A 113335-nucleotide genomic window follows, 5' to 3' on the forward strand; every position below is an offset into this window, starting at 1 on the left:
CGATGATCCCCCTCATCGAAGCGGGCAAGCACGCGAACTGGCCCTTCTGACAACCGAAGTCACTCACCCGGGGCTCCGGCCCGATCGGGACGAGTACGCGGGGCGGCCCACGCCAATCGGTGCGGGCCGCCCCGCCACCAGTACGAGCCACCACCCCATCCGCGCACGCCACCCTGTCTGTGCAGGCGGCCCGTCCGTGCACGCCACCCATCCGTGCGGACCGGCATCGCGCGGCCCTCATAAACACCACGGCCCCGGTCCGTCAGGACCGGGGCCGTGTATTGCTTTTGCGCCGACGCCTCAGGCGGTGCTCCCGTTCGACGCCTCCGGCTTCGACTGCTCCGCTTCGCGGGCGGCGACGCCGTGCTCGGTGCCCTCGTCGGCTTCCTGATCCGGCTCCGGGTGTTCCGGGGAGAAGGTCGCGGGCAGGCCCTTGATGTGCTTGTTCATATTGCGGATGAGCAGCACGGTGCCGGCCAGCAGGATCAGGACGATGACGAGTCCAAGGGGTGACGCCTTGCCGAACTCGGGTCCGGTGGGCGTATTTCCTTGGGCGAGCAGGGTCAGGATCATCGGTCGGGGTCCTCGGTGTCGGCGTCGTCGATTCCCGCGAACAGGTCGGTTTCGGGGATGGCGGTCTGCACCCGGGTCTTGGCCAACTCGAATTCCTCGGTGGGCCACAGCTTCTGCTGCAGCTCGGTCGGGATGGCGAAGAAGGCGCCGTTCGGGTCGATCTGGGTGGCGTGCGCGCGCAGGGCGTCATCGCGCGCCGGGAAGTACTTGGCGCATTCGACCTGGGTGGTGACCCGACCCATGATATCGCCGCGCTCGGCGGCGTATTTCCGCATCCGGTCCATCCACTCCTGCATGGGGAACGGTTCGCCGCGCCGCGCGTACTCGTCGGCGAAGATCTCCAGGCGGGACAGGCTGAACCCGTGGTTGTAGTACAGCTTCAACGGCGTCCACGGCGCGCCCGCGTCCGGGAACTTCTCCGGATCGCCGGCGGCCTCGTAGGCCGCCACCGACACCTTGTGGCACATGATGTGGTCGGGGTGCGGGTAGCCGCCCATTTCGTCGTAGGTGGTGATGACGTGCGGCTTGAACTCGCGCACCACTTTCACCAGCGCTTCGGTGGCCTCGTCGAGGGGCACCAGCGCGAAACTGCCCTCGGGCAGCGGGGGTAGCGGATCCCCTTCGGGCAGACCGGAATCCACGAAGCCCAGCCAGGTCTGCTCGACCCCGAGCGCCTCGGCCGCCGCCGCCATCTCCTCGCGCCGCACCTCGGCGATGCGATCCTTGATGCCGGGGGTGTCCATGGCCGGATTGAGAATGTCACCGCGCTCGCCGCCGGTCAGCGTGACGACCAGCACCTCGTTGCCTTCGGCGGCATAGCGCGCGGTCGTCGCCGCGCCCTTGCTGGATTCGTCGTCGGGGTGCGCGTGTACCGCCATGAGGCGAAGACCACTCACTTCTCGTTCACCTCACCGATCACAATGCTCATCTCATCGCTTCCGCCGGAGTCCCAGGCCGTGTCCGATCTCTATTCCCTATAGTTCCATCCGATCGTTATTTGTTCCGACCTACCCCCCGGGAGTGCGCGTCATGACCGAAAGACCGGCCGACCGGTACGGGATTGCGCCGCGCAAGACCCGCCGCTGGCTCCCGTTCGCCCTGGGCGCGGTGGTCATCCTGGCCGGACTCGGGGTGGCCTGGATGGGGTACAAGACTTACGGACCCAAGGACATCGAGCCGGAACGCCTGGGCTACACCGTGTTCGACGATTCCACCGTGGAAGTCGATTTCAAGGTGACGCGCAAGGACCCGAGCCAACCGGTGGTCTGCTACATCCGCGCCATGGACCCCGACAGCCTCGAGGTCGGCCGGCGCGAGGTCCTGGTGCCCGGCTCCGACAGCGGAACCGTCCGGCTCACCACCACGTTGAAGACCACCGCGCGGGCCGGCGCGGCCAATATCTACGCCTGCGACGACAAGGTGCCCGCATATCTTCGTGCCGGGTGAAAAGTCCGGTCCGCGACCCGCTTTGACGCTTCTACCTGCGCCTTTATAAAACGTGCTAGAATGACGCGATACACGGTTCCGGGGTTCGGAGCCGTGTTTGCTTGCATTGGCGGCAGGTGCGCTCGGGTATCTCCCCCAGGAACGCTCTGGCCGTCCAACCTCGTCATGCCTGGCCCCGGCTGGGTATGTCGGGATCAGGGAATCCCGGCCTGCCGGGGACAACTACTAGGGAGTGATCGAGATGACTGAGAACGTGACCTGGCTGACACCGGAGTCGCACGAGAGGCTTACGAGCGAACTCGCCGCGCTCATCGCCAACCGTCCGGTCATCGCGGCCGAAATCAACGAGCGTCGTGAAGAAGGCGATCTCAAGGAGAACGGTGGCTACCACGCCGCGCGTGAGGAGCAGGGTCAGCAGGAGGCGCGCATTCGCCAGCTGCAGGAACTGCTGAACAACGCCAAGGTGGGCGTGGCCCCGTCGCAGTCCGGGATCGCGCTGCCCGGCTCCGTCGTCAAGGTGTACTACGACGGCGACGAGAGCGACACCGAGACCTTCCTCATCGCTACCCGCGAAGAGGGCCTGGGGTCCGCGGACCTGGAGACCTACTCCCCCAACTCCCCGTTGGGTGGCGCGCTGATCGATGCCAAGGTCGGCGAGACTCGCGAATACACCCTTCCCAACGGCAGCACCATGAAGGTGACCCTCGTATCGGCTGAGCCCTACCACAGCTAGCCCGCCTCTCCGCGACTTCAGCGGGCGGCAGAGTGCCGTAGACACTTTCGCATCCGTGCCGGCGGTCCGGAGACAACCGATTCTGGGCGTCCCCGGGGAGTTACCCCGACCTTGCGAAATCAGTGGCCGCGATCCGAACGAAAACGCGGCGCTGCACCAACCCTGGTGCAGCGCCGCGTTTTTCGGCATATCAGGCCAGTGCCTGTTCGATGTCGGCGAGCAGGTCACCGATGTCTTCGATGCCGACCGAGAGGCGGACCAGGTCGGCCGGGACCTCGAGGGCGGAGCCCGCGGTGGAGGCGTGGGTCATGGCGCCCGGGTGCTCGATGAGGGATTCGACGCCGCCGAGGGATTCGGCCAGGGTGAAGATCTTGGTGCGGGCGCAGAAGTCGAGCGCCGCTTCCTTGCCGCCGTGCACGCGGACCGAGATCATGCCGCCGAAGCGCTTCATCTGCTTCTGGGCGACGGTGTGGCCCGGGTGCTCGGGCAGGCCGGGGTAGATGACCTCGGCGATCTTCGGGTGGTTGGACAGGAACTCGGCGATGGTCTCGGCGTTGTCGCAGTGCCGATCCATGCGGACCGCGAGGGTCTTGATGCCGCGCATGGTGAGGAACGCGTCCATCGGCCCGGGCACCGCGCCCGCGCCGTTCTGCAGGAACGCGAACTTGGCGTCCAGCTCCTGATCGTTGGTGATGAGCGCGCCGCCGACCACGTCGGAATGCCCGCCCAGGTACTTGGTGGTCGAGTGGATCACGATGTCCGCGCCCAGCTGCAACGGCTGCTGCAGGTACGGCGAGGCGAAGGTGTTGTCCACCACCAGCTTCGCGCCGCCGGCGTGCGCCACCGCCGCCAGCGCGGCGATATCGCCGATGTTCAGCAACGGATTGGTGGGCGTCTCGATCCAGACCAGCTTGGTGTTCGGCTTCATGACCGCCGCCACCGCGTCCGGATCCGACACCGCGGCCACGTCGTAGGTGATCCCCCACTGGGTGAACACCTTGTCGATCAACCGGAAGGTGCCGCCGTAGGCATCGTTCGGAATGACCAGGTGATCGCCGGGCCGCAGGTTCGCCCGCAGCGCACAGTCGGTGGCCGCCATCCCGGACGCGAACGCCCGCCCGTAGGTGCCCGACTCCAGCGCCGCCAGATTGGCTTCGAGCGCCGTCCGCGTCGGATTACCGGTGCGCGCGTACTCGTACCCGCCGCGCATCCCGCCCACGCCGTCCTGGGCGAAGGTCGAGCTGGCATAGATCGGCACGTTCACCGCACCGGTCTGGGGGTCCGGATCGAACCCGGCATGCACGGCCCGCGTGGAGAAACCCAGCTGATCACTCATGGCCCCAGCCTAGGTCGCGCAGAATTCGCGCCCGCTCCGGGGCGGGTTCTATCAGATCGCGAGCGGACTAAACAGGCAAACGGCCTGATTTCCGGCGCAGACACGGGCGAACCCGCCGGAATGTCTCGTATCGGCGCTCCGCCGTGTCTCCCGCAGGCGGGGCCGGTGGGCGGCGGGTGCGGCGGAGAGTGTCTCGAGGGTGCGCCGGAAGGTGTCTCGGGGAGCGGCTTATTCGCAGGTGGGAACCGGGGTGGGGCGGGATTGTGAGGGGGGCTCGGCGGTTCTAGGGTGGGGCGCATGGTGACCGTTGACGAACTCTTCGCTATCGATTCGCTGCTGGACGACGAGGAGCGGCAGATCCGCGCTACCGTGCGGGATTTCGCGGCCGAGCGGTTGCGGCCGCATATCGCGGAATGGTTCGAGGCGGGGACGTTCCCGGTGCGGGAGCTGGCGCCGGAACTCGGCAAGCTCGGGCTGCTGGGCATGCATCTCGAGGGCTACGGATGCGCGGGCACCTCGGCCACCGCGTACGGGCTGGCCTGCCTGGAGCTCGAAGCGGTGGATTCCGGTGTGCGGAGCCTGGTTTCGGTACAGGGATCGCTCGCCATGACGGCGATTCACAAGTACGGGTCGGAGGAGCAGAAGCAGCGGTGGCTGCCGGGCATGGCGGCCGGGCAGGTGATCGGATGCTTCGGGCTGACCGAACCCGACTTCGGGTCCAATCCGGGCGGCATGCGGACCCGGGCGCGGCGCGACGGGGACGACTGGATTCTGGACGGGTCCAAGATGTGGATCACCAACGGGTCGGTGGCCGATGTCGCGATCGTCTGGGCGCAGTCGCGCGAAGGCGAACGGGATGTGGTGCGCGGGTTCGTGGTGCCCACGGACACACCGGGATTCAGCGCGCGGGAGATGAAGCACAAGCTGTCGCTGCGGGCCTCGCTCACCGCCGAGCTGTCCCTCGACGGAGTCCGGCTGCCCGCCGACGCGCAGTTGCCGCAGGCGCGCGGGCTGGCCTCGCCGCTGGGCTGCCTGTCCGAGGCGCGGTTCGGCATCGTGTTCGGCGCGCTCGGCGCGGCCCGCGACTGCCTTTCCGCCGCAATCGATTACGCCCGCACCCGGGAGGTGTTCGACAAGCCGCTCGCCGCCTACCAGCTGACCCAGGCCAAGCTGGCCGATATGGCCCTCGAACTCGGCAAGGGACAGTTGCTGGCGCTGCACCTGGGCCGGCTCAAGGACCGGCACGCGGTCACCAACGAGCAGATCAGCGCGGGCAAGCTGAACAGCACCCGCGAGGCCATCGCCATCGCGCGCGAATGCCGGACCATTCTCGGCGCGAACGGCATCACCCTGGAATACCCGGTGCTGCGGCATGCCAACAACCTGGAATCCGTGCTCACCTACGAGGGCACCGCGGAGGTGCATCAGCTGGTGCTCGGCGAGGCTTTGACCGGTTCCAAAGCCTTCCGCTGAACCACATTCCGGACGTTCGGGGAGCAACTGCGCGATATCTCACAGCCCCATCCGAGAATGCTCCCCGATTGCTAGCATGACGGCGTGTTTTTGCCCGGCTCCGCCCTGCTCGTCGTCTCGGCGCGTAAGACCCTGAACCGACTGCAGCGCACGCACGGAGCCCCGGCCATGCTGGCCGCCCGCGAACTCCCCGGTGTGTGTGCCGCGGTGGATCAGCACGCCGCCGCGGTCCGCGACATCCTGGAGCTCGGGGTGGAGAACTCGGCCACCGTGCCGGTGAGCGTGCTGCTCGCCGGATACGCGCGCGGACTCCTGGAAGACCTGCGCGAATCCGGCATCGGACTGCCGATCGTGCCGGAGGACTGGCAGCACGCCGACTGGGTGCACCTGCGCCTGGCGGGCGTCTGCGCCCTGGCGCGCGGCGACTGAACACCTGGACAGACGAGAACGGCCCGCGCACTACGAGTGCGCGGGCCGTTCGCATATTCACTTGCGCGTCAACGCATTCCGGAATCATCTTCCGGGTCGTAGCCGCTCCGGCCGGGCTGACCCGGCATCTGACCGCCCGGCATGGGCTGCTGCTGCGCTCCATAGCCACCCTGCCGGCCATAGTTCTGCGCACCGTAGTCCTGTTGCCCGTACCGCTGCTGGCCGTAGCCCTGCTGGCCGTAACCTTGCTGCCCCGCACCGGGAGCGGTGCCGACGGGTTGCTCGGCCCACTTGCCGGGCGGCATCTGCTGACCGCCGCTCATGCCCTGCTGCATCATGGCCTGCTGCTGCCGCGCCGCCTCGCGCGCCCGGGCGGCATCCTCGCGGCCCCGCTGGTACGCCTGCGCGTGACCCTTGAGCTCCGGCATCTCGCCTTCGACATTGTTCAGCCAGCGATCCCAGCGCTGCTGCATGGGCCGGATGAGCCCGCCGCCGAACCCGACGATCACCACGCCGGCGATGGTCGCCAGCACCGTCACGAGAATCGGCATGGTCACCGAGGTGCCGACGCCGATCTGGTTCAGCGCCGCGATAATGCCTATGCCCCAGATGAATACGGCCGCGATGCGCCCGAGCATGGCGCCGTACTCCAGGCCCGAGAGCATGTTCGCGATCATGTCCATGACCACCTTGGCGATCGCGCCCGCGATGCACACGATGACCAGTGCGACGGCCAGCCGCGGCAGCCAGGCCACGATCCCGTTCAGCATGGTGCTCACCGGATTCGGCCCGAAGACGCCGAAGCCGAGCTGCAGGGTGATCAGCAGGATCGCGTAGTAGGCGAGCCGCGCCATGATCTGCGTCGCGTCGTAGCGCGAGTTCGCCAGCATGTCCTTGATGCCGCCGCGCTCCACCAGCCGGTCGAAGCCGACCCGGTGCAGCACTCGAACCACCAGGCGCTCAATGATTTTCGCCACGAACCAGCCGATGAGGAGAATGGCCAGGAACCCGACGAATTTCGGTACGAACGTGGCCACCGAACTCCACGCGTCCGACAACCCCTGCTGGATATCGATAGCCAAACTCGAGGTGTACATGGGTACCCCGTTCCTCGTCGCTATCCGGCCCCGGCCGGATGCCGGGACTTGCTCCAAGGGCGGTTATACCCCCAGTTGATCTTCGCAATACGTTGTTTGCGAAAAAGTTGCCGAAAAGGATGCCTACGATTTGCCGATCGGCTCCCGAACGACGAAAACGCCGGAGCCCTCCCCTCATCGGGGGGCTCCGGCGTGCTCGCGATCAGCCGGGCGACCGGCAGGAATCGAGCAGCGGGATCAGTACGCGCTGTTGACGTTGTCCATCGAGCCGTAGCGGTGGGCGGCGTAGTTGCAGGCCGCCACGATGTTCGCGACCGGATCCCAGACATTGAACTCGGTGCCGGGCACGTGGTACGCCGCGAAGGTCGGGTCGATCACCTGCAGCAGACCCTTGGACGGGATGCCCATGGCCGCATTGGAGTCGTAGAGGTTGATGGCCTGCGGGTTGCCGCTCGACTCGCGCAGGATGTTGCGCATGATGCCGTCGTAGCTGCCCGGAATGTTGTTGGCGGCCATGATGTCCAGCGCGTGCCGGATCCAGCCGTCGAGGTTGTCGGCGTAGACCGGGGCCGGCGGCAGCGGCGCGGGGGCCGGCGCGGCGACCTCGGGGGCCGGCATGGGCGCGGGGGCCGGGGCGGGAGCGGCGTCGAGCTTGCCCGGGGCGGCCTGCATGGCGGGAGCGGTCGCTGCGAGGGTTTCCTTCAGCGCGACGGGCTCGACCTCACCCTGCGCGGAGCCCGCGGCGGTGATGATGGATCCGAAGACCCCGAGGGCCAGGGCGGCGGTGCCGGCGGTACGGGCGGCGGCAACCACCTTGCTACGTCTGGCGGGGCATTTCAGAGCGGTCATAGGATTCGTGGGCATGGCGAAGTGGGATTCCTGTTCGGTTTCGGCCTCGCTGGGCCTCGAGTGGCAGCACGCGGCCACGCGAGCACCCATGGGGGTGCTCACCACGCACTACCGGTGTTTGTTATTTCTGTTGTGAGACCCGTTACGGGCCAGGGAAATCGACGCTGAAATGGAGGTCAGCGGTGTCAGCGACGGCCGCTCGGGCCGAGGTGCCTCATCGCACCGTTGTCGTGATCACGTTCCGCATGTTTTCGACATCTCCTTGCGCCTAGCAGACTTGTGGTCTGTTTCCGACAAGGTCACAGCTTGATTGCGCTAGATGAACACAGCCTGAACCAAACATGAACAGACGGTGAACCGGTCCGGGTGGCAACCTCGGGACCTGCATTAATACAAGCGCTGACCAGGTGATTCAATTCAAACCACAGAGTGTTTCAGATCACAGATAAATTTAGTCCCGATATTGCGATAAAGCATGAATCGCACCATTTGTCGGCGTTTCGCGTGCCATTCGGCGAACTTTCGGCGACCTTCCGGACGCCAATCACCGGCCGATCACGAACGCATTCACCACCGTCAACGCCATGCACGCGCGCACACCGCGGATTAGGGTCGATCCATGGCATCCATCCGGGTCACCGAGGTGCTGGCGGCTCTTTCGCTCACCACCGATCTCGCGACCGGAATGCCGTTCGAGAAGGGCCTGTCGGTATGCCTGGTGGCCGATGCCGTGGCCGGACAACTCGGCCTGGACGAGCCCGATCGGCGCGTGGTGTTCCACGCCGCCCTGCTCGGCGCGGTCGGGTGCACCAGCCGGGCCTCGGAGAACGCCGCGTCCTACGCCGACGACATCGCCTTCCAGCAGGCGTATCACACCCTCGACCCGGGTGATCCGGGCGTTTTCGCCGATCAGATGCGCGACTTCGGATCCTGGTCGCCGCTGACCCAGGCCGCTATGCGTGACCGTTTCGTGACCCAGGCGCCACAGGGAGCGCCGATCGCGGTCCGATCGGTCTGCGAGGTCAGCCGGGCGCTGGGACCGCGCCTGGGGCTGCCCGAGGCGGCCGTACGCGCACTCACCGAGGTCAAGGAGCGCTGGGACGGTCTGGGCGCGCCCGACCGGCTGTCCGGCGAGGACCTGTCGCTGCCCGGCCGCATCCTGCATCTGGCCGAACAGGCGGTGCTGGCGCTCGGCACCCGGGACCGCGTGGCCGCCGTGACCGAATTGCGGCGGCGCGCGGGCGGGCATCTGGATCCGGATCTGGTGGCGGCGTTCGCGGCGGAACCGGACGCGGTCTGGAGCGTGCTGGATCAGCCCGATCTGCTCACCGCCGTGGTGGCGGCCGAACCCGGATTGCCCACCGTCATCCGGCCCGAGGACCGCGACCACCTGTGCACCGCCATGGCCGTGATCGTCGACCTGAAAGGCCGTTACCTGCTTGGACATTCGGGCCACGTAGCCGAATTGTCGAATGCCGCAGCCGAATTGGCGGGGATGAACGCCACCGATCGCGCCGCCCTGCGCGCCGCCGCGCTGCTGCACGACATCGGGCGGGCGGCGGTCTCCAGCGCGGTCTGGGATCGCCCCGGGCCGCTCGGCCCCGGCGACTGGGAAAGGGTTCGGCTACACTGCTATTGGACCGATCGCATCCTGCGCCGCTGCCCCAGCCTGACCGATCTGGCCGAGGTCGCCTCCGGGCATCACGAACGCCTCGACGGCAGCGGCTACCACCGCGGCGTGCGAGTGCACGATCTCTCGCAGTCGGCCCGGCTGCTCGCCGCCGCCGACGTCTTCGCCGCCATGACCGAACCGCGCCCGCACCGGCCCGCCCACAAACCCAGCGAGGCCGCCGCGCACCTGTCCGCCGAAGCCGCGGCGGGCCGGCTCGATCGCGAGGCCTGCGCCGCGGTGGTGGAGGCGGCGGGCCTGCGCCCGGCGCGCACCGAATATCCGTGCGGCCTGACCGAACGCGAGGTGGACGTGCTGCGCCTGGCCGCCCGCGGCCTCTCCAATCGCCAGATCGCGGCCGACCTGGTGGTGTCCGAGCGCACCGTCGGCCACCATCTGGCCCACATCTACGACAAGACCGGCCGCCGCACCCGGGCCGGCGCGGCCGTGTTCGCCATGGAGTACGGGCTGCTGCCCGGCTGAGCTGCGGCGTTCACCGACCGGGCCGGAGGCGGCGCCGGGGCTCGTAGGCTGGAAAGGGCAATCCGTTCGGCAAACCCATCCGCGCGCACGGAAGGATCACTCATGGGTGAGATCGAGAACGCGCTGAACAAGCTCATCGCGCACGCACAGACGGAGCTGGCGGTCCGGCACCGCCGCGATCGGGAGCAGGCCCACCCAGGCGACGGCCGCAGCCGGTCCAAACTGGTGATCAATGCCGACCAGCTCGACCAGGCCGCGCGCGAAGTACTGCGCCTGCACGAGCGGGAAATGCCGAACCTGCGCACCGGATAGGCCGATCGACCGAGGTGAGCGGACCGGCTCCCGGGATCCGCGCTACCGCAAGCCGATCCGCTTCACACCGGGGTGGGCACGGGTGGCGCTGCGGCGGTTCCGGAACTGCGGCTTCGCGCATCGAAACGGCGGATGGCGCGCATGAGCAGCGGCAGCAACGCCATCATCAGCAGCAGGCGGATGGTCTGCACGCTGGTGATGAGGGGCAGGTTGGCGTTCATCTTGTCGGCGGTGGCCAGCACCGCGTTGATGCCGCCGGGGGTGGTGGCCAGATACAGGTCCGACATCTCCAGGTCGACGAGATAGGCCAGGCCCAATGCGAGCGCTGCCACCAGGCCGGACAGGGCCAGTACCGCCGTCATCATGGCGGGGATCATGCGCGCCATCTCCCGCACCACCTCGCGGGTGAAGCGGGTGCCGACCTCGAAACCGACCAGAACGAAAAGCAGGTCCTTGAACAGGTGGGTCGGCGCGTAGCCGTGGCTGATGCCCGCGGCGGTGAGGATCGCGGTCAGCAGCATCGGGCCCAGGAGCGCGGCATTCGGCAGGCCGATGCGGCGACCGGCCCAGGTTCCGATGAGGCACAACATGATTGCGGTGGACAGGCCCGCGACCTGATCGCCGCGGCCGACGATCATCCAGAACGGCAGGTCCGGATCGGTGACCGCGCCGCCGAGCGTGACCGGGCCGTAGGAGATGCCCTCCGCGTCGTCGAGAATCGCGGCGACGGCGGGCGCGCTCAGGGCGACCAGCGCGACCCGAAGGTATTGCATGAACGCCACCCGGCGTGGATCGGCGTCCAATTCCTCGGCGGCCGAGACCACCGCGGCCGAGCCGCCGGCCAGCAGGCCCAGCGTCGAGGTCGGGACGTCCACCTTGGCGGCGCGCGCGAAAACCAGTGCGACACCGACGCTCAGCAGTACGGTCGCGGCCGTCACCACGAGCACGGGGATGAGCGCGAGGCCCAGCGTGGTCAGCAGCGAGATCTGCAGGTAGCTGCCCATGACCACGCCCAGCATGCCCTGCACGGCCGTATTCACCTGGCGCGGTAGCGGTTCCGGCAGCCGCCCGGTCATGGCCAGGCCCGCGCCCACCACGATGGCGAGGATCATCTGCGGCGCGGGGAATCCGATGCGATCCAGCAGCGCCGCGCCGCCCAGTACGGCGGCCGCGAGAGCCACCCAGGCGACCGCGTGTCTCGGCTTCATACGAAACGATCCTGCTCGCCGACCGTTAACGGTCAGTAACGCCGCAGTTATCGCGACGCTCCGGTTCGATGTGATCTCCGATGCACCCGAATTACCTTGTGAATCAGGGTAAATCACAGCCCTGGAATTAGAACGCCCGCCGGACCGGGGTGGCGGTCACGGCGGGCGGCAATTGTGCGGCGCGTTACCCCAGCGCGCCGGTGGACAGGAAGCCCAGCAGATCGTGCCGGGTGATCACGCCGACCGGCTTGCCGTCTTCGACCACCATGAGGGCGTCGGTCTCTTCGAGCGACTTGCGGGCGGCCGAGAGCGGTTCGCCGGAACCGATCAGCGGGAAGCCCGGGCTCATGTGCTTGGAGACCGGATCGGTCAGCTGCGCGCGGCCCTCGAAAACGGCTGACAGCAAATCGCGTTCGGTCACGCTGCCCGCGACCTCGCCCGCCATGATCGGCGGCTCGGCGCCGACCACCGGCATCTGCGAGACGTTGTACTCGCGCAGGATCTCGATGGCGTCGCGCAGGGTTTCCGACGGGTGGGTGTGCACCAGATCGGGCAGGCTGCCGGACTTGCCGCGCAGGATCTCCCCGACCAGCGGTTCGGCGTGGGTGCCGTCCTGCTTGAGGAAGCCGTAGGACTGCATCCACTGATCGTTGAAGATCTTGGACAGGTAGCCGCGGCCGCCGTCCGGAAGCAGCACCACCACAACGGCATCCGGATCGCGCTCGGCGACCTTGAGCGCCGCCACCACGGCCATACCGCAGGAGCCGCCGACCAGCAGGCCCTCCTCACGGGCCAGGCGGCGGGTCATCTCGAAGGAGTCGGCATCGGAGACGGCGATGATCTCGTCGGGGATGGCCGGGTCGTAAGCGGTCGGCCAGAAATCCTCGCCGACACCCTCGACCAGGTACGGGCGACCGGTGCCGCCGGAGTACACCGAGCCTTCCGGATCCGCGCCGATGATCTTGACCTTGCCGCCCGAGATCTCCTTCAGGTAGCGGCCGGTGCCGGTGATGGTGCCACCGGTGCCCACGCCCGCCACGAAATGCGTGATCTTGCCTTCGGTATCGCGCCAGATCTCCGGACCGGTGGTCTCGTAGTGCGATTCCGGGCCGCCCGGGTTGGAGTACTGGTTCGGCTTCCACGCGCCCGGGATCTCGCGCACGAGACGATCGGAGACGTTGTAGTAGCTCTGCGGATCCTCCGGCGCGACGGCGGTCGGGCACACCACGACCTCGGCGCCGTACGCACGCAGCACGTTCCGCTTGTCCTCGCTGACCTTGTCCGGGCAGACGAACACGCACTTGTAGCCGCGCTGCTGCGCGACCAGGGCCAGACCAACGCCGGTGTTACCGGAGGTCGGCTCGACGATCGTGCCGCCGGGCTTCAGCAGCCCGTCCTGCTCGGCGGCGTCGATCATCTTGACGGCGATGCGGTCCTTGGAACTGCCGCCGGGATTGAGGTACTCGACCTTCGCGGCCACCAGTCCCGAGTCCGGACCCACCACGGAGTTCAGGCGAACGAGCGGGGTGTTTCCGATCAGATCGACGACATGGTTAGCGATGCGCATACCCATCATCGTTGCAGAAAGGAGATCCGGGCCTTCGCGCACGTCGGGGATATCACGGTCGCGGGAAACTAGCATCGGCCGCATGCGGACGCCGAAACGGGTTGCCACCGGCCTGCTGCTCGCCTGCCTCGCCGGTGCGGGGCCGATCTTGCCGGCTCCGGCGGCGCAGGCCCGGAGCATCGAATTCCCGCAAGTCACTTCGCTGTTCCGGGACGCGCTGTGCTTCGGGCGCATCCGGTCCTGGGTGGAAACCGACCCGGTCTACGCGGGCCGGGCGATCTTCAATATCCAGGCGCTGCCCATCACCGGGTTCGGCGAGGGGCCATACAATTTCGCGCCGCTCTGCGAGACCGTCACCACCATGGCGTGGCGGAATACCGGCACCGGCGCGGCCGGCGAATTCCGGGTGACCGTGGTGGCCGGGATCTACGGGAGCATCCAGTACGCGCTGTTCCAGGACACCGGGCCGGGCCGCGTCGAGGTCAATGTCTTCACCGATATGCCCGGCACGCCGCAACGCGGGTCCTTCGAAGTGCCCGCGCCCGTTGCCGCGCCGGCCGATCCGCACCCCGCGCTGCCCGCGCCGGACGAGCCTGAACTCGACGATTAGCGCCGCTCGCGCGCGGGGCAGTGATGTATCTCCCAGTTCATCCACTGGGATACCGGCATACCGGATGTTTGGCCCGGATCACGCTCGTCGTAAATTCGATGGAGGTTCCACCCCCGCAATTAAGGAGTCCTCATGGCTGAGGCCGTCATCGTTTCGTACGCCCGCTCGCCCATCGGCCGCGCAGGCAAGGGTTCCCTGGTGAGCATGCGCCCGGACGACCTCGCCGCGCAGATGGTGCAGGCCGCCCTGGACAAGGTCCCCGGGCTCGCCGTCTCCGACATCGACGACCTGCACCTGGGCTGCGGCCAGCCCGCCGGTGAGGCCGGTTTCAATATGGCGCGCGCCGTGGCCGTGCAGCTCGGCTACGACTACCTGCCGGGCGTCACCGTCAACCGGTACTGCTCCTCCTCGCTGCAGACCACCCGGATGGCCTTCCACGCCATCAAGGCGGGCGAGGGTGACGTGTTCATCTCCGCCGGCGTCGAGACCGTCTCGCGCTTCCCCAAGGGCACCGCCGACGGCTGGCCGGACTCGCACAACCTGCGTTTCGCCGATGCCGAGGCCCGCACCAAGGAGACCGCGGCCAGCAACGCCACCTGGACCGACCCGCGCGAGAACGACCTGCTCCCGGACGTTTACATCGCGATGGGCCAGACCGCCGAGAACGTCGCCACCTACACCGGCATCTCGCGTGAGGACCAGGACCACTGGGGCGTGCGCTCGCAGCAGCGCGCCGAGGAGGCCATCAAGGCCGGGTTCTTCGAGCGCGAGATCACCCCGGTGACCCTGCCCGACGGCACCATCGTCACCACCGACGACGGGCCGCGCGCCGGCACCACCTACGAGAAGATCTCGCAGCTGAAGCCGGTGTTCCGCGAGAACGGCACCATCACCGCCGGTAACGCCTGTCCGCTGAACGACGGTGCGGCCGCGCTGGTCGTCATGAGCGACACCAAGGCCAAGGCGCTGGGGCTGACCCCCCTCGCCCGCATCGTGGCCACCGGTGTTTCCGGGCTGTCGCCGGAGATCATGGGCCTGGGTCCGATCGAGGCCGTGCGCAACACGCTGAAGACCGCGGGCATGAGCATCAACGACCTGGATCTGTACGAGATCAACGAGGCGTTCGCGGTGCAGGTGCTGGGTTCGGCTCGGGAGCTGGGCATGGACCACGACAAGCTGAACGTGTCCGGCGGCGCCATCGCGCTGGGCCACCCGTTCGGTATGACCGGTGCGCGCATCACCGCCACGCTGATCAACAACCTGCAGACCCACGACAAGCAGTTCGGTCTGGAGACCATGTGCGTCGGCGGCGGCCAGGGCATGGCGATGATCATCGAGCGTCTGAGCTGACCGCCTCTCCGCGACTTCAGCGGACGGTGAGAGCCGGGAGACCACCGTTGCGGCCTGCCGGTTGAGAGCCGGACCGGCTTCTGGGCGTACCCCAGGAGTTACCCGGAGCCTCACGAAATCAGTTGGACGGCTCCCCATCTAAAGATGGGGAGCCGTTCTTCGTTATTATCTGGCAGGTAATCGACTTCGTTCCCGGGGCGGGGAAGTATCAAGGGCAACAACGAAGTACCTCTTCAGGAGCTCGAAATGCCCGGATACGCCATCGCTCATCTGCACGACGTGAACGTCAACGCCGACATCGTCGAATACCTCGAGCGCATCGAGAGCACCTTCGAGCCGTACGGCGGAAAGTTCATCGTCCACGGCGGGCGGCAGACCATCAAGGAGGGTCCGGCCAACTCGAACGTGGTGGTCGTCGAATTCCCCAGCTACAAGGAAGCTTTGGAGTGGTACGACTCCCCCGCCTACCAGGCGATCCTGCCGTTGCGCACGGAGAACTCGGTCGGCGTCGCCGTCATCGCCGAGGACTGCGGCGAGGACCACGTGTCCACCGATGTGCTGAAGGGGGTGACCGCCTAACGACGGAAGCTGCTCCGATCGATTGGCTACGGAGCCGGGCGGGTACCTGGTGGGCCCGCCCCGCTCGCCGACCGGCAACTATCGCGGCGATGTCAATGTTGCTGCGAACAGCTGATTTTCATCCCGTGTCCAGAACCCAGCTATCGCCCAGCTGATCTAGTCTCGGCAGGTGCTGAGAATCCGGGTGAGCTGTCCCGTGGAATCGACCGCGCGGGTCCTGAGCCTGCTCGCCGCCGACTCCGGCGTCACCCGCGTCAGCCTGACCGCGGGCGGCAGCGTCACCCCGCCGGGCGATCTGGTCGAAGCCGATGTGGCGCGCACGGCCGCCGACGACGTGTTCGACGGACTGATCGCGCTCGGCGTGACCCGCACCGGCGCGCTCACCTTTCAACCCGCCGAGTATCAGGTCGCCGCGCGGCTACCGCGGTCCGGTGCGGACGACGATGCCCTGGTCTGGCAGGAGACCCTGCAAAAGGCGTGGCGCGGAGCCGAACCCGGGCCGGTCTATCTGACGCTGCTCACCATCGCTTTGCTGCTGGCGGTCGTCGGCGTGGCCACCGCCTCACCGATCACCATTGTCGGAGCCATGGTCGTCGGCCCCGAATACGGTCCGCTGGCCGCCATCGCGGTCGGGCTGGTGCGGCGCGAACGCAAACTGACCCGCCGCGGACTGCTGGCGCTGGCCGTGGGTTTCCCGCTCGCCATGCTGATCACGGCGGCGGCCACCTGGGTGTGGATCCGCCTCGGCTGGATCGATGTCGGCGGGGTCGACAATGCCCGCCAATTCGACTTCATCTACGAAGTCGGCCCGTTCTCCCTGGTGGTGGCGCTGCTCGCGGGCGCGGCCGGCATGCTCGCCCAGATCACCGCCCGCTCTTCGGCTCTCGTGGGCGTGTTCATCTCCGTCACCACGGTGCCCGCGGCAGGACTGGCGGTAGCGGCCGCCTTCGCCGGAATATGGCATGTCACGGCCACCTCACTGATTCAGTTGGCGGTCAACCTGATCGGCATCGTGGTCGCGGGCGTGGTGGTGCTGGCCATCCGGCCCGGCACCGAACGCGAAGGCGGACCGCTCACCCGCATCCGCCGCCGGCACGCGCGGACGAGGTCAGGACCGCACGGCGGCAATGCCTTTGGCCAGTAGCGGGAACAGCAGCACCGTGGTGGCGCCCGCTGCCACCAGGATCGACGCCAATTGCGGGCTCATCAGCTCGGCCGCGGTGGCGACCTGGGTGACGGCCACGATGATCGGCAGCCCGGTGGCGGCGTAGAGCGCCAGCTGCACCCGGTCCTGCCGCTCGGTCAGATTCTCGCCGTGCGGGACGAACCGCTCGCTGATCCACACCGGCAGGCCCCGCGCGAGCGCGATGGCGGCCACGAACACCACCCAGGCCAGCGGATCGTCCGCCACGGCGCGCGGGTCGATGCCCATCCCCGACACCACGAAGAAGACCGGGATGAACAGGCCGAATCCGATGGTCTCCAAGGCGGATTCGAGTTCCGGATGCTCCTCGGCGATCAGGAAGCGCAGGATGAGGCCCGCGGCGAAGGCGCCCAGCACCACGTCCAGGTCGAACACTTCGGCCACGGCCATCAGCACGAGCAGCAGCAACAGCACCACCCGCACCGGCAATTGCTCGGTGCCGCCGGCGAGTTCGCCAATCAGCCGCTCCACGCCCGGCACCCGGTCCAGCAGCCGCCGCGGCACCCACGCCACGATCAGCGCGGCGATCCCGAACAGGGCCAGCACGATCACCGCGGCGGTGACGCTGCGGGTGGTGAGCAGCACCGACATGGCGACGACCGGACCCAGCTCGCCGACCGCGCCGTGCGCCAATACCGCGCGCCCCAGCGGCTGTTCGAGCAGCCCGTCCTGTTTCAGAATCGGCAGCAGGGTGCCGAGCGCGGTCGAAGTGAGCGCGATGGCGACCGCGATCTGCGCGGTGAACCCGGCGTCCCCGGCGGCGACCATCACCAAACCCAATGCCAGCGCCAGCGATACCAGCCAGGTCACCCACGCCACCCGGCCCGGCTTACCGCCCAGCAGTTTCGGATCCAGCTCGTACCCCGCCAGCAGGAACAACATCCCCAGCCCGAGCTCACTGAGCAGATCCACCCCGCCCTCGGACCCCGCCCACCCGATCCCGTGCGGCCCCAGCAACATCCCGCACACCAGCAGGATCACCACACTGGGCACATACCCGCGCAACACCCGCGCGACCAGCGGCGCGGCCACCGCCACCACCGAAATCCAGCACAGCGAGGTGATCGCCGAGGGCGCGACGGCCGCGGCGGCCTGGACCGAGGACACCATCACCCGATCCTCACACGCGACATGCCCACGCCCCGGCCAGGACACGGACCGATCGCGCGGCGCGGTCACACAACAGCTGCGGGATGGGAAGGGAAGAGTTTGGGTCGGGACGGTCCCGGGTCACGACAGGTCCGGGCCGAGGTCCGGGCCGGGACGGGTCGACAGGTCCGGGCCGGGACTGGTCGACAGGGCCGGGACGGGACGGGCCCGGGTCTCGACGGGCCCGAAACAGAAGGGCGGGCACCGAATACGGTGCCCGCCCTTGGAAATCGGGGGTTCGGGGGCTGGCCCCCGAATGGGGTCCGGGGCTTTGCCCCGCTACCCCCTCCCAGCCGCGAAGCGGCTTACTACCGGTCCTGGAAGTACGACAGCAGTCGCAGGATCTCGACGTACAGCCACACCAGCGTCACGGTGAGGCCGAAGGCAACGCCCCACGCCGCCTTCTCCGGCGCCTGCGCGCGGATCAGCTGATCGGCGGCGTCGAAGTCCAGCAGGAAGCTGAACGCCGCGATACCGATCACCACGAGGCTGAAGATGATCGACAGCGTGCCGCCGTCACGCAGCCCGAGCCCGCCGCTGGTGAAGAAGCTGGCGACCAGGTTGCCGAGCATGAGCACCAGGATGCCGATCATGGCGGCCACGATCATGCGGGTGAAGCGCGGAGTGACCCGGATCGCGCCGGTCTTGTAAACCACCAGCATGCCGAAGAACACGCCGAAGGTGCCGAGCACCGCCTGCGCGATCAGCCCGGATCCGCCGGCCCCGCCGAACTGGATATTGGTGAACATGAACGACAGCGCACCGAGGAACAGGCCCTCGAAGGCCGCGTAGCTCAGCACGATCGCCGGGTTGTCCTGCTTGCGGCCGAAGCTCGCGACCATGGCCAGCGCGAAACCGGCCAGGCCGCCGACGATCACGAACAGCGAGGCGAGGTTGTTGTTGGCGGCGGTCAGCGCGTAGGAGATGATCGCGGCGACGGTCACCACACCGAGCGTGATGCCGGTCTTGGTGACCACATCGTCGATGGTCATCGGGCGGGTGGTCGGCACCGCGGGCTGGTAGCCCTGCGGCGGGTAGCCCGGCTGCTGGCCGTACTGGTGAGCGAACTGTCCGGCTCCAGCGGCCGCAGAGCCGAAGCCGGCGTAACCGCCGCCCTGCTGTTGCTGCTGCGTCAGGTTCCGGAAAACCGGGTTGGATGTGGAGCGCACAGTGCGTCCCTTTCTGGAGTCGCGGCGCACGTCGGTCGTGGCGCGGGTTCTGTCTCGTCCAACGAGCCGGGCATGTGTCTAGTTCCCGGATCAGACCAACCGGACTTTACCCGACCTTTACCAGGGGTGCCGAGATGTTGTCGCGCCTGCGGCACAAAAGCAGGAGATTCGGGGGCAAGCCCCCGAACCCCCTGGTCGGCAGAGATCGGGTCGAGCCCGCCGCCGGTCACCCGAGTTGCGACATGACCCGGTCGGCGATGAGGGCGAGGTGATCAAGGTCTCCGAGATCGAGGATCTGGAGGTAGATGCGGGTGGTGCCGGTGGTTTCGGCGTAGTGGGCGATCTTGGCTACCACTTCGTCGGGGGTGCCGGCCAGGCCGTTGGTCTTCAGTTCGTCTACTTCGCGGCCGATGGCGGCAGCGCGGCGGGCGATTTCGGCGTCGGTGGCGCCGACGCAGGCGACCAGGGCGTTGGAGAAGGTGATCTCCTCCGGGGCGCGGCCGATGTCCTTGGCGGCGCGGCGGACTCGCTCGAACTGCTCGGCGGAGGCTTCGGCGGATTGGAAGGGGACGTTGAATTCGGTGGCGTAGCGCGCCGCGAGGCGCGGGGTGCGCTTGGCGCCCATGCCGCCGATGATCACGGGGATGCGGGGCTGGTGCGGCTTGGGGAGCGCCGGGGAGTCGGTGAGGGTGTAGTGAGCGCCGTTGTGGGAGAAGGTTTCTCCGGCGGGAGTGGACCACAGGCCGGTGAGGATGGCGAGCTGTTCCTCGTAGCGGGGGAACTTGTCGGCGGGGAAGGGAATGCCGTACGCGGTGTGCTCGGCTTCGTACCAGCCTGCGCCGAGCCCGAATTCGACGCGGCCCGCGGACATATTGTCGACCTGAGCGACCTGGATGGCGAGCACGCCGGGGTGCCGGAAGGTGGCGGCGGTGACCAGGGTGCCCAGGCGAATGCGGGAGGTCTCGCGGGCCAGGCCGGCCAGGGTGATCCAGGCGTCGGTCGGGCCGGGCAGGCCGTCGGCGTCACCCATGGCCAGGTAGTGGTCGGAGCGGAAGAACGCGTCGTAGCCGAGGTCTTCGGAGGCCTTGGCCACGCGGAGGAGGGTGTCGTAGCTCGCGCCCTGCTGCGGTTCGGTGAAAATGCGCAGATCGATTCGTCCCATGACCAATATTGTGCTGGTCGGTCGCTCAATGGTTTCGGCCGCCCTGTTCCGGACGGCCGCCACTCATTCCCGGACGTCGTGCAGCCCGCGCACCGAACGCGTCACCGTGAATTTCCGATTCCGGCCCATCACATCGGTTTTCCCGACCATGCGCTCCATGACGCCGCGGTAATTCAAATGCGTGTTGTAAACCGTCCACAGTTCCCCGCCGGGCCGCAGCACCCGCCCCGCCTGCTGGAACATCTTGATGGCCGATCCGGTGTGCACCGCCGCCCCGACATGGAACGGCGGATTGCACAGCACCAGATCCGCGCTGTTGTCGGGCGCGCCGGACATGGCGTCGTCGCGCAGCACGGTGACCCGGTCGGCGACGGCATTGAGCTCGGCGGTAGCCCGTGTCGAGGCCACCGCCGCCGCGGACTGGTCGGTCGCGGTCACCCGGATGCCCGGCCGGGACTGCGCCAGCGCCACCGCGAGAATGCCGGTCCCGCAACCCAAGTCGATGGCGTCCCGGGCATCGGGCTTCATCCGTTTCAGGTAGTCGAGCAGGAATCGCGTCCCGATATCCAGCCGCGGCCCGGAGAACGCGGCCCCGTGCGCCACCACCTCGAGCTCCCGATCGTCCAGTTTGTTCCGCATCGGAAACCGCGGCTCCCCCACCGGTTTCGGCTCGGTAGCCAGCAGGATGCGCGACTTCTGCCGTCCCCGGCTGGCCCGCACCGATCCGAAGGATTCGGCCAGCACCTCGTTCATCGCCGGGGTCAGGTACTTGTCCCGCCCGCCCGCGAACACCTCCACGTCGGGAGCGGCGAAACGCGCGATCGCATCGGCGGTTTCGGCGAGTCCGGAGAGCGCGCGCGGCAGGCGCCACAGCACCACCCGCACGTCCTCGAGCAGCCCGCGTCCCAGCTCGTGCACGCCGTAGCGATCCGTCAGCCCGGCCGCGCGCGCATTGTTGGCCAGCGCCAATTCGCCGGTGAGCAGGTCCTGGTGCACCCGCACCCCGTGCAGGTCGTGCGCGGCGACGGTGCCCAGGGTGAGCGCCCCGTAGCCGTCGTCGATCACCGCCACCCGGCCGTCGCCGGCGGCGGCCAGGGAATCGGCGGCCACATCGAGCAGCAGTCGATCGGCGGCATCCACCGCGTAGAGGTTCACCGCCTCCACGTCGGGATACCGCCGCAATCGTCCGAACAACTCCTCGACCTCAACCACACCTACAGTGTGCTAGATCATTGCCGCCGCGTCGCATTCGGCCGGGTTAAATGCGAAAGGCAACCTATTCGACCCCGGTGTTATTCTGCGGGCCCGCAATTCACATGCTGATCTTGCTTTTCGCCGAATACTCGAAATTCACCGGGGCGCGCGGCGCGGCATCATGGCCGAGGCCCCGATCATGACGGCGGCCATCACCGCCACGCCGATGAAGACCAGGTGCACCGCGTCCGACAGCGCCTCGGGCGCGGGATGGTCGGTATTGCCGATGCGGGAGTTGACCATCGCGCCGAAGACCGCGACGCCGACCGAACTGCCCAGGTTGCGGGCGAACATATTGGTCGAGGTGACCACGCCGCGCTCGGACCATTCGGCGCTGTCCTGGGCGGCGATCAGGGTGGGACTCGCGACCAGGCCCATCCCGGTGCCGACGATGAAACACCCGAAGGCCACCTGTAGGAGCGTGCTGTGCGCGCCGACCAGCAGCAGCGAGGCCGCGCCGACGGTGGCCAGGGTGCTGCCGATCAGCGCGGTGTAGCGGAATCCGATGCGCAGGTACACCTTTCCGGACTGCGAGGCCGACAGCGGCCAGCCCAGGGTGAGCGCGCCGACGGTGAGCCCGGCGATCAGCGCGCTGGTGCCGAGCACGCCCTGGGCGAAAGTCGGTACGTACGAGGTCAATCCGAGCAGCACCGCGCCGACCAGCAGCGACACCAGCGAGCTGGCGACCAGGATGCGCCGGGTGAAAACCCACAGCGGCAGAATCGGATTCACCGCGCGCCGTTCGACCAGGCCGAAGATCACCAGCACCAGCGCGCCGCCCGCGAACAGCCCCAGGCTGATCGGCGAGGTCCACGACCAGGCCTGGCCGCCCTCCAGCAGCGCGAGGATCAGCCCGCCCGCGCCGACCGTCAGCAGCGCCGCCCCGAGATAGTCGATGCGATGGCTCTGCCGCGGCGCGACCTCGGTGAACTTGCGCACGATCATCCAGGCGGCGAGCGCGGCCAGCGGCAGGTTGACCAGGAAAATCCAACGCCAGCTGAGGTATTCGGAGAACACGCCGCCCAGCAGCGGCCCGAGCACCGAGGAGGTGGCCCAGACCGCGGCCAGGTACGCCTGCACCTTGGCGCGTTCGGCGAGGGTGTAGATATCGCCGGCGATGGTGATGGACATGGGCCCGACCGCGCCCGCGCCGATGCCCTGCACCGCCCGGAAGGCGATGAGCGCGGGCATGCTGGTGGCGAGCCCGCAGAGCAGCGAACCGAGGGCGAAGACCGCGATGCCGAACAGCATGACGGGTTTGCGCCCGAGCATGTCGGCGAGCTTGCCGTAGATCGGGACGGTAACCGCCTGCGCCAGTAGGTAAATGCTGAACAGCCACGGGAACTGCGAGAACCCGCCGAGCTGATCGGTGATGGTGAGCACGGCGGTGGCGATGATCGTGGAGTCCAGCGCCACCAGCGAGGTAGCCAGCATCAGCGCCGCGAGCATCGGCCCGCGCTCCGACCGCAGCCCGATCGACGCCCCCACTTCCGTGTCCGTCACCGGCAAACCCTTTCGTTAGCCCAACTCACTAAGTGAATCGAACACCACCCACGGTCCGCTATTCCATTTCCCCTGAAAAAGAAGGCAAGGCCGGGTCGCCGCAGTAGCGGCGACCCGGCCGGGCAGGAGGGCAAGAGGCTCCGCCAACGCCTACACCACCGGACGTCGCCGCTGCGGCAGCAGCACCGGGTAGAACTCCACCAACACCACCGGAGAATGCCGCCGCAAAACGCACTGCCGAGGCAGGAATTCCGCCGCAACGGCACCACCAGGCGAGAACTCCGCCGCAGCCGCACCACCGGCCGGAACCCCGCCAACACCACCGGACAATGCCGCCGCAACCGCACCGCCGAGGCAGGAATTCCGCCGCGGCCGCACCACCAGGCTGGAACCCCGCCAACGTCACAACTGCGGCGAATGTCCCACGTTCGCACGGCGTCGGGGGGCTCGGTTGCTTACAGTCCGGCGACCAGTTCGCGGAGTACCGGGAGGCTTACCGAGCCGGAGCCCAGCACCACGTCGTGGAAGTTCTTGATGTCGAAAGCGTTTCCGAGGCGGGCGGTGGCGGCGGCGCGCTGGCGGCGGATTTCCAGCTGGCCGACCTTGTAGGCGACGGCCTGGCCGGGCATGGCGATGTAGCGGTCCACCTCGATCCGGATCTCCTCCAGGCCGACGGGAGCGTTCGCGACCATGAAGTCGATGGCCTGCTGGCGGGACCAGCCCTTGGCGTGCAGGCCGGTGTCCACCACCAGGCGGCAGGAGCGCCAGGAGTCGGCGGCGAGCATGCCGATGCGGGTGAGATCGTCGGCGTACAAACCCATTTCGTCGGCCAGCCGCTCGGTGTAGAGAGCCCAGCCTTCCACGAAAGCGGTGTTGGAGAAGGACATGCGCTGGAAGCGAGGCAGTTGTTCCAGCTCGTTGGCGATGGTCAACTGGAGGTGATGCCCCGGGATCGCCTCGTGGTAGGCCACCGCGGCGGTCTCGTAGCGGTTCTTGCCCTTCGGCTCGTGCAGGCTGACGTAATACGCGCCCGGCCGGGACCCATCGGCCGCGGGCGGGAAGTAGTAGGCGGCAGGCGCGTCGGCGGCCAGGAACTCCGGCACCGGCAGAATGTCGCAGGACTGCTTCGGGAGCCGACCGAACCAGTTTCCCATTTCCGCCTGTGCCGCAGCGAGATACCGACGCGCGTCGGCCATGATCTCCTCGCCGTCGGCATAGCGCAGCGTAGGGTCCTCGCGCAGCCGGGTGAAGATCTCCCCGAGCTCGGTCCGCCCGAACAACCGCCCGCCGACCTCGGCGTATTCACTGCGCAACCCCTCGAGTTCATCGAGCCCGAGCTGATGGATCTGCTCCGCGCCCAGATCCGGCAGGGTGGTGTGATGCCGCAGCAGCCGCTGGTAGACGTCCGCGCCGTCGTCACCCAGCCAGCACAGCCCGGGCTGGTCGTCGGGGCGCGCGGCGGGCAGCAGTTCCTCGGCGAGGGCAGTCCGGTACGCGGCGAAGGCCGGGCGGATGACATCCCGGGTCACCTCGGAAAGGTCAGCGCGCCAGGCCTTTTCACCGTCCCAGTCCGCCGGCCCCGGAAACGTGACGAACGGATCCGCGGCGACATCCGACCCCAGGTACCCGTCGAGCTGATTGAGCGAACGTTCGATGGTGATCCGCGCCGGCCGCCGCCCCGCCGCCAGCCCGGCCCGGAACCGCGCGACGGCCTGCTCCATCAACGCCCTGAACTGCCGATACCGCTGCACCAGCTGCTCGGCGTGCACCGGCTCCGGCGCGTTCAACTGCGGCGCCATGGTCAGCATCCCGGCATGCACCCCGGTCATCTGGTCCGACGCCATCTCCACCGGCCGCCATTCCAGATGCGATGCGGCGGAAGCGAGTTCGGTCCGCAACAGGCTCCGGGTGATCCGGTCCTGCGCGTCGAGCCGTTCCGGATCCAGCGCGTCCACCTCGGCCAGCAGCCCCCGCCAGGTGCTCAGCAGCCGCTGCTCTGCATCCTCCGACAGGTCTTCGATGCGATCGTCGAAACGCCTGTCCCCCAACAGCGTTGCCTCACTGGGCGCGGACTCCAGCATGGCGTCCCAGTATCGATCCGCGAGAGAGATGAGTTCGTCGTGCGCTGTGTTCAATTTGTCCTCCGCTTCGCTACGGACCGGGTTCGCGGCCTTTATGTCTCATTCTTCCCTCCCTCCGCTCCTCCGCTTCGCTCCCCCGCTCCACTCAGTCCAGAACGAGACGGCCGCGAACCATCATGAACCTCGATCACCGAAGATCTCGGCCGAGAACATCAGCGCCGGGCCGGAACCGGAATTCGCATGAGGTCTTCCGCGACCACGATCTCCCCGTCGAACTGCGCGCGGGCATCGGCCAGATGCTGGTCCAGGGTGCGGTAGCGCTGCGAGAAGTGGGTGAGCACGAGCAGCCGCGCGCCCGCCTTGGCCGCCACCGAGGCCGCCTGCCCGGCGGTGAGATGCCCGTATTCGACGGCGAGTTCCTCGTCGGCATCGCTGAAAGTGGCCTCGATGACCAGCATGTCCACGTTCTGCGCCAGGTCGTACACGCCGTCGCAGAGCCGGGTGTCCATGATGAACGCGAAGCTCTGTCCGGGCCGGGGTTCGCTGACCTCGTCGAGAGTGATTACCCGCCCGTCGATTTCGACTCGGCCGTCCCGCTGCAGCTTGCCCACCACCGGCCCGGCCAGCCCCAGTTCGCGCAGCCGTTCCGGAATGAATCGAATGCCGTCGGGTTCGTCGAGCCGGTAGCCGAACGCTTCGACGGGATGCGACAGCCGCGCCGCCCGCAGGCTGAAATCGGCTCCGGGCGCAGGCAGTTCACCGTTCTCGGTGATCGGATGCGGCAGCAATTCGACCCGGCGATTGTGCGCGGAGGAGTCGACCAGCCGTTCGTAGAAGATCTCCCCCGAGGCCGGGAAATACACGTCGACCGGATGCAGGGCCCCATCCAGATTGATGCGCCCGAGCACGCCCGGCAGCCCGAAACAGTGGTCGCCGTGGAAATGCGTGATCCCGATCCGGGTGATCCCGCTGGCCGCCACGCCGGCGAAACTCATCTGCCGCTGGGTGCCCTCACCCGGATCGAAGAGGAGACCCTCCCGATCCCAGCGCAGCAGATAACCATTGTGATTGCGCTGCTTGGTCGGTACTTGGCTGGCTGTCCCGAGGATGACCAGTTCGCGCTGTGACACGGCCGCCAGGCTACCGCCCGGTCGGCCGATCCTCGCGGCGGCGCAGCCCGGGCGCGTCACCGCCGATACCAGGCAGGGGTATCGAAACAGCGGACGGCACGACCACTAGACTGGCCCCGTGGTCGAACAGCAGGCACGTGACACCCGGTATATCCGGGCGTTCGGGCTGTTCACCCTCCTGGCCGGGATCGTGGCGATGCACGCCGTGGTCTTCGGCATGTCGCACGCCGAGTCCGGTCATTCCGGCGGCTCCCACGCGGCGGTGACGGTCGCTGCCGTGCCCCAAGAGCACGCCGCCATGCCGCAGGAGCACGCCGCGACCACCATGCCCGGCTGCGGCGGCGACTGCGACAGCGGGCACGCCGGTATGCACGGCTGCCTGTTCGTCCTCGCGGCCCTGCTGCTCGGACTGGGCTTGGCCCTGCTCGGCTGGGTCGGTCTACGCGACCGGGAAACCACCACCGCGCGGGTGCGCCGGCCGCGCGCGCACCGTGCCCGTCCCCCACCCTGGACGGTGCTCACCCTGGCCGATTTGGCGATTCTGCGGATCTGATGGGCCGCCGCTGCCGCGTATCCCCTACGCGGACGCGGGTTTTCGCATGCCCTATTCCGGATTCACCGGCACTCACCGCAATCGCCAAGGAGTACAACCATGTTCAGCACCCGTATCAAGCTCGCCCTCGTCGCTGTTGCTACAGCCGTCGCCCTGCTCGCCGCCGGCTGTAGCAACAGCGACGACAAGGACGGTTCCATGCCCGGCATGGATCACGGCGCGAGTTCCAGCAGCGCCCCGGCCGCGAGCAGCTCGGCCCCGGCCGCCCGCACCGATTTCAACGCCGCCGACATCACCTTCCTGCAGATGATGTACCCGCATCACGCGCAGGCGGTGGAGATGGCCGAGCTGGTCCCGTCGCGTTCGCAGAACCAGGAATTGATCACCCTGGCCAAGAGCGTCGAACAGGCCCAGTCCCCGGAGATGCAGCAGATCAGCACCCTGCTGCAGGCGTTCGGCAAGCCCGCCCCGAGCGCGACCATGGGCGGCCATCAGGGCATGTCCGGCATGATGACCGACGATCAGATGAAGCAGCTCGAGAAGCTGTCCGGCGCCGAATTCGACAAGATGTGGATGCGCATGATGATCGAGCACCATCAGGGCGCGATCGCCATGGCCAGTACCGAGCTGGCGACCGGTCAGAACGCCGACGCCAAGGCCCTGGCGCAGGCCATCACGGGCGCGCAGCAGGGTGAGATCGATCAGATGAACCGCATGCTCGCCCAGAGCTAGTCCAGCGAAAAGGCAACGGGTGCGCCGGATCCGGCGCACCCGTGGTGGCTAACTGCCGATGACCGCGTTCATGATGGTCCCGGCGCTGGTGGCGGTGGCGCCGCCGATCATGGCGCCCGCCACCATCTTCGGTGATTCCAGGCCGCCGCCGCTCCACTTCTCCCAGGCGAAGCGGCCGCCGCCGTAGGTGATGGCGGTGACGCCGGAGAGCATGGTGAACCAGGTGAAGTAGCGGACCAGCTTCATCAGCTTGTCAGCCACCGGCGGGGTTTCCGGGGTCGGATTGCCGATCTGCGCGACGACGGTGGTGTACGTGTCGTGCACGGCGGCGAGGAGCATGCTCACGATCGGTTCCTCTCGGATGCTGAGACGGTGCTGGCGGGGCGGAACTTGTGGCACAACTCTCATTAGTCGAGACAATTGAACCGCATCCGCCAGGTCGTCCGTGGGACGACACACCACCGGCACCGAACTCGAGCAGCCGATCAGCTACCGATTTTGCTGCTCTCCAGCCGCTTGCCGAGCAGCGAGTGCTTGCGGCTGTAGGCGAAGTAGACGATCAGGCCGAGCGCCATCCAGACGATGAACCGCAGCCAGGTCTCCACCGACAGGTTGAACATCAGCCAGGCGCAGGCCACCACCGACAGGATCGGGATCAGCGGCACCAGCGGCACGCGGAAGCCGCGCGGCAGGTCGGGGCGGGTCTTGCGGAGCACCAGCACGCCCAGCGACACCAGCACGAACGCGAAGAGCGTGCCGATATTGACCATTTCCTCCAGCGTGCCGAAGTCCACGAACCCGGCCAGCAGCGCGCACACCACGCCGACGATGGCGGTGATCCGGACCGGGGTGCCCTTGGGGCCGGTGCGGGCCAGCGAGCGCGGCATCAGGCCGTCGCGGGACATGGCGAACAGCACCCGGGTCTGGCCCAGGAACAGCACCATGACCACGGTGGTCAGACCGGCCAGCGCGCCGATCGAGATGATGTTCTTGGCCCAGGTCACGCCGTTGATGGCGAAAGCGCTTGCCAGCGTGGCATTGTCGCCCTGCAGTTCGGTGTAGGGCACCATGCCGGTGAGGATGAGCGACACCGCGACGTACAGCACGGTGACGATGGCGAGCGAGCCGAGGATGCCGCGCGGCACATTGCGCTGCGGGTCCTTGGTCTCCTCGGCAGCGGTGGCGACCACGTCGAAACCGATGAAGGCGAAGAACACGATGGAGGCCGCCGCCAGCAGGCCGTACCAGCCGTAGGTGGTGCCGCCGCCACCGGTGACCAGCGCGAACAGCGTCTGGCGCAAGCCGGAGGTGTCATCGGCGACCGGCTGCGAGGCCGGGATGAACGGCTTCAGGTTGTCCAGCTTGAAGTAGGTCGCGCCGACCACCACGACGAGTGCGATGACGGCCAGCTTGATGGCGACCGCGACCGCGGACACCCGCGAGGACAGCTTGGTGCCCAGCGCCAGCAGCACGCCGAGGATGGCGATCAGCAGCACGGCGCCCCAGTCGAAGGTGACCGAGCCGAAGTGCCAGATCGGCATGTGCCCGCCCATGACCGTGCCCAGGTACTGCGACCAGCCCTTGGCCACGACCGAGGTGCCGAGCGCGAATTCCAGGATGAGGTCCCAGCCGATGATCCAGGCGGCGAGTTCGCCGAAGGTGGCGTAGGAGAAGGTGTACGCGCTGCCCGCGACCGGAACGGTGGAGGCGAATTCCGCGTAGCAGACCGCGGCCAGGCCGCAGGCGATGGCGGCGAAGACGAAGGCCAGCGAGACCGCGGGCCCGGCGTGATTGCCGGCGGTGCGTGCGGTGAGGGTGAAGATGCCCGCGCCGACCACCACGGCGACACCGAAGACGGTGAGGTCCCAGGAGGTCAGGTCCTTGCGGAGTTTGGCGTCGGGTTCGTCGGTGTCGCGAATGGACTGTTCGACCGTCTTGGTGCGGAACAAACCGGTGGTGCGGGTGGCCGCGGGGCCGACCGCATCAGGCTGAGGGTCCGGAGTCGCCACTGTCTCTCCTATATCTGGGCTTCTCGGCAACTGTGCAGTTCACGCCTCTTCCCGGGTCCTTGCTCTCGATCCCGGGGCGAGACCTGAGTTGTCGGCGTCACAGCGAACCGTATCACCCACTGGTACGAACCAGTTCAGCAACTGGTTGGACAACATTTACCGAATTACACCTGACGATTACCCACTTCCGACGCTCCCCAGCGACCGGCCGGTCCCGATAGGGTTAGCTATGCGGTCCGGCGGCAAGTTCGAAGGCGGGGATCCGCAGGCGCTGGATCGGATCCTCGCCGGCGCGCAGCGGGTGCGGGTGCGGGAGTTGCGCGGCGATCCGGACCCTTTGCTGGAGGAACGCGATCCGATTGCGATGCAGGCGCTCCGCGAGTCGTTGCGCATCGCCGATCTGCCCGGATTCATCTGCCGCTGCCTGGGCGATGTGGCCCTGGAATTCCTCGACGCGGCCGACGCCACCCTGGCCACGGTGACCCTGCATCACGGGAATTCGGTGCGCTGGGAGGGCTGGCCCGAGCACGCGCCGCTGGCCGACGGGGTGCGGATGCTGGAGTGGCTGGCGGTGCGCGGGGTGCCGGGGCCGCTGCGCGAGTACCGGGCGGCCGAGGAATGATCGAGGGCATGGTCGAGTTTCCCGAGCACAATGTGGGTCCGAAGTGGAAGGGCAAGCGGATCGGGTACTTCCGCGAGACCGCAGGGTACAAGCGGTATCGAGCGGCGTATCTCGACGGCTTCGCCCAGCTGCCCGCCGTCCGCGAATCCGTGGATGTGCCAACGAGTTTCGGGACCGTGCGGGCCTATCGTTTCGGCGACGGCCCGGCCACGCCGCTGGTCCTGCTGCCGGGACGGCAGGCCGCGACCCCGATGTGGGCGGCGAACCTGCCCGGCCTCACCGCCCTGCGCCCGGTGCTGACCCTGGATCTGCTGGGCGAACCCGGCGCGAGCGTGCAGACCAAGCCCCTGCAGGACGATGCCGATCAGGCCGGATGGCTGGCCGAGGCGCTCGCGGCGCTGGAGCCGCGGCCGGTGCACGTGCTCGGGGTGTCCATCGGCGGCTGGTCGGCGGTGAATCTGGCCGTGCACCATCCCGAGCGGGTGGCCGCGCTGATCACCTTCGACGCACCGTTCGTCTTCGGCGGCGTGACCTGGAAAATGATCATGGTGTCGCTGGGCTCGGTCCTGCCTGGCATGCCGGACAAATGGCGTAATCGCCTGCTGAGCTGGATCTCCGGGGGCGTGCAGGCGCCGCAGGACCTGCCCGAGGGGCGGCTCATCGCCTCGGGCATGAAGGATTTCGCCGCCTACCTGCCGATGGTGAAACAGCCTTCGAAGGAACAGCTTTCGGGTCTCGAGATCCCGTTCCTCGGGATCTTCGCCGGGCGCAGCATCGTGCACAAGTCCAAGAAGCTGGCCGCGAAGGCGCGCAAACTGCTGCCGGCCGGGCAGTTCGAAGTGTGGCCGGAAGCATCGCACGCCATCAACGGCGAATTCCCCGAGGAGATCGCGGCGCGGGTGAAAACCTTTCTCGCCGAGGTCGATCCGAGCGCGGACTAGGGCACCAGCACCGCGCGGCCGCGGATCAGGCCCTTGTCCAGGCGCTGGAACGCGTCCGGCCCCTCGGCCAGATCGAAGCGCTCCACCTCCATGTGCAGCTTCCCGGCCTGCGCCAGCGCCACGCAGGCGTGCAGGTCGGATCTGGTGCCGCCCAGCGACTTCCGCACGGTCGCGCCCCACGGCAGTCCGGGACCACCGGCGGGTCCGGCGGTGATTCCCGGATTGCCGTCGCCGATGCCGACCATGCGATACGCGCCGTTGGGGGCCACCGTCTCGACGGCCAGCTTGGCGGTGCTGTCGACGCCGACGAAGTCGAACACCGCTTCCGCGCCGCGGCCGTCGGTCAGGTCCAGGATCTGCTTGGCGGTGTCGTCCGCGGCCAGAATGCTCACGTCCGCACCGCAGGCCGCGGCCAGTTCCAGCTTCTCCGGCGCGGAATCGACGGCGATCACGCGCACCCCGCTGATCGCGTGCAGGATCTGCAGGGCCGCGTGCCCGAGCCCGCCGATGCCGATGGCCACCGCGGTGCCGCCCGGCCGCAGCACGTCCTTGGTCCCGCGAATCGCGTGGTAGGCGGTCAGCGCCGCGTCGGCGACCGGCGCGGCCTGGATGAAGTCCAGATCGCCGATGGGCACGAAGGTGCCGGCCGGAATGCGCACGTACTCCGCCATTCCGCCTTCCATGGTGAGGCCCGGGCAGGGCGGCATGGCGACGCGGCCCGCCGCGAGGCACACGTTCTCGTTGCCGCTCACGCACTCCCGGCACACGCCGCAGGTCCAGAACAGGTACACCACGCCGCGCTCGCCGATCTCGCGGCCGGTCACGTCCGAACCGATGGCCTCGATGGTGCCGGCGATCTCGTGGCCGAGGGTCAGCGGATCCTCGCGCAGCTGGATCGGGAAGTTGACCAGGGTCAGGTCGGAGTGGCATACGCCCGCCGCGCCGACCCGGATGAGCAGGTCGTTGGGTCCGATATCGGGGACCGGAATGTCGTTGACTACCACCGTTTCCGGGCCGGTCCACTGGAGTGCTCGCATGGTGCTTCCTCTGTGTTTCTCACGAGTGACGCCGCGTTTTCTCGCGTGTGATCTGGCGCACAAGGTAGCACTCGCTTTACACTGTGTCTAGCGAATGACGGAATGTCTAATGGTGTTCGCCAAAACGCTCCCGGGGAATGAGACTCCTGTCTAGGCTGCCGTCCCATGAAGCAACCGCGGATCGCCATCGTGGGGGCCGGCATCTCCGGCATCTGCATGGGCGTCGCTCTACAGCGGGCCGGATTCACCGATTTCACCATCTTCGAGAAGGCTGCCGATTACGGCGGGACCTGGCGCGACAACACCTATCCCGGACTGGTGTGCGATGTGCCGTCGCGGTATTACCAGTTCCGGTTCGCCATGAATCCCGAATGGACGCAACTGTATTCGGCCGGTCCGGAGATCAAGGATTATCTCGCCGGGGTCGCGCGCGAGCACGGCCTGCCCGCACACACCCGGTTCGGTGCGGAAGTGATCTCGGCCGAATACGACGCGGAGGGCTGGCTGGTCGGCGCCGCCGACGGGACGACCGCGCGCTTCGACTTCGTCATGTGCGCAACGGGTTTCCTGCACCACCCGAACCGGCCCGACATCCCCGGACTGACCGAATTCGCCGGGCCCGTGATGCATTCGTCGCGGTGGGATCACGAGGTGGAGCTGGCCGGCAAGCGGATCGGGGTGATCGGCACCGGATCGACCGGCACCCAGCTGGTGAGCGCACTCGCCGGGCAGGTACCGAAAGTGGTGCTCTTCCAGCGCACTCCGCAGTGGATCCTGCCGACCGTCAATCGCGCCTACACGCCGATCTCGAAGACGATCTACCGGCGGGTGCCGGCCTTGAACACGCTGGTCTACGGCATGCACCGGATGATCTTCGCGGCGTTCTCGCAGGGGCTGGTGCACCCCGGCCGCATCCGGCGCTTCATCCAGTGGGTGGTGGCGCGAAACCTGCGGTCGGTCAAGGATCCCGAACTGCGTGCCAAGCTGACCCCCGACTATCAGGCAATGTGCAAGCGGCTGGTGGTGTCGGACCGCTTCTACGCGGCGGTGCAGCGGCCGGATGTGGAACTGGTGACCAGCGGTATCGAACAGGTGAAGCCGGACGGGGTGGTGACCGCCGACGGCGTGCTGCACGAGCTCGACATGCTGGTGCTGGCAACCGGATTCGACTCGCACGCCTTCATGCGGCCGATGGCGATCACCGGCACCGGCGGACGCACCCTGGACCAGGCCTGGGCGGACGGGCCGCGCGCTTTCGAGGGCGTCATGATGCCCGACTTCCCGAACCTGTTCATGCTCATCGGCCCGCACAGCCCGTTCGCCAACCATCCGCTCACCGCGGTCGCCGAAGCGCAGTCCGCGCGCATCGTCGGCTGGCTGCAGCGCTGGCAGGCAGGCGAATTCGGCGCGCTGGCCCCCACCCACGCCGCCACCGACCGGTACAACGCGCGCCTCAGAGCCGCCGCTCCCAGCACCGTGTGGACCACCGGCTGCCGGAGCTGGTATCTCGGCAAGGACGGACTGCCCGAACTGTGGCCGTGGAGCCCCGGCCGCTACGAGAAACTGATTCGCAGCGCCCCCGATCCGGTCGACTACCGGCTGGAACGCGCCGGCGCCCGAAAGTGAGCGGGCCCGTGCCGGTTTCCTCGATGCGTGGTCTGTCGCGACTGATCGGCCGGTGGTCGTTCGGCCCCGCCCCGGACTGGGACCGGGTCCGGCGGCGACTGGTCGCGGGCACCCGTTTCGTCAAAGCGCCCGCGGGCGTGACGGTGACGACCGGCTCGCTCGGCGGCGCCCCGGCCGAAATCCTCACGCCCCGTTACGCTCCCGCCGACGCGGCCATCCTGTATCTGCACGGCGGCGGGTTCGTCAGCGGGGCCCCCGCCATGCTCCGGCCGCTCACCGGCCCCCTGGCGGCGGCCACCGGCACCACCGTTTACGCCCTGGACTACCGCCTCGCCCCGGAGCATCCGTATCCCGCCGCGATCGACGATGTGCTCGCCGCGTACCGCGCCCTGCTCGCACGCGGCGTGCCCGCGAAACAGATTGCCGTCGCGGGCGATTCGGCCGGCGGCACGCTCACCCTGGATCTCGCCGAGCGGCTGCGCGCCAAGGGCTGGCCACCGCCCGCGCTACTCGCCATGATCTGCCCGGTGCTCGACTACAGCACCGAATCAGCGGCGTTCCAGGGCGATTCGCCCCGGGAACCGCTGCTCACCGGTTCGCTCATGCGCGACTGCATCGACGCCTACCTGCCCGGCGTTCCCGAGGCGGAACGGCGCGCGATGTCACCGGTGCACCGCGACATCACCGGACTGCCGCCCATCGTGCTGCAATCGGCGGGCGACGACCTGCTCGCCGGGGACGCCCGCCGATTCGCCGCGCACGCCGCGAAAACCGGTGCGCCGCTGCGGCATCGGGAGTATCGCGGCCTGTGGCACGTCTTTCACGCCATGCCCATGAAAGCCTCCCGCGAAGCCATCGCGGACCTGGCGAAGCCCCTCACCGAAGCCCTGTACGGCCATCACACCGGCTACCGCTCGGGAGAATGATCGATGGCGCGCTCGCTCACCGCTCAGGGCAGCAGGCGATGCGCGGCCCCGATCGCCATGTCGCGCACCAGCTTCGCGGGTTGTTCGAGCAGGCAGAGGCTGGTGAGGGCGGCCAGCATGAGCTGGCCGAGCAGGTAGGACATGTCCGCGCGCTCCTCGGCGGAGAGATCGTCGCCCATGATCTGATCGAAACGCTCCAGCATGATCGCGTAGAGCGCCCGGCGTTCCCGGTCGGCGGTGCGGTCCCCGGAGATGATGGCCGACACCATGGCCGACATGAGCGGCAGTTCGGCGGCGGAATGGTCGATCACGGCCGCCATGAGTTCCGCCATCTGCTCCGCGGCCGAGCCCCCGGCCAGCCGAATCCCGCCCCGCGCTTGCTCTTCGGCGATCTCGCGCGCCCATTCCACCCCGGCGGCGGTGAGCAGCTGATCCTTGCTGCCGAAATACCGGTATACCGTGGCCCTGGCCAGCCGGGCGTGGTCGGCCACCGCGTGCATGGTCACCGCCCCGTACCCGCCCTGCCCCGCCAGTTCGCGCGCCGCGACCAGCAGGCGCTGCCGCCGTTCCCGCTGACTGCTCGAAAGCGGGTGCACGGTGGTGAAAGTGGCCGAAAGGGCACGCGATGACATGGCCTCATTGTGGCGCACCGCGCGCCGCGCTCTCACCGGCCACCCGCCGGACCATCGGCGGGCAGTAGCGCGGTTCAGGCGAAGGCGTGGACGAGGATCGGTGCGACGAATTCGGTCAGCATGGCGCGTTCCTCGCCGGCGTCGCGGCCGGGCGCGGCCAGCAGCGAGACGATGATGCGGGTCAGCCAGCGCGCCAGCCGCCCGCGTTCCGGATCGCCCAGCCCGTTCGGGGTGAACAGGCTGGTCGCCAGCGATTCGATGACCGCGGAATCCTGGCTGATCTCGCCCGCCGGGCCCGCCTCGCCGGCCCGGAACCAGGCGATGAGCATGGGGTCGGCGCGCACCTCGCGCACCGCGGCCAGCATGGCCTCGATGATCCGCTCGGTGGGGTCTTCCACCGCGCCGACCTCGGCCGCCACCCGCGCCGCGATCCGGCGGCTCTCGCGATGCACGAAAGCCAGCCGCACCGCCTGCCGATTGTCGAAATACCGGTACAGGGTGGCCCGCGAACAGCCCGCCGCCTTGGCGATATCGCCCATGCCGACACTGGTCACGCCGCGTGCGGCGAACAGTTCGGCGGCGGCGTCGAGAATCCGCTCGGCCGCCAGGTCGGCCCGGTCGGTTGCCAGCCAATCGCGGCTCATGCGCTGTCCCTTCGGTATTCGCGGTCACCCGCCCGCACGGCTCAGGCGGTCACATGGAACGGGACCGACATGGGCCAGCGGACGTAATTTCCGTTGGACCAGACTACGTCGGGGATATCCACGGTGAACTCCGGGCAGCGGGCCAGTAGTTCCTCCAGCGCCACCCGGGCCTGCATGCGCGCGGCGGCCGCGCCCAGGCAGTGGTGATGGCCGTGGCTGAAGGTCATGATCTGCTTGGGGTTGCGCAGTACGTCGAGTTGTTCCGCGGTGGGACCGTATTCGCGTTCGTCGTGATTGGCCGAGGCGTAGAGCAGCAGGACGCGGCGGCCGGCCGGGATGACGGTGTCGTGCAGTTCGACATCGCGGGTGGCGGTGCGCGCCAGGCCCTGCACGGGTGAGGTCATGCGCAGGAATTCCTCGACCGCGACGGTGATGCGGCTCGGGTCCTCGACCAGCAGGCGGCGCTGCTCGGGGTTGGCGCTGAGCAATTGCACCGCGCCGCCGAGGTTTCCGGTGGTGGTGTCATTGCCGCCGGTGATCATGGTGAAGGCGAAGCCGAGCATGGCGAGCAGGCCGTCGGTGTCGCCGTCCGCGCCGATGCCGGAGGCCAGCATGTGCGAGATGGTGTCGTCGCCGGGTTCGGTGCGGCGGCGATCGATCAATTGCGTGAAATACCCGGCCATTTCGCCGATCACGGCCATGACGTCGCCGCTGGCCTTGCTGATATCGCCGCTGGAGATCGCGCCGCCGACGATCGCGAAGGTCCATTCGTCGAACTTGGCGCGATCGGCCTCCGGGACGCCGAGATAGTGCGCGACGACCATGGTCGGCAGCGGTTTGAAGAGTTCGGCGACGATATCGCCGCCGCCCGCGGCCTTCAGCTTCTCGACGCGTTCAATGACGAACCGGCGCACCGCCGGTTCCACCGAATTCACCTGTCGCGGCGTGAATCCTGGGGAGACGCGGCGGCGGAAGTCGGTGTGCTCCGGCGGGTCCATGAAGACGAAGGGCCGCAGCACGCCGCCGCCGATGGCATCCATGCCGACGTAATCGAGGGTCAGGCCCGAGGCCGAGGAGAAGGTCTGCGGGTCGCGGGCGGCCGCGTACACGTCGGCGTGCCGGGACAGTACGTAGTAGTCGTCGGATTCGCGGCCTTCGGGCACGACGTGGTGCACCGGATCGTGTTCGCGCAGTGCGGAATACATGGGCCAGGGGTCACGCCAGGTTTCGCCCGAGCGCGGTTCGAACCTGGCCGCATGACACGACGTTGAACTCATGCATCGACGGTAAGACAAATACTCGATTCTGTCTAGAACCGGTTTCAGTCTTGCTCCCGGACCAGCTGGAAGGTGAACTCGCTGTCGCCGATCCGCACCGTCGCGTTATTGGCCAGAATCGCGCTGTCCACCACCCGGATTCCGTCCACGAACACGCCGTTCGAGGAGCTCAGATCCTTGACCACATAGGTGAGGCCGTTGTCGATGACCAGGGCGTGATGGCGGCTGACCCGGCCGTCGGGCAGCGCGATGTCATTGTCGGAGAGCCGGCCGATCCGGGTCACGGTGCCGACGATGGGGAACACCTGGCCGTCGCGGCCGCGCAGGATCGCCTGCGGCTCGTGCCAGCTGCGATCCACGATGGTGGTGGCGCGGGTCGCCGAGGCGGCGGCCACCGCGCGCACGCTCAGCGATTCCTGGCGCAGGATACGGGCTTCCAGCTCCCGGATGCGCGGGCCGGGATCGATGCCGAGTTCGTCGGCGAGCACGGTGCGCAGGCGGCGGGCGGCATCGAGGGCGTCGGACTGGCGGCCGGCCAGGTAGAGCGCGGTGATCAGCTGCTCCCAGAGTGATTCCCGCAGTGGATGATCGCGCACCAGCAGGGTGAGTTCGGAGACCACGGCATCGGCGCGGCCCTGGGCGATATCGGCTTCGGCGCGGGCCTCGATGACGCCGATGCGCTCATCGTCCAGGGCCACCGCGTAGGCGTCGGCGAAACCGAGACCGCGCAGATCGGACAGGACCGGGCCGCGCCATTGCGCGAGGGCGTCGGAGAGGGCCTCACTGGCGGCGGAGAAACGGCCGGCAGCCAGGGCGCGCAGGCCGTTCTCGCGGCGGATGCGGAAGCGGAAGACATCGCAAGCGGCGTCGTCCACCACGATGCGGTAGCCGGTTCCCATGTGCTGCAACATGTTCCGGGCGTCGATGCCGCCGTCGCGCAGGGGCTTGCGGAGGTTGGACACGATGGCGTGCAGGCTGACGCGGACGTCGGGGGGCTGGTTCTCCTCCCAGACGGCGGCGGCCAGGGCATCGACCGAAACCGGGCGGTTGGCATGAATTACCAGGTAGGCCAGCACCGCTCGCTGTTTCGGACCGCCCAGCTGTTGCGCCACCCCATCGATGGTGAGCTCGACCGGACCCAGCACCCCCACCTGCGCCCGCACCTGCGCCATCGGCAACTCCTCACCATCGCCCCCGGTCAGACTCCCGCCACTGTAACTTCCCGGCCCGCCTCACGCCCCCCGGTTTCACGGCAGCAGCCGCTGCTCCTTCGCCACCGCCACCGCCGCGGCGCGGGTCTCCACCTCGAGTTTGTCGTAGATGCGGGCCAGATGGGTTTTCACGGTGGCCTCGCTGATGTGCAGGGCGCGGGCGATCTCGCGATTGCCGAGACCGTGCGCGAGCTGGGCGAGGATGTCGAGTTCGCGGGGCGTGAGGGTGGGGCGCGGGCGGCGCATCTGCGTCATGACACGATCGGCCACCGGCGGGGACAGCGCGGTACGGCCCTGGGCGGCGGCGTGCACGGCGGCGAAGAGCTCCTCCGGGCGCTCCGCCTTCAACAGGTAACCGGTGGCGCCGGCGGCGATCGCGCGGGTGACGTCGGCGTCGGTGTCGAAAGTGGTCAGCACCAGCACGTACGGCGGGTTCGGGAGCGCGCAGATGCGCCGCGTCGCCTCGATGCCGTCCATATCCGCGCCGAGTTGCAGGTCCATCAGCACCACGTCCGGGTGCACGGCCGCGGCCAGCGTCACCGCCTCGGTCCCGCTGCCCGCCTCCCCCACCACCTCGATATCCGGCGCGCTGGCCAGCAAGGCCAGCAGACCGGCGCGCACCACCGCGTGGTCGTCGCAGATCAGCAGCCGGACAACGGTTTTCACAGCATCCACGGGGCCTCCCACCGACGACTGGTAAAAGCGCGACTGGCGCACGGGTCCGACCCGCGTGTCTTCATCCGGCAGCCAGCGGTACGACGGCCGATAGTACGGTCCCTTCGCCCGGCGCCGATTCGACCGTGAGCGTGCCGCCCAATTGCCGCAGCCGGGCGCGCATGGCGGGCAGGCCGTGACCGCGCTGCTCGCCGCTGACCGGAGCCGCCGGGTCGAAACCCGTTCCGTCATCGGCGATATCGAGGACCACCTGATCGCCCAGGTAAGTGACGGTGAGCGTCACCGTACTCGCGGCGGCATGCTCGCGGGCATTGGCGAGCGCGCCCTGGGCGATACGGAGCAGCGCCGCCTCCACCTGCCCGGGCAGGGCGGCGGGCTCGCCGTCCACCTGTACCCGCACCGTCAGCGCGCGCGGCGAATCCGAGGAAAGACCAGGGGCGTTCAGGCCGATCGGCCCCTCCCGTTCAGCCAGGGCGCGCAGGGCTGCAACCAGTGATCCGCCGGCGGCGAGGTCGGCGGGGGCGAGGTCGTCGACGAAACGGCGTGCCTCGGTGAGGTTTTGCTCGGCGACGGCGGCGGCGGTGCGAATGTGGGTGCGGGCGCGGTCCGGATCGGTTTCCCAGATCCGGTCGGCGGCCTGCAACAACATGCGCTGACTGGACAAGCCCTGCGCGAGCGTGTCATGGATTTCCATGGCCAGCCGCTGCCGTTCGGCCAGCGTGCCTTCCCGGCGCTCGGTGGCGGCCAGCTCCCGTCGCGTAGCCCGCAGATCGGCGATCAACGCGGCCTGCTGCTCGGTGTGCCGCCGCATCCCGACGAACAACGCGGTACTGATCGCCGCCACCGCCGGCGGGGCCAGCAGCAGATTCGGATCCGCCCACCCGGCCAGCTTCACCTGCGCGATGACGATCAACGCCGTCAACGCCGTCACCAGCACCAACGCGGCCCGCAGCGGCAGGATCCGCAACCCCGTGTACAGCAACGCCACCGCGCACCAGGCGAAACTCGGCGCCAGCAACACCAGCACCACCCAGGTGCCCACCAGCAGCGCGAACCACAGAATCCGCCGCGACTCCCGCAACTCGCTCACCACATACAGCACCGCCAGCACCGCGGCCAACGCGAAAACCCAAGGCGCCCGCGGACTGTCGTGATGCTTCAGGAAATACCGCAGCACCGAAGCAGCCAGCAACACGTAGAACGCGCAATGCACGATGGTCCCGAGCAACCGCGAATCGGCGCGCTCTCGCTCTTTCACTGTCACCCGGTCCACCTCCTCCACGACGCCGATCTGCGCAAACACCCTAATTCTGCCGCCCGTTCGGCCCGCCCGTATCAACCGATCGGCTGACACCCGGGTCACCCACACCGCGCGCCGCGACCACCCGGTGAGCCGATGGCAAACCGCACGCTCCACACCAGGATCGATAGTGCACGGGTTGCCGCACGGCACCCGATCCGGCGCGCCGGGCATCCGGAGCGCGCAACCAGGTACAGGAGCGATCGCCATGACCGAAACCAAGCAGACCAAGTCCACCCGCACCCGGCTCATCATCGGCGGCGCGGCCGCGGCCGTGGTCGCCGCCGGCGCGATCGGCGTGGTCTCGGTGAACGCCCAGAACCCCGATCCCGGCGCCCGCACGCCCGTCGTCGTCGATGCCGCCGACGCCAACCTGACCACCAGCAGCCATCTCTCGATCGCCGCCGCCACCAAGGCCGCCCAGGCCGCCCTCGACGCCGCCGTCAAGGAAAACCAGCACGTCACCGTGGCCGTGGTCGACCGCAACGGCAATACCGTCGTCGTCCTGCGCGGCGACGGCGCGGGCCCCCAGTCCTACGACTCCGCCCAGCAGAAGGCCTTCACCGCCGTCTCCTGGAACGCCACCACCTCCACCCTCGCCAAGCGCCTAGACTCGGCCCCGCATCTCGCCGATATCCCCGGCACCCTCTTCCTCGCCGGCGGCGCTCCGGTCGATGCCAAGGGCGGCGCTCCGATCGCCGGCATCGGCGTGGCGGGCGCGCCCAGCGGCGACCTGGACGAGAAGTTCGCCCAGGCAGGCGTGGCCGCCCTCGCCAACTGAGCCGATCCGGTTACCGGGCCAGGCGATAGACGGACATGTTGCCGATCGTGGTTTCGGGATAGTTCGCCTTGACCCAGGCGGTGATCTCGGCCGAGGTCGATTGATCCGGCTCGCGGCGTTGGGCGTTCGGGGCGGTGGGGTTGGCCTGCTGCCCTTCGCTGTTCCCGGCCTGTTCGCCCTGCTGGCTCTGCTGGCGTTGGCGAACCAGGTAGTAGGCGATCTGATGGTCGGCTACGTATTGCTGGAATTGTTCGAGGGTCGGGAAATCGTCTCGGCCACTGAAGCCGCCGACTGCGAGTAGCGGTGTGCCGGTTTGCAGCTCGAGGGTGCTGACGTCGGACGCACCGACTGCGGCTGCGGCCCAGCGGGTTCCGGCGGTGGTGATCAGCTCGGCGATCTGCGGATCGAGTTGGTTGTTGCCTCGTGCGGGCCCGCGGCTGTTGCGCGGCGGTCCAGCCACCGGGCTGCCGCCGGAGTGTGGTTGGGCGACGGTTTCCACCGCGTAGGCGGTCGGAGCCACAAGCATGGAAAGCAGTGCAGCGACGGCGATTACGCGGGTTGTGCGGTGGGAGCGGGCAGGCAGGAGCAGGAATGCCGCGACGACGATCGCAGCCGCCAGGACCGCCCAGCGGAAGGACGGCAGCCAGTCGGGGGTGCGGCGGAGTAGCACGAAAGCCCAGGCTCCGGTGACGGCGACGGCCGCGGCCAAGGTGCCACGAGCGGCCGGATGGGTTCGGCGGGACCACAATTGGGTCGCGCCCACCGCTATGAGAGCGGCAATCGCGGGAGCCAAAGCAATCGAATAGTAGGAGTGGAAACTGCGGCTCATGGTGCTGAGCACCGCGGCAGTGACCAGCAGCCAACCGCCCCAAAGAAGCAGGGCGGCACGGACGCGGTCGGTGCGCGGAGCACGGCGGGTGAGCCAGAGTCCGGCGATCAGGGCAATGAGGGCGGCGGGCAGCAGCCAGGAGAATTCGGTCCCGAGTTCTCCGGTGAACAGGCGGGTGATACCGGGCTCACTGCCGAATCCGGCCATGCCACGGGGAAATTGGCCGCCGGGCTGCGGGGTTGGGATCGTGGCCACGCCGGTGCCGCCGGAGGGGCGGTAGTTCGGCATGCCGCCGCGGTTGTTGCCGAAGATGCGGCCGAGGCCGTTGTAGTCGACCGCGAGTTCCCACAGGCTGTTGGTGGTGGAGCCGCCGATGTAGGGGCGGGAGCCGGCGGGCCACAGGGCTACCAGGGCGACGTACCAGCCGGAGGACACCACCACTGCGGCCGCGGCGGTCAGCAATTGCTTTATGCGCAAACCGATTCCGCCCGCACCTGCCACCAGCACCACCAGGGCGAGGCCCGGCAGCACCAGGAACGCCTGCATCATCTTGGTGAGGAAGCCGAAGCCCATGAGCACGCCGGCCGCGACCAGCCAGCCGGTACTCGCCGACCACCATTTCGCCGACTCGGCATCGACGGCGCGGACGGTGCAGTACGCGGCCGCGACGAGCAGCAGCATGAGCATGGCGTCGGGGTTGTCGTAGCGGAACATCAAGGCCGCCACCGGGGTTACGGCGAACGCGAAGCCCGCCAGCAGCCCGGCGGCGGGACCGGCCCAGCGGCGTACGCAGGCCGCCAGCAGTCCTACCGCGGCGACACCCATGAGCGCTTCGGGCACCAGCATCGACCACGAGCTGAACCCGAAAACGCGGCCGGACAATCCCATCACCCACATGGCGACGGGCGGCTTGTCGACGGTGATGGCGTTCTGTGAGTCCAGGGACGCGAACAGCAGCGCCTTCCAACTCTGTGTCCCGGCCTGCACCGCCGCCGCGTAGTACTGGTTGGTCCAACCGGCCCCGCCGAGCCCCCACAGATAGAGCACGGCGGTACTCACCAGCAGCGCGAGCGTCCCAGGCCGCTCCCAGCGCGGACGATCCGGAGCCCCGCCGAACCATCTCGCCCAATGCGCGATCCCCTTCGCCCGCCCCGGCACCACCGCACCGGTCACACCGGTCATCGCCGTCATCCACAACCCTTCCGCTGACCCACTCCGCTCGACCAGCGGAGCCTAGGACCGCCGATTGCGATCTTCCTGCGCCTCGGCTGGGAGTTCCCTGGGAGCGCCCGCGCAGCCGGAACACCTCGCAAGACCAGCGCACAATGACATCCGCCCCCGGGTGGAGCAACCGCCGGTGCGACCGAACAGGAAACGCCGCGACGAGCGTCGGCTCGTCGCGGCGGTGAAATCCGTTGCGGGACAGGTCAGGCGGTGGCCAGGGTGAAGGCGGCGGTGCGGACCACGTCGCCGTGCTTGAAATCGAGGAAGAGGCGGTAGACGCCCGGGCCGGGGACCACGGTGTGGAAGGCGATGTCGGGGCCGGGGGCGGTGACGCCGTCGCCGGGCTCGCCGTTCGGGTGCACGTGGATGTAGGCGAGGTCGCCGGCGCGCAGGATCACCAGGTGGCCGAAGGCGGCCAGGTAGGGCTGGAGGTCGGTGACGGGCGCGCCGTCCTTGCGCACGGTCAGGGTGATCATGCGGCCTTCGCCCGCAACGAGATCCCCGTCCAGGGCGACCTCGTAACCGTCCACCACGGTGGTGCGTGCGGCCGCGGGTACCGGCTGCGGGGCGTAGTCGCCGGGGATGGCGAAGTCCGCGCCGAGGGTGATGGTGCGGCCGAGCGCGGTCGGGGCGATATCGGTGAACGCGCGGTACGCGCCCGCCGCCGGAAGATTCAGCTTCACCTGCCAGGTGCCGTCGGCCGCGAGCTCCGGGTGAACGTGCCAGAAGCCGGTGAGTTCACGCTGCACGACGATGAGGTGCAGGCGGCGATCGTGAATGTCGTCGTACGCGGTGACGGCCTCACCGTCCGGGCCGAGAATCCGGAAGCGAAAGTCGATTTCACCCGCAGCGGTGATGGTTTCGGCCAAGTCGAGGGTGTACCCGTCCTGGGTGACCTGCAACCCACCGGGCAGCCCGCCGCCGTGCGCGTCATGACCGGCATGGGCGTCGTGACCGGCGTGAGCGTCATGACCGGCATGGGCGTCGTGACCGGCGTGAGCGTCATGACCAGCGTGAGCATCATGGCCGACGTGGGCCGCGTGGGCACCGTGGGTGGTGTGCGCGGTGTGGTCGCCGTGGGCGTCAGCCGGGGTGGCGGTGTGGGTGGTGTGCGCGTTGGTGGTCATTGCCCCAGCCTCTTTCGTGATCTACTTCGTTGTCCGACAGAAAGAAAGTTAATACCCCCTGGGGGTATCTGCAATACCCGGGGCGGTGATCCACGTCACCCGGGTTCGGATCACGCTGACGGCAACCGTGGCCGCGGCCAATCCGTTCGATGAACATCGAACCCATGGCGAGCGAGAGCGATTACCGGACAAGCCTGTTCGCGGTGGGCATCGAACTCGACGGGGACGGTTTCCACCCCGCCGACGTATTGCGAAAACGCGTGAATGCCGCGGAGAACGCGGGTTTCACCTTCGCGACCTTCGATGATTCCCTCGCGCCGGAGCGGCCGGTGCCGGGCGGGCGCATCGATGCCGTCACCCGGGCCGCCTTCGTCGCGCCCCGCACCAGCACGCTCGGTTTGGTGCCGGTGGTGGCGGCCACCTATGCCGAACCGTTCCACCTCTCCTCGCAGCTGGCGACCCTGGATTACGCCTCGCGCGGCCGGGCGGGCTGGCTGGCCGCCGACGATCCGGCCACCGCGCGTGCTTGGGGCGCGACAGAATTGCGCACCGAAGCCGAAATCAGCAGGGAGCGCGTCGATTCCATCGAGGTCGCGCGCCGGCTGTGGGATTCGTGGGAGGACGACGCGGTGGTGCGCGACTTCGCCGCCGGGAAGTTCCTGAACCGCGACAAGCTGCACTACGCCGACTTCACGGGCGCCACCTTCTCGGTGAAGGGCCCGGCCATCGTGCCCCGCCCGCCGCAGGGTCAGGTGGTCGTGTTCGCCTACGAGACAACGGGTTCCGACGGCGTCGACGTCGCACTGGTGAGCGGCGCGACCGTGCCCGACGCGCTGGCGGCGGTCGACCAGGCCCGTACCTCCGGCGTCCCGCGCGTCCTGGTCGATCTCGAGATCGCGCTGGGCGCCGAGCCGAGCCGCACCTCCAGCACGAATTCCCCGGCCCGCCTGCACTTCTCGGGCTCGACCGCCGACCTCACCGTCCTGCTCACCGACCTGGCCGCCCGCGCCGACGGCGTCCGCCTGCACCCGGCCTCGATCGACGCAGACCTTCCCGCCCTGTCCCGCCACGTGCTGCCCGCCCTGCTGCGCTCGGGCCACGCGCACCGCCCGGTCCCCGGTTCCACTTTGCGCGCGAACCTCGGCCTGCCCCGCCCCGTCAATCGTTTCGCCAAGGAGCTCAACCGATGACCGAGGTCCCGTTCCCCGACGCCCAGGTGCATTTCGGCGTCTTCTTCCAGGGCGTCAATCACAGCACCATCTGGTCGGATCCGAGCAGCGGTTCGCAGATCGACTTCGAGACCTTCCGCCACGTCGCCACCACCGCCGAGCGCGGGCTCTTCGACGCGTTCTTCCTGGGCGAGGGCCTGCGCCTGCGCGAACAGGACGGACAGCTCCTGGATACCGATATCGCGGGCCGCCCGGACGCCATCACCCAATTGGCGGCGCTGGCGAGCATCACCTCCCGGATCGGGCTGGTGGCCACCCAGAACACCACCTACAACGAGCCCGCCGACCTGGCCCGGCGATTGGCTTCCCTGGACGTGCTCTCCGGTGGCCGCGCCGGCTGGAATGCCGTCACCACCGACAATGCCTGGACCGGCGAGAATTTCCGGCGCGGCGGGTTCCTGGATCACGCCCTGCGTTACGAGCGCGCCGCCGAATTCCTCAGCGCGGCAAGAGAACTCTGGGACGCCTGGGACGACAGCGCACCCCGCACCGTGGAGCGCGATACCGCGCACTTCCGCTTCGCCGCCACCCCCACCGTCCCGCGCAGCGCCCAGGGCCATCCGGTGATCTTCCAGGCGGGCGTCTCCCCCGCCGGCCGGGATTTCGCGGCCGCGCACGCCGAAGTCATCTTCTCCCCCTTCGGCACCCATTTCGAGCCCGCCCGCGAGTTCGCCACCGATATCCGCGCCCGCCTGGTCGCCGCCGGCCGCCCCGCCGACGACATCCGCATCCTGCCGGGCACCCAGATCGTGCTGGCGGAAAGCGAATCCGAGGTGGCGGAGAAGAAGCGCTGGGTGCTCGAGCAGCAGATCACCGGCGCGACCGCGCTGTCGCTGGCCGGGCAGGTGTGGGGCAAGGACCTCTCGCACCTGGACCCGAACGGCCCGTTGCCGGCCGAAGACCCTGAGCAGAGCACGATTTCGGGCACTCGCGGCGCCCAGCGCGACGGCCAGGATCGCACCGCCATCGTGGCGCAGTGGCGGGAGCTGGCCGAGACCAAGGGACTCTCGTTGCGCCAGGTCGCCATCGAGACCACCGCCCGCTTCGGTTTCGCGGGCACCCCGGGTCAGGTCGCCGACGAACTCACCCGCTGGGTCCGGCACGGCGCGAGCGACGGGTTCAATATCACCCCGTATCTGGTGCCGACCGGTTTGGACGACATCGTGGATTGGCTGATTCCCGAACTGCAGGAACGTGGTTCGTACCGCACCAGCTACACCGGCGCGACCCTGCGCGAACACCTGGACCTACGCCCACCCCTCACCCGCCGCTGAGCTCGGGGAGCTCACCGGTGGCGTATCGGGCGTAGGTCTGCACCGGCGTCACGGTGATGACGTCCGCGACCGCGACCAGTTCGGCGGGCACCATGCCGTGCTCGAAATGCTCGACGCTGGGCACGATCACTGCTTCCAGGGCCAGCCGCGAGACAAGCATGCGCAGCCGGTGCAGCGGGCGATCGGTGCACGGACCGAACACCACCGTCTTGCGCAGGTCGTAGCCGAGCCGCTGCGCGACGCCGCGGATCTGCGCCTCGTCCCATTCCTGCCGAGCCCCGGATACGTCACTCCGCAACCATCCGATGGCATTCGGTTCCGTTGTCATGGCTATCCCTCGAGGAGGTCTACGGCCGAAGTCGGTCGCCGACTTCAACGTTCATCCATGCCGCGCGATCGATCGACGGCGTGCGGTGGGGAAATTAGTGGGCAATCGAGGGTCATGGCGGCACGGCAAATCCGTGGAAAGCCTATTCTCGGGATAGGTCCAGCACGAGGAGCCGCATGCCGTGACCGGTCGCAATGAGCTGCTCCTGGCAGCTCGGCTGCACATGGAGTCACCCGGATCGCCCGGCCGATCGATGACGCGCCGGGAGTTGGCGGACGCCGTCAACGACCATGTCCTGCGCGCCACCGGCAAGCGCGGAGCGGTCGACGAACGGCATGTCGGCAAATGGGAGCGAGGCGAAACGACATGGCCCAGAAGGCATTACCGGGCCGCACTGCGCGCGGTGCTGAACGTCACCACCGATGCCGATCTCGGCTTCGGCACCGGGCATCCGGCGGCGGATGACGCGAGCGTGAACCGCAAGCAATTCCTCTCCAGCGCACTCGTGGTGACCACGGGCGCGGTACTGGCCAATACCGCGCCCACCGAGACCGAACTGATCGACACCCTGGCGGGGCCGACCGCCAACTACCGGCGGATGGAATCCTCGGTGCCGTCGGATCGGCTGGCGCCGGTGGTGGACGCGCACCTGAATCTGGTGTCGGGGGTGGTGCGCGACCGGCTGCGGACTTCGGGCGGGTTCCGGGTGCTGTCCGAAATCGCCGGGCTGGCAGCGTGGCTGGCGGCCGATCGCGGGGACGACGCGGCGGCGCGGCGGCGGTACGTGGAGGCCATCCGGCATGCGGAGCGGACGCACCATCCGCTGCTGGTGTCGTATATGACGGCCAGCCTGGGGCATTACGCGGTGGAGATGGGTGACGGGCGGGCCGGACTGGTGCTGTTGCGTACGGCGGCGGGGCAATTGGGGCGCGACGCGCCCGACAGTGCGATGGCGTGGCTGACCTCGCTGCTGGCCATCGCCCATGCCGCCACCGGGGAACGGCAGCACGCCCTGACGGCATTGCGGCGGGCCGAGCGGCTGGTGGAGCGGCAGCGCGGAGAACCGCAGTGGCCGTGGGTGTTCGCGTTCGATGCCCCGAAAGCGGCGCGGTATCAGGCCAGCGCTTTGACCCGGCTCGGCGATAATCGCGCGGCGCACGCGGCATTCCAGCTGGCCGACAGCGCCCTGACCGCCGAGAAGCCGCGGGCGCTGGCCAAGGTGGAGCACGCGCAGGTGCTGGCGCGCAGCGGCGATATCGAGGCCGGATGCGCGCTGGCGGCCGAGGCGCTGCTGGTCGGGTTGACCTATCACAGCGAGCGGATCACCCGCACCGCCAGGGCATTCCGGGCCGGGCTGCCCGCGCGTACCGTCGAGGCCAGGGCGCTGGACGAAGCCCTTGCCACGCTGTACGGACGAGATGAACAATGACGCGCATCGCCATCACCGGGCATCGCGGCCTGTCCACGCCGACGCTGGCGCTGGTCGGGGCCGCGCTGCGGGACGCGGTGGCCGGGCGGAGTGGTGACCTGGTGGGCGTGAGTTGCCTTGCGGACGGGCCGGATTCGCTGTTCGCGGACGCGGTGCTGGACGCGGGCGGGCGGCTCGAAGTGGTGATTCCGGCGCACGAGTACCGCGAGAGCCTGCCGGTCGAACACCATCGCACCTACGACCGGCTGCTCGCGGCGGCGAGTTCGGTGACGCGACTGGACTTCCGGGAATCGGCGCCCGAGGCGCACCAGGCCGCGAGCTTGCGCATGCTCGACGATGCGGACGAACTGCTCGCGGTCTGGGACGGCGAACCGGCGCGTGGATTCGGCGGCACGGCCGATGCGGTGGCGGCGGCGATCCGGCGCGGCAGCCCGGTAACCCGCGTCTGGCCGTCTGGCGCGCAGCGAGATTGAGCCTGCGGGCCGCACGCCGGACAGTTTCGCGCGGCGAGGTCAGCGGCGGGCGGGAGTGCGGCTGCCGGGCTGGAAGGCGGCCGCGCCGGGGCCGAAGAAGGCGATGAGCAGGAGGCCGACACCGAAGGCCGATGCCGCCTGGCCGCCATTGCGGTACGCGTTCCACCAATGGTCGGGGTGGTCGGCCGCGTGCACGAAAATGTAGGCGTAGGCCATCATTCCCGCGCCGAACAGGCCCGCGGCGAAGGTGTACGTGCCCAGGATCAGCAGTACGCCGACCACCAGTTCGAACAATCCGGCCCACCACCACGGCCATTCACCGGGGGTCGCCTGGGGTGCGGTATTCGGCCACCCGGCCAGCGCGGACGTGCCCGAGAATACGAAGTTCACGCCGAGCACCAGCCGCGCCAGCAGCAGTACATACGGCCGGAGTTCCTGTGCGTGACCATCATTGCCCGCCATGGGCTACCTCCCAGCGTCGCGGTTTCCACCTAGCTTTGCGCATGCAGACCTAACGAATCGCGATTGTCGCAATCCTGCCGCAAATCACGGGTGAGGACGCGGTAACGTGCGAGTAGGTGTGAGCCATCCCCCACCGACTTGACCTCGACTTCGGTTGAGGAACCAGGATGAGGGAACCCGCGGCCCCGCCCAGCCACGTACACCCCGAGGGCGGGGTCGCGGGATTTCCTCCCCGACAGCAGGAGGACCCAGCATGACGAGTGCGCCCATCATCGTCGCCATCGACGAATCCGCCGGATCCGCGGTGGGCTGGGCGGCGCGGACCGCCGCACTGCATCACGCACCCCTGCACCTGCTGCGCGTGCTCGAGGTGACCGCCGCCGAAGGCCTCGGCCTGGGCTCGGTCCTCACCGAATCCGATTACGAACGCCTGGAGGAGCACGGCCGCTGGCTGCTGGAGGCCGCCGCGCTCGAAGCCGCCACCGCCTCCGCCGAGATCGCCATCACCACCGAACTCACCCCCGGCATGGTGGCCCCCACCCTGATGGATCGCTCCGAGAAGGCCCGCATGCTGGTCACCGGGGCGCGCCCCGCCGGTACCCTGCGCCGTGCCCTGCTCGGCTCGGTCAGCTCCGCGCTGGCCCGCCGCGCCCACTGCCCCGTGACCGTGATCCGCGACGGCGTGGTGTTCCCGCCCGACACGCGCACCCGTCCCGTTCTGGTCGGCGTGGACGGGACCGCCGTCAGCGAACCCGCACTGGCCGCCGCGATGGACGAGGCCGCCGCCAGGGGTGTCGACCTCATCGCCCTGCACGCTCACGACAACAGCGCGGAGGATCCCGGCACCGACGATTACGTCCTGGCCGAAAGCCTCGCGGGCTGGCAGGAGCGCTACCCGGAGGTCCGCATCCAGCGCGAGGTGGCGAACGACCGCCCCGAACGCTCGCTGCTCGAATGGTCCACCGGCGCACAGCTGCTCGTGGTCGGCACGCGCGGTCGTGGCGGATTCACCAGCAGGGTCTTCGGTTCCACCAGCCAGTCGCTGTTGTTGTCGGTGGAGTGCCCGATCATGGTGGTGGGCGGGGAGTAGGGCGGTCAGTGCGCGGCGGTCAGCGTGAACTCGGCGAGCACCGCCGCGGCCGCCGCGCTGCCCTGGATGCCGGGAAAGGCATTGATATCCACGATCAATGGCCGCCCCTCGACCTCGAGCAGGTCCACGCCGAAGATGCGCAGGCCGAAGACTTCACCGGTGCGCAGTGCCAGCTCGCTCCACGGATGGACGCCGGCGAGCGGCACGTCCGGAACCTTCGGTCCCGTGGCGAGTTCGGACCGGCGGCGGGCGGCGAACACCTGGTCCGCGACCACCCACAGTTTGTGATCCCAGCCGTCGCCGGGGGCGAAATCCTGTAGTACGACGGGTTCTTCGGGCCAGGCGGCCGTGAGGGTGCGCAGGCCGGCGGGGTCGTCGAGGCGGGCGACCAGGTCGTCGCGGCGGCTGTGCCTGCTCTTCACCACCAGCGGGCGCTCGATGCTGGTGAGTTCACGCAGGGTGGGCAGGGCGGTGGTCGCCGGAAACGGCAGGCCGGATGCTGCGGCCAAGTGCGCCATGCTGATTCGGTCCTGGCAGAACTCGGTGGCCGCGGCCGAGTTGAGGACGGGGACGCCGCGACGTTCCAGGTCGCGCGCCAACGAGATCGCCTGCGGGGTGCGGGCTTTCAGCAGATAGACATCGGCGGGATCGGCGGGGATGGCGGACGCGTCCGGAGCCAGGTGTTCGACCCGATGCCCGCCGCCGCGCCAGATCTCCGTCGCGGCGGCCAGCAGCGCATGCGCCGGATCACCGGTCAGCAGGCCGATTCTCACAGCGCCCGGCTCGCCAGCTGTTCGGCCGCCGGCCATTCCGAACCGGTCCCGGCCAGTTCGACGATCGCCTGCGCGACGGTGGCGACGGCATCGGGCACCTGCCGGAAGCTCGGAAAGTCGTTGACGTCCACCACGACCGGGCCGTCGGGGCCGATCACGATGTCGACCCCGAACAGGTCCAGTCCGAAGACCTCGCCCACGCGGGCGGCGATCTTGCGCACCTCCCGGCTCAAACGCACCGGACGGTCGGCCGAACCGTCGCCCGCCAGCGGCGAGGTCCGTTCGGTGCCGAACAATTGCCCGCGCACGCTGTAAACCTTCAGATCCACACCGGAATTCGGCACATAGGGCTGTGCGATGTGCACGCCGTCCGGCCCTTCGCCGATCATCACGTCCAATTGCTCCGGTCGCCTGATCAATCGCACCCCGCGCCCCGAACTGCCGTCGGCGGGCTTCACGACCAGCGGATACCGCGATCCGGGCACCCGCGCCAGATCCCGCAGCCGCGCCGCCGCCCAAGTGGCCGGGACCGGCAGCCCGCTGTCGGCGGCGATCATGGCCGCCTGCACCTTGTCCCGAACGCCCCGAATGGATCTCGCGTCGTTCACGGTGGTCAGCCCCGCCGCCGCGGCCGCTTCCAGCAGGCCCAGCCCGGGGCCGCCGGACACCGTCTTCAGCACCCAGGCGTCGTGCCGTCCGCGCCGTACCAGGCTGTTGAGGTCCAGCAGCTCCGCGCCCGGCCGCACCACATCCACCCGATGCCCCCAGCCGATGAGCTGCCGCGCCACGTCCAACGGCATTCCATCGTGGCGATACTGCTCCTCCACCAGAAAGCAGAATCTCATCCGCGCGGCCATCACATCTCCCCGTCCCCGCCGGGTAGTTCACCCCCTGCGGCCCAACACTTTTGCCGATAGATCTGCCAAGATCATCCGTTCTACCGCGGAAAGCGCAACACGGCGCGGGCCGGCGTACCCGGGGCGGCCGGAAAATCGAGTGATTTCTGTCGGACCCTCCAGGAATACTTGCGGCAACCCGATGAGTTGAGCGAACCGAACCCGTCTGTCCTTGTGTGGCCTTCCGGCGGCGGAGTCGGTGACTCGCCGTTGGCCACCCGACGCCCGACCCCACACCTGTACCGGAGGTTTCCGAATGCCCGCCGATCTATCCGTGCGCTCACCAGGGCGGACGCCTACGGTAATCCGATTATTGGTGCTCGCGACGTTCGTGGTGATCCTGAACGAGACCATCATGATCAATGCGATCCCGCGGCTCATCACGGATCTGAAGGTCACCGAGAGCGCCGCCCAATGGGTTTCCACCGCGTTCATGCTCACCATGGCGGCGGTCATCCCGGTCACCGGCTGGTTCCTGCAGCGGGTCACCACGCGGCGGGCGTACGCCATCGCCATGGGCGTGTTCATCGCCGGTACCGCGCTGTCGGCGGTCGCGCCGTCCTTCGCGGTGCTGCTGATCGGGCGCGTGGTGCAGGCCGGCGGCACCGCGGTCATGATGCCGCTGCTGATGACCACGCTGATGACGGTGGTGCCGGAGTCCGATCGCGGCAAGGTGATGGGCAATGTGACGCTGGCCATTTCGGTGGCGCCGGCCATGGGTCCGGTGATTTCCGGGCTGGTGCTCCAGGTGGGTTCCTGGCGCTGGCTGTTCGTGCTGGTGCTGCCGATCGCGGCCGCGGTGACCTGGCTGGGGCTGCGCAAGCTGGAAGATATCGGTGAACCGCAGACCGGTTCGATCGACTGGCTCAGTGTGGCGTTCGCGGCGTTCGGTTTCGGCGGGCTGGTCTACGGGCTGAGCAAGTTCGAATCCGGTGGCGCGGTGGTGCCCGCCCTGCTGGTCGCGGGCGGCGCGGTGCTGATCGCGGTGTTCGCGGCCCGGCAGATCCGGTTGCAGCGCAACGGTTCTCCGCTGCTGGACCTGCGCATCCTGCTCTCCGGCACCTATACCAAGGCGCTGGTGCTGATGTCGGTGGCGTTCCTGGCCATGCTCGGCTCGATGATCCTGCTGCCGCTGTACCTGCAGATCCTGCGCCATCTGTCCCCGCTGCAGACCGGCCTGCTGATCATGCCCGGCGGTCTGGCCATGGGCCTGCTCGGACCCACCGTCGGCAAGGTCTTCGACCGTTTCGGCGGCCGGGTGCTGGTGATTCCCGGTTCCATCGGCATCACCCTCGCCCTGGCCGGTTTCACCCAGATCTCGCTGTCCATGCCGTACTGGCAGCTGCTGGCCCTGCACATCCTGCTGATGGTCTCCCTGGCCGCCGCCTTCACCCCCGTCTTCACCCTCGGCCTGGGCGCCCTGCCCCCGCACCTGTACTCCCACGGCAGCTCCATGCTCGGCACCCTCCAGCAGGTGGCCGCCGCCTTCGGCACCGCCCTGGTGGTAACCGTGATGTCCACCCGCCGTACCCAATTGATCGAATCCGGAACGGACGAGGTACAAGCCCACCTCGACGGCATGAAACTGGCCTTCGCCGTCTCCGCCGCCCTCTCCCTCCTGGTGATCGTCATGGCGGTCCTGCTCCCCAACCGCTCCTCCGGCGACCCCCACGGCACACCCGTCCCCGACGAAGAGGAACTCCGCACCCCGGAACTGGTCAAGGACTGACCATCCCCTGAGTACCCGAGGCGGATCCGCACCAGCGGATCCGCCTCGCTCGCTATTCCGACCCCGCCCGTCAATCGAGATCGACTCGCACCGTCATCAAGTCCGTGCCCACCGCCCGCACCGCCGTGCTGTTGGCCCGCGGCAGCGTGCGCAAACGTGCCACCGGATCATCGTCGAGGACCAAATGAGCGGTCCCGGTATACCAGCGGCCGCGAATACGCAGGCGGACCTTGTTGTCGGCCTTGATGTTCCGGATGTATTGGGAGCGGTCGCCGAATTCGGAAACGAACCAGAAGGAGGTACCGGTGCGGCGGCCGCCGATGGGGGTGATACGGGGTTTGCCGGTGGTGCGGCCGGTGGTTTCCAGGAGGGTTTGGATGGGGAGGCGAGAGAGGATGGGGTTGCCTATGCGGCGTTGGAGGGTGGTTACGACGGCATGCTGGAGATCGGCGCGGGTCACCATGGTGCGACGCTAACAGGGGGTGGTGGATCGGGTGAAGGTGTCGCTGTTGGTGAGGACGGCGTGGGCCCAGGGGAGGGTGAGGAGTTCGGGGGGAGCGCCGGGGTGCGGGGGTTTGATGGCTTGGTCGGCGACCAGGTGCCAGGCGGCGTGGAGTTCGCCGTCGCGCAGGAGGCCGGTGAAGGAGCAGATGGCGGGGATGTCGCCGGCGGCCACGAAGGCGAATTGGGCGCAGGGGCCGGAGTGCAGGCCTTGGATGGGGACCTGGGTGCCGGCGAAGGCGCTGTCGCCGAGGGCGGTTTCGAAGGTGCCGGTCAGGGTGCCGTCCGAGTCGTCGGTGATGGTGAGGCGCGAACCGTACTCGTTGCGCCAGAGACCTTTCCAGTCGGTATCAGCCATGGGGAGCGGGTACCCAGAAAACGCGAACGGAGTCGCCCCTGATCGAAAGGGGCGACTCCGGACCGGACTCAGTGCGTGGGGCGGGTGGTGGCGCGGGAATCGCGCCAGTGGCCGAGGTCGAAGTAGAGGGTGGTCCAGGTGTCCCACAGCTGCGGCCACTCGAGCTTCGGGCCCTTGCACTTCCAGACCGCGACCATGCGGTCGATGCCGGGAGTGCCCATGGGATCGTCGAGCTCGACTACCCGTTCCACTTCGGCGAAGCGGGATTTCAGGTCGGCTTCGGCGGTGTTGAGGCCGACGAAGACGATCGTGGTGGTGTCATTCGGCGGGGGGCCGAAGAATCCGAAGCCGCGGCTGGGGCTGAAAGTGGCGGGCAGGTCGTACTTGCCGCCGAACTGTTCGACGGCGCCGCCCTGCCAGTAGCCCTGGGTGATGATGGCGGAGTGCGCCTGCTCCTCGGGCGTCAGGGTCCGGTAGCCGGTGTCGACGGCGGCGACCATGCGCGACCAATTGGTGGTTCCCCACAGGGCCGAACGGATGCCGAGATCGATGGGAGTCACGGTCTGGCTGCGCCAGCTGGGCGGCAACGGCACCAGGACGAGCGTGCCGATGAAGGCCGCCGCGGTGATCGCGATGAGCGGAATGGTGGCCAGGTTCATCCAGCGTTTCCGGTCGAACTGCCAGAAGGCGACCGCACCGAGCGCGAACATGGCGGGGAAGAAGCCCGTGGGATAGTAGGGCCGGCCGTGCGTGGCCACCACGAACACGGTCATGAGCAACATCGCGATCGCGATGAACCGGTACGGGCGCAACGACTCCTGTTTGAAGACGCCCCAGAATCCGAAGGCGATCAGCGGGACGCCCAGGAAGCCCGCGAGCACGAGCCACTGCGGGAAGAATCCGAGCGGACCGTAACCGGTGGCGTCCTGCTCGGCGCCGATAATGCTGCCCATGGCCAGCTGCGGCCAGTTGTGCTGCGACTGCCAGTACAGAATCGGGACCGCCGAGAGGGCGAGGATGCCGGTGGCCACCCACAGCGCCCGCCGCCGCAGGATCTCGCGCGGACCACACAGGACGACCGCCACGCCGAGGCAAGCCCACACCAACGGGACCATCCACTTGACCTGCATGTCCAGCGCGGCGACCAAGCCGGCCGCGATGATCAGCCGGTCCTGGCGGGTGCGCACCCAGCGGATCAGCAGCCAGGTGATGACGGCGGTGAGGGTGGCATCGAAGGAGAACGTGCTCAAGGCGCACTGGGTCACCAGCAGGTTGGACGTCGCATAGGTGAACGCGGCGAGCAACTGGATCCGGCGGCCGGCGCGGAGTTCGTAGGCGATCAGCGCCGACAGCACGATGGCGCCGACGCCCATCACCACGGCCGGAACCCGCACCGCCGTCACCGATCCCGGCGCCAGCACATCCGCGATATGCGCGAAGAAGGCCACCACGACGCCCTGGTCCGCGTACGTGTAGTCGAGTCGCCGTCCGGCGGAAAGGAAGTAGAGCTCGTCGCCGAAGAACTCGTAGCGCCCCGCGGCAACCGTCAGCACGACCAAGGAGATCGCGGACATCAGCGCCACACCCCGGAATGCGAACGGCGGATGGGCATCGGTAATGGCTTCCGGTTCGGTCCGAACCGTGACGACCGCTGTCATTAATTGTCCCCGACTAACTTTCCCGATAGATACGCGACGATCCCACGCCCGGTGGTGACGTCACATCTGTTCGCTGACGAACCGATTCCTCCCCGGCAGCGAACTCGATGGGCACGAACGCCCGCAGTCTGCTCGGATTTTGCAATTTTGCGAAACGTTAATGCGTCGGACTGACATTCGCAAATGCTACGGACAGCGATAGCCATCCGCTTTCAATTTGAAACACCAGGTCAGGGCGATGACACTGACACAGCGTGCCAAAACGACCGATTCAATGACCGATTCGGTGCGCGATATAGGAACGGATCAGCACAGGGCGATAGCCCAGCCAACCCAATAGAATTCGGGGCTTGCCGACAACCCGATCACAAAATGTGGCGTAGCTCGCATCAACTAATACCACCAGTCCCCCACCTTGTCCGGAGATGCCTTCTCGCACTCCGAATTCCGATGCTGTTTGCCGTCTGTTCGCCTACCGATACGCTGACCGATCCGTCGTCCGCCCGGCCCGTGATATGCGTGTGTTCGCCAGAAAAAGATCCATGCAATACCAGCCAGTAAGGAACACATACCAGATGGAAATCCTCGGAGTCCTCTTCTCGCTCTTCGGAAAAGGCGTCGGAGTGCTGAGCTCCGGATCCGACTACATGGCCAATCGCCGCTGACACCCGGGTCGGCCGTATCGGCCGGCGCAGTGCTCCCGGGGGTAGCACTGCGCCCCGGCGCCACCGATGGTGCCGGTGACATCCGGGGCGCGAAAGGAAGGATCAGCCGAGGTCCGGGTGGCCGACCCACTCGGTGATCGTCCAGCCCTTCTTCGGGTTGCCCTTGAGGATGACGTGGCCGCCGTTGCGCATCGGGTCGCTGCCCAGCTTGCTCTTGTCGGCATTGTCGGCGTTCATCATGGCCCAGAACATGATGGTGCCGCCGTGCGAGAAGATCACCGGGTTGGAGCAGCCGCGACGCTGCACGTCGAGCAGCGCCTGATCGACGCGGCCGTCGAATTCATTGCCGTCGATGGAGCCCGGAATGCGCGCGCTCAGATCGCCGGAAAGCCATTTGATCGGCGCCTGCAGGTACCCGGACATCGCCTCGGCTTCCGGGGTGCCCTCGTACTGGCCCGCCTCGATCTCCCGGAATCCGGGCTGCACCTCGAGGCTCAGGTTCTTCTTCGCCACGGTCGGCGCCGCGGTCTGCGAGGTACGCACCATATTCGAGGCGAACGCGCAGTCGTACTTCTTGTCGGCCAGCTGGGTGGCCAGCTTGTCCGCCTGCGCCTTGCCGCGAGCGGTCAGGTCGGGCCCGGGCACCTTGGTGTCGATCAGACCGGAGGTGTTGCCGGCGGACTCGGCATGGCGCACCAGGGTGATGACCATGTCGCCGCTGCTGAGGGAGCTGCTGCCGGAGTTGCCCCCCGAGCTGCCGAAGTCGATGTCGGCAGACGCGACGCCGGTGGTGGTGGTTGCGACCGCGGTCGCCAGCACAGCGATGGACAGGCGAATGGATCGGATTCGCATAGGTGGGAATGCCTTTCATCAGGGGAACGCCAATTCAGGTATGCCAACACCGGAATTGGAGTGTCGCCCATCACAAAAGCAGCTATTTTCCCGAATCGGCCGTGGGGTCCCGTTCATCGGGATCAGCGGCAATGTGCCCCCGGTGGGGCACGTACAGCATCTACAACATCGCGAACCCGCCGTGAGCTGCGGATTTCCGCCGATATGCCGATTGTTCGGCGGGTTCATCGCCGGTCGTTGTAGCTGCTGGCTCCAGCTGCCCCTCGAGAGAATCAGCGACTTCGCGATCGCCGGCGCACCCGGTGGCTGGGCGGGCCGGAGATCGTTTTCGGTCAGATGTGCGCGACTGATACCTGATTCGGCTGTCCATCGCGTGCCGCCGATTTCGGGATCAGGGTGGTAGCGATCAAGCCGAGCAGGACGAATCCTGCTGCGAGATAGCCGCCCAGCTCGATGCCGTCGGTCATCGCAGTACGGCCCGCCTCCGCGATCGGCTCGGTCTGTGGTTGGGCCGCATACCCGGCGATTGCCGCGCCCGCGCTGTTGGTGATCGCGTGCGCGTGCTGTTCAGCTTGGACGGTGGGTATGCCGTCCGCGGTGAGGTGGTCGGTGACCTGCGATCCGAGCGTGGTGAAGAAGACCGTGGTCAGGACCGCGATCCCGAGCGCGGAGCCGAGTTGGCGGAAGGCACTCTGGATGCCGGAGGCTTGGCCGTTGTCGTTGTCCGGGATGTCGGCCAGGACGACATTGGTGACCTGGGCGGTCGCGAAGCCGACACCGATGCCGTACAGGCACAGGATCAGCGCCAGCGACCACCATGAGTTGTCCGGTGAGGCGAACAGTGCCAGCGCACCCAGCCCGATGACCTCGAAGGCCAGGCCGAGGCGGACCAGGTTGACAGGCGAGACATTCTTGTCGGCCAGGCCGAAGCTGGCGCCGCTGGCGATGAAGCTGCCGATGGCGATCGGCACCAGGGCCAGACCTGCCTGCACCGCGCTGTAGCCGAGAGTGAACTGCAGCCACAGCGGCAGCACCGCGACGATGCCGAACTCCCCGAGTCCGATGATCAGTGTGGCGATATTGCCGTTGCGGAACGACGCCAGCTGGAACAGGCTCAGGTCCATCAGCGCCTTATCGGCGTCGCCGGCCCGGCGCAGGGCCACCTGCCGCCCCAGGAATCCGGCGAGCGCGACCACGCTCAGAACGAGCGCGACCAGCACCGGCGACGGGCCGCTGTCCCAGGTGAAGCCACCGATCTCCAGCGTGTGATTGGCGGTGATCCAGCCGTAGACACGGCCCTCGACCAACCCGAAGGCCAGCAGGCCCAGGCCCAGCACCGACAACACCGAACCGAGGATGTCGAGCCGTCCCGGCATCCGGGGCGAACGCTCGATGCACGCCATCACACCGATCACGATCACCACGGCGAGCGGGACATTGATGCCGAAAGCCCAGCGCCACGACACATGCTCGGCGAGCCAGCCGCCCAGCAGCGGGCCCAGCGCGGCCGCCGCACCGATCGTGGAACCCCAGACGGCGAACGCCTGACCACGAGCTTTACCGGTGAATGTGGCATTGAGCAGCGCCAACGAGGTCGGCAGGATCATCGCCGCACCCGCGCCCTGCAGGAACCGCGCGACGACCAGCAGTCCACCACCGGGTGCGAGTCCCGCCAGGATGCTGGTAACGCCGAAGACAACCACACCGGCGACGAATACCCGCCTCGCGCCGATGATGTCGGCGACGCGGCCGACCACCAGCAGCAGCGCCGCGAAAACGATCGCGTAGGACTCCTGAATCCATTGCGCCTCAGTGGAACCCGTGTTCAGGTCCTCGATGATCGACGGGATGATCACGTTCACGATCGTGGTGTCGACCACGATCAGCGCGACACCGAGGGCGATGGCGAGCAAGCCGAGCCAGTGCAGCAGTGGTGTCTTCGCCTCCGGCTGCGTCTCGCCTGTTTCCATCTCGTCCACCGGACACCTACTTCCATCATAGAATAATTCCATGGCGAAAGTACATACGAGCGGAGTAGGTTGTCAAACGGTGTCACCGGTGTCGCTCCGGTGCGAGAAAGGTGGGCAGGGGCAGATGAACCACCCGGTTGCGCGGGATCAGCAGGATCAGCTGACCGAGGGTCTGCGCGCCTACGGCGCGAACTATCGGGAATTCAGCCGACGGTTCGCGGCGTGGCTGGGTCTGCATTCCACCGATGCCGAAGCGCTCATCGAGATCCTCGGTGCGGAAGAACGTGGCGCGGCTTTGTCGCCCGCCCGCCTGAGCGAACGCATCTCGTTGTCCCAGCCCGCCACGACGGCGCTGTTGAATCGGCTCGAACAGGCCGGCCATGTGATGCGCACGCGCGAGCACAACGACCGGCGCGTCATCACCTTGCGCGGCAGTTCGGAGGTGCACGAGCTTGCCGACGAGTTCTTCCGTCCGCTCGGCGAGCAGGTCGCCGCCGTCATTGCCCGGCACTCCCCCGAGCAGCTCCGGCTGTTCGAGAACTTCCTGATCGAACTTACGAGCGCGATGAACAGTCGTCTCGCCCAGCCGCTTCCGCCCTCACCGTTACGAGATGCTCAGAGCGGCTGAGGATTACGGACTCGACATGCGGGTGATCCAGGCGATCAGGTCGGCTTCCACCTCGTCGCGGTTGATCTCGTTGAGGATCTCGTGCCTAGCGCCCGGGTAGACACGGTAGGTGATGTCGGTCAGCCCAGCCTCGCGATATCGGTCGATCAGCAGGTCGCTCAACCGCAGATTATCGTTGAGCGGATCCCGATCACCCACCATCACGTAGACAGGTAGATCGGTGGGAACGGTTGTCGGCTTCGAAAGCCGTTCGGCGGCAACCGTTGCCAAGAGCGTCATGTTCGCCGGGTCGAGATCGAACCCGCACCACGGATGCGCCACATACGCGTCGACCTGCGCCTCGTCACGGCTGAGCCAGTCCGCCGTCGTGCGCGTGGGCTGGAATCGAGCATTGAACAGCCCCAGCAGATCTCCATCGGCCTCGGCGATCATGGCGAACAGCTGGTCGACCGCGGTGGTACCGCACAGCACGACATCGTCGACGAGGCCCGAGTGTTCGAGAATGTACTGCTGAACCGCGAAGGATCCAAGGCTGTGCCCGAACAGGATGACGGGAATCCCGGTGTGCTTGGCGCGCAACAGCCCCGTAAGCGTCACAAGGTCCTCGACCAGCAGGTTCCATCCGTTCTCACCGAGGTCGCCGGGCGTGCCCGCGATGCTGTGGCCGTGCCCGCGATGGTCCGGGGCGTAGACGGCGTATCCGGCGTCGGCGAGGCGCTCGGCGAGATGACTGTAGCGAGCGGCGTATTCGCCCATCCCGTGCGCGATCTGCACGATCCCGGCCGGCTCCCGGTCGGCTGGCAGCCATTCCCGGACATGGATGACAGTGCCGTCGCTGCTGGTGAAGGTGGACATGGGAGATGCTCCTGCGACTTCGAGGGATGAAATATGAAGAGTGGCGGCGTGTTTCATGGCCTCACGATGGCGCGTTTGAGGATCTTGCCGCTGGGGCCGGTGGGCAGTTCGTCGAGCAGCCACACCTGGCGGGGGTATTTGTAGGCAGCGACGCGTTCGCGCACGAAGCGCTGCAATTCTTCTCCGGTGGTGTTCGCTTCCGCGCTCAGGACGATGGCGGCGACGATTTCCTCCCCCAGGTGATCGTCGGCGATGCCGAAGACGGCGGCCTGCACGACATCGGGGTGTTCGTAGAGCAGCTCCTCGATTTCGCGCGGATAGATGTTGTACCCGCCGCGAATGATCATGTCCTTCTTGCGGTCGACGATGTAGTAGTAGCCGTCGTCGTCGCGCCGGGCGAGGTCGCCGGTGCGGAACCAGCCGTCAGGAATCGCGGCCTCGGTCGCCTCGGGCCGATTCCAGTAGCCGGACATGACATTCGGGCCGCGGACCGCGATCTCGCCGATCCCGTCGATCACATCGACCAAATCGACCTCGACGTCACGGATCGGCACACCGATCGAGCCGGGTTTGCGGGGCCGCCCGGCGTGGTTGAACGTGACCACGGGGCTGGTCTCCGACAGACCGTAGCCCTCCAGGATTTCGCAGCCGAAGGTCTTCTCGAAGGCGGTGAGCAGTTCCACCGGAAGCGACGCACCGCCGGATACACAGCGCCGCAACGACGTGACGTCCGCTGTCGTCGCATCCGCGTCGTGCAGCAGCGCGGAGTACATGGTCGGCACACCCGCGAAGACAGTGACCCGGTCGCGGGCGATCGCCTCGAATACCGTGGCCGGCTCGAAGCGTGGAACCAGCGTCAGCGCGGCCCCGCTATAGATCGCGGCATTGAGTGCGCAGGTCTGCCCGAAGGTGTGGAACAACGGCAGGCAGCCCAGGATCACATCGTCGTGGTGGAGTTCCTGCACGGTCGAGGCGTACACCTCGGCGTTGTGCGCGAGCCCGGCGAGCGTCAACGCCGCTCCCTTGGGTTGGCCGGTGGTCCCCGAGGTGTAGAGGATCACCGCCACCTGATCCAATTCCACCTCTGGACTGTCATAGCGTGGCGCGTGCCGCGCCAGCAGGGCGGCAAACGACGTCGGATCGATCGTCCGGACCATGGTCCCGCTCGCCGCCGCCCCTTGCGGGCCCTCCCCTGGACCGCCCCTCCAATCGAACAGCACTCGTGCACCGCAATCGGTCAGGTGGTAGGCGACCTCACGGGCCTTCAGCAACGGATTCATCGGCACCACAACGCATCCCGCGCGCAGGATCCCGTAGTAGAGAACCACGAACTCCGGCACGTTGGGCAGCATCAGAGCCACCCGGCACCCTGGAGTCACGCCCTCGGCGCGCAGCATGGAGGCGACCCGCGCGGTCTGCTCCTCGAGCTGCGCGTAGGTCAGGACCGTATCGCCCGATCGCACCGCGGCCCGGTCCGGGACGCGCAGGGCCGACTGCAGCAGATTCACGGTCAAGGAGCGCATCGTCAACTTTCCGGTAGTGCCGAAAACATCGCCGAAATCGTCGCATCGATGTGATCGCTCTCCCATGGATGCAGGGACAACATCACCGGTCCGCCAACTGTTCCCCGCAACAATCACGAACCGGTAACCTGCGGAAATGCCCCGTACAACGCCGCCGGAAGCAATCGTCGAAGTAGCCGGGCTCCTACTGGAGACCATCGACGACCTCGGACTGCGGCTGGCCCGGCGCTTCCTCGCCGAACTCGACACCTACCGCAACGAGGCGCAGGTCCCCTTCGGCACCATTCGCACCTCCTGCACCCGCAATCTCACTCTGATGCTGCGACACTTCACCACCACCGCACCGGTGGACCCGGAACCGCCCAAGGAGACCGGGCGACTACGTGCACAACAAGGTGTGCCCCTGGCCGAAACCTTGCACGCCTTCCGCATCGGATTCGAATTCCTGTGGTCCGAACTGGTTTCCGCCTCACGACGCCACCCCGAGGTCACCGACGCAATGCTCGTCGCCCTCGCCGCAGAGGTCTGGGCACTATCGGGTGAATACGCTGTCGCTGTCGCGGCCGCCTACCGAGAAACCACCACCGAACTGGTACTGCAACGTGAACATGAACGCTCCGTCCTGGTCGAGGCCCTGTTCACCGGCATGATCGCCGACCCGACCACCCTCGGCGAAGCAACCCGAATCCTCGGCCTGCCACCGACTGGCCGCTACGTCGTCGTCGCCGCCGAAGCACCCGCCACCGGCCGTGAGGCCCTACCCGGCATCGAAATAGCCTTACGCACAGCACAAATCACCTCCGCCTGGCGATTGCTGCCCGACCAGCAGATCGGCGTACTCGCTCTGCCTGAACCCCGAGAACCATCAGCACTGAAGGCACTACGCGCCCATCACACCCGCGTGGGCATCAGCCCGCCCTACAACGCCCTGCCCGAGACACCGCAGGCACTGCACTTCGCCCGACTCGCCCTCACCGGGCTACGCGACCGCCCCCGCGGCGTCGCCCGCTTCGACGACGACCCCCTCGCCATGCTGATCGCGGCAGCACCGGTCGAAGCCGAACGGATGACCCGAGTTTCACTCGGTCCACTACTGGCCCTGCCCTACGAAGAACGCGAACGGCTACTGCAAACCCTCCACACCTGGTACGCCGAAAACGGCTCCGCCGCCGACACCGGCCGCAAACTCTTCCTACACCCCAACTCCGTCCGCTACCGCCTGCGCCGCATCGAGGAAGTCACCGGCCGTTCCCTCACCGACCCCCAAGCAGTCCTCGAACTCGGAGCCGCCCTGCGTGCATTGCACCGCCCGAATCCCAGCCTGTGACAGATCCATCCGCCCAGGTCAACTGCCCCTCGATCGCTCGAGGTCGCGGGCTGACACGAAACTGTGATCCTGTCGAATGCCGAAAAACACCCCTCGCCAAGCAACTTGTACAAGGGGTGCCGTCGGTTGTGCCCCCGGTGGGGCACGTACAGCATCTACAACAATGCAGCCCCGTCGTGAGCTGCGAATTTCCGCCGATATGACGGTGGCGCGGCGTATCCACCGCCGATCCGGCAATGATTGACCGCCGCCTGTGGCCAAGCCATCGGAGTGGCAGCAGGTTGAAAGGCACTCCCGCCGCTACCCCGGCGAGTTCGGCCAGAATCTGCACGTGATTCGCATCCGCAAGATCGATTGAGTGTGGTGTAGCCGCGCGGTTATGCGCACGTAGCGGGGAGATCTCCTACGATCAAGATTCATGATCATCATGACGACGGAGTTCGAAATCGATCCCCTCCGGCATGACGAAGCGGTCGCCGCCTCCCTCGAGATGCAGGAGGCGCTGGCCGATTTCCCGGGTGCGATCAGCCTGCGGTTCTTCATCACGATCGAAAATCCGAACGTGTTCTTCCTGTACGAGGTCTGGCGCGACCACGACGCCTACGAGGCCCATCTGAAACATCCCGCATTGCACAAGGTCCAGAAGGCCAGCAAGAACTACGTCGTGCGCCGCATCCGTTCCTCATCCTTCGACGCGACGCGACGTCACTGAGTATCGGCCGATCGGCCGGTGGCGTATTCGTAAGCCGCGCCGACAATCTGTTCCACGATCTTCAGTTCGTCCGCGGTGCGCGGCGCGTAGACGAGCACCGCATCGACACTGTGGCTGCCTCGGTGTTGTCCGTAGTACGGATGTGGTTCACCCCAATGCTTTTCGAGGATTTCCGCAACATCGTCGGGGGGCAGGATCACGTGGACGCTGCCGTCCGGGTGCAGGTGGACGAACTCCGAATCCCACTGCGGTGGCATCAGATCCACGCCGGGACGGGCGGCGACACGCTCGAGGAAGACACCCATCGATCCCGGGATCGACACCTCGCTCTGCCCGGTTCCGATGCCGGGCAGGCTCGCCAACCACGCTCGATAGGCATCCCGGATCGGTCCCGGGCTCACGTCGGACAGCTGGATGTGCGGTAGCCACGGTGTGGTCTCGGGCTTCGATCCAGCGCGAGGTGGAATCGTCAAGGTCATGTGAACGTCACAGACATGGCCGCGGTGCCTGCGTGGATATCGATACGACCCATGACGCCTCCTTATCTCGGGGAAATGTGGCGACGATGACCGCGCGAGCCAGGGCGGTGGCGAAAGAGGTGGCGGGGGTGTCAGAACATCCCGCTCGCCTGGGCCATCACATTCACTTCGATCAGGTGCGGGCCGGGCTCGTCGAACGCCTTGCGCAGGGCGATCGCGGCGGCGTCGGCATCTGACACCCGTTCGGCGGCGACGCCGTAACCGGAGGCCAAGCCCAGGAAGTCGATGTCGCGCAGCTTGATGTCGGGCAGTTGCGCGTCGAGCATGGCGGCACAGTCCTCGAGCACCTGGTAGGTGCCGTTGCGCAGCACGATGAAGGTGATGTCACATTGATGCTGGGCGGCGGTCCACAGTCCGGCGATGATGATCAGGGGCGCGCCGTTCTCGTAGGCGTTTGTCAACGCCCCCATCCCGGTGGCCAGTCCGGCCGCCGAATGCACCGACACCACAACGGGTTTCCCGGACGCCTGCGCGTACCCGTCGGCGATGGAGATCACCGACCCCTCCTGCAGCCCGAGCGCGAACTGGAAATCCGCGGGCAGTCGGTCCAGGAACGGCAGCTCGTTCGAACCGGGATTCGCCACGATGGTCGTCGCGCCGAACGACCGCAGCACGTCATAGGCCACTTCGCGAACTGTTTCCACTTCGACTCCCTCAGCCATTGGGGAAAGGTGATCATGCAGTCCGAACCGAGCACCGGTCACATTACCGACACCCGTCCGGCACGACCGGACCCCGCAGACCTCGATGCCGAGCTGTGACCACGTTCGAACCAGGTCGAGTCGATCCACCTGTCCATCAATTGGGGGGGATCAGCTCAGGAGTAGGTGGACTTGGAGTTCGCCGACGAGGAAGCCGAGGATGGCGCCGACGAGGACGATTTTCCATTCGTCTTGTTTGAAGGCGGGGCGGAGAAGGTCCTCGTATTCCTCGTTGGTCAAGAGGCGCATTTTTTCGATGATCATGGTGGAGACGCCGAGGGCTTCCGTGGTGTAGTCCTCGAGCTGTTTGGCGCTTTCGGGGAGGCGGTCGCGCACGGTGCGCAGGAGGTCTTCGTGGAGGGCTTCGAGGCGGCCGCCGCCGAAGGCGAATTCCACCACGGGTTTCGCGCGGCCGAGTTGTTGGTCGAGGATGGCGCGGATCTCGTATTCGATGAGGGAGAACAGGCGATCGGATTGGGGGCCGGCGAGCATGGCGTGCATGATGTTGTCCGGTGTGACGATCTCGGCGGCGATGAGGCCGCCGTAGTCGACGGCCACCTCGTCGCGGCGGGCGTGGAACATGCCCTGCCAGCGGAAGATTCCGAGGAAGCGGCGGGGTTGGATGGGGCGGAAGATCATCTGCAGGGCCAGCCAGTCGGTGAAGTAGCCGACGAACGCGCCGAACAGGGGCATGATCAGCGTGGATTGGGTCAGCGCCCAGGTGATCGCTTGGGCCACACCGAGTATGGAGCCGAACAGCAGGCCGGAGCGGACGATGAAGCGCATCTCCGGCGCGGCGACCTCACGGATCAGCCGCACGGTCAGTGCTTTGTCGCGCAGCAGGGCGTCGATGGCCATGGTGCGCAGGTCGAAGACGAGGTCGATATTGACCTTGAGGTCGTCCATCATCTGGCCGATCAGCCGGGGTGCGTCGGCGTGGATGCGCCGGATCAGCATGCGCCGCACCGCATCCGGGAGCAGTACCCATAACGCGGGCTGGTGGCGCATCATGAGTTCGTCGACGACCTCCTCGATGGTCTCGAGCATCGGGGCGCGCAGGTGTTCGGCCAGTGCCTCGGGGTCGATGCGGTCGATGATCTCCTGCGGGTCGACCAGGCGCGACAGCATCAGGTCCACCGCGACGGTGGCCATGCGGGCCGCATAGCGCGGAATCAGGCCCTGCCAGCCGAGGTAGGGCGGGATGCCCTTGAATTCCAGTGGCTTGAACAGCATTTCGACCGCGACGAGTTTGGTCAGGTACCCGATCAGTGCCGCGAAGACCGGCATCAGAGCGTAGGTGAGCCAGTGTTCGTGCACGTCGGCGAGAATGCCGGACCAGGTCATCGCCGGTGTCCCCCTCTTTCGTTTTCGGTCCTTCTGGACGCCACCCCGGATGGTTGAGGCTCATCGGCGTTGGCGCGGCGGCTATTTCAGGGGTAGCGCGCCGTCCAGGCCGCCGACGTCGGTTACCTTCCAGTCGTTTCCGGAGTCGACGGTGACGTTGTAGGTCACCGTGGTCTGGCCTCCGTCCGGGGTTTGGGCGTTGGTCGAGGAGACGTTGAGGAAGACGTTCACCTTGTAGATGCCGCTGTTCTCGGCGGCGACCACCGCACTGATGGGGGTGGCGCTGGAGGTCCATTTCAGGGGGAGCAGGATTTCCTGGAGTTTGGGTGCGGTGGCGTCGAACTTGTTGGCCAGTTGGGGGCTGGTGTTGTTCTTGAGTTTGGCGACCCAGGCGTTGTAGTCCTGGAAGTTGATGGTGGACGCGCCGACGGCGTAGTCGGTGGCGACCTGTTCGGCGTGGCGCTGGTCGGCGAGCTGGGCGTCGCGGTCGCTGAGGTCGCCGCGCGCGGAGATCCACAGCGTCGCGAAAGTGCCTGCGGCGGCGACCAGTACGGTTCCGGCCGCGCCGAGTGCGATGGTGGACACCGGCAGTGAGACGGTTCGCTTCGTGGTCTCTTCGATCATGTTCGTTCTCCTGAAAAGCTGGTCTGAGGTTTCGGGGTCACTTGACGGTGATCTGCAAACGCACCACCCCGTCCCCGGTGGCCGCGAGGGCTTGGGTGATGAGCGCGCTCAGGTCGATGCTTTGCAGAGCGCTGGTCGCGATGGCCGACAACGGTTTCAGCACCGGCACCAGCTTCGCCAGGTCCGGCCCCAGCTGATCGAGTGTCGAGGTGAGTTCCTGGGTGAACGGGACCAGGCCGGTGCCGGTGGTGTACATCTCGGGCACGTTCCCGATGCGCACGATCTGTGCAATGGCTTCGGCGGCATTGTCGAAGGAACCGCCCAGGGCGGACCAGCCGGGCGCGGCGGCGGACAGCGCGGGTCCGGTCCAATCCATCTGCACACCAAGGGTTTGCAGGTCGGTGAGCATGGTGTGCAGCGCGCCGGAGCGCGCCAGCAGGGTGGCGGCCAGCAGATCGGTCGAGCGCGCCAGCTGCGGCACGATCGTTTCGGTGCCGGCCAGGCCCTGGGTGAAGGTGTCGACGAGGTGCGCGATGGCCGTCGGATCGAGCTGGTTCATCAGATGCGTGAGCTGCCGCGCCACCTCGGGGATGGAGGTGGGCGCGCGGGTCGCGGCGGTGTCGATCCGCTGACCGTCGCGCAGGTACGGCGCACCGGCCGCCTTGGCGGGGGTGAACTGCACGTACGGTTCACCCAGTGCCGAGAGGTTTTCGACCGTCACCGTGCTGGAGAGCGGAATCCGGTAGTCGTCGCGGATCCGGAAGTCCACCTGCACCCCGGCGCTGCCATTGCGCACCGAGGTGATCTCCCCGACCCGCACTCCGGACAGCAGTACCGGTGACTTCGGACCCAGGCTGCCCGAATTGCTCAGCGTCATGGTGAGTTTCGTATAGCCGGTGAACCAGTCGACGCCGGTGACGCCGAAGGCCAGATAGGCGGAGCCGAAGACCAGCACGGCGGCAATGGCGGTCAGGGACAGGGTGGGGCCGAGCGCACGGGCCTTCATCGCACCATTCCGATCATGCGCAGGGTGGCGACGATGCGGTCCACCTGTTCGTCGCGGGGCAGGCTCGCCCCGGTGTCGATGCCGGTGACATCGACCTTCGGCCCGTGCTCGACGAAGGGAATGACCTTGTCGCGCAACAGCTCCACCAGCTTGTTGAGGTTCGATGGTGCGCGCAGGTCCAGCGGCCGGTCGGTGAACAGCAACGGCACCAGCGCTTTCGCGGCCGCATCCCCGGATCGCACCAGCGGGATCGCCCATTCCAGTGCGTGGGCGATGCCGCCGATGGCTCCGGCGACGCCGAGCACCATGATCAGCGATCGGACCGCGTCGGTGACATGTGTCGCGCCCTGCTGGGTCAGCAGCTCGCTCAGTGCCGGGCCGCGATCGACCAGCGCGGCGGCGTTGGCCTGCATGGCGTCCAGGAATCCGCCGACCTGGTCCAGATGCTCTGCGACATCGGTGAAGTCGGCGCCGAGCACCTGTGCCATGCGGGCGGTGTCGGCGGGGTCGGCGGGCAGTGCCGTGTTCATCCGGTCGACCAGATCCTGGAACTGGTGGAACGCGCCGCCTTGCACGAAGGTGGCCAGCCCGGCGAGCACGTCCTCGACCTGTACGGCGGGCTCGGTCTGCGTCACCGGAATGGTGCCGCCGTCCGCGAGGACGGATTCGAATCCCGTTGTCGGCGTCGTGATCTCGATGAACACATCGCCGAGGATGGTGTTCTGCCGCAGTTGGGCGGTGCTGGACCTGGGCAATCGGACGGGCCGGTCGACGTCGATGTCGGCGCGCACGTGCCCGGGCACGGTGGCGGCCGGGTCGACGACGGTGACGCGGGCGAGCTGCCCGACCTGGACGCCGTTGGCCATCACCTTGGCGCGCGCGGGCAGGTTGAGGGCATTGGCGAACTCGATGTGCACGCGGTAGGTGTCGCCCCCGGACCCCGGCAGCTGGACGGCGTTGGGGTCGAACGCGCAGCCCGCCAAGGTCGAGGCCGCCACGGCGGCGGTGGCCAGTCGGATCGTGAATCTCACTGCACACCTGCCATTCCCAGCACCACCGGCACCAGATCCAGCTCGGCCAATCCCGCGCCGGCGCTGCGGCAGCGACCGGGCGCGGCCGTGTTGAGCGCGGCGCAGATCTGCTCCGCATCCGGTTGTGCCAGTGCAATTCTCGGTGCGGCGTAACCGAGCACCGGAGCTCCCGTTGCCGGGTCCGTGGACCGCTGGAAGGAATCGGCCAGTGTCGGGATCATGGACAGAATCTGTTCGAGCGAGCCGACATTCGCCCCGACCCACCGCGCAAGCGGCACCGACGCGTGCAGCAGGTTCAGGATGGGTCGGCCGAAGGTGGAGGTGATGTCGTTGAACCAGGGCAGGATCACCCGCAGGTCGTCGATGACGCCGATGACCGGTGGAAACACCTCGTTGTTGACCTGATCCAGGACATCGTCCATGCGGGTGAGCATCGTCTGGAGGTCACCCCAGTGGTCCTTCAGCACCGCGCTCAGCCGGGCGACAGCGTCGATGAGCTGACCGATGCGTCCGATGGCGGCATCGGGTGCCCGCAATGCGTCGGCGAGCTTGGTCACCAGCGCGTTGAAGGCCGGACCGGTACCGGAGGTGGCCCGATCCAGCGCCGCCAAGCCGCCCGCGACCTGACCTGCAGCGGCCGGCTCGTCGGTCGCGCCCATCTCGGCGGCGAGCTTCCGCAGCGCGTCCAGGGTCTGGCTCATGCTCTTGGGGGTCAGCGCCCGGGTGATGCAGCGGGCCGAATCCCATTGTGCCGCAGGGGCCGCCGCCGACAGCATGGCCAGATTGCGGTCCGCGACCAGGGTGTCGGAGACGGTCACCGCCGCGACATCGCCGCGCAGCGGGTGGGCGGCGTCCACCTCGAATTCGACGCGGACGCCATCGCCGTCGGGGCGGATGCCGGTGACCGAGCCCACGGGCATGCCCAGCATGGTGACGTGGCTGCCGGTGTAGAGGCCGACGGTATCGGGCAGGACCGCACAGTAGGAGCGGGTGGCTCTGGTTGCGTCGCCGAGGACGGCATAGGCCGCGGCGCACACCAGGACCACCACGAGAACGCTGGTCACGGAGACGAATCCGCGCGAGGCGAGGAGGCGGTGCACGGTCAGCACCCCTGTCCCGGTACGGGCACGCACAACCGCTGCGCGCTCACGGTCACACCGGACTGATCCACGGTCGGCCCCTCGGGTGCTCCGGTGATCTGCCGCAACTTCTCTCCGATGCCCTGCACACTGTTCACGACCTGGTCCAGGCGACCGGTCAGCGATTCGAGCTGCGGAACCGCCTCGGCGATCTTGTCCAGCAGCGGTTTCAGGGTTTCGGCGTATGCGGGTTCGACGGCGGCGACCCGTGACAGCACCGAATGCAGCAGGTTCAGCGACACCCGCAGCTCGGACCGTTTGCCGCTGAGGATGTCTTCCACCAGGGTCAGTTCCCGGTTGAGTGCGCCGTACACCGCCGTCGATTCGCTGATCGCGGTCAGGTACTCCTGCGAAATCGCCAGTGCCCGTGACACATCCGCGTTCTGCCGGTCGAGAATGCTCACCAGCGAATCCATCGCCCCGCCCATGCGGCGCAGGCCGTCGGGGCTGTCGGTGATGGCGGTCTGCAACTGGGCCAGGTTTTCTCGCAGGGTCTGCCCGTTCACCTGCCGCACCGGGGTGACGGCATCCTGGAACGACTGCCCCAGCGAGTACGGCAGGCGCACGCGGTCACGCGGAATCACGCTGCCGCCCAATGGTTTGTCACCCGCGGAGGTGATCGCCAGGTAGTGGCCGCCCGCGATGGTCAGCATGCGCACGTCCAGGCTCGACTGGTCGCCGACGAATATGCCGTCCTCGACGGTGAACCGCAGCCGCACCCGATCGTCGTGCAGCTCCAGCGATTTCACGGTGCCGACGTTGATGCCCGCCATCCGCACGTCCTCACCCACTCGCAACGACCCGGCCTCGGCCATGTCGGCGGTGTATTCGGCCTGCCCCAGCGGCAGCACGTAGAGCACCCCGCAGGCGGCCAGCAGCACGACCACACCGCCCGCGCCGAGCAGCCCCTGCCGCAGCTCGCGGCGTCGGCTCGCGGCGGCATCGGCCACCGGACGATCGCCAGGCAGGCGAAATCGCTTGCGGTACAGTGTTTTCAGCGTTGGCATAGCGCGATCCTCTGTCCGCCGATGAAGACCCGCAGTTCCTGCGGCACCGGCGCGGTTCCGTTCGTACAGGTGGTGTCGACCCCGGTCCCGGTGGCCGGGAGCAGCGAGTCGAGGGCCTGGAGCAGGCCGGGTAGTTTCCCGAGGGTGTCGAGCGCGGCCTGCGGATCGGGGAAGGCGGCGCGCAGGAGTCCGGCGAGGTCGGAATTGCTGCCCGCGGTCAGGCCGAAAGTGGCCAGCAGGTCGTCGAGCGGCTCCAGCAGCGGCGGTGCGGACAGCGCGAAGTCGACCAGGCCCTTCAACTTGTCCTCCAGCACGGCGAACAGGTTGGTGAGTCCCTGGATGAGGGTTTCCAAGTGTGGTGAGCGGCCGCCGATCCGGTCGTCGATGGCCTTGAGGTTGCTCACCAGTGTGGAGATCACGAACTGCTGGTCGGTCACGTAGCTGCTCAACCGCGCCACCGCGTCCAGCGCCGGGCCGAGGCCGCTGCCATTGCCCTCCACGATGGCCAGCACGCTTTCGGCGAGCTGGTTCAGCGCGCTCGGCGAGAACTCCCCGAGCACCGGTTGCAGGCCGTTGAACAGCGTGGTGATGTCGAAGGACGGCACCGTGTGCTCGATCCCGATGGTCGCGCCCGCGGGCAAAGCCGCACCGGGAGCCGCGGGTTGGCGGATGTCGATGTACCGCTGCCCGGTGAGGGTCTGATAGCGGATGGCGAAGGTGCTGGCATCGTAGACCGGGTGCTCGCGCTGCACGTTCACCTGCACCACCGCGCGTCCGTGGTCGAGCGAGATGTCACCGACCTTGCCGACCTGGACTCCGAACATGCGCACGTCTTCACCGGTCTTGAGGCCGTTGGCGTCGGTGAACTCGGCCCGGAAGTCGGCGGTGTCGCCGGAGACGGGTCGTTTGATCGCCATCACGACGCCGGCCAGCAGTACCAGCATCACGGCGGCGAACGCGGTCAGCCGGAGTGCTTCTCGCACAGTTGTTCTCATCGTTCACCGCCCGCCGGAGCGCCGGACGGACCCGCGACGGACGCTACGCTCCCGCCGAGCGCCGCCAGCAGCGGCACGCCGACGGCGGGCACCCCGCGCAGGGCGACCTCGAGTCGCAGTACGGGTCCGTCCGGGGTGTTCACGAACGATCGGTCCACACGTTCGAGCAGCTCTCGCAGTTCGGCGCTGGACTGCGCCGGGGTGGGCACCAGCTGGGCCATCGCGTCCAGCAGCGGCACCAGCAGGTCCGAGTAGCCGGTGAGGTGTCGTTGCCCGGCTTGGCCGACGCCGCTGATGGCCGGGAAGAATCCGTTGGCGATCAGGTCCACGCCGGCGTCGAAGAGCGGCTGCTGGGTGCGCAGCACCTCGATCTTGTTCAGCCGGTCGAGCAGATCGATCGTGGATCCGGTGAAGTCGGCGGCCCCGCGCAGGGTCGAGGCGTACTGCCCGATCAGATACGACGGGGCGTAAACCTGCGTATCGGCCACGGTGCGCCCGAGCATGACCAGGGCCTGCATGATCGGCGCGAAAGCCTTGGCGTCGGTGGCCAATTGGGTCAGCACCTCGGTCAGGCGCGGGCTCAGGACTTCGTTGGTGGTCTGTCCCACGGCGCGAATGAGCGCGCCCATGGTGGCGTCGGTGACCCGGGTGGCGTTGCCTCCGGTGAGGTCCACGGTCGCGCCATCGCGCAGCGGCCGGCCGCCGTCGCCGCGCCGCAGGGCCACCTCGCCGATGCCGAACAGGTTCGACGGCGCGTAATCCACCGACAGCGCGTCGGTGAGGCCCGGCAGCTGGGAGGCGTCCAGCCGCAGGGTGATTCGCTGCTGTCCCCCGCCCGCGCTCTCGATCCCGGTGACATCGCCGACCTGCACGCCGTCGAGCCGGACATGGGTGCCGGTCAGCACGCCGTCACCGATGCGTTCGGTCCGCAGCACCACCTGCATCCGGTCGTCGGAGCGCAGCGCGGCGGCGCCCGCCCCAGCCGAGGCCAGCACTCCGAGTGCGGCGACCAGGGCCACACCCGTTCTGCGCGAGGTCTTCTTGGTCGTCGCCACCCCTGGCAATCCGTATTTCGGCATCTCCCCGCCTATCCGGTGAAGGTGACCGGCGAGCTGAAACCCCACAGCAGCAGGGTCAGCGCCATGTCGAGTGCGATGATGGCGATGAAGCTGGCGCGCACCGCGCGACCGGAGGCGATGCCCACGCCCTCGGGCCCGCCGGTGGCGAAAAAGCCCTGATAGCTGTGGATCAGGATGACCGCGACGCCGAACACCAGCACCTTGAGCACCGCGGCCGCGATATCCGGGCCGCGCACGAACTGGTCGAAATAGTGGTCGTAGACGCCGGATGCCTGACCGTGCAAGGTCACCACGATCGCCATGCAGGACAGGTAGGACAGGATCAACGTGATCAGGAACGTGGGCACGATGGCGACCGCACCGGCGATCACGCGCGTGGTCACCACGAACGGAATCGACCGCAGCCCAAGGCATTCGATGGCATCGATCTCCTCAGAGATGCGCATGGACCCGATCTCGGCGGTCATGCGGCAGCCCGCCTGAGCCGCGAACCCGATGGCCGCGATGATCGGCGCGAGCTCGCGGGTATTGGCGAACGCGGACACGATGCCGGTGAGCGGACCCAGTCCGATCAGGTTCAGGGTCCCGTACGCCTCGATGCCCACGCCCGCGCCCAGTACCAGGCCGAGCACGATCAGCATCGGCACGGTGCCGCCGCCGACGATGAGCGAGCCTCTGCCCCAGGTCATATCGCTGATGGTGCGCAGGGTCTGGGCTCGATAGTGCTTGAGCGTCAACGGGATCGCCGACAGCACATGCCAGCAGAAGGCCAGCGCGAATCCGGCGGAGTCGACGGGCGCGAACACCTTCCCGCGCGAACGAACCAGTCGGTACGCCCAATGCAGATACTTCGGCGAATACTCGGAGGCCGCCATGTCAGGCCAGCCTGGTCGGCGCGAACATCTGCACCAGCTGGGTGATCACCAGATTCACGATCAGGATCGACACCACCGCCAGCACCACCGAGGAATTCACCCCGTCGGCGACACCGCGCGGCCCGCCCTTGGCCTCCAGTCCGCGCTGGCACGCGATCACCACCACCAGGAACCCGAACAGCACCGCCTTCACCAGCGAGATCCCCACATCGGTGACCGTGGTGAAGGAACCGAAAGTGGCCCAATAGCTTCCGGAGGTGACGCCCTGCGCGCAGATGGCCACCACGTACCCGGCCAGCACGCCGGTGAAGATGACGAGGATATTGAGCAGCGGCGCGATCAGCACCATCGCCACCAGGCGCGGAATGACCAGCCGGTGAATCGGGCTGATGCCCATCACCCGCAGCGCGTCCACCTCGTCGCGAATCGTGCGCGCACCGAGATCCGCCGCGATGGCCGCGGCCCCCGCGCCGCCCAGCAGCAGCCCGGTGGTGATCGGCGCGCCCTGCTTGATGACGCCCAGCCCGCTCGCCGCGCCCAGCAGCGAATCGCCGCCGAGCTCACGAATCAGATTGCCGATCTGAACCGAGACGATGATGCCGAACGGCACCGCCATCAGAATCGCCGGAAACGCGGTGACGGTCACCAGATACCAGGCTTGATGCAGCATCTCCCGCCATTGGAAACGCCGCCGCACCATATCGGTGACGGCCCCGCCCACCGCCTCCCGTGCGATATCGACCGTCCGGCCGAAGGTCCGCAACCCCGACCCCACCGTGTCGGAGTAATTCGCTCGCACTACCCGGAGCGCGGAGCGATCTCGCTGCCGTGCCACGAAGACGTCGGGTCCCGTTGCCAAGAGAGGACTGCCTTTACTGTTCGCTGATGCCGGCCCGCGTGCCCCTGCTGCCGACTGTGTCGCCGACCACAAAGACCGGTGTGGAACACACTCTGGCGGGCGGTGATCACCGCTGTCTTGGCTCAGCGGAACAGTTCGCCGCTCGATCTTTGGGCTCGCGCCCAGTCGAAACGGCCGCGGGTCAGTTCGTGGGGGTCAGGACCCGGTCGCCGTAGGCGGCGGCCAGCCGCAGAGCGATTTCGAGCTGCAACTTCCGCTCGTCGATGCCGTGGCCGAGCAGTTCCTCGGCCTGCTGCATGCGGTAGAGGACCGTGTTCTTGTGCACCCCGAGAATTTCGGCGGCTCGGGGGCTGCTGGCGTGCTCGAGGTAGAGCAGCACTGTCTCGCGCAGCCGGGCCGTGGCGTTGCCCGGTGCGGCCAGACCGCCGAGCTCCCGGGCGACCATGGCGCGCATGGCGGTGGGGTTGGCGGCCATGCAGCTGAGCAGTTCCACATCCCGGTAGAAGGTCACCGCGGCGGTGCCGCCGGTGTCCATCGCCAGGGCTTGCGCCGACACCGCCTCGGTGTGGCTGGAGCGGAAACCATTGGGGCCCACGGCCGGAACCCCGACCGCGGCATGGACGCCGGGGTGTTCGCGGGCGGTAGCCGCCAGGGCTGCCACCAGATCGGTGCCGCGATCGGTGGCCAGCCACACCCACAGGGTGCTGGGGCCCGAAGCCAGGGTCAGCGGGCGCGCGGTGCGCGCGGCGCTGGCGAGGTCGCGGGCGAAGGTCTCGAGTTCGGGCACCGCGTCGGCCTGCTGTGCGTCCGTCCACACCACCAGCGCGGTCTGCTCGCCGTGCAGATTGTGGCCGAGCCGAACGCTGGCGGCCTCGGTGTCCACGGGATCGCCGCGCAGGACGGCGTGCACGGTGTCGATGCGCCGGGCGAGCGCTCCCTGCATCCGCTGCTGGATTTCCTCGAAGTAGGTCGCGACGGCCTGCTCGGACCAGGCGCCGAGCAGTCGGCTCACGTAGTCCCACATGCGGTTCAGGATGGGACGCACCAATATCGGATCGGTGGGTTGATCGAAGACCGCGTCCATGACGGTCTGCCATGCGGCATGTTGTCCGGCCGGGAAGATGCGTAGCAGCTCGATGACGTCATGGCCGCGCTGTGCCAGCGCACGGAACAGGTCACGGCTGGCCGGTGGGATCGGGATGGCGGTGCCGGTCTCCGCGGACAACTGGCGGACATAGCCGCTCAGCGCATCGCGGGTGCTGGCATGCAGATCCCGCCGCAGTGCCGCGTCGTCGGCGAGGATCGGGAGATCGGTGCTTATCTCGGCATTCAGCCGGTCGACGAAGGCGTTCAAGCGGTCCGGTTCGAGCATGCTTTTCGCGAAGTCGGCTATCCACGCGGTCACTTCCGCATCGAGATCCCGGCGGCTCACTGCTCTCCTTCGCTGCGTTCGATACCCGGCCGTGGACAGCGGGTTGGTCCGCAGCCTATTTCATGGCCTGGAAATTGGACCGGCGCTACAAGCGCGGTCGCCGTGTCGGCCGACACCCTGGAATCGCGATTCCCTCCGGTCACCGGGGCGAATCTCGAATCTCTTCACGCAGCGAAGCGTGAGCACGAGCAGGATTGGAAAACGAATGAGCGGATATTCGCTGTCGGGCGCGGTGGTCGCGGTCACCGGCGGGGCGCGTGGCATCGGCCGTGCCACCGCGGAGGCGTTCGCGCGAGCCGGGGCCAAGGTCGCCATCGGTGACATCGACGCCGAGCTGGCGAAGGCGACCGCGAGCGAGCTCGCCGCGGCGGTCGGCGGCGAGGTCGTGGGCCTGCCCTTGGACGTCACCGACCCCGATGTCTTCGCGGTGTTCCTCGACGCGGCCGAGGCGAACCTGGGACCGCTCGATGTCCTGGTGAACAACGCGGGCATCATGCCGACCGGCCAATTCCTCGATGAGGCACCGCAACTGACCGATCGGCAGATCGACATCAATGTGCGCGGTGTGCTCACCGGCTCCCGGCTCGCGGGACGCCGCTTCACTGCTCGCGGCCGCGGGCACATCGTCAATATCGCCTCGCTCGCGGGCATGACCGCCGAGCCGGAACTGGCAACCTATTGCGGCACCAAGCATTTCGTCGTCGGCTTCAGTGAGGCGTTGTGGCGGGAGCTGCATCCCCAAGGCATCGGCGTCACGATGGTGTTGCCGGGCTTCATCAATACCGAACTGGCCTCCGGCGCCAACGTCCCGAACTGGGCACGCAAGATCGCCGTGCGCGACCCTGAGGACGTCGCGGCCGCCATCGTCGGCGCGGTCCGGGCCGACTCGCGTGCCGTCATCGTCCCGAATTCCCTTGGGCTGGTGCTGAAGTTCAAGAACCTGCTACCCGGCAAGATCCGCTACGCGGTGGTGGACGCACTCGGCTTCGGGCGCATCTTCACCGACACCGACCCGAATCAGCGCGCCGCCTACCACCGGCGAGTGGAGGGGCACCTGCGATGACCACCACCGAAAAGCACACCACGCCAGCCTCCTTCGAGGTGCGTTCCCCGATCGATGGCAGCCTGGTGCAGACCGTGGCCGAACAATCCGCGGAGCAGGTCGCGGCCGCCGTGCGCACCCTGCGCCAGTATCAGCCCGCCTGGGAAGCACTGGGCCCCAAGGGCCGCGCCGAATGGCTGTGCCGACTGCGCGACTGGCTCTTCGACCACGCCGACGAGGTCGCCGATGTCATCCAGTCCGAATCGGGCAAGACGCGCGCCGAGGCACTCATGGAGGTGCCGCTGACCGCCGGGGTCATCAACTACTACACCGATAATGCCGAGAAGTTCCTCGCGCCCGAACATCCCGGCTCCGCGAGCGCCCTCACCGTGGCCAAGCGGTACACGGTGGAATTCCGGCCGTACGCGGTGGTCGGCGTCATCACGCCCTGGAACTATCCGCTCGCCACGCCCGGTTTCGACGTACCGCCCGCACTCATCGCGGGTGCCGCGGTGCTGTTGAAACCCTCCGAGGTCACCCCGCTCAGCGCCCTGCTCATGGCGCGCGCCTGGCGCGAGATCGGCGCTCCCCCGGTCTTCGCCGTGGTGACCGGCCACGGCGAAACCGGTGCGGCCCTGGTCGATTCGGTGGACTACGTCCAGTTCACCGGCTCCACCCGCACCGGCCAACTGGTCGCCCACCGCGCCGTGGACCGGCTCATCCCCTACAGCCTCGAACTCGGCGGCAAGGATCCCGCCATCGTCCTGGCCGACGCCGACCTCGATCGCGCCGCCGCCGGCATCACCTGGGGCGCGCTGTTCAACTCCGGTCAGGTCTGTGTCTCCATCGAGCGGGTCTACGTCGAAGCGCCCGTCTACGACGAGTTCGTCGCGAAACTGACCGCGAACGTCGAAGCTCTCCGACAGGGCGGCGGCGACACCGACTTCCGCTACGACGTGGGCGCGATGGCGACCGCGGCGCAACGCGACCTCGTCGAACGCCATGTCACAGAGGCGATCTCCGCAGGAGCCTGCGCACTGACCGGCGGAAAGCCCACGGGCACCGGAACTTTCTTCGAGCCGACGGTACTCGTGGATGTCGACCACACCATGTCCTGCATTCGCGAGGAGACCTTCGGCCCCACCATCCCGGTGATCCGCGTGGCCGACGCCGACGAGGCGATCCGCCTGGCCAACGACTCCGTCTACGGCCTGTCCGCCACCGTCTGGACCGGCGACCGCGACCGCGGCCTGGCCATCGCCCGCCGCATCGAGGCCGGAGCCGTCAACATCAACGACGTCTTCTACAACCTCATGTCCCCCACCGCCCCACACGGCGGCTGGAAGGCATCGGGCACCGGCACCCGCTTCGGCGGCGCGCATGGCGTTCGCAAATACACCCGCGAGCAGGTCCTCACCGCCCCGCGCCTGCCCGAACCGACACACGAACCACTCTGGTTCCCCTACGCCCCCACCCGAATGCGCGTCGTCCACCGCGCCCTCCGCCTGATCACCGCCCGCGACCTCCGCCGCCGCCTCGGCCTCTGACCCTCCCACCGATAACGCCGGAGCCGCAGGTCTATGACCTGCGGCTCCGTTGCAGATGCTGTGATGCGCCCCGGCCACGCGCGGCGGCCCACAGGATTGCGGTCAAAGGGCGCGGGAGATGATTTCCTTCATGATTTCGCTGGTGCCGCCATAGATGCGGTTCGGGCGCGAGGCCGCGTACATCTGCGCGATCGGATAATCCATCATGTAGCCGTAGCCGCCGAAGATTTGCAGGCACCTGTCGACGATCTTGTCCGATTGCTCGGCGGCGTAAAGCTTGGCCATGGACGCCGAAACGGCGTCATTGTCACCGTCTATGTATTGCTGGACGCAGTTGTCCACCAGGCTGCGGATGGCGAACGCTTCGGTCTTGCATTCGGCAAGAACGAATTTCGTGTTCTGGAATTTGATCAGCGGACGCCCGAACGCCTCGCGCTGCTTGGCGTAGTCGACGGCCGCCAGCACGGCCGTCTCGGCCAGCGCGGCGCACGCGATCGCCGCGGTCAGACGCTCACGGCCCAGCTGTTCCATGAGTTGGTAGAAGCCCATGCCTTCCTGCCCGCCGAGCAGATTGACGACCGGCACCCGCATATCGGAGAAGAACAGTTCCCGGGTGTCCTGTCCGGGCTGGCCCAGCTTCTTTAGTACCCGGCCGCGCTCGAAGCCGGGCAGATCGTTCACCTCGGCGACGATGAGCGACACTCCCGCCGCGCCCTGGCTCGGGTCGGTCTTGGCCACGATCACCAGCAGGTCGCAGTGGGTTCCATTGGAGATGAACGTCTTCGAGCCATTGATGACGTAGTGGTCGCCCTCGCGACGGGCAGTGGTCGTGATCGCTTGCAGGTCTGATCCGGTGCCCGGTTCGGTCATGGCGATGGCGAGCACCAAATCACCGCTGATGATGCCCGGCAACCAGCGCTCGCGCTGTTCGGTAGTGCCGTAGCTCTGGATGTAGTGCGAGACGATCGGCGCGTGCACCGAGAAGCCGAGTGCCGTGTTGAGGACGTGGATCAGCTCCTCCTGCACGACCATCTGCAGTCCGAAATCGCCTCCGGCGCCACCGAATTCCTCGGGCAGATCAAGTCCGAGCAGGCCGGCGTCGCCGGCCTTGTTCCAGAATTCGCGGTCGACCATGTGCTGCTCGTCCCAGCGTTCCTGATTCGGCACCGATTCCTTGCGCAAGAATTCCGCCGCGTGCCTGCGTAGTTCACGATGCTGCTCGGTTTCCCAGCTGGGGCGGTATTTGGGGAAGAGTTCGGACATCGTCGTCCTCCGGGTCCTGGGTACGGGCGGGCGCGAGCAGGACCTCTTCAGCTGACGTCGCGGGACCCGCGCAGAGCGTCGGTCGCGGCGGCGCGTTCGATCTCGGCGGTGATGGTTTCGGGTTCTTCGACGGTGGTGCAGTGGCCGCGGCCGGGGAGTTCCAGATAGCGGTGTGGGGTGCCAGCTGCCCGCAGGTGGGCGGCGATCGACAGGGAGGCGCTGACCGGGGTCAGGCGGTCGAGGGAGCCGACGATGACGGTGGTGGGAACGGTGAGGTTGGCCAGGCCCGCGGTGACGTCGAGGTCGCGCAGGACGCGCATGGAACGAGTGCGGAAGGGGTTGGGGCAGCTGCCCACCACCGCGACGGTGAATTCGGTGGCGGCCCGGGAGGCCGTCGGGGTGAGGCCACGGTTGCGGAGTTGGTTGCCCAGCAGACGGGGGTGGGGCATGGGGAGACGGCCGAGCAGAGCGTTGAGCACGCGTTCGCGCAGCCCGCGCTCCCAGCGCGGCCACGGGACGATCTCGGTGTGGGCGGTGATGCGTTCGGCGCAGGTGTCGATGAGCAGCACCTCGCGGGCATGACGCCGTACCTGCTCGGGATGTCGTGCGGCCCACGCCATGACGGCGATACCGCCGAGACTGTGGCCGGTGATCACCGCCCGCTGATCGGCACGCACCGTCGCCGCCAGGACCGTCGCGAGATCGTCGCCTAGGGCGTCGGGGGTGAATTCCCGTGTGCCGAGGGTGCTGCGGGCGTATCCACGCTGGTCGTAGGCGATGACGCGATGGCGTTCGGCAAGCCGGTTGATCTGCGGATTCCAGTACTCGACGCGGCAGGCGAACCCGTGGACCAGCACGATGGGAATGCCGTCACGCGGACCGAACTCGCGGACGTGCAGCCGAGCACCGTCGGGGGTCTCGACGGTGCTCGCTTCGAAGGTGCGCGTATTGCGTAGCAATCCGGGTGCGGTCTCGCCGTATTCGAAGACCTCGGCGGCGCCGGATTCCGGTCGGCGGCAGTCGCGAAGCATGCGGGCTAGGCCACCGTCCACGCCGAATTGGGCGAGGAGATTGCGCTGGTTCATCTGAGTACGCTCCGTTGCGTAGGTGGTGCTGGGTGATCCGCCGTGGTGTGCTGCGCTCAGAGCGTGCGAGCGATGATTTCCTTCATGATTTCGCTGGTGCCGCCGTAGATGCGGTTCACCCGGGAATCGACGTACATCCGCGCTATGGGGTATTCCATCATGTAGCCGTAACCGCCGAAGATCTGCAGGCATTTGTCCACGATCCGGTCGGCGCGCTCGGCCGCGAAGAGCTTGGCCATAGAAGCGGTCATGGGGTCGTTGTTGCCGTCCAGGTACTGCTGGATCGCGTAGTCGACCAGCGTCCGGATCGCCAGCGCCTCGGTCTTGCATTCCGCGAGCACGAATTTCGTGTGCTGCAGCTTGATCAGCGGGCGTCCGAACGCCTCGCGCTCCTTGGCGTAGTCCAGTGCCTGCAGCACGGCCGCCTCGGCCAGCGCCGCGCAGATGGCCCCGACCGCGAGGCGTTCGCGGGAGAGCTGCTCCATGAGCTGGTAGAAGCCCAGACCCTCCTGCGCGCCGAGCAGATTGGCGACGGGCACCCGCATATCGGAGAAGAACAGCTCGCGCGTGTCCTGGCCGTGCAGACCCATCTTCTCCAGCACCCGGCCGCGTTCGAAGCCGGGCAGGTCCTTGGTTTCGGCGACGATCAGCGATACGCCTGCCGCACCCTTGTCGGGGTCGGTCTTGGCGACGATGACCAGCAGATCGCACAGCGTGGCATTGGAGATGAACGTCTTCGAGCCATTGATGACGTAATGATCGCCCTCGCGACGGGCGGTGGTCTTGACCGATTGCAGATCCGAACCCGTGCCGGGCTCGGTCATGGCGATGGCCAGCACGAGCTCGCCACTGCTGATGCCGGGCAGCCAGCGCCGCCGCTGGTCCTCGTTGCCGTACTGGTAGATGTAGTGCGACACGATCGGCGAGTGCACGGTGAAACCGAACGCGCTGTTGTGGGCGTACATCAGTTCCTGCTGCACGGCCATCTGCATACCGAAATCGCCGCCCGCGCCGCCGAATTCCTCGGGCAGGTCCAGACCCAGCAGCCCCGCGTCGCCGGCCTTGGTCCAGAACTCGCGGTCCACCACGTGCTCGCGCGCCCACCGTTCGTGATGCGGGACGGATTCCTTGCGCAGGAATTCCGCTGTGTGCCTGCGCAGTTCGCGATGCTGCTCGGTTTCCCAGGTGGGCCGGTAGTCAGGGAAGAGTGTGGACATCGGTGTCCTCCAGGGTCTCGGTCGGTGCGTAGAGGGCCTCGATCTCCGCGGCGTACTTGGCGGCCAGCGGTTTGCGTTTGAGGCTCATCTTCGGGGTGAGTTCGGTGCCGCCGGGCTCCCAGGCGACCGGCAGGATCGTGAAGCGTTTGATTTGTTCCACGCGGGCCAGCGTCGCGTTGGCGGCCGCGATACCCTCCTCGATCTCCTTGCGGACCAGGGGATCTCGCGCGAGATCGGCCAGACCGCGCGGGGCCAGGCCGAGCCGCTGCACGAAGGCCGCCGCGGCGTCCGGGTCGAGGGTGACGAGCAGGGTGTTGTAGACGCGACCCTCGCCGATCACCGCCACCGGTCCGGCGAGCGAGCAGTGGGCGGCGACCGCGTTCTCGATCTTGGTCGGCGACATGTTCTTGCCCGCCTGATTGATGATGATTTCCTTCTTGCGGTCGATGATCCGCAAGTAGCCGTCCTGATCGAACGCGCCGACATCGCCGGTGTGCAGCCAGCCGGCGGCGTCGACGGTGTCTCTGGTCTGCTCCGGATCCTTGCGGTAGCCGCGCATGACCGAGGCGCTGCGGGCGAGCACCTCACCGTCGTCGGCGAGCCGGACCTCCACGCCCGGGGCGGCGGTGCCGACGGTTCCGGGCCGCGTGCGGCCCTTGCGGTTCACGGTGATGACCGCGGTGGCTTCGCTCTGCCCGTAGGCCTCGTACAGTTCGATGCCCAGGGCGAGCACGAATTCGTGCACCTCCGTCGGGATGGGTGCGGCCCCCGTCACCGCGATCCGGACCCGATCCATCCCGAGTCGCTCGCGAATCCCGTCCAGCACCGCGCGTTTCGCGATCCGATAACGCACCGAGTCGGCCCGGCTCGGTGCGTGCCCGGCCGCCTCGGCCCGCGCCCGCTGGACTCCGACCCGTAACGCCCACTGCGCCACAGCGCGTTTCACCGGATTCGACTCGGCGGCCACCGCGCCGTAGATCCCGGCGCGGGCCTTGGTCCATACTCTCGGCACGCCGAGGAACAGGGTCGGCCGCACCTCGGTGAGGGCGGCGAGCACGCCCTTGGCATCGTCGAGGGTGGTGATCTGAACCCCGTGCCGCAGATTCAGCCAGTGCGCGAACCACCGGTTCGCACCGTGCGCGTCGGGCAGGTAGGAGATCACTCGATCGGCCGAGCCGACCGCGCCGAATTCGGCTATGACGCCCAGGTTTTCGAGCACATTGCGATGGGTTATCTCGACCCCTTTGGGATCGCCGGTCGTGCCGGAGGTGTAGATGACGGTGAGTACGTCGTCGGGGCGGACCGCCAACCCGACGGCGTCCGCATCGAACCCGGGTGACGGCGCGGCTTCCACGGCCTCGAGCGACAGCGCCCCCTTGGCCACACCGTCGACACACACGACGTGCTCGACCTTGCCGCCCAGCCGCATGGCGTCGAAAATCACCGGCAAGAACTGCTTTTCGCAGATGACCACCCGGTTATCGGCGTTGTCGAACAGGAACGCGATTGTCTCGGCCGGATTGGTGTTGTAGATCGAGAACGGCGTCGCCCCGACATGCAGTACCGCGGTGTCGCACAAATGGAACTCGGGTCGGTTGGTGAGCATGAGGGCGACCGTGTCACCCGCACCGACGCCCAGTCCGGCCAGTCCGGACGCGATGGTGCGCACCCGTTCGGCGTACTCCCGCCAGGTGATGGTGACCGCGTTCCCGGGCGTGCGCAGGGCGATCGCGTCGGGCTCGGCGGCCGCGGTGGCCCGGAAGGCTTCGGTGAGAGTTCGTGGAGTAGTGGTCCGGGGCGGGATCATCGTCGATCCGGAACCTTTCGCTAGTCGGTGCTCAGCTCGCAACTCGGTGCTCAGCGTGGAATCCACGCCGACGGGATGACGCCCTGCCGTCGGCCGAGGAGTGCGGCATCCCGGGGCGCTCTGGCGCGAGAGTCCCCGGGATGCCGCACATTTCACGCCCAGCCGTCGAGTTCGGCCGCGACGTTGTCGATGGTCCACTCGCCGTCGGAGGTGTGTTCCTTGGCCGCGGTCCAGCTCTGCAGCTGCTCGATGCTGCCACCGCTGACGGTGAACACGTGCCCGGTGTGCGGGCACTTCTCGGTGGACAGGTAGGCCACCAGCGGTGCGATGTTCGCGGGGCTGAACCCGTCGAACCCGCCCGCGTCCCGCGCGGCGATCATCATCGCGCCCAGGCCCGGGGTGGCCTCGGTGAGCCGGGTCCGTGCCACGGGGGCGATGGCGTTGGCCCGCACCCCGAACTGGCCGAGCTCCTCGGCGGCCACCCGGGTCATCCACGCGATGCCCGCCTTGGCCGCGCCGTAGTTGAACTGGCCCGCATTGGGCACCAGGGTGCCCGAGGCCGATGCGGTGTTCACGATGGCACCGGCCACGCCGCGTCCGGCCTTGGCCTCGGCCTTCCAGTAGGCCGCGGCGTGCCGCATGAGGTTGAAATGCCCCTTGAGGTGCACGGCGATGACCACGTCGAACTGGTCCTCGGCCATCGAGGCGAGGAATCCGTCGCGCAGGATGCCCGCGTTGTTGACCACGACATCGAGTCGCCCGAACTCCGAAACCGCTTGATCCACCAGGTTTTTCATGGCGTTGAAGTCGGCCACGCTGTCGGTGTTGGCGATGGCCTTGCCGCCCAGGGCGCGGATCTCGGCCGCCACCTGCTCGGCGGGGCCGGTGTCTCGGCCCTCGCCGTATCCGCTGTCGCCGAGGTCGTTGACCACGACGCTCGCGCCCTCACGGGCGAACAGCAGCGCGTGCTCGCGCCCGATTCCGTTGCCCGCGCCGGTGATGACCGCGACCCGGCCGTCCAGTGCTCCCATTGTCGTTCTCCTGCAGTCGATGTCAGTCGGTGATCTCGGCCAGGCCGTCGCGGATGACGACCTCACCGTCCACGGTGGTCTCGAAGACGTAGGTGGTGACGCCGTCGGCGGCACCGGCCTTCCAGATGGTGGTGGTGATGTCCTGGCCGGGCAGGACCGGTTTGTTGAAGCGCAGCGCGAACCGCTTCAGGCGCTCGGTACGGCTGTCGGCGACCTCGGTGAGCAGCGCCCAGGAGATGAACGCCTGGGTGCACAGGCCGTGGATGATGATGCCGGGCAGCCCGGCGGCCTTGGCGGCTTCCTCCTCGGTGTGCTGCGGCATCGGGTCGCCGGCGGCCGGGCCGTAGCGGAAGGTCTGATCCTCGTCCATGTGCGCGGTCACCACGGCCACCGGTTCGGTGTCGCGCAGGGCCTCGTCGAAGGCGTGCCCGGGTGCGGTCTCGCCGACGCTCTCGCCCGCGTCGACCCGGTTGATGAACATCGTCAGGTACTGCTCGTTGACGAGTTCGCCTGCGGCGTCGCGACATTCGATATAGAACGGGGCGGCGGTGCCGTTGGGCTTGCCGGTGAATCCGATCGGCTTCATGCGCGTGGTGATCACGTCGCCGGGCACGATCGGCCGCACGTAGCGGAAGTCCTGCATGCCGTGCAGCGCGTTGATGGCCACGTCGAACGGCGCGACCATGAACGCCGCCTGGAACAGCGCGGGCATGACCGGCACGATGGCGAACACCGGCGGCGCGACCTCACCGGACAGATGCGCGGGAATCGGGTCGTTGCTGGCCTCGGCGTAGGCGCTGATGCGTTCCTGGGTGACCTCGAAGGTTTCGGTGTCGCCCCAGACACCGACGGCATCGGTGTCGAACTTCGCGACCCGCGAAGCGGCTCTGGTCATCTCAGGCCGCCAGTTCCGCGAGCCGGGAGAACGATTCGTTGATGTCGACCGTGACCGCCTGCTCCACGGCCCGGGCCAGCGCACCGGTGATCATGGCGCCGGTGAACTCGCCGTCCATGGTGAGGGTGGAACCGGACTCGGCGGGAACCACCGTGATGGTGAGATTCACCTTGACTCCGGCCATGCCGGTCGCCGACAGCTCGTAGGAGCGCGGGGCTTCCACGTTCTCGACGGTCCACACGAAGGTGTTGGGCATATTGATCAACGACACCGTCGCGGGCGGCAGTTGCGCGCCCTGGGTCAGGCTGCTGGGCGGATCGCCCTTCCACTGCTTGTGCATGCCGAGCCATTCGCCGTACCGCGATGGATCGGACAGGATCGCCCACAGCTTCTCCACCCCGGCGGGGAAGTCCTGGGAAAGCGCAACTCGCGCCATGATGTCACTCCTTTGTGAGAGGGAAGGAAAAGTGTTGTGCCGCTTCAGCGTTCAGCCGGGCGGTAGGCGGTAACGACGGCCGCGCCGCCGAGACCGATGTTGTGCTGCAGCGCCACACCGGATTTCGTGGCCGCGGAGGCGACCTGGCGCTTGTCGGACAGACCGCGCAGCTGCCAGTTCAGCTCGGCGCACTGGGCCAGACCGGTCGCGCCGAGAGGGTGGCCCTTGGAGATGAGGCCGCCCGAGGGGTTCACGACCCATTTGCCGCCATAGGTGGTGGCCTCGGTGTCGATGAGCTTGCCCGCCTCACCCTCACCACAGAACCCGAGCGCCTCGTAGACGATGACCTCCATGCTGGAGAAGCAGTCGTGCAGCTCCACCACATCGATGTCGTCGGGGCCGATCTGGGCCTGCTCGTAGACGGAATCGATGGCGGCCTTGGTCATGTGGTAGCCGACCAACGCGCGCACGCTGCCGTCGAAGGTGTCGGCGCGGTCGGTGACCATCCGCTGTCCGACGATCTCGACCGCCTGCCCGGCCAGTCCGTGACGGTCCACGAAATCCTCGCTGGCGAGAATGGCCGCGCCCGAACCGTCCGAGGTGGGCGAGCACTGCAACCGGGTCAGCGGGTCCAGGATCTGCTTCGAGGCCAGAATGTCGTCGAGGCTGTACTCGTCCTGGAACTGGCTGTACGGGTTGTTGACCGAATGCTTGTGGTTCTTGTACCCGATCCATGCCAGCTGCTCGGCGGTCAGACCGTAGCGGGACATGTAGTCACGGGCGGTGGCGGCGAACATCCAGGCCGCGGGCGGCATCTCCCACGGGTACTGCTCGGCCAGCGCGTTCAGCAACGGCATGAGCGGCGTTTCCCGGTCGGTGAACTTGGATCCGAGCGAGCCCTTCTCCATCTTCTCGAAGCCCAGGGCCATGGCGCATTCGGCCTGACCCGAGCGGATCGCGCTCGCCGCGCCGTACAGCGCGGTCGACCCGGTCGAGCAGTTGCTGCTGACATTGAAGATGGGAATTCCGGTGTGCCCCAACTCGTACAAAGCACGATGGCCGCAGCAGGAGTCGCCGTAGACATTGCCGACATAGGCGAGCTCGACCTGTTCGTAGCGGATCCCCGCGTCCTCGAGCGCCTTGGTACCGGCCTCCTTGGCCATCTGCGGGTAGTCCCAGTCCGGGCGGCTGCCGGGCTTCTCGAACTTCGTCATGCCGACGCCGATGACGAATACGCGTTTGCTCAACTCTGAACCTCCTGATCGCACCGCCGGGCGGCGTCATCCGATGAGGTAAAAGTTAGGAACCGCAACGGCTCGAGGACATGACCTGCGGAGTCGATATCATTGGCATCCGCGCTCACCGACGCCGCGCGCTCGACCAGGAAGGCCGCATGCAGCCCCAGACCGTCCCGATCGCCGCCGTGCAGGCGATCGTGCAGACCGCGCGGGAGAACGGGATCGACGATCAGGCCCTCGACGCCTGGCTGCACACGGCCGGAATCTCCCCCGACCTGCTCGCGCAGGGGCGCTCCCGGGTCACGGCCGATCAGGCGGGCCGGTTGGTGAAACAGCTCTCGCGCATCTCGGGCGACGAGCTGTTCGGGCTGGGTCCGTATCCGGTGCCGCTGGGCACCTTCCGGCTCATCGCCACCGCCCTGATCACCGCCGGTGACCTACGCGAGGTCTTGCGCCGATGGAGCGGTTTCGGCCAAGCCCTGCCCGGCATGCCGCGCATCGACACAGAGATCGGGCCCGACCGGGTACGCATCCGGCTCGACTTCACGAACTGGACCGAAACACCCGCGGTGGCAATCGATTTCATTCTCATGTCGATGCATCGCTACCTGAGCTGGATGATCGGGCGACGACTGCCGCTGCTGGCCGTCGAACTGTCACACCCGGCCCCCGCCGGTTTCTCCCACGACGAAATCTTCGGCAGGCCGGCCGAATACGACACCTCCGACGCCGCCATCAGCTTCGCGGCCGAGCTGCTCGACGCCTCGATCGTGCGCGACGAGCGCGAACTGGCGAAGTTCCTGGCCGAGACACCGGTCAACGTCATCGTCCGCCGCGATTTCGGCACCAGCGAAACCGACCGTGTCCGTGCGGTATTGGCGCGCGGGCTACAGGGCGGGGACTGGCCGACACCGGAGGAGATCGCGGTGCGACTGACCACCAGCGTCTCCACCCTGCGGCGAAAGCTCGCCGACGAAGGCACCTCCTTCAGCATCATCAAAGAGGAGCTGCGGCGCGACGCCGCCATCACCTCGCTGGTGCGGGGCGAGGAATCGGTCGCGGATCTATCTGTGCGGCTCGGATTCGCCGAACCGAGCACCTTCCATCGCGCGTTCCGTCGCTGGACCGGTAGTGCGCCGGGCGCTTACCGTGCGGCCCAGCACGGTACGGACCCATCGCCCTGACCGACCTGGCAGTCGAAGGCCGGTGCGCTCGAAAGTCAAGGAATTCGGTCCACAAGGTCATTCAGCACGAGCGGCGAATTTCCTATGTTCGACGGAACCCTGCGGCCTCTGGCCGCCGAATCACCGTCGATCAGGAGATCCCGATGCGCCCGCTCGAAGACGTCAATATCGTCTCCCTCGCCACCAATCTGCCCGGCCCCCTGGCCGTTTCCCGGCTGGCCGATCTCGGCGCGACGGTGACCAAGGTCGAACCGCCCACCGGCGACCTGCTCGCGGTGTGCGCCCCGGACTGGTACCGCAAGCTCATCGCCAACCAGAAGGTCGTAGTGCTGGATGCGAAAGCGCCCGCCGACCGAGCCGAACTGGACCGCCTGCTCTCCGAAGCGGACCTGCTCGTCACGGCCATGCGCCCCTCGGCCCTGGCCCGCCTGGGCCTGTCCGACCCGCACCTGATCCACCCCCGCCTGTCCCTGATCGAAATCGTCGGCGAGGACGGCGACGCCGCCGAGCGCCCCGGCCACGACCTCAACTACCAGGCCCTGCACGGCACCCTCACCCCACCCAACCTGCCCACGGTCCCGCTCGCCGACATCCTCGGCGCCGAACGCGCCGTCTCCGCCGCCCAATCAGCCCTGCTACTGCGCGCGAAAACCGGTGTAGGACAGACACACCGCGTCGTCCTCGCCGAAGCCGCCGCCCGCGCCGCCGACTCCATCCGCTACAACCTCACCGCCCCCGGCGCCCTCCTCGGCGGCGCCTACCCCGCCTACGGCATCTACGCCACCGCCGACGGCTACGTCGCCCTCGGCGCCGGCGAACCTCACTTCTGGCAACGCACCATGGAAATCTTCGCCCTCGACGGCACCCACGAAAGTGTCGCCACCGCCTTCGCCACCCACACCACCGCCGAACTCGAAGCCATCGCCACCCGCGACGACCTCCCCCTCACCCGAGTCCACCAACTCGGCACCACCGCGGCATAGCGGCGGCCCTGAACCTATTGGCCAGGACCGCCTTCCGGCAGTAGCGGGACAGGATATGAACCCGTGAGCCAGGCCCAGCAAGCTACCAGGAATGCAACGCGATCGTGACCACCCCTCATGTCGCATTGGTGCCCCCGGTGGGGCACGTACAGCATCTACAACATCGCGAACCCGCCATGAGCTGCGAATTTCGGCCGATGTCCAGGTGGCACGCCGGATCTATCGGCGGTCGCCGTCGTAGGTCCCATTGAAGTGGTGACTACAACTCCCACGGGTGTCGAACCGGTTGCCCTCGTGCGACATCGGACCCGGCCACCGGCTGATCCAGCGATGTGTGGAGTGCTCGGCAGTACGTCAAGCAATCAGTCGTCGATCAGGAACTTCAGCCGGTCGTCGGTTTGGCTCACCGCGATCTCGATGATCTTGGCCGTAACGACGCCGGCGGCGACGAAGGGGTCGTCGGCGACACGCTGCTGGAGGTCTTCGGCGGTGGTGTTGTGAGCGAGCACCGCCCCACCGATACCGGGTTTGATGCTGCCGACCAGCAGGAACACCTCGTCGTCGAAACCGCGTTGGATCCATTGCTGATGGCCGGTCAGGTGCTGTGGGGCCTGGGCTTTGTTGGTGGAGAATTCGAGCCGTACTACGAACATCGTTGTCTCGCTTCTGTTTTCGTCAGGATTGTTCGAGGGTGGTGTCGAGCCAGTCGTGCAGGCGCTGTACTTCGCGGTGGATGAAGGCTTCGTCGTGGAAGGCGTTGGCCAGGGTGGCGACGCCTTGGCTGGCGGCCAGGACGTGCATGGCGAGTTCGTCGGCGTCGTCTTTTCGTCCGAGGTGGGTGAATTGGTCGGCGAGCCACTCCCGGAACAGGGTGAACAGGCCGCTGGCGGCGTCGAGGGCGGTGTGGTCGAGTTTGGCCAGTTCGGTGGTCAGGGTGCCGACGGGGCAGCCGTGGTCTTGGATGTCGGCGCGGTTGACCAGCAGGATGTCGATGAACTTGCCGATCCGCGCGGCGGGGTCGGGTGTCTCGGCTTCCCACTGGGCCAGCATGTCCCGGGTGTAGGCGAGGCGGGCGATGATGACGGCGTCGAGCAGGTCGTCCTTGGCTTTGAAGTGGTAGTAGAAGTTGCCGCGCGAGAGACGCACGGCTTCGGCGATGGAGGCGAAGGAGGTGTGTTCGAATCCGTGGTGGTAGAACAGTTCGTCCGCGGCGGCAACGATGTGTTCACGAGTCGTCCTGCCGCTCACCGTATTGCCGGTGCCGGGTCGTGTAGTCCGAGGGTCAGGCACTGAGGGCCTCCTCGTGCGGATGGAACGGGTAGTCGATGTAGCCGGTGTCGCCGCCGGTGTAGAAGGTGTTGCGATCGGGTACCGCCAGGGGCAGGCCCTCGCGGTAGCGGCGCACCAGGTCCGGGTTGGCCACGAACGGGGTCCCGAACGCGACCAGGTCGGCGTGCCCGGCGGCGATTGCCTGTTGGGCGCGCGCGAGGTCGTAGCCGTTGTTGGCGATGTAGGTGCCCGCGAACGCCGCGCGCAGCGCCGGGTAGTCGACGGCGCGGGTGGTGGTGCTCATGTCGCCTTCCAGGACGTGCAGGTAGGCCAGACCGCGTGAACTCAGTTGGGCGGCAAAGTATTCGAAGTGTGCCTGCGGGTCCGAATCGGTCATGGAGTTGAACGTGTTCTCCGGTGTCACGCGCACACCCACCCGCCCCGTCGGCCAGAGGGTGCACACCGCGTCGAGGACCTCGTTCAGCAACCGCATCCGGCTGGCGATGCCACCTCCGTAGGAGTCAGTGCGGTGATTGGTTCCGTCGCGCAGGAACTGATCGAGCAGATAGCCGTTGCCCGCGTGCACCTCGACACCGTCGAACCCGGCCCGCTTGGCCTGCCGGGCGGCGTCGCGGAACTGCGCCACGATCGCCGGAATCTCCTTCGCCTCCAACGGGCGCGGGGTCAGGAAGTCCTGCATCCCTGAATAGGTCACCGCCTGCCCGTCCGGCCGCACAGCCGAGGGCGCGACCGGCAGGGCGTCGCCGGGCTGCAGGCTCGGATGCGAGATCCGCCCGCAATGCTGCAACTGCGCGACGATCCGGCCGCCTGCGGCGTGCACCAGATCGGTCACCCGCCGCCAGCTCACCGCCTGCGCGTCAGCGTAGAGACCGGGGGTGAACGGATAGCCCACACCCTGGGGCGAGACCGGAACCGATTCCGACACGATCAATCCCGCGCTCGCTCGCTGCCCGTAGTGGACCGCCATCACCGAGGGCACCGTGCCGTCGGCCTGCGCGCGGTTGCGAGTCAGTGGCGCCATCACCATCCGATTCGCCAAGGTCATCTCACCCACACGGAACGGGCCGAACAAATCAGCGGACACGCCATCCTCCGGAAGCTCAACGCACACCACCTGTAGGTCATGCGTCCTAGACGGGACGCTAGGACATGCGACCTAGAGAGTCAAGGCGTCCCGCATCGCGGGTGGTGATAGTCCTGGTAGAGCTCCGGCAAACGCGGCCTCCGGTCGGCGTGTCGGTCGTCTGCGGCGGTTGATCTGCCGCGGGTCTCTCGCGGTGTTTCCGTCTGGATGGTTCGGCGTGCGCGGTCCCCCTCGCGACGCGTTCCGTCCCCCGATCGATGCCCAGGCGGGTCGTAGGTTTCAAGCAGCGGCGCGAGGGACCGGAAAAATCTTCGCGATCCGGGAATGTCCGGCCGCTGCCTAACCTTCTATATGTCGATGATCGGTTAGAACGAATCGGTCATGGAATATGCTCTACGAGAACAGGATCGACTCATGTCCCGTCTGCCCTTGATCCAGCCCGACACCGCCAGCGGCAAGGCCGCCGACCTGCTGGCCGGCGTCCAGAAGGCGCTCGGTGTCACCCCGAACATGACCAAGGCCATGGTCAACAGCCCCGCTGTGCTCGAGGCGTACCTGGGCTTCTCCGGCGCACTCGGCTCCGGTGCGCTCTCGGCGGGAATCCGGGAGCGCATCGCGCTGCTGGTCGCCGAGGAAAACGGTTGTGACTACTGCCTGTCCGCGCACTCCTACATCGGCGCGAACATTGCCAAGCTGAGTGTCGAGGAGATCGAGGCCAGCCGCCACGGCGATTCGGTCGATCCGAAGGCGGCTGCGGTGCTGGCGTTCGCGACCGCGGTCGTGCGCACTCGCGGCGGCGTCGAGGAAGCCGATATCAAGACCGCGCAAGACGCGGGCCTGACCGATGGTGAGATCACCGAGGTCATCGCCAATGTCGCGCTGAACGTATTCACCAACTACCTGAACAAGGCCGTCGACACCGATATCGACTGGCCGGTGGTGCGCCACCACGAGCACTGATCGCGCACCCGCGAACGAGGCCCGGCCATTCATCTCTTGCGAGGGAGGGCCGGGCTTCGCTCATGCGAAATGCGGTGAACCAGCGCGAGACTCGCGCCCGCTTCGCTGCTCAGGCCGGGATGGGCGACCCCGTCAGCGGCGTCACCAGCGGCCACTCGACATCGACCGCGAGTGCCTCGTTGATGTAGTTGGTGAAGATGTTGCGCACGACATTCGCGATGACCTCGACGATCTCTTCCTCGCTGAGCCCGGCCTGGCGTGCGGCGGCGAATTGGGTGTCGTCCAGGTGCGCACGGGTGAAGAGGATGGCAGTTACCAGTCGCAGGACAGCGGCACTCTTCGGGTCTTCGCTGCGCCCCTGGCGGGCGGCGAGGATCTCCTCGTCGGAGAGTTTGGCGGCGTTGCGGGCGACCTGGGAATGCGCCGACAGGCAGTAGGTGCAGCCGTTGGCCTCGGCCACGGCCAAGGCGATGCGCTCCTGATCGCCGGTGCCGAGTGCACCGGACTTCAACGCCGCGAACATGCCCAGGAACCCTTCGAGCGCGGCCGGACTGTGGGCCAGCGCCTTGGCCATGTTCGGGATCACTCCGAGGGTCGATTTGGTGCGGGCGAGCAGGTCGGCGGTCACGCCCGTAGCGGTGGCGGGATCGATCAACGACACACGAGACATTGGAGATAACCTCACGTCAGAAGCGAAATCGAACCGAACTGTTCTGTTCGATGCGGGAGACGTTAAGGCCGTCACGCGCGAGTTGTCAAACAGAACTGTTCGTTCGATACTGGGCTGGTGACCACCACGACCGCCCGGCGCTCCGTCCGTGAAGTGCTGATCGAGACCGCCGATCGCCTGTTCTACGCCGAGGGCATCCGCGCAGTCGGGATCGATCGCGTGATCGCTGAGAGCGGCGTGTCCAAATCGACGATGTATGTGCACTTCCGCACCAAGGAAGACCTCGTCGAGGCATACCTGCGCCGCCGCACCGACACCTGGCGCGCCCACGTCGAAGCCGAAATCGCCCGCCGCGGAGGTGATCCGCGCGAACGCGCGTTGGGTGTGTTCGACGTCTTCGACCAGACCTTCCGCAAACGCGGCTATCGCGGCTGCCCGTTCATGAACGCGGCAGCGGAATACCCGCTCCACGACGGCATCCGCGCCACCATCGCCTACCACCGCGAGTGGCTGACCGGCCTGTTCCCCACCATCCTCGGCGAGCACTGCACTCCCGACCTGGGCGCGGCGCTGGTGCAACTCATCGACGGTGCCGTCAGCGCCGCCCACCTCGACCACGACCGCACCGCCGCCCGCCGCGCCCGCGCGACCGCCGAACTACTGCTGTGACTTATCCGGCCGTGCCGGAAGGAACTTCGGTCGTCCTCACGGCGAGCGGCGGCAGGCAGAGGCAGAACGGATGCCCCGCCGGATCGAACAGGACGCGGCACCTGCTCGGCGCGGACTGATGATCGGCAACCCGGGCACCGAGCTCGACCGCACGCTGCTGTGCCTCGTCGAGATCGGTCACCGCGAGATCGAGATGAATCTGCTTGGGAACGCTCTCATCCGGCCAGGACGGTGGCCGGTAGTCCGGCACGCGAATCGCGGTGAGGACCAGATGCGGGAGTTTGACGCTCACGAACTTCTCCGTGCCGGCTGTGATCTCACCGCCCAGCAGCTCGGCCCAGAAGGTCGCCAGCTCGGTCGGATCACCGCAGTCGAGAGTGATCGATCCCAGATGCGCTACAGCCACCCTCGAATCTTAGAACGCGTTGCAGTGACGCGTGATTCGCGACGCACTCATCTGCCACATGGCGCGCTGACCGAACCGGCCAGTGCGCGCGGAGCGAAGGTCAACGGGCCGAGCTGATGTGGCGCCTGGCCGACACACCATCATGCCTGCGGGCTCAGGCGGTCACCACAACCCGCGCACTCGAACTGTCGAGTCCAGGATGGCCATCGCTTCAACAACTCACGCTGACACCCAACTGTGATCTCGCGGAATGTCGAAAACCACCCCTGCGCATGCAACCTACGGAGGGGGGACTCTGTAGGTAGTGCCCCCGGTCGGGCTCGAACCGACACTTGGCGGATTTTAAGTCCGCTGCCTCTGCCAATTGGGCTACGGGGGCGTCTGGGCCAGACTACCGAGCCGTACGGTCGTGCTGGAATCACCCTCGGGGGTGATTTTGCGGGCCCGGGGGTCCGGGCCCGCGCGGGTCAGCGGGTGGCGCGGGGCGCGCCGGGGCCGGGGTCGATGCGGGTGGGGCCGGCGGCGGTGGGGGCGAGCGGGAAATCGAAGATGGCGGTGGGGAGGTAGACGGTGGCGCAGGAGTTGGGGATGTCCACCACGCCGGAGAAGCGGCCTTCGATGGGGGCGGCGCCGAGCAGCAGGTAGGCCTGTTCGCGGGAGTAGCCGAAGGTGGTGAGGTAGTCGATGGCGTGCAGGCAGGCGCGTTCGAAGGCGAGCTGGGAGTCCAGGTAGCGCTGTTCGCCGTCGAGGGTCACCGACGTGCCGGAGAAGGCGAGGTATTCGGAGTAGACGGGGCCTTCGTTGCCGGGGAGGAAGACGGCGTTCTCGGTGACGTTGTAGAGCTGCATCCCGTTCTTGATGATGTCCACGCGCAAATCGATGAAACCGCCCATTTCGATTGCGCCGCAGAAGGTTATCTCCCCGTCGCCTTGCGAGAAGTGCAGGTCGCCGACGGAGAGATTGGCGCCGGGGACGAAGACCGGATAGAAGACTCGGCTGCCCCGGGTGAGGTTCTTGATGTCCTGATTGCCGCCGTTCTCGCGCGGCGGGGCGGTGCGGGCGGCCTCGGCGGCGACCCGGTCGTAGTCCGCGCCGGCCAGCGTGCCCAGGATGGCGTCGCGGGGTTCGGGTGGAAGCGCCAGCGGCGGAACACGTTCGGGGTCGGTGGCGATGAGCGCGGCCTCGCGGGTGTTCCAGGTGGACAGCAGGCCCGGCGAGGGCGCGGTGCCCATCAGCCCGGGATGCATGATGCCGGTGAACTTCACGTGCGGGATGTGCCGGGAGGTGGTGGTGTGGCCGCTGAAATCCCAGATCGCCTTGTAGGCGTCGGGGAAGTGCTCGGTGAGGAAGCCGCCGCCGTTGTCGGTCGGGAAGATGCCGGTGTACCCCCAGCCCTGCCCGGCCAGCGGACCCGAATCCTCCTGCGGGATGGGCCCGATGTCGAGAATGTCGACGATGAGCAGATCGCCCGGCTCCGCGCCCTGCACCGCGAACGGGCCGGACAGGCAGTGCACGGTGGTCAGCGGCGCGTCGCGGACGTCCTCGGCGGAGTCGTCGTTGCGAATGGCCCCGTCGAACCACTCCCGCACGTGCACCCGGAATTCGGTGCCCGGCGCGAGCGTCGCGACCGGCGGGATATCGGGATGCCAGCGATTGTGGCCGACGAGCTTCTGATCGGTGAACCGCTTGGTGGAATCCAGCGGAAAGATCAATTCAGGCATGGGTTCTCCAGTTCTCAGGGCCGGGGCAGTTGCCGGTGCAGGGGATTCCGGGTGACGCGGGCGCGCCCGCCCGGCGCCGGGGCCGACACCACCGCGGGCTCGGACGCCGTGCGGGCGGTGGCGTCGAGCAGGCGCATGGCGCTCGTCCCGCCGTGCAGCAGCGCCCCGCCGCCGATCCGCCGCCGCGCGGGGGCGGCGCAGGTCGGGCACGGGGCGGCCGCCGGCACCTCGGCCATCGGATGGGAGCGTTCGAAACTGCCGCAGGCGCGACAGGCGAACTCGTAGCTGGGCACGCGATACCTCCGGTCGGCCGGGGCCGACAACCCCGGCGGTTTGTTTTCATTTGAAGCTATTTCAGTTGACCACGATACGAACGACGCTTCGTCTCGGCGGCGAAACCACTGGATTAAGTGAGAGTTACGGAGATCAGACCCGGTATCCAGCCTGTAAATTTTCATATGCATTATATTCATCTGAAAATATTGACTCTATGGTCCTTCTCGTTGAGTCCCGGGGCCCCAGCACGGCCTCGACAGCGAGGAGAACGACACCATGAGCACGACAAGGTGGCAGCGGTTCCAGACCTGGGCCGCCCGCGACACCATCGAGGACTACTCCCTGCGCTACGCGCCCAAATCCTTCCGGCGCTGGAGCCCGATGGCCTGTGCGGTGGCCGCACTCGGCGGCATCGCCTATCTGGCCGACTACTCCATCGGCGCGTCCATCGCCGTCACGCACGGTTCGGCCAGCGCGGTCATCGCCATCCTGGTCGCGGCGGTCACCATCTTCCTGACCGGCGTGCCCATCGCCTATTACGCCGCCAAGTACAACCTGGACATGGATCTGCTCACCCGCGGTGCGGGTTTCGGCTACTTCGGGTCCACCCTCACCAGCCTGATCTACGCCAGTTTCTGTTTCATCTTCTTCGCGCTGGAGGGCGCGATCATGGCGCAGGCCATGAAGCTGGCCTTCCATATTCCGCTGCCGATCGGCTACATCATCGGTTCACTGATCATCATTCCGCTGGTCCTGTACGGGATGTCGGCGCTGGCCAAGTTCCAGGTCTGGACCCAGCCGCTGTGGCTGATCCTGTTCGCCGCGCCGCTGGTCACCATCGCGGTCGGCGATCCGTCCGGTTTCGAGGGCTTCCTGTCCTGGGCGGGTGACGGCGGCACCGCCAATGTGACCGCGGTCGGCGTCGGAGCCGGTGCGGGCGTTGCGCTTTCGCTCATCGCGCAGATCGGCGAGCAGGTCGACTACCTGCGTTTCATGCCGGAGAAGTCGGAGACTCCGGCCTGGCGCTGGTGGTCGGCGGTGCTGGCGGCCGGTCCGGGCTGGGTGATCCTGGGTGCGGCCAAGCAGCTGTGCGGCGCGTTCCTGGCGTTCTATGTCGCGGGGCAGGTCGGCTTCACCCGGGCCACCGAACCGATCGAGGAGTTCCTGGGCGGTTACGGCGCGCTGATTCACAATCACGCGGTCGCGCTGACCATCGCGACGGTCATGGTGCTGCTCTCGCAGGTGAAGATCAATGTCACCAATGCCTATTCGGGTTCGCTGTCGTGGTCGAACTTCTTCAGCCGGGTGCTGCACGTCCATCCCGGGCGGGTGGTGTGGCTGGCGCTGCACATCGCCATCGCGCTGGCGCTCATGCTGGGCAATATGTTCACGGTGCTGAACAGCATCCTGGGGTTCTACTCGAACGTGGCGATCGCCTGGGTGGGCGCCATCGTGGCGGATCTGGTGATCAACAAAGGCATTCTGAAGATCAGCCCGCCGTACGTGGAGTTCAAGCGCGCCTACCTGTACCCGATCAATCCGGTCGGCTTCGTGTCCATGCTCGCGGGCTCGGCGCTGTCCATCGTGGCCTATTTCGGGGCGTTCGGCGAGTTCCTGCAAGCCTGGTCGCCGTACCTGGCGCTGGCCGTCGCCATGACCCTCACCCCGTTGATCGCGCTGGCCACCGGCGGCAAATACTATCTGGCGCGGCCGAATCCGCTGCGCGAGGAGATCGAGAAGGAACCACTGTGGGCGGGTCAGACCCTGCTCGACGTGGTGGACGGCAAACGCTACGAACTCCCGGACATGGTGCACGACTGCCCGTTCCACGGCGGCCCGGTGTCCTCGCTGACCTGCACGCTCACCAAACACTGTGGCGAGCAGTGCCAGTCGGCGGCCTACACCGATTCGGTGGTCGCCGCGGATCTGCCGCTGGCGCCCGCGCGAGCGCTGGACTGAAAACCGTTGGTGGCGGGCCGGATTCGCCCGGCCCGCCATCGATCATCCGGTCAGTTGCGCGTGCACCTCGAACTGGAGCAGATCCGCGCCCGCGACGTAGACCGGCTGGGTGGTGTGCGCGCCGCGGACGCTCACCTCGCCGCGCGGGCCGTGGTAGCTGACCTGCGATGCGGTGCGTTCGATGGCGCGCAATTCCAGGCTGCGGGCGCGCTGGGCCATGGAGGCGAACAGCAGCAAGCCCTCGTAACAGGATTCGCCGATATTGTTCAGCGCCGGGGCGGAACGGCCGTACCGCGCGGCGTAGCGGCCCCCGAACGCCATGCTCGCCGGCGACACCACGCTCTCGAAATAGCCTGAGGCGGTGAACAATCCGCGCGCGCTGTCGACGCCGCCCGCGAGCAGCACGTCCTCGCCGATCATCATGCTCAGCCGCACCCGCCGCTCGTCCAGGCCCGCCGCGGCGAAGGCGGCGTTGAAGGCGGCGCAGTCCGCACCCACCATGAACAGCAGCACCCCCTGCGCGGTGGAGGTGCGGATCAATTCGAGGGCGGCGCGAAAATCCCGGCTGCCCAGCGGCACGAAGGCCGCGCCGACCACGTCGATATCGGTGGTGCGCGCGTATTCGACGGTGGCCCCGGCGGTTTCGCGCGGCCACACGTAATCGTTGCCGATCACGCACCAGCGCCGGATGCCGAATTCCGCGCGCATCCAGCGCAAGGCCGGAAACAGTTGCTGCTCGGGGGTTTCCCCGACCATGTACACACCGTCGGAATCCTCGCCGCCCTCGTAGAAGGTGGTGTACACGTACGGCACCCGGCCGGCGGTGCGCGGCGTGATGACCTTGCGGGCATTGGACAGATGCCAGCCCACCACCCCGTCGACCACCCCGCGCCCGACCATCTCGTCGATGCGAGCCGCCAAGCGCGGCAAGGGCGCTCCGGCGTCGACCACGTGCAGCCGCACCGGGCGTTCCAGAATGCCGCCCGCGGCATTGATGTCCTCGACCGCGAGATCGGCGCAGGCCTCCGCGGACGGCCCGAACAGCCCGGCGGGGCCGCCCAGCGGCACCACCAGCGCGATGTCCACCGTGTCACGACGAGATTCGGGGACTACCACGGAAGCCACCACCGTAGTGCTTGCAAGTGAAAATAATTCATACGGCGCTGTACAGTGCTGAGGTGGACGATAGCACCGCGCTGGCCGCCTTGGACGATCTCACTCGCCTGGTGCGGCGCGCGTCACAGGAAATGGACCGGGCGATCGCGACCTGTCTGGGCGAAAGCTCGGTCAGCCGTTGGCATGTGCTCAACGCCGTCGCCGCCGGCGAGGGCGTCTCCATGTCGCAATTGGTCGATGCCACCCTGCTCAATTCCGCCACCCTCACCCGGTTGATCGACGCGATGATCGCCGACAATCTGGTGCACCGCAAGGTGGACGACGCCGATCGCCGCCGGGTGCTGGTGTTCCCGACCCGGCGCGGGCAGCTCACCCGCAAGGTGATGAATCAGGCGCTGGCCACCAGCGGCCTGGCCGATATCGCCGCCACCGCCACCGCGACCTCCGCCGTGAAAACACTGACGGCGCTGGCCGATCGCATGGCCGCGACCGAACCAGCGCCGTTGTAGCTCAGCGCTGCCGGGCGGTCAGTGCACGCCTTCCATGTGCTTGGAGACCCACGGCGAGATCGCCCACACGACCACGCCCACCGCCATGGCGATGAGGCCGGTCAGGCCGAAGTAGGCGAGTTCGTGCGAGGGGTCGTAGAACTTGGAGAGCACGCCCGACATGGAGGTGCCGATGCCCACCGAGAAGAAGTACAGGGCCATCATCTGAGCCCGGAAAGCGTTGGGCGCCAGCTTGGTCGTGACGGCCAGGCCGATCGGCGACAGCAGCAGTTCGGAGATGGCGAAGCCGCCCAGCACCACGAACACGAACAGGATCGGGACCGTCTTGCCCTCAGAACCGGAGAACAGGGCGAAGAGCAGGAAGGCCGCGCCCATGCCGATCACGCCGAGGGAGAACTTGCGAGGGGTGGAGGGGGCGCGGTTGCCCAGGCGCGTCCACATGATGGCGAACAGCGGGGACAGGGCGATGATCCAGACCGGTTCCATGGAGCCGATCCAGTTGGGCGGGGCGTCCCAGCCGAAGACGTTCCAGTTGATGCGCTCGTCGGAGTAGACCGCCAGCACGGTGAAGATCTGCTGGAACAGCGACCAGAAGACGGCGTTGGCGATGAAGAGCGGAATGTAGGCGCGCACCCGGGTGCGTTCGGTGGCATCGACCTTCGCGCTGGTCAGCATGATGGCGAAGTAGGCGATGGAGGCCACGACGATGGCGCCGGTGGTGACGTCGGGCAGGTTGTCCAGGGTCAGCAGGCCGGTCACCCAGGCGATGACCACCACGGCGACGAATCCGGCCACGAACGCCACCGATTTCGGAATCGCGGTGCGCGGCAACGGGTTCGGGATCTCCCGGCCGTGATCGCCGAGATTGCGGCGGAAGACCACGTATTGGGTCAGGCCCAGCGCCATGCCGACCGCGGCCGCGCCGAAGCCCCAGTGGAAGCCGACATGCGACTGCAGCAGTCCGGTGATCAGCGGCCCCGCGAACGCGCCCAGATTGATGCCCAGATAGAAGAGGGTGAAGCCGCCGTCCGCGCGCGGGTCGCCCTTGGCGTACAGGGTGCCCAGCAGCGAGGAAGCGTTTGCCTTGAGCGCGCCCGAGCCCAATGCCACCAGGATCAGACCGACCGCGACGCCCGCCAGATCGGGAATGACGGCCAGTGCGATATGGCCCGCCATGACCACCACACCGCCGTAGAACACGGTGCGCTCCATACCCAGCACCCGGTCGGCAAGCCAGCCGCCCAGCACCGTGGACAGGTAGACCAGACCGCCGTACGCGCCGACGATGCCGGTGGCGGTGGCCTTCTCCATGCCCAGGCCGCCGTCGGTCACCGAGTAGTACAGGTAGTAGCCGAGAATCGTGAGCATGCCGTAGAACGAGAATCGTTCCCACAGCTCGACGCCGAACAGATTCGCGAGGCCGATGGGGTGGCCGAACAGGGTGCGTTCGGTGACCGGTTTCGCGGGGTGCGCTACCTCTGACATGAATCAGACCTTCCCATATTGGGCAATCTGACAGCAACCTCATCGGTTGACTCACGTCACATTTACCCGGAAAAGCCCTGATGAAACTCGGCTCTACAAGCGCTATGAATAGCTGGACGATCGCCAATCAGGCGATGGACAGCGCGATTCCGTCTAGGATGTCGTGCTCGCTCACGATGAGTTCGGTGATGCCCGCGCGGCGGGCCAGTTCGTCGGCCAGCACCTCGGTGATGACCGCGCCGCCGCCGATGACGTCGACCCGGCCGGGGTGCATGGGGCCCAGGGCGGCGCGCTCATCGTGATTCATGCCGATCAGGCGATCGCAGACCTGGCGGACCTCGGACAGCGGCAGACGGGTGAGATGCACCTTGTCCGAATCGTATTCGGGGAGGTCCAGGGCGACGGCGGCCAGGGTAGTCATGGTGCCGGCGACGCCGACCCAGGTGTGGGCGCGTTCCACCGGGACCACGCCGAAGGCCTGAGCGAGGCGTTCGGAGGCGAAGAAGCGGGCGGCGGCGACCTCTTCGCGGGTGGGCGGATTGCCGTGCAGGCAGCGTTCGGTGATGCGCACGCAGCCGATATCGGCGGAGTAGGCGGAGGCGACTCCGGAACTGTCGCCCAGCACCACCTCGGTGGAGCCGCCGCCGAGGTCCACGACCACGAAAGGCCCGGCGTCGGCGGCCAATTCGCCGACCGCGCCGGCGAACGACAGGCGGGCTTCCTCGTCGCCGGTGATCACCTCGGCGACCGCGCCGGGGACCACGCGGCCCAGTTCGGCGGCGGTCATGGTGAAGAAGTCGTCGCGGTTGGACGCGTCGCGGGTGGCGGAGGTGGCGACCATGCGGACCTTGGTGACGCCGTGCTGTTCCATCAGGTTCACGTAGTCGTGCAGGGCGACCCGGGTGCGTTCGATGGCTTCCGGATTCAGCGCGCCGGTGGCGTCCACGCCCTGACCGAGGCGCACGATCCGCATCTCGCGGTGCACATCGGTGAGATGCGGTGCGGCGTCGGTGTTCTCGCGCGCCACATCGGCGATCAGAAGGCGAATGGAGTTGGTGCCGCAGTCGATCGCGGCGATCCGCTCGGTCATGCTGAATCCTTTCGGCCCGGCCGGTTCACGCTCCGGCCGGTCATGACTAGTCTTCCGGCTGCGCCTGGCGCGGTTCGTATTTCGGCCAATCCGCGGGAATCGCGGTGCCGCGCAGGCCGTTGTCGGCGGCGGCGGCCACGGCTTCGTCGCCGAGCGGGTTCAGGCCGGGGCCCTTGGCCAGCGAGTGCGCGATCAGCACGTGCAGGCATTTCACGCGGTCGGGCATGCCGCCGCCGGCGAAATCGGTGCCGAGGTCCTCGATGGCATTGCGCTCGGCCAGGTAGCTGTCGTACGCGGCGCGGTAGGCGGCGGCGAGTTCGGCGTCCTGGGTGAGGCGGTGGCTCATCTCGCGCATCATGCCGGTGGTTTCCAGGCGGCTGGCCTCGGCGGTGAGGCGGGGGTCCGTCAGGTAGTACAGGGTCGGGAAGGGGGTGCCGTCCGGGAGTTTCGGGGCGGTCTTCACGACTGCGGGCACGCCGTCCGGGGTGCGGTAGGCGATCTCCAGAACGCCGCGGGGTTCCCGGCCGAGTTGTTTGGCGACGACCTCGAGATCCTGCTCGGATGGGCGGTTCTCGGCTGCGGTCACCTGGGTTTTCCTTCCTCGGTAGGGACTGTTGCGGGCGCTGGCTGCGCCGGATCGGGTTGTGCGGCAGCGGCTTGCGGCGACGAGATGGAGCGCCACAATTCCGTGTACCAGGGGTCGGGTTCCCGCGTCTTGGCGGCGGGGATCGGCACGGCCGGCTGTTCGATGCCGGCCACCTGCACGATGTAGGGGGTCTCACCGGGCATGACCAGGCGGAGGCGATCCTTGGCCTCGGCCTTGATGTAGCTCGGATCCTGTTGCTGCGCACGGCGATCGCGCAGCTTGGCCACGTCCTCTTCCAATTGCGCACGCTGGGAAGCCAATTGGGTTGCCTCCGCACGTTGCGCGAAATAGGTGCGCAGCGGAACCGCGAGCGTCAGTGCCAAACCGCACAACACCGCGGCCAGCAGCACCGCGCGGCCCGTGGAAAGCCCGAGGATCTTGTGATCGGAGCGCCCGGCCTTCGCCTTCTGCCGTCGCGCCACCGCCCGCTGCCCGGCGGTCGTGCGCGAAGTGGTCCGGCCGCGGGGGCTCTTCGCCGCCCCGCTCCCGGACCTCGACTCCGATGTGGTGCCGCGCGCCGCATCGGCCCGCTTACCACCGGTGCGTGATTTGGCGGACCGCGACGGGCGGCGGTCACCCCGTCCGGCCGGACTGGTGCCGCGTGCCCGTCGCTCCGTCATCTCACACCTCGAATATCAGTCGGTATTCCCAACTCTCGGACTCTCAGGGGCAAGCCCCTGAAACCCCACAAGCCTCATGTCGCCGGGCCTCCGGAGCAAACCCTGAAACCCCACAAGCCTCATGTCGCCGGGCCTCCAGAGCGAACCCTGAAACCCCACAAGCCTCATGTCGCCGGGCCTCCAGAGCGAACCCTGAAACCCCACAAGCCTCATGTCGCCGGGCCTCCAGAGCGAACCCTGAAACCCCACAAGTCTTGTCTAGCTGGGGTTTCAGGGGTGTCAACCCCTGAAACCCCCTATCACTAACCTTCGAACGCGAAACGCGGGAACGCGACGTCGCCCGCGTAGCGAGCCGAGTCACCGAGGGCGTCCTCGATGCGCAGCAGCTGGTTGTACTTGGCGACGCGCTCGGAACGGGCCGGGGCGCCGGTCTTGATCTGGCCGGAGCCGACCGCCACCGCCAGGTCGGCGATGGTGGTGTCCTCGGTCTCGCCGGAACGGTGCGACATCATGGTCTTGTAACCGTTGCGGTGAGCGAGATCGACCGCGTCCAGGGTCTCGGTCAGGGTGCCGATCTGGTTGACCTTCACCAGCAGTGCGTTGGCCGCACCCTTGGCGATGCCCTCCTCCAGGCGCTCCGGGTTGGTGACGAACAGGTCGTCGCCGACCAGCTGCACCTTGTCGCCGATCGAGTCGGTGAGCGAAACCCAGCCGTCCCAGTCGTCCTCCGACAGCGGGTCCTCGATGGACACAATCGGGTAAGACGCCAGCAGTTCGGCGTAGAAGGCGTTCATCTCGGCGGCCGAGCGCACCTGGCCCTCGAACTTGTAACCCGAACCGGCGGTGTAGAACTCGGTGGCGGCGACGTCGAGCGCCAGCGCCACATCGGTGCCCAGCTTGTAGCCGGCCTTGTCGATGGCGACGGCGATCAGGTCCAGCGCGGCCTTGGTGCCCGCGACGTCCGGCGCGAAGCCGCCCTCGTCACCCAGACCGGTGGACAGGCCCTGGGCCTTCAGCACCGACTTGAGCGAGTGGTAGATCTCGGCGCCCCAGCGCAGCGATTCCTTGAAGGTCGCGGCGCCGATCGGGGCGATCATGAATTCCTGCACGTCCACACCGGTGTCGGCGTGCGCGCCACCGTTGAGGATGTTCATCATGGGAACCGGCAGGACGTGAGCGTTCGGGCCGCCGACGTAGCGGAACAGCTCCAGGCCCGAGGACTCGGCGGCCGCGCGGGCCACCGCGAGCGAAACGCCCAGCAGGGCGTTGGCGCCCAGGCGCGACTTGTCCGGGGTGCCGTCCAGATCCAGCAGGGTCTGGTCGACGGTGCGCTGTTCGACGGCGTCGAGACCGATGACGGCGGGGGCGATCTCGTCGAGGACACCCTCGACGGCCTTCAGCACACCCTTGCCGTTGTAGCGGTCGCCACCGTCACGCAGCTCGACGGCTTCGTGCTCACCGGTGGAGGCGCCGGAGGGCACCGCCGCACGGGTGAGGGTGCCGTCGTCGAGAGCGATCTCGACCTCGACAGTGGGATTGCCACGCGAATCCAGGATCTCGCGAGCTCCGACCTGTTCGATGATGGCCACGAAACGACACTCCTTCGGCTGCTGACTCGGCAGGTCGCACGGGTAGTCCGTGCGGGTCCGAGCCTAACGTGCGCACGCGCTCCTGTGACAACGCCCCGTCGGCGTGGTGGTCACTCCCCGGGTGGGGGAGGGGAATTCCGGGGGTTTCACCCCCGGACCCCCAGATAGCAGAAAATGGCGGTCACCCGGGGCGGGTAGGGGGTGGCCACCCGGGGGGTTGACCCCCGGACCCCTGATGACGAAGAGGCAGCGGCTCCGCACGTGGGAATCAGCGACCACTGATTTCGCGCGGATGAGGGTAACTCACCGGGTACCCCGAAATCGGGTCGGCACCCGACCGCCGGCACGCGTGTCCGGCGGTACGCGGCTCCCGAGCCGCGCGCAAAAGTCCCGGGGAGGCGGAACAGCTCAGGCTTTGCGGCCGACGCTGTAGGCGGCGGCGCGGTCGCGGACTTTCTTCATGTAGGCGGTGGACTGGTTGTAGGTGAGGAGGGCTTTTTCCCAGCCGGGGGCGGCGGTGAGGTCGCCGCCCATGGCGCAGAGGTAGCGGGCGGTGGTGAGGGCGGCGTCGTCGATATTGTCCGGGTCGGCGACGCTGTCGCCGTTGGCGTCGACGCCCCAGCGCTGCCAGGTTTCGGGAATGAACTGCATGGGGCCGAGGGCGCGGTCGTAGACGGGGTCGCCATCCAACTTGCCGCCGTCGGTGTCCTTTATGAGAGCTACGCCTGGAGAGCCGTCCAATGCGATGCCGCGGATGGGCGGGGTGACCTTGCCGTCGGCGGCCACGTCGGCGCCCTTGTGGGTGCCGTGTTTGCTTTCGACGGAAGCGATTCCGGCGATGGTGGTCCACCCGATCCCGCAGTCGGGACGCGAGCGCGCCATGACGGCCGCGGCGTAGCCGTAGGCCTCGAGCGACGTCGACGGGATCCCCATACCGGAGTTCTCCTCGGCCCAGGCGGCGAGCTGCGTCGCGCTGCGCCCGGGCGCATCGAGGTCGATGAGGGGCAGGGGCGCGCCGAGACCCGGTGGGGTGCCGTCGGGAATCGGCGTGAGATCGACTGAGCCGCAACCGGTCAGCAGCACGAGAGCACACACCGAGCCCAGCAGGCCGGCGCGAAAGTGAGCGGCGCGGACACCGGCCTTCATGAAACGCACCCCATTCATCATCCAGATGGATCGGTACTTCTTCCAACTTCGTGAACGCCGATGAGACGAGTCGCGCGCATCGATGCCGTTCGGTTACCCTCCCGCTTGCCGTTTGATGCATCACAGCTATTTGTCACGACACGCTTTAGGTAAGCCTTGCCAAATCTTCTAGATGGGAATACCTTTCCCCACCGGGCCTGAAAACACCACGTCACCTCCCAGTCAGGAAGGTACTCCCCTTGGTGAAAAGCGTTCTCTCCGAACGTAAGACGCTTCACCCCACGGAACTCGAACGACGCGACCTGCCGGAATCCGCCGCGCGCGCGGTGCGCTATCTCGCGGCTGAGATTGCCGCCACACTGACGCCCGATCCCGAGACAACCGCCACGCTCGCCGATCCGATCCTGCTCGGCCACATCGACGCCCGCTACGGCCGGCTCCCCGACGCGGTGCACGAGGCCATGCGCCCGCCCGCCACCGACGCGGGTGTCACGGTGATCGGCCGGCTACCGCTGGGCGACGCCGAACTCGGGCAGACGCCGCACGATTGGCGGGAGGCCGCCGCCTGGGCCGGTGATCCCGAACGCCGCGCCGCCTCCTTCGAACTCGATATCGCCATGCTGCTGCTGGCGCGTTGCGCGGGCGAGCCTTTCGGCTGGCAGGGCCAGCAGGGCGGGCGGCTGGTGAACAATATTCTGCCGACGCCGGGCCACGAGCACGAGCAGTCGGGGGCGTCGAGTACGACGCTGCTGAGTCCGCACACCGAGGACGCCTTTCATCCGGGCCGGGCCAATCTGCTGATGCTGGGCTGCCTGCGGAATCCGGACGGGGTGGGGACCACGGTCTCGTGCGTGCGCCGCGCCGAACTCGATGGGGCGCAACGCGAACGGCTCGGGCAGGCCGCGCTGCCGATCCTGCCGGACGTGTCCTACGGCAGCGATTTTCCCGCCGCGCACACCCCGGCGGTGGTGACCTTGCACGAGGAGAACGGCCAGGCCACACTGCGTTTCGATCCGGCGTATACCCCACTCGACGATGCCGACGCCGAATTCCGGGCCGCCTACGACCGGCTCGCCGCGGAGCTCGAAAGGGTCTGTGTGACGGCCGCTTTGACCCCCGGCGAGATCCTGCTGGTGGACAATGACGTGGTGGTGCACGGACGGGTGCCGTTCACGCCCCGCTACGACGGCACCGACCGCTGGCTCAAGCGGGTCAATATCCGGCTGCCACAGCGCCAGCGCGCCGCCTACGAGGCCGCCGAGGACGGCTACGGGCAGTGCGTGGTGGCTCCGTTCCGCACTAGTCGAGGACCCGCGAAGTGAACAGCAGACCCACCCCGCTACGTGTGCTCAGCCGTAGCGACCTAGCCGACGTCCCGATCGCCCCGGCCGAGGTGGTGCGCGCCGTCGAGGAGGCGTATCTGGCCCTGGCATCGGGAGATTCGGACAATCCACGCAAGCTCAGCGTCGCCCATCCGGAGGGCTGGTCGGTCGCCTACGCCATGCTCGGCCGCGACGGCCGGCGCCGGGTGGTGGCCATGAAGACCTCCTACAAGTTCGATCCGCATCACGATCGCAGCACCAAGCGCTACTACACGACGATCACGCTCTACGACGACGCCACCGGCATGCCCATCGCCATGATGGACTGCTCGCGCATCGGCGCCCTGCGCACGCCCGCGGTCTCCGCGCTGCTGGTCCGCGAGACCGCGCGTCCGGGCGCCCGCAGCGTGCTGCTGATCGGCACCGGCACCCAGGGCCGCAACGCCCTCCCCCATCTGCTGGCGGCCAACCCGCACCTGAACCGCCTGATGCTCTACGGCACCCATCCCGAGGGCCTGGAGTCGGTGTATCGCCAACTGCTGCACCATCATCCGCAAGCCGAGCTGGAGATCGTAAGCGATCCGGTGGCCGCCGCCCGCACCGCCGACGTGGTGTTGGCCACCGCCGGCCCGGGCACCAAGGTGGCCCTGGACGCCAAGGATCTCGCTCCCGGCGCGACGGTGGTGCTGGTCGGATACGGTCTAGCCCCCTCGACACTGACCGAGGCCGATCGCGTCATCGCGACCAGCGCCGAGCAGATGTCGCTCACCGGAACCGATATGGCCGGTCCGGACGGCCGGCTACGCCGGGTCGATGCCGAACTCCCGCAAATTCTCGCGCGTCGCGCGGTGGGACGTATTACCGACGGGGAACGCATTTTCGTGTACAACAGTGGCCTGGTGCTCACCGATATCGCGGTCGCGCACGCACTGGCCGAGCGCGCGATCGCGGAGGGCCGGGGGACAGAGGTGCCGCTGTGGGACTGAGAAATACCCGATTCGCAGACGAGAGGGGACAGTTCTGACGACCGCCGCGAAAACCTTGGACTTTTCACCCGATTCATCCGAAATCACCGCTTTGCCGATGCCGGCCCATCGTGACGAATGGGAACAGCGACTGCTCGCGGACCGGAAAATGCTCGAGGTCTTCGCCACCGCGATCGGCGGGCCGTTCCACGTCATGTATCCCGCCCGGGTGGTCCGCAATATCCGGGCATTCCAGGCGGTGTTCCAGCGCACCGGCGTCCCCGGCACCATCTACTACGGCAAGAAGGCCAACAAGGCCGCGTGCGTGGTGGCGGCCTGCGTGCAAGCCGGTGCGGGCGTTGATGTTTCCAGCCTCGGGGAGCTGGAGGCCGCGCTGGCCGGCGGGGTGCGCGGCGCCGATCTGGTCGTCACCGGACCGGCCAAATCCGAGGAACTGCTGGGCGCGGCGGTGCGGCGCGATGCCCTCGTCGCCGTCGACGCGCCGGACGAGCTGGACCGGCTGGCGGGCACCGGCGCGCGGGTGCTGCTGCGGGTGCTGCCGCCGCATTCCGACAGCCGTTTCGGCCTCACCGCCGGCGAGGTCGAGCAGGCGCTCGCCACCCTCGACCGCGACGCGATTCGCTTGGAAGGCTTCAGCTTTCACCTCGGCGGCTACGAGGCCGCGCCGCGCGCCGAGCTGGCGCTGCGCCTGATCGAATACTGCCGCGAGGCGCGGTATCTGGGGCATCCGGCCGACACCATCTCCATCGGCGGCGGCTTCGGCGTGGACTACGTGCCCGCCGAGCACTGGCGGTCCTTCCTGCGCGGCCTGAATCCGCTGTGGTTCCACCGGGATCGGGCGCCGAAGCCGGAATCCTTCTACCCCTATCACTGCCCCGCCCCGGGTCCGGCCATGCTGGAAACCATTCTGGCGCACCGGCAACTGGGCGCCCGGCTGCGCGCCGCCGATATCCGGCTGGCCATCGAGCCCGGCCGCGCCCTGGTGGATCGCGCGGGCAGCACGGTTTTCGCGGTGCAGGGCGTCAAAACCCGTACCGCACACGGTCATCCGTATTCCATCCTGACCGTGAACGGCTCCAGCCTGAGCCTGTCGGAGCAGTGGTTCGACACCGAATACCTGCCCGATCCGGCGCTGTGGCCACCTCGCCCGGGCCGCGTCACCCCCGCCTGTGTCGGCGGGGCCAGCTGCCTGGAGGACGACATGATCAGCTGGCGGCGCATTCCGCTCCCCCGCGCCGCCCGTCCGGGCGATCTGCTGATTTACCCGAATACCGCCGGTTATCAGATGGACAGCAACGAATCGACGTTTCACGAATTGCCGATTCCCCCCAAGGTCGTCCTGCGTGACGCCGAGGGTGCAAAATTCGATTGGACCCTCGACGGGACAACGGCGCTCCGCTGACCGGCCGCACCAACTCATCCGCGCACATTTCACCCGCAAGGAGATACGGACATGCAGGTTGTCACCACCCGCGTGACAGACCTCATCGGGCAGACGCCGCTATTCGAGCTGGCCGCCACCGAAACCGGTACGCGATTGTTCCTCAAGCTCGAACATATGAATCCCACCGGGACGGCGAAAATTCGAATGGCCCGCGCCATGGTGGACGACGCCGAACGCCGCGGCCTGCTGGCAACCGGCGGGCATATCATCGAGTCCACTTCCGGAAATACCGGACTCGGACTGGCGGTTGTGGCGGCCGAACGCGGGTATCGCTTCACCGCGGTCGTCGATCACCACGCCTGCAAGGACAAACTGCGAGCAATGAAAGCCATGGGCGCACAGCTGGTCTACGTCGATGACGGCGGCGACTCCGACAGCCTGGCGACCTCGGCCCGCGAGGATCTGGCCGAACGGCTGGCCCGCGAGGAGTGCGCGGCGGCGCGCGCGGCCGGGCGCACCCCCAATACCTACTTCACCGAACAGCACAACAACGACGCCAACGCGCTGGGCTACTACGCGCTGGCGGACGAACTGCTGGAGACGCTGGGCTGCGTGGACGTGCTCATCTCCGCGGTCGGCACCGGCGGATCCATGTTCGGGACGGCCCGGCGGCTGCGCGATCTGGGGCACGAACCGCTGCTGTACGGAGTGGAACCGGTGGGCTCCATCGCCTTCGGCGGTCCGGCCGGGCCGTACTGGCAGTCCGGCACCGGTACGCCCGAGGGCGCGGATCCGGGCAAGATC

110 protein-coding genes and 1 tRNA gene (2 of these 111 cut by a window edge) are annotated in these 113335 nt (G+C 67.7%); 39 read left to right on the plus strand and 72 right to left on the minus strand.

Annotated features, from left to right (window positions below; genetic code table 11):
• Positions 1 to 50: the 3' portion of a TROVE domain-containing protein gene (locus LTV02_RS21880; protein WP_233033400.1), read on the plus strand. The gene continues 1579 nt to the left of window position 1, outside the view; only the last 50 of its 1629 coding nucleotides appear in the window; the start codon falls outside the window, past its left edge; it ends in the stop codon at positions 48 to 50.
• A 250-nt stretch (positions 51 to 300) separates the two neighbouring features.
• On the opposite strand, the gene LTV02_RS21885 is transcribed toward LTV02_RS21880, so the two are convergent.
• Entirely contained in the window at positions 301 to 573 is a 273-nt protein-coding gene (locus tag LTV02_RS21885; protein ID WP_233033402.1) for a hypothetical protein, read from the minus strand.
• Positions 570 to 1451: a mycothiol conjugate amidase Mca gene (gene mca / locus LTV02_RS21890; protein ID WP_233041660.1), complete on the minus strand. Its 882-nt coding sequence runs from the start codon at positions 1449 to 1451 to the stop codon at positions 570 to 572. Before mca ends, LTV02_RS21885 begins: the two co-directional genes overlap by 4 nt.
• 151 nt (positions 1452 to 1602) lie before the next feature.
• Here mca and LTV02_RS21895 point away from each other — a divergent pair, with 151 nt between their 5' ends.
• Both LTV02_RS21895 and greA read left to right on the plus strand, forming a co-directional pair.
• On the plus strand, positions 1603 to 2019 hold the full coding sequence (locus tag LTV02_RS21895) for a DUF4307 domain-containing protein (protein ID WP_233033404.1): 417 nt from the start codon (positions 1603 to 1605) through the stop codon (positions 2017 to 2019).
• 241 nt (positions 2020 to 2260) lie between these two features.
• A complete protein-coding gene (gene greA, locus LTV02_RS21900) occupies positions 2261 to 2752 on the plus strand; it encodes a transcription elongation factor GreA (protein WP_067710748.1) in 492 nt (163 codons plus the stop codon).
• A 190-nt stretch (positions 2753 to 2942) separates the two neighbouring features.
• Here greA and LTV02_RS21905 read toward each other — a convergent pair whose 3' ends face one another.
• Entirely contained in the window at positions 2943 to 4088 is a 1146-nt protein-coding gene (locus tag LTV02_RS21905) for a cystathionine gamma-synthase (RefSeq protein ID WP_067710651.1), read from the minus strand.
• Positions 4089 to 4385: 297 nt separating this feature from the next.
• On the opposite strand from LTV02_RS21905, the gene LTV02_RS21910 reads away from it, so the two are divergent.
• Together LTV02_RS21910 and LTV02_RS21915 are read left to right on the plus strand one after the other, a co-directional pair.
• Positions 4386 to 5561, plus strand: coding sequence for an acyl-CoA dehydrogenase family protein (locus LTV02_RS21910; protein ID WP_233033406.1), 1176 nt, complete (start codon positions 4386 to 4388; stop codon positions 5559 to 5561).
• 84 nt (positions 5562 to 5645) lie between these two features.
• Positions 5646 to 5990 carry a DUF6401 family natural product biosynthesis protein gene (locus LTV02_RS21915; protein WP_067710649.1) on the plus strand — a complete coding sequence of 115 codons (345 nt, stop codon included), beginning with the start codon at positions 5646 to 5648 and terminating at the stop codon, positions 5988 to 5990.
• 68 nt (positions 5991 to 6058) lie between these two features.
• On the opposite strand, the gene LTV02_RS21920 is transcribed toward LTV02_RS21915, so the two are convergent.
• Together LTV02_RS21920 and LTV02_RS21925 are read right to left on the minus strand one after the other, a co-directional pair.
• A complete protein-coding gene (locus tag LTV02_RS21920; protein WP_233033408.1) occupies positions 6059 to 7087 on the minus strand; it encodes a mechanosensitive ion channel family protein in 1029 nt (342 codons plus the stop codon).
• A 237-nt stretch (positions 7088 to 7324) separates the two neighbouring features.
• Positions 7325 to 7951 (minus strand): transglycosylase SLT domain-containing protein, encoded by a 627-nt coding sequence (locus LTV02_RS21925; protein WP_233033410.1) that lies wholly within the window; start codon positions 7949 to 7951, stop codon positions 7325 to 7327.
• A gap of 604 nt (positions 7952 to 8555) precedes the next feature.
• Here LTV02_RS21925 and LTV02_RS21930 point away from each other — a divergent pair.
• Positions 8556 to 10088 carry an HD domain-containing phosphohydrolase gene (locus LTV02_RS21930; RefSeq protein WP_233033418.1) on the plus strand — a complete coding sequence of 511 codons (1533 nt, stop codon included), beginning with the start codon at positions 8556 to 8558 and terminating at the stop codon, positions 10086 to 10088.
• A 102-nt stretch (positions 10089 to 10190) separates the two neighbouring features.
• Complete coding sequence (locus tag LTV02_RS21935; protein WP_233033419.1) at positions 10191 to 10400, plus strand: hypothetical protein; 210 nt, start codon at positions 10191 to 10193, stop codon at positions 10398 to 10400.
• A 62-nt stretch (positions 10401 to 10462) separates the two neighbouring features.
• Here the strand turns inward: LTV02_RS21935 and LTV02_RS21940 are convergent, their stop codons facing one another.
• Together LTV02_RS21940 and LTV02_RS21945 are read right to left on the minus strand one after the other, a co-directional pair.
• Complete coding sequence (locus LTV02_RS21940; protein WP_233033422.1) at positions 10463 to 11608, minus strand: AbrB family transcriptional regulator; 1146 nt, start codon at positions 11606 to 11608, stop codon at positions 10463 to 10465.
• 184 nt (positions 11609 to 11792) lie between these two features.
• Positions 11793 to 13175 (minus strand): cystathionine beta-synthase, encoded by a 1383-nt coding sequence (locus LTV02_RS21945; protein ID WP_233033424.1) that lies wholly within the window; start codon positions 13173 to 13175, stop codon positions 11793 to 11795.
• Between the two features lie 82 nt (positions 13176 to 13257).
• On the opposite strand from LTV02_RS21945, the gene LTV02_RS21950 reads away from it, so the two are divergent.
• The 4 genes from LTV02_RS21950 to LTV02_RS21965 all read left to right on the plus strand — a co-directional run bounded on the left by LTV02_RS21950 (position 13258) and on the right by LTV02_RS21965 (position 16858).
• Entirely contained in the window at positions 13258 to 13785 is a 528-nt protein-coding gene (locus LTV02_RS21950) for a hypothetical protein (RefSeq protein WP_233033426.1), read from the plus strand.
• Positions 13786 to 13917: 132 nt separating this feature from the next.
• The gene (locus tag LTV02_RS21955; protein WP_067710642.1) at positions 13918 to 15135 is read left to right on the plus strand and encodes an acetyl-CoA C-acetyltransferase; all 1218 of its coding nucleotides are present in this window, start codon (positions 13918 to 13920) and stop codon (positions 15133 to 15135) included.
• 246 nt (positions 15136 to 15381) lie between these two features.
• Positions 15382 to 15714: a DUF1330 domain-containing protein gene (locus tag LTV02_RS21960; RefSeq protein WP_067710641.1), complete on the plus strand. Its 333-nt coding sequence runs from the start codon at positions 15382 to 15384 to the stop codon at positions 15712 to 15714.
• A 169-nt stretch (positions 15715 to 15883) separates the two neighbouring features.
• The gene (locus tag LTV02_RS21965; protein WP_233033428.1) at positions 15884 to 16858 is read left to right on the plus strand and encodes a DUF389 domain-containing protein; all 975 of its coding nucleotides are present in this window, start codon (positions 15884 to 15886) and stop codon (positions 16856 to 16858) included.
• Here LTV02_RS21965 and LTV02_RS21970 read toward each other — a convergent pair.
• From LTV02_RS21970 to LTV02_RS22000, 7 genes are all read right to left on the minus strand, one after another.
• Positions 16823 to 18028, minus strand: coding sequence for a cation:proton antiporter (locus LTV02_RS21970; RefSeq protein ID WP_233033430.1), 1206 nt, complete (start codon positions 18026 to 18028; stop codon positions 16823 to 16825). The two genes, LTV02_RS21965 and LTV02_RS21970, sit on opposite strands and share 36 nt — an antisense overlap.
• Positions 18029 to 18375: 347 nt before the next feature.
• Positions 18376 to 19236: a Bax inhibitor-1/YccA family protein gene (locus tag LTV02_RS21975; protein WP_067710638.1), complete on the minus strand. Its 861-nt coding sequence runs from the start codon at positions 19234 to 19236 to the stop codon at positions 18376 to 18378.
• A 226-nt stretch (positions 19237 to 19462) separates the two neighbouring features.
• Positions 19463 to 20389, minus strand: a complete 927-nt coding sequence (locus LTV02_RS21980) for an LLM class F420-dependent oxidoreductase (protein WP_233041661.1) — start codon at positions 20387 to 20389, stop codon at positions 19463 to 19465.
• Between the two features lie 72 nt (positions 20390 to 20461).
• Complete coding sequence (locus tag LTV02_RS21985; protein WP_233033432.1) at positions 20462 to 21610, minus strand: class I SAM-dependent methyltransferase; 1149 nt, start codon at positions 21608 to 21610, stop codon at positions 20462 to 20464.
• Positions 21611 to 21748: 138 nt separating this feature from the next.
• Positions 21749 to 23101 carry an MDR family MFS transporter gene (locus LTV02_RS21990; RefSeq protein WP_233041662.1) on the minus strand — a complete coding sequence of 451 codons (1353 nt, stop codon included), beginning with the start codon at positions 23099 to 23101 and terminating at the stop codon, positions 21749 to 21751.
• 509 nt (positions 23102 to 23610) lie between these two features.
• A complete protein-coding gene (locus LTV02_RS21995) occupies positions 23611 to 25290 on the minus strand; it encodes a DUF885 domain-containing protein (protein ID WP_233033434.1) in 1680 nt (559 codons plus the stop codon).
• 158 nt (positions 25291 to 25448) lie between these two features.
• Positions 25449 to 26366 carry a ribonuclease Z gene (locus LTV02_RS22000; RefSeq protein WP_233033435.1) on the minus strand — a complete coding sequence of 306 codons (918 nt, stop codon included), beginning with the start codon at positions 26364 to 26366 and terminating at the stop codon, positions 25449 to 25451.
• Positions 26367 to 26484: 118 nt separating this feature from the next.
• Here LTV02_RS22000 and LTV02_RS22005 point away from each other — a divergent pair, with 118 nt between their 5' ends.
• Together LTV02_RS22005 and LTV02_RS22010 are read left to right on the plus strand one after the other, a co-directional pair.
• Positions 26485 to 26919 (plus strand): DUF6153 family protein, encoded by a 435-nt coding sequence (locus LTV02_RS22005; protein WP_233033437.1) that lies wholly within the window; start codon positions 26485 to 26487, stop codon positions 26917 to 26919.
• Positions 26920 to 27018: 99 nt separating this feature from the next.
• Complete coding sequence (locus LTV02_RS22010; RefSeq protein WP_233033439.1) at positions 27019 to 27651, plus strand: DUF305 domain-containing protein; 633 nt, start codon at positions 27019 to 27021, stop codon at positions 27649 to 27651.
• Between the two features lie 48 nt (positions 27652 to 27699).
• On the opposite strand, the gene LTV02_RS22015 is transcribed toward LTV02_RS22010, so the two are convergent.
• Both LTV02_RS22015 and LTV02_RS22020 read right to left on the minus strand, forming a co-directional pair.
• Positions 27700 to 27990, minus strand: a complete 291-nt coding sequence (locus LTV02_RS22015; RefSeq protein ID WP_174564479.1) for a hypothetical protein — start codon at positions 27988 to 27990, stop codon at positions 27700 to 27702.
• A gap of 146 nt (positions 27991 to 28136) precedes the next feature.
• Positions 28137 to 29660 (minus strand): amino acid permease, encoded by a 1524-nt coding sequence (locus LTV02_RS22020; RefSeq protein WP_233033441.1) that lies wholly within the window; start codon positions 29658 to 29660, stop codon positions 28137 to 28139.
• A 229-nt stretch (positions 29661 to 29889) separates the two neighbouring features.
• On the opposite strand from LTV02_RS22020, the gene LTV02_RS22025 reads away from it, so the two are divergent.
• The gene (locus LTV02_RS22025; protein WP_067710630.1) at positions 29890 to 30282 is read left to right on the plus strand and encodes a hypothetical protein; all 393 of its coding nucleotides are present in this window, start codon (positions 29890 to 29892) and stop codon (positions 30280 to 30282) included.
• Between the two features lie 8 nt (positions 30283 to 30290).
• Positions 30291 to 31223, plus strand: a complete 933-nt coding sequence (locus LTV02_RS22030; RefSeq protein ID WP_233033443.1) for an alpha/beta fold hydrolase — start codon at positions 30291 to 30293, stop codon at positions 31221 to 31223.
• Here the strand turns inward: LTV02_RS22030 and LTV02_RS22035 are convergent.
• Complete coding sequence (locus LTV02_RS22035) at positions 31220 to 32260, minus strand: NAD(P)-dependent alcohol dehydrogenase (protein ID WP_233033445.1); 1041 nt, start codon at positions 32258 to 32260, stop codon at positions 31220 to 31222. The genes LTV02_RS22030 and LTV02_RS22035 overlap by 4 nt on opposite strands.
• Before the next feature lie 165 nt (positions 32261 to 32425).
• Here LTV02_RS22035 and LTV02_RS22040 point away from each other — a divergent pair, with 165 nt between their 5' ends.
• Positions 32426 to 33886 (plus strand): flavin-containing monooxygenase, encoded by a 1461-nt coding sequence (locus tag LTV02_RS22040; RefSeq protein WP_233033447.1) that lies wholly within the window; start codon positions 32426 to 32428, stop codon positions 33884 to 33886.
• Positions 33887 to 33909: 23 nt separating this feature from the next.
• Entirely contained in the window at positions 33910 to 34812 is a 903-nt protein-coding gene (locus tag LTV02_RS22045) for an alpha/beta hydrolase (RefSeq protein ID WP_233033449.1), read from the plus strand.
• 23 nt (positions 34813 to 34835) lie between these two features.
• Here LTV02_RS22045 and LTV02_RS22050 read toward each other — a convergent pair whose 3' ends face one another.
• The 6 genes from LTV02_RS22050 to LTV02_RS22075 form a co-directional block, all read right to left on the minus strand.
• Positions 34836 to 35444, minus strand: a complete 609-nt coding sequence (locus LTV02_RS22050) for a TetR/AcrR family transcriptional regulator (RefSeq protein ID WP_233033451.1) — start codon at positions 35442 to 35444, stop codon at positions 34836 to 34838.
• Positions 35445 to 35518: 74 nt separating this feature from the next.
• Positions 35519 to 36088, minus strand: a complete 570-nt coding sequence (locus LTV02_RS22055; protein ID WP_233033453.1) for a TetR/AcrR family transcriptional regulator — start codon at positions 36086 to 36088, stop codon at positions 35519 to 35521.
• A gap of 41 nt (positions 36089 to 36129) precedes the next feature.
• Complete coding sequence (locus tag LTV02_RS22060; protein WP_233033462.1) at positions 36130 to 37365, minus strand: cytochrome P450; 1236 nt, start codon at positions 37363 to 37365, stop codon at positions 36130 to 36132.
• A 44-nt stretch (positions 37366 to 37409) separates the two neighbouring features.
• Positions 37410 to 38537 (minus strand): BTAD domain-containing putative transcriptional regulator, encoded by a 1128-nt coding sequence (locus LTV02_RS22065; protein WP_233033464.1) that lies wholly within the window; start codon positions 38535 to 38537, stop codon positions 37410 to 37412.
• A gap of 75 nt (positions 38538 to 38612) precedes the next feature.
• Complete coding sequence (locus tag LTV02_RS22070; protein WP_157762147.1) at positions 38613 to 39242, minus strand: response regulator; 630 nt, start codon at positions 39240 to 39242, stop codon at positions 38613 to 38615.
• Positions 39243 to 39312: 70 nt separating this feature from the next.
• The gene (locus tag LTV02_RS22075; protein WP_233033465.1) at positions 39313 to 40515 is read right to left on the minus strand and encodes a sensor histidine kinase; all 1203 of its coding nucleotides are present in this window, start codon (positions 40513 to 40515) and stop codon (positions 39313 to 39315) included.
• A gap of 244 nt (positions 40516 to 40759) precedes the next feature.
• Between LTV02_RS22075 and LTV02_RS39300 the strand changes: the two genes are divergently transcribed.
• Complete coding sequence (locus LTV02_RS39300) at positions 40760 to 41332, plus strand: GlcG/HbpS family heme-binding protein (RefSeq protein WP_269821549.1); 573 nt, start codon at positions 40760 to 40762, stop codon at positions 41330 to 41332.
• A gap of 10 nt (positions 41333 to 41342) precedes the next feature.
• Here LTV02_RS39300 and LTV02_RS22085 read toward each other — a convergent pair whose 3' ends face one another.
• Together LTV02_RS22085 and LTV02_RS22090 are read right to left on the minus strand one after the other, a co-directional pair.
• Positions 41343 to 43352 (minus strand): glycosyltransferase family 39 protein, encoded by a 2010-nt coding sequence (locus tag LTV02_RS22085; protein ID WP_233033466.1) that lies wholly within the window; start codon positions 43350 to 43352, stop codon positions 41343 to 41345.
• A 236-nt stretch (positions 43353 to 43588) separates the two neighbouring features.
• Positions 43589 to 44512: a hypothetical protein gene (locus LTV02_RS22090; RefSeq protein WP_233033467.1), complete on the minus strand. Its 924-nt coding sequence runs from the start codon at positions 44510 to 44512 to the stop codon at positions 43589 to 43591.
• A gap of 149 nt (positions 44513 to 44661) precedes the next feature.
• Here LTV02_RS22090 and LTV02_RS22095 point away from each other — a divergent pair, with 149 nt between their 5' ends.
• Both LTV02_RS22095 and LTV02_RS22100 read left to right on the plus strand, forming a co-directional pair.
• On the plus strand, positions 44662 to 45702 hold the full coding sequence (locus LTV02_RS22095) for an LLM class flavin-dependent oxidoreductase (protein ID WP_233033468.1): 1041 nt from the start codon (positions 44662 to 44664) through the stop codon (positions 45700 to 45702).
• Entirely contained in the window at positions 45699 to 47015 is a 1317-nt protein-coding gene (locus tag LTV02_RS22100) for an NtaA/DmoA family FMN-dependent monooxygenase (protein WP_233033469.1), read from the plus strand. Before LTV02_RS22095 ends, LTV02_RS22100 begins: the two co-directional genes overlap by 4 nt.
• Here the strand turns inward: LTV02_RS22100 and LTV02_RS22105 are convergent.
• On the minus strand, positions 47002 to 47343 hold the full coding sequence (locus tag LTV02_RS22105) for a hypothetical protein (RefSeq protein ID WP_067710618.1): 342 nt from the start codon (positions 47341 to 47343) through the stop codon (positions 47002 to 47004). The genes LTV02_RS22100 and LTV02_RS22105 overlap by 14 nt on opposite strands.
• Before the next feature lie 181 nt (positions 47344 to 47524).
• Here LTV02_RS22105 and LTV02_RS22110 point away from each other — a divergent pair, with 181 nt between their 5' ends.
• Both LTV02_RS22110 and LTV02_RS22115 read left to right on the plus strand, forming a co-directional pair.
• Positions 47525 to 48772 carry a hypothetical protein gene (locus LTV02_RS22110; protein ID WP_233033470.1) on the plus strand — a complete coding sequence of 416 codons (1248 nt, stop codon included), beginning with the start codon at positions 47525 to 47527 and terminating at the stop codon, positions 48770 to 48772.
• Entirely contained in the window at positions 48769 to 49245 is a 477-nt protein-coding gene (locus LTV02_RS22115) for a hypothetical protein (protein WP_233033471.1), read from the plus strand. The genes LTV02_RS22110 and LTV02_RS22115 overlap by 4 nt, the downstream gene beginning before the upstream one ends.
• Before the next feature lie 39 nt (positions 49246 to 49284).
• Here the strand turns inward: LTV02_RS22115 and LTV02_RS22120 are convergent, their stop codons facing one another.
• On the minus strand, positions 49285 to 49707 hold the full coding sequence (locus LTV02_RS22120) for a DoxX family protein (RefSeq protein ID WP_067710615.1): 423 nt from the start codon (positions 49705 to 49707) through the stop codon (positions 49285 to 49287).
• 253 nt (positions 49708 to 49960) lie between these two features.
• On the opposite strand from LTV02_RS22120, the gene LTV02_RS22125 reads away from it, so the two are divergent.
• Positions 49961 to 50797, plus strand: coding sequence for a universal stress protein (locus LTV02_RS22125; RefSeq protein WP_233033473.1), 837 nt, complete (start codon positions 49961 to 49963; stop codon positions 50795 to 50797).
• A 5-nt stretch (positions 50798 to 50802) separates the two neighbouring features.
• On the opposite strand, the gene LTV02_RS22130 is transcribed toward LTV02_RS22125, so the two are convergent.
• Both LTV02_RS22130 and LTV02_RS22135 read right to left on the minus strand, forming a co-directional pair.
• Entirely contained in the window at positions 50803 to 51570 is a 768-nt protein-coding gene (locus LTV02_RS22130; RefSeq protein WP_233033475.1) for an ATP-grasp domain-containing protein, read from the minus strand.
• A complete protein-coding gene (locus LTV02_RS22135; RefSeq protein ID WP_233033477.1) occupies positions 51567 to 52427 on the minus strand; it encodes an ATP-grasp domain-containing protein in 861 nt (286 codons plus the stop codon). Before LTV02_RS22135 ends, LTV02_RS22130 begins: the two co-directional genes overlap by 4 nt.
• A gap of 295 nt (positions 52428 to 52722) precedes the next feature.
• Here LTV02_RS22135 and LTV02_RS22140 point away from each other — a divergent pair, with 295 nt between their 5' ends.
• The gene (locus LTV02_RS22140; protein WP_233033482.1) at positions 52723 to 54195 is read left to right on the plus strand and encodes an MDR family MFS transporter; all 1473 of its coding nucleotides are present in this window, start codon (positions 52723 to 52725) and stop codon (positions 54193 to 54195) included.
• A 70-nt stretch (positions 54196 to 54265) separates the two neighbouring features.
• Here LTV02_RS22140 and LTV02_RS22145 read toward each other — a convergent pair whose 3' ends face one another.
• The 5 genes from LTV02_RS22145 to LTV02_RS22165 form a co-directional block, all read right to left on the minus strand.
• The gene (locus LTV02_RS22145; RefSeq protein ID WP_233033484.1) at positions 54266 to 54658 is read right to left on the minus strand and encodes a nitroreductase/quinone reductase family protein; all 393 of its coding nucleotides are present in this window, start codon (positions 54656 to 54658) and stop codon (positions 54266 to 54268) included.
• 9 nt (positions 54659 to 54667) lie between these two features.
• The gene (locus LTV02_RS22150) at positions 54668 to 55054 is read right to left on the minus strand and encodes an avidin/streptavidin family protein (protein WP_233033486.1); all 387 of its coding nucleotides are present in this window, start codon (positions 55052 to 55054) and stop codon (positions 54668 to 54670) included.
• 68 nt (positions 55055 to 55122) lie between these two features.
• Positions 55123 to 56712, minus strand: a complete 1590-nt coding sequence (locus LTV02_RS22155; RefSeq protein ID WP_233033488.1) for an ArnT family glycosyltransferase — start codon at positions 56710 to 56712, stop codon at positions 55123 to 55125.
• A 767-nt stretch (positions 56713 to 57479) separates the two neighbouring features.
• Positions 57480 to 58229: a histidine phosphatase family protein gene (locus LTV02_RS22160; protein WP_233033490.1), complete on the minus strand. Its 750-nt coding sequence runs from the start codon at positions 58227 to 58229 to the stop codon at positions 57480 to 57482.
• A gap of 332 nt (positions 58230 to 58561) precedes the next feature.
• On the minus strand, positions 58562 to 60199 hold the full coding sequence (locus LTV02_RS22165) for an MFS transporter (protein WP_233041663.1): 1638 nt from the start codon (positions 60197 to 60199) through the stop codon (positions 58562 to 58564).
• 40 nt (positions 60200 to 60239) lie between these two features.
• On the opposite strand from LTV02_RS22165, the gene LTV02_RS22170 reads away from it, so the two are divergent.
• Entirely contained in the window at positions 60240 to 60827 is a 588-nt protein-coding gene (locus LTV02_RS22170; RefSeq protein WP_233033492.1) for a MarR family winged helix-turn-helix transcriptional regulator, read from the plus strand.
• A gap of 3 nt (positions 60828 to 60830) precedes the next feature.
• Here LTV02_RS22170 and LTV02_RS22175 read toward each other — a convergent pair whose 3' ends face one another.
• On the minus strand, positions 60831 to 61682 hold the full coding sequence (locus LTV02_RS22175; RefSeq protein WP_233033494.1) for an alpha/beta hydrolase: 852 nt from the start codon (positions 61680 to 61682) through the stop codon (positions 60831 to 60833).
• 53 nt (positions 61683 to 61735) lie between these two features.
• Positions 61736 to 63205 (minus strand): long-chain-fatty-acid--CoA ligase, encoded by a 1470-nt coding sequence (locus LTV02_RS22180; protein ID WP_233033496.1) that lies wholly within the window; start codon positions 63203 to 63205, stop codon positions 61736 to 61738.
• A 136-nt stretch (positions 63206 to 63341) separates the two neighbouring features.
• On the opposite strand from LTV02_RS22180, the gene LTV02_RS22185 reads away from it, so the two are divergent.
• Positions 63342 to 64532, plus strand: coding sequence for a PucR family transcriptional regulator (locus LTV02_RS22185; RefSeq protein WP_233033498.1), 1191 nt, complete (start codon positions 63342 to 63344; stop codon positions 64530 to 64532).
• Between the two features lie 418 nt (positions 64533 to 64950).
• Positions 64951 to 65244, plus strand: coding sequence for a putative quinol monooxygenase (locus tag LTV02_RS22190; RefSeq protein ID WP_233033499.1), 294 nt, complete (start codon positions 64951 to 64953; stop codon positions 65242 to 65244).
• On the opposite strand, the gene LTV02_RS22195 is transcribed toward LTV02_RS22190, so the two are convergent.
• The 13 genes from LTV02_RS22195 to LTV02_RS22255 form a co-directional block, all read right to left on the minus strand.
• Positions 65238 to 65645 (minus strand): luciferase domain-containing protein, encoded by a 408-nt coding sequence (locus LTV02_RS22195; protein WP_233033501.1) that lies wholly within the window; start codon positions 65643 to 65645, stop codon positions 65238 to 65240. The genes LTV02_RS22190 and LTV02_RS22195 overlap by 7 nt on opposite strands.
• Positions 65646 to 65854: 209 nt before the next feature.
• The gene (locus LTV02_RS22200) at positions 65855 to 66445 is read right to left on the minus strand and encodes a thiamine pyrophosphate-binding protein (RefSeq protein ID WP_233033503.1); all 591 of its coding nucleotides are present in this window, start codon (positions 66443 to 66445) and stop codon (positions 65855 to 65857) included.
• A 150-nt stretch (positions 66446 to 66595) separates the two neighbouring features.
• The gene (locus tag LTV02_RS22205) at positions 66596 to 67828 is read right to left on the minus strand and encodes a DUF445 domain-containing protein (RefSeq protein ID WP_233033505.1); all 1233 of its coding nucleotides are present in this window, start codon (positions 67826 to 67828) and stop codon (positions 66596 to 66598) included.
• 81 nt (positions 67829 to 67909) lie between these two features.
• A complete protein-coding gene (locus LTV02_RS22210; protein WP_233033507.1) occupies positions 67910 to 68452 on the minus strand; it encodes a hypothetical protein in 543 nt (180 codons plus the stop codon).
• 37 nt (positions 68453 to 68489) lie between these two features.
• Positions 68490 to 69458 (minus strand): MlaD family protein, encoded by a 969-nt coding sequence (locus LTV02_RS22215; protein ID WP_233033509.1) that lies wholly within the window; start codon positions 69456 to 69458, stop codon positions 68490 to 68492.
• On the minus strand, positions 69455 to 70489 hold the full coding sequence (locus LTV02_RS22220; RefSeq protein WP_233033514.1) for an MlaD family protein: 1035 nt from the start codon (positions 70487 to 70489) through the stop codon (positions 69455 to 69457). Before LTV02_RS22220 ends, LTV02_RS22215 begins: the two co-directional genes overlap by 4 nt.
• On the minus strand, positions 70486 to 71553 hold the full coding sequence (locus LTV02_RS22225; RefSeq protein ID WP_233033517.1) for an MlaD family protein: 1068 nt from the start codon (positions 71551 to 71553) through the stop codon (positions 70486 to 70488). Before LTV02_RS22225 ends, LTV02_RS22220 begins: the two co-directional genes overlap by 4 nt.
• Before the next feature lie 38 nt (positions 71554 to 71591).
• The gene (locus LTV02_RS22230) at positions 71592 to 72635 is read right to left on the minus strand and encodes an MlaD family protein (RefSeq protein WP_233033519.1); all 1044 of its coding nucleotides are present in this window, start codon (positions 72633 to 72635) and stop codon (positions 71592 to 71594) included.
• The gene (locus tag LTV02_RS22235; RefSeq protein WP_233033520.1) at positions 72623 to 73618 is read right to left on the minus strand and encodes an MlaD family protein; all 996 of its coding nucleotides are present in this window, start codon (positions 73616 to 73618) and stop codon (positions 72623 to 72625) included. Before LTV02_RS22235 ends, LTV02_RS22230 begins: the two co-directional genes overlap by 13 nt.
• An 8-nt stretch (positions 73619 to 73626) precedes the next feature.
• Entirely contained in the window at positions 73627 to 74685 is a 1059-nt protein-coding gene (locus LTV02_RS22240; protein WP_233033522.1) for an MlaD family protein, read from the minus strand.
• A gap of 32 nt (positions 74686 to 74717) precedes the next feature.
• Positions 74718 to 75584, minus strand: a complete 867-nt coding sequence (locus LTV02_RS22245; protein WP_233033524.1) for an ABC transporter permease — start codon at positions 75582 to 75584, stop codon at positions 74718 to 74720.
• 1 nt (position 75585) lies between these two features.
• Positions 75586 to 76383 (minus strand): MlaE family ABC transporter permease, encoded by a 798-nt coding sequence (locus LTV02_RS22250; RefSeq protein WP_233033526.1) that lies wholly within the window; start codon positions 76381 to 76383, stop codon positions 75586 to 75588.
• A gap of 241 nt (positions 76384 to 76624) precedes the next feature.
• On the minus strand, positions 76625 to 77875 hold the full coding sequence (locus LTV02_RS22255; protein ID WP_233033528.1) for a PucR family transcriptional regulator: 1251 nt from the start codon (positions 77873 to 77875) through the stop codon (positions 76625 to 76627).
• Between the two features lie 205 nt (positions 77876 to 78080).
• Here LTV02_RS22255 and LTV02_RS22260 point away from each other — a divergent pair, with 205 nt between their 5' ends.
• Complete coding sequence (locus LTV02_RS22260; RefSeq protein WP_233033529.1) at positions 78081 to 78938, plus strand: SDR family oxidoreductase; 858 nt, start codon at positions 78081 to 78083, stop codon at positions 78936 to 78938.
• The gene (locus LTV02_RS22265) at positions 78935 to 80464 is read left to right on the plus strand and encodes an aldehyde dehydrogenase family protein (protein WP_233033531.1); all 1530 of its coding nucleotides are present in this window, start codon (positions 78935 to 78937) and stop codon (positions 80462 to 80464) included. The genes LTV02_RS22260 and LTV02_RS22265 overlap by 4 nt, the downstream gene beginning before the upstream one ends.
• Before the next feature lie 102 nt (positions 80465 to 80566).
• On the opposite strand, the gene LTV02_RS22270 is transcribed toward LTV02_RS22265, so the two are convergent.
• The 8 genes from LTV02_RS22270 to LTV02_RS22305 form a co-directional block, all read right to left on the minus strand.
• On the minus strand, positions 80567 to 81727 hold the full coding sequence (locus LTV02_RS22270; protein ID WP_233033533.1) for an acyl-CoA dehydrogenase family protein: 1161 nt from the start codon (positions 81725 to 81727) through the stop codon (positions 80567 to 80569).
• 47 nt (positions 81728 to 81774) lie between these two features.
• Positions 81775 to 82812 carry an alpha/beta fold hydrolase gene (locus LTV02_RS22275; protein ID WP_233033535.1) on the minus strand — a complete coding sequence of 346 codons (1038 nt, stop codon included), beginning with the start codon at positions 82810 to 82812 and terminating at the stop codon, positions 81775 to 81777.
• 56 nt (positions 82813 to 82868) lie between these two features.
• Positions 82869 to 84029: an acyl-CoA dehydrogenase family protein gene (locus tag LTV02_RS22280; RefSeq protein ID WP_233033537.1), complete on the minus strand. Its 1161-nt coding sequence runs from the start codon at positions 84027 to 84029 to the stop codon at positions 82869 to 82871.
• Positions 84010 to 85836: an AMP-dependent synthetase/ligase gene (locus LTV02_RS22285; RefSeq protein ID WP_233033539.1), complete on the minus strand. Its 1827-nt coding sequence runs from the start codon at positions 85834 to 85836 to the stop codon at positions 84010 to 84012. The genes LTV02_RS22280 and LTV02_RS22285 overlap by 20 nt, the downstream gene beginning before the upstream one ends.
• Before the next feature lie 152 nt (positions 85837 to 85988).
• Entirely contained in the window at positions 85989 to 86867 is an 879-nt protein-coding gene (locus LTV02_RS22290; RefSeq protein WP_233033541.1) for an SDR family oxidoreductase, read from the minus strand.
• A 22-nt stretch (positions 86868 to 86889) separates the two neighbouring features.
• A complete protein-coding gene (locus LTV02_RS22295) occupies positions 86890 to 87762 on the minus strand; it encodes a MaoC/PaaZ C-terminal domain-containing protein (protein WP_233033543.1) in 873 nt (290 codons plus the stop codon).
• 1 nt (position 87763) lies between these two features.
• Entirely contained in the window at positions 87764 to 88198 is a 435-nt protein-coding gene (locus LTV02_RS22300; RefSeq protein WP_233033545.1) for a type II toxin-antitoxin system Rv0910 family toxin, read from the minus strand.
• Between the two features lie 44 nt (positions 88199 to 88242).
• Positions 88243 to 89412 (minus strand): lipid-transfer protein, encoded by a 1170-nt coding sequence (locus LTV02_RS22305; protein ID WP_233041664.1) that lies wholly within the window; start codon positions 89410 to 89412, stop codon positions 88243 to 88245.
• A gap of 179 nt (positions 89413 to 89591) precedes the next feature.
• Between LTV02_RS22305 and LTV02_RS22310 the strand changes: the two genes are divergently transcribed.
• Together LTV02_RS22310 and LTV02_RS22315 are read left to right on the plus strand one after the other, a co-directional pair.
• Entirely contained in the window at positions 89592 to 90620 is a 1029-nt protein-coding gene (locus LTV02_RS22310; RefSeq protein ID WP_233033547.1) for an AraC family transcriptional regulator, read from the plus strand.
• A gap of 143 nt (positions 90621 to 90763) precedes the next feature.
• Positions 90764 to 91603 (plus strand): CoA transferase, encoded by an 840-nt coding sequence (locus LTV02_RS22315; protein WP_233033549.1) that lies wholly within the window; start codon positions 90764 to 90766, stop codon positions 91601 to 91603.
• A gap of 362 nt (positions 91604 to 91965) precedes the next feature.
• Here LTV02_RS22315 and LTV02_RS22320 read toward each other — a convergent pair whose 3' ends face one another.
• From LTV02_RS22320 to LTV02_RS22330, 3 genes are read right to left on the minus strand one after another with little or no spacing between them, the layout of a single operon-like run.
• A complete protein-coding gene (locus tag LTV02_RS22320) occupies positions 91966 to 92256 on the minus strand; it encodes a YciI family protein (RefSeq protein WP_233033551.1) in 291 nt (96 codons plus the stop codon).
• 22 nt (positions 92257 to 92278) lie between these two features.
• Entirely contained in the window at positions 92279 to 92851 is a 573-nt protein-coding gene (locus LTV02_RS22325) for a TetR/AcrR family transcriptional regulator (RefSeq protein ID WP_233033553.1), read from the minus strand.
• A 34-nt stretch (positions 92852 to 92885) separates the two neighbouring features.
• Positions 92886 to 93977, minus strand: coding sequence for an alkene reductase (locus tag LTV02_RS22330; RefSeq protein WP_233033555.1), 1092 nt, complete (start codon positions 93975 to 93977; stop codon positions 92886 to 92888).
• A 414-nt stretch (positions 93978 to 94391) separates the two neighbouring features.
• Between LTV02_RS22330 and LTV02_RS22335 the strand changes: the two genes are divergently transcribed.
• Complete coding sequence (locus LTV02_RS22335; protein WP_233033557.1) at positions 94392 to 94937, plus strand: carboxymuconolactone decarboxylase family protein; 546 nt, start codon at positions 94392 to 94394, stop codon at positions 94935 to 94937.
• Between the two features lie 109 nt (positions 94938 to 95046).
• On the opposite strand, the gene LTV02_RS22340 is transcribed toward LTV02_RS22335, so the two are convergent.
• Positions 95047 to 95607 (minus strand): carboxymuconolactone decarboxylase family protein, encoded by a 561-nt coding sequence (locus LTV02_RS22340; protein ID WP_233033558.1) that lies wholly within the window; start codon positions 95605 to 95607, stop codon positions 95047 to 95049.
• A 117-nt stretch (positions 95608 to 95724) separates the two neighbouring features.
• Between LTV02_RS22340 and LTV02_RS22345 the strand changes: the two genes are divergently transcribed.
• Positions 95725 to 96276: a TetR/AcrR family transcriptional regulator gene (locus tag LTV02_RS22345; protein WP_233033559.1), complete on the plus strand. Its 552-nt coding sequence runs from the start codon at positions 95725 to 95727 to the stop codon at positions 96274 to 96276.
• Between the two features lies 1 nt (position 96277).
• Here the strand turns inward: LTV02_RS22345 and LTV02_RS22350 are convergent, their stop codons facing one another.
• The 4 genes from LTV02_RS22350 to LTV02_RS22365 form a co-directional block, all read right to left on the minus strand.
• Entirely contained in the window at positions 96278 to 96682 is a 405-nt protein-coding gene (locus tag LTV02_RS22350) for a VOC family protein (protein ID WP_233033560.1), read from the minus strand.
• A gap of 305 nt (positions 96683 to 96987) precedes the next feature.
• Positions 96988 to 97061: transfer RNA gene (locus LTV02_RS22355), tRNA-Leu, on the minus strand.
• Between the two features lie 88 nt (positions 97062 to 97149).
• The gene (gene fmdA / locus LTV02_RS22360) at positions 97150 to 98403 is read right to left on the minus strand and encodes a formamidase (protein ID WP_067710606.1); all 1254 of its coding nucleotides are present in this window, start codon (positions 98401 to 98403) and stop codon (positions 97150 to 97152) included.
• A 14-nt stretch (positions 98404 to 98417) separates the two neighbouring features.
• A complete protein-coding gene (locus tag LTV02_RS22365; protein WP_233033561.1) occupies positions 98418 to 98696 on the minus strand; it encodes an FmdB family zinc ribbon protein in 279 nt (92 codons plus the stop codon).
• A gap of 259 nt (positions 98697 to 98955) precedes the next feature.
• Between LTV02_RS22365 and LTV02_RS22370 the strand changes: the two genes are divergently transcribed.
• Complete coding sequence (locus tag LTV02_RS22370) at positions 98956 to 100638, plus strand: purine-cytosine permease family protein (RefSeq protein ID WP_067710604.1); 1683 nt, start codon at positions 98956 to 98958, stop codon at positions 100636 to 100638.
• A gap of 42 nt (positions 100639 to 100680) precedes the next feature.
• On the opposite strand, the gene LTV02_RS22375 is transcribed toward LTV02_RS22370, so the two are convergent.
• The gene (locus LTV02_RS22375) at positions 100681 to 101763 is read right to left on the minus strand and encodes a substrate-binding domain-containing protein (protein ID WP_233033562.1); all 1083 of its coding nucleotides are present in this window, start codon (positions 101761 to 101763) and stop codon (positions 100681 to 100683) included.
• A gap of 53 nt (positions 101764 to 101816) precedes the next feature.
• Between LTV02_RS22375 and LTV02_RS22380 the strand changes: the two genes are divergently transcribed.
• Positions 101817 to 102263 (plus strand): MarR family winged helix-turn-helix transcriptional regulator, encoded by a 447-nt coding sequence (locus LTV02_RS22380; RefSeq protein WP_067710602.1) that lies wholly within the window; start codon positions 101817 to 101819, stop codon positions 102261 to 102263.
• 18 nt (positions 102264 to 102281) lie between these two features.
• On the opposite strand, the gene LTV02_RS22385 is transcribed toward LTV02_RS22380, so the two are convergent.
• The 6 genes from LTV02_RS22385 to LTV02_RS22410 form a co-directional block, all read right to left on the minus strand.
• Entirely contained in the window at positions 102282 to 103748 is a 1467-nt protein-coding gene (locus LTV02_RS22385; RefSeq protein ID WP_233033563.1) for a peptide MFS transporter, read from the minus strand.
• A 127-nt stretch (positions 103749 to 103875) separates the two neighbouring features.
• Entirely contained in the window at positions 103876 to 104838 is a 963-nt protein-coding gene (locus LTV02_RS22390; RefSeq protein WP_233033565.1) for a Ppx/GppA phosphatase family protein, read from the minus strand.
• A 46-nt stretch (positions 104839 to 104884) separates the two neighbouring features.
• Positions 104885 to 105424 (minus strand): DUF501 domain-containing protein, encoded by a 540-nt coding sequence (locus LTV02_RS22395; RefSeq protein WP_233033566.1) that lies wholly within the window; start codon positions 105422 to 105424, stop codon positions 104885 to 104887.
• A complete protein-coding gene (locus LTV02_RS22400) occupies positions 105421 to 106104 on the minus strand; it encodes a septum formation initiator family protein (RefSeq protein WP_233033567.1) in 684 nt (227 codons plus the stop codon). The genes LTV02_RS22395 and LTV02_RS22400 overlap by 4 nt, the downstream gene beginning before the upstream one ends.
• A 302-nt stretch (positions 106105 to 106406) precedes the next feature.
• Positions 106407 to 107693 (minus strand): phosphopyruvate hydratase, encoded by a 1287-nt coding sequence (gene eno, locus LTV02_RS22405; protein ID WP_067710597.1) that lies wholly within the window; start codon positions 107691 to 107693, stop codon positions 106407 to 106409.
• 408 nt (positions 107694 to 108101) lie between these two features.
• Positions 108102 to 108839 (minus strand): lytic transglycosylase domain-containing protein, encoded by a 738-nt coding sequence (locus tag LTV02_RS22410; RefSeq protein WP_233033568.1) that lies wholly within the window; start codon positions 108837 to 108839, stop codon positions 108102 to 108104.
• A gap of 242 nt (positions 108840 to 109081) precedes the next feature.
• Between LTV02_RS22410 and LTV02_RS22415 the strand changes: the two genes are divergently transcribed.
• From LTV02_RS22415 to LTV02_RS22430, 4 genes are all read left to right on the plus strand, one after another.
• On the plus strand, positions 109082 to 110161 hold the full coding sequence (locus LTV02_RS22415; RefSeq protein ID WP_233041665.1) for a TauD/TfdA family dioxygenase: 1080 nt from the start codon (positions 109082 to 109084) through the stop codon (positions 110159 to 110161).
• Between the two features lie 23 nt (positions 110162 to 110184).
• Complete coding sequence (locus LTV02_RS22420) at positions 110185 to 111147, plus strand: ornithine cyclodeaminase (protein WP_067710594.1); 963 nt, start codon at positions 110185 to 110187, stop codon at positions 111145 to 111147.
• 97 nt (positions 111148 to 111244) lie between these two features.
• Positions 111245 to 112549, plus strand: a complete 1305-nt coding sequence (locus tag LTV02_RS22425) for a type III PLP-dependent enzyme domain-containing protein (protein ID WP_233033569.1) — start codon at positions 111245 to 111247, stop codon at positions 112547 to 112549.
• 51 nt (positions 112550 to 112600) lie between these two features.
• Positions 112601 to 113335 carry the 5' portion of a PLP-dependent cysteine synthase family protein gene (locus tag LTV02_RS22430; protein ID WP_233033570.1) on the plus strand. 393 nt of this gene lie beyond the right edge of the window, so 735 of the gene's 1128 nt are visible here — the first part of the coding sequence; it begins with the start codon at positions 112601 to 112603; its stop codon lies off the right edge, out of view.

The sequence above is a fragment of the Nocardia yamanashiensis genome (assembly GCF_021183565.1).
GTDB classification, from domain to species: Bacteria; Actinomycetota; Actinomycetes; order Mycobacteriales; family Mycobacteriaceae; genus Nocardia; species Nocardia yamanashiensis.

Bases quoted from the DNA above. Each gene is read 5' to 3' on its own strand.
- LTV02_RS21955 (WP_067710642.1), top strand. From the start codon at position 13,918: ATGGCTGAGGCCGTCATCGTTTCGTACGCCCGCTCGCCCATCGGCCGC.
- LTV02_RS22370 (WP_067710604.1), top strand. From the start codon at position 98,956: ATGAGCACGACAAGGTGGCAGCGGTTCCAGACCTGGGCCGCCCGCGAC.
- LTV02_RS22180 (WP_233033496.1), bottom strand. From the start codon at position 63,205: ATGCGCTCCTTGACCGTGAATCTGCTGCAGTCGGCCCTGCGCGTCCCG.
- LTV02_RS22015 (WP_174564479.1), bottom strand. From the start codon at position 27,990: ATGCTCCTCGCCGCCGTGCACGACACGTACACCACCGTCGTCGCGCAG.
- LTV02_RS39300 (WP_269821549.1), top strand. From the start codon at position 40,760: ATGACCGAAACCAAGCAGACCAAGTCCACCCGCACCCGGCTCATCATC.
- LTV02_RS22170 (WP_233033492.1), top strand. From the start codon at position 60,240: ATGGCGAAAGTACATACGAGCGGAGTAGGTTGTCAAACGGTGTCACCG.
- LTV02_RS21910 (WP_233033406.1), top strand. From the start codon at position 4,386: ATGGTGACCGTTGACGAACTCTTCGCTATCGATTCGCTGCTGGACGAC.
- LTV02_RS22215 (WP_233033509.1), bottom strand. From the start codon at position 69,458: ATGAAGGCCCGTGCGCTCGGCCCCACCCTGTCCCTGACCGCCATTGCC.
- LTV02_RS22045 (WP_233033449.1), top strand. From the start codon at position 33,910: ATGCGTGGTCTGTCGCGACTGATCGGCCGGTGGTCGTTCGGCCCCGCC.
- LTV02_RS22310 (WP_233033547.1), top strand. From the start codon at position 89,592: ATGCAGCCCCAGACCGTCCCGATCGCCGCCGTGCAGGCGATCGTGCAG.
- LTV02_RS22040 (WP_233033447.1), top strand. From the start codon at position 32,426: ATGAAGCAACCGCGGATCGCCATCGTGGGGGCCGGCATCTCCGGCATC.
- LTV02_RS22280 (WP_233033537.1), bottom strand. From the start codon at position 84,029: ATGTCCACACTCTTCCCTGACTACCGGCCCACCTGGGAAACCGAGCAG.
- LTV02_RS21945 (WP_233033424.1), bottom strand. From the start codon at position 13,175: ATGCGCATCGCTAACCATGTCGTCGATCTGATCGGAAACACCCCGCTC.
- LTV02_RS22160 (WP_233033490.1), bottom strand. From the start codon at position 58,229: ATGCGAATCCGATCCATTCGCCTGTCCATCGCTGTGCTGGCGACCGCG.
- LTV02_RS22245 (WP_233033524.1), bottom strand. From the start codon at position 75,584: ATGGCGGCCTCCGAGTATTCGCCGAAGTATCTGCATTGGGCGTACCGA.
- LTV02_RS22260 (WP_233033529.1), top strand. From the start codon at position 78,081: ATGAGCGGATATTCGCTGTCGGGCGCGGTGGTCGCGGTCACCGGCGGG.
- LTV02_RS22090 (WP_233033467.1), bottom strand. From the start codon at position 44,512: ATGACCACCAACGCGCACACCACCCACACCGCCACCCCGGCTGACGCC.
- LTV02_RS22060 (WP_233033462.1), bottom strand. From the start codon at position 37,365: ATGAGTTCAACGTCGTGTCATGCGGCCAGGTTCGAACCGCGCTCGGGC.
- LTV02_RS22200 (WP_233033503.1), bottom strand. From the start codon at position 66,445: ATGGCTGAGGGAGTCGAAGTGGAAACAGTTCGCGAAGTGGCCTATGAC.
- mca (WP_233041660.1), bottom strand. From the start codon at position 1,451: ATGGCGGTACACGCGCACCCCGACGACGAATCCAGCAAGGGCGCGGCG.
- LTV02_RS22010 (WP_233033439.1), top strand. From the start codon at position 27,019: ATGTTCAGCACCCGTATCAAGCTCGCCCTCGTCGCTGTTGCTACAGCC.
- LTV02_RS22150 (WP_233033486.1), bottom strand. From the start codon at position 55,054: ATGGCTGATACCGACTGGAAAGGTCTCTGGCGCAACGAGTACGGTTCG.
- LTV02_RS22155 (WP_233033488.1), bottom strand. From the start codon at position 56,712: ATGACAGCGGTCGTCACGGTTCGGACCGAACCGGAAGCCATTACCGAT.
- LTV02_RS22065 (WP_233033464.1), bottom strand. From the start codon at position 38,537: ATGGCGCAGGTGCGGGCGCAGGTGGGGGTGCTGGGTCCGGTCGAGCTC.
- LTV02_RS21905 (WP_067710651.1), bottom strand. From the start codon at position 4,088: ATGAGTGATCAGCTGGGTTTCTCCACGCGGGCCGTGCATGCCGGGTTC.
- LTV02_RS22300 (WP_233033545.1), bottom strand. From the start codon at position 88,198: ATGGCGCGAGTTGCGCTTTCCCAGGACTTCCCCGCCGGGGTGGAGAAG.
- LTV02_RS22210 (WP_233033507.1), bottom strand. From the start codon at position 68,452: ATGATCGAAGAGACCACGAAGCGAACCGTCTCACTGCCGGTGTCCACC.
- LTV02_RS22105 (WP_067710618.1), bottom strand. From the start codon at position 47,343: ATGACAACGGAACCGAATGCCATCGGATGGTTGCGGAGTGACGTATCC.
- LTV02_RS22340 (WP_233033558.1), bottom strand. From the start codon at position 95,607: ATGTCTCGTGTGTCGTTGATCGATCCCGCCACCGCTACGGGCGTGACC.
- LTV02_RS21950 (WP_233033426.1), top strand. From the start codon at position 13,258: ATGCGGACGCCGAAACGGGTTGCCACCGGCCTGCTGCTCGCCTGCCTC.
- LTV02_RS22100 (WP_233033469.1), top strand. From the start codon at position 45,699: ATGACCGAGGTCCCGTTCCCCGACGCCCAGGTGCATTTCGGCGTCTTC.
- LTV02_RS22175 (WP_233033494.1), bottom strand. From the start codon at position 61,682: ATGTCCACCTTCACCAGCAGCGACGGCACTGTCATCCATGTCCGGGAA.
- LTV02_RS21925 (WP_233033410.1), bottom strand. From the start codon at position 7,951: ATGCCCACGAATCCTATGACCGCTCTGAAATGCCCCGCCAGACGTAGC.
- LTV02_RS22205 (WP_233033505.1), bottom strand. From the start codon at position 67,828: ATGACCTGGTCCGGCATTCTCGCCGACGTGCACGAACACTGGCTCACC.
- LTV02_RS22315 (WP_233033549.1), top strand. From the start codon at position 90,764: ATGCGCCCGCTCGAAGACGTCAATATCGTCTCCCTCGCCACCAATCTG.
- LTV02_RS21990 (WP_233041662.1), bottom strand. From the start codon at position 23,101: ATGCTCGCGGCGCTGATGCTGGCTACCTCGCTGGTGGCGCTGGACTCC.
- LTV02_RS22400 (WP_233033567.1), bottom strand. From the start codon at position 106,104: ATGACGGAGCGACGGGCACGCGGCACCAGTCCGGCCGGACGGGGTGAC.
- LTV02_RS22095 (WP_233033468.1), top strand. From the start codon at position 44,662: ATGAACATCGAACCCATGGCGAGCGAGAGCGATTACCGGACAAGCCTG.
- LTV02_RS22390 (WP_233033565.1), bottom strand. From the start codon at position 104,838: ATGACCGAGCGGATCGCCGCGATCGACTGCGGCACCAACTCCATTCGC.
- LTV02_RS22115 (WP_233033471.1), top strand. From the start codon at position 48,769: ATGACGCGCATCGCCATCACCGGGCATCGCGGCCTGTCCACGCCGACG.
- LTV02_RS22135 (WP_233033477.1), bottom strand. From the start codon at position 52,427: ATGGCCGCGCGGATGAGATTCTGCTTTCTGGTGGAGGAGCAGTATCGC.
- LTV02_RS22185 (WP_233033498.1), top strand. From the start codon at position 63,342: ATGCCCCGTACAACGCCGCCGGAAGCAATCGTCGAAGTAGCCGGGCTC.
- LTV02_RS22125 (WP_233033473.1), top strand. From the start codon at position 49,961: ATGACGAGTGCGCCCATCATCGTCGCCATCGACGAATCCGCCGGATCC.
- LTV02_RS21920 (WP_233033408.1), bottom strand. From the start codon at position 7,087: ATGTACACCTCGAGTTTGGCTATCGATATCCAGCAGGGGTTGTCGGAC.
- LTV02_RS22295 (WP_233033543.1), bottom strand. From the start codon at position 87,762: ATGACCAGAGCCGCTTCGCGGGTCGCGAAGTTCGACACCGATGCCGTC.
- LTV02_RS22230 (WP_233033519.1), bottom strand. From the start codon at position 72,635: ATGCCAACGCTGAAAACACTGTACCGCAAGCGATTTCGCCTGCCTGGC.
- LTV02_RS22165 (WP_233041663.1), bottom strand. From the start codon at position 60,199: ATGGAAACAGGCGAGACGCAGCCGGAGGCGAAGACACCACTGCTGCAC.
- LTV02_RS22425 (WP_233033569.1), top strand. From the start codon at position 111,245: ATGCCGGCCCATCGTGACGAATGGGAACAGCGACTGCTCGCGGACCGG.
- LTV02_RS22055 (WP_233033453.1), bottom strand. From the start codon at position 36,088: ATGAGCCGCGATTGGCTGGCAACCGACCGGGCCGACCTGGCGGCCGAG.
- LTV02_RS22285 (WP_233033539.1), bottom strand. From the start codon at position 85,836: ATGATCCCGCCCCGGACCACTACTCCACGAACTCTCACCGAAGCCTTC.
- LTV02_RS22120 (WP_067710615.1), bottom strand. From the start codon at position 49,707: ATGGCGGGCAATGATGGTCACGCACAGGAACTCCGGCCGTATGTACTG.
- LTV02_RS22335 (WP_233033557.1), top strand. From the start codon at position 94,392: ATGTCCCGTCTGCCCTTGATCCAGCCCGACACCGCCAGCGGCAAGGCC.
- LTV02_RS21885 (WP_233033402.1), bottom strand. From the start codon at position 573: ATGATCCTGACCCTGCTCGCCCAAGGAAATACGCCCACCGGACCCGAG.
- LTV02_RS21930 (WP_233033418.1), top strand. From the start codon at position 8,556: ATGGCATCCATCCGGGTCACCGAGGTGCTGGCGGCTCTTTCGCTCACC.
- LTV02_RS21895 (WP_233033404.1), top strand. From the start codon at position 1,603: ATGACCGAAAGACCGGCCGACCGGTACGGGATTGCGCCGCGCAAGACC.
- LTV02_RS22030 (WP_233033443.1), top strand. From the start codon at position 30,291: ATGGTCGAGTTTCCCGAGCACAATGTGGGTCCGAAGTGGAAGGGCAAG.
- fmdA (WP_067710606.1), bottom strand. From the start codon at position 98,403: ATGCCTGAATTGATCTTTCCGCTGGATTCCACCAAGCGGTTCACCGAT.
- LTV02_RS22190 (WP_233033499.1), top strand. From the start codon at position 64,951: ATGATCATCATGACGACGGAGTTCGAAATCGATCCCCTCCGGCATGAC.
- LTV02_RS22385 (WP_233033563.1), bottom strand. From the start codon at position 103,748: ATGTCAGAGGTAGCGCACCCCGCGAAACCGGTCACCGAACGCACCCTG.
- LTV02_RS22270 (WP_233033533.1), bottom strand. From the start codon at position 81,727: ATGTCCGAACTCTTCCCCAAATACCGCCCCAGCTGGGAAACCGAGCAG.
- LTV02_RS21935 (WP_233033419.1), top strand. From the start codon at position 10,191: ATGGGTGAGATCGAGAACGCGCTGAACAAGCTCATCGCGCACGCACAG.
- LTV02_RS22275 (WP_233033535.1), bottom strand. From the start codon at position 82,812: ATGAACCAGCGCAATCTCCTCGCCCAATTCGGCGTGGACGGTGGCCTA.
- LTV02_RS22290 (WP_233033541.1), bottom strand. From the start codon at position 86,867: ATGGGAGCACTGGACGGCCGGGTCGCGGTCATCACCGGCGCGGGCAAC.
- LTV02_RS22265 (WP_233033531.1), top strand. From the start codon at position 78,935: ATGACCACCACCGAAAAGCACACCACGCCAGCCTCCTTCGAGGTGCGT.
- LTV02_RS22305 (WP_233041664.1), bottom strand. From the start codon at position 89,412: ATGACGAAGTTCGAGAAGCCCGGCAGCCGCCCGGACTGGGACTACCCG.
- LTV02_RS22025 (WP_067710630.1), top strand. From the start codon at position 29,890: ATGCGGTCCGGCGGCAAGTTCGAAGGCGGGGATCCGCAGGCGCTGGAT.
- LTV02_RS22145 (WP_233033484.1), bottom strand. From the start codon at position 54,658: ATGGTGACCCGCGCCGATCTCCAGCATGCCGTCGTAACCACCCTCCAA.
- LTV02_RS21940 (WP_233033422.1), bottom strand. From the start codon at position 11,608: ATGAAGCCGAGACACGCGGTCGCCTGGGTGGCTCTCGCGGCCGCCGTA.
- LTV02_RS21970 (WP_233033430.1), bottom strand. From the start codon at position 18,028: ATGGTGTCCTCGGTCCAGGCCGCCGCGGCCGTCGCGCCCTCGGCGATC.
- LTV02_RS22050 (WP_233033451.1), bottom strand. From the start codon at position 35,444: ATGTCATCGCGTGCCCTTTCGGCCACTTTCACCACCGTGCACCCGCTT.
- LTV02_RS22410 (WP_233033568.1), bottom strand. From the start codon at position 108,839: ATGAAGGCCGGTGTCCGCGCCGCTCACTTTCGCGCCGGCCTGCTGGGC.
- LTV02_RS21960 (WP_067710641.1), top strand. From the start codon at position 15,382: ATGCCCGGATACGCCATCGCTCATCTGCACGACGTGAACGTCAACGCC.
- LTV02_RS22320 (WP_233033551.1), bottom strand. From the start codon at position 92,256: ATGTTCGTAGTACGGCTCGAATTCTCCACCAACAAAGCCCAGGCCCCA.
- LTV02_RS22035 (WP_233033445.1), bottom strand. From the start codon at position 32,260: ATGCGAGCACTCCAGTGGACCGGCCCGGAAACGGTGGTAGTCAACGAC.
- LTV02_RS22140 (WP_233033482.1), top strand. From the start codon at position 52,723: ATGCCCGCCGATCTATCCGTGCGCTCACCAGGGCGGACGCCTACGGTA.
- greA (WP_067710748.1), top strand. From the start codon at position 2,261: ATGACTGAGAACGTGACCTGGCTGACACCGGAGTCGCACGAGAGGCTT.
- LTV02_RS22085 (WP_233033466.1), bottom strand. From the start codon at position 43,352: ATGACGGCGATGACCGGTGTGACCGGTGCGGTGGTGCCGGGGCGGGCG.